At 64.2% G+C, this 110,359-nt stretch carries 109 protein-coding genes and 1 riboswitch (1 of these 110 cut by a window edge); of the genes, 40 read left to right on the top strand and 69 right to left on the bottom strand.

The window, feature by feature from the left end:
- Window positions 1-137: 137 nt before the first annotated feature.
- Window positions 138-860, bottom strand: a complete 723-nt coding sequence (locus tag HJ583_RS00005) for a hypothetical protein (RefSeq protein WP_170019402.1) — start codon at window positions 858-860, stop codon at window positions 138-140.
- Between the two features lie 521 nt (window positions 861-1,381).
- Here HJ583_RS00005 and HJ583_RS00010 point away from each other — a divergent pair.
- Window positions 1,382-2,152, top strand: a complete 771-nt coding sequence (locus HJ583_RS00010) for a pepsin/retropepsin-like aspartic protease family protein (protein ID WP_170019403.1) — start codon at window positions 1,382-1,384, stop codon at window positions 2,150-2,152.
- Between the two features lie 94 nt (window positions 2,153-2,246).
- On the opposite strand, the gene HJ583_RS00015 is transcribed toward HJ583_RS00010, so the two are convergent.
- The 9 genes from HJ583_RS00015 to HJ583_RS00055 all read right to left on the bottom strand — a co-directional run bounded on the left by HJ583_RS00015 (window position 2,247) and on the right by HJ583_RS00055 (window position 10,087).
- Window positions 2,247-2,615, bottom strand: a complete 369-nt coding sequence (locus tag HJ583_RS00015) for a YajD family HNH nuclease (protein ID WP_170019404.1) — start codon at window positions 2,613-2,615, stop codon at window positions 2,247-2,249.
- 33 nt (window positions 2,616-2,648) lie between these two features.
- Window positions 2,649-3,113, bottom strand: a complete 465-nt coding sequence (locus HJ583_RS00020) for a hypothetical protein (protein ID WP_170019405.1) — start codon at window positions 3,111-3,113, stop codon at window positions 2,649-2,651.
- Window positions 3,114-3,125: 12 nt separating this feature from the next.
- Complete coding sequence (locus HJ583_RS00025; RefSeq protein WP_170019406.1) at window positions 3,126-3,971, bottom strand: SPFH domain-containing protein; 846 nt, start codon at window positions 3,969-3,971, stop codon at window positions 3,126-3,128.
- Window positions 3,972-4,039: 68 nt separating this feature from the next.
- Entirely contained in the window at window positions 4,040-4,642 is a 603-nt protein-coding gene (locus tag HJ583_RS00030) for a DUF4125 family protein (protein ID WP_170019407.1), read from the bottom strand.
- Between the two features lie 117 nt (window positions 4,643-4,759).
- Complete coding sequence (locus HJ583_RS00035) at window positions 4,760-6,493, bottom strand: DUF4037 domain-containing protein (RefSeq protein WP_170019408.1); 1,734 nt, start codon at window positions 6,491-6,493, stop codon at window positions 4,760-4,762.
- 106 nt (window positions 6,494-6,599) lie between these two features.
- Complete coding sequence (locus HJ583_RS00040; protein WP_170019410.1) at window positions 6,600-8,099, bottom strand: AMP nucleosidase; 1,500 nt, start codon at window positions 8,097-8,099, stop codon at window positions 6,600-6,602.
- Window positions 8,100-8,160: 61 nt separating this feature from the next.
- A complete protein-coding gene (locus HJ583_RS00045) occupies window positions 8,161-8,520 on the bottom strand; it encodes a YbaN family protein (RefSeq protein WP_170019411.1) in 360 nt (119 codons plus the stop codon).
- Between the two features lie 8 nt (window positions 8,521-8,528).
- Window positions 8,529-9,875, bottom strand: coding sequence for a chromate efflux transporter (chrA, locus tag HJ583_RS00050; protein ID WP_170019412.1), 1,347 nt, complete (start codon window positions 9,873-9,875; stop codon window positions 8,529-8,531).
- Window positions 9,872-10,087 (bottom strand): VF530 family protein, encoded by a 216-nt coding sequence (locus tag HJ583_RS00055; protein WP_170019413.1) that lies wholly within the window; start codon window positions 10,085-10,087, stop codon window positions 9,872-9,874. Before HJ583_RS00055 ends, chrA begins: the two co-directional genes overlap by 4 nt.
- An 87-nt stretch (window positions 10,088-10,174) precedes the next feature.
- Here HJ583_RS00055 and HJ583_RS00060 point away from each other — a divergent pair, with 87 nt between their 5' ends.
- On the top strand, window positions 10,175-11,032 hold the full coding sequence (locus tag HJ583_RS00060) for a M48 family metallopeptidase (protein ID WP_170019414.1): 858 nt from the start codon (window positions 10,175-10,177) through the stop codon (window positions 11,030-11,032).
- Window positions 11,033-11,042: 10 nt separating this feature from the next.
- Here HJ583_RS00060 and HJ583_RS00065 read toward each other — a convergent pair whose 3' ends face one another.
- The 3 genes from HJ583_RS00065 to HJ583_RS00075 all read right to left on the bottom strand — a co-directional run bounded on the left by HJ583_RS00065 (window position 11,043) and on the right by HJ583_RS00075 (window position 13,096).
- Entirely contained in the window at window positions 11,043-12,089 is a 1,047-nt protein-coding gene (locus HJ583_RS00065) for a YbjQ family protein (protein ID WP_170019415.1), read from the bottom strand.
- A 9-nt stretch (window positions 12,090-12,098) separates the two neighbouring features.
- Entirely contained in the window at window positions 12,099-12,413 is a 315-nt protein-coding gene (locus HJ583_RS00070) for a YbjQ family protein (RefSeq protein ID WP_101942200.1), read from the bottom strand.
- A 65-nt stretch (window positions 12,414-12,478) separates the two neighbouring features.
- A complete protein-coding gene (locus HJ583_RS00075; protein ID WP_170019416.1) occupies window positions 12,479-13,096 on the bottom strand; it encodes a cation transporter in 618 nt (205 codons plus the stop codon).
- 100 nt (window positions 13,097-13,196) lie between these two features.
- Between HJ583_RS00075 and cadR the strand changes: the two genes are divergently transcribed.
- The gene (cadR, locus tag HJ583_RS00080; RefSeq protein ID WP_170019417.1) at window positions 13,197-13,667 is read left to right on the top strand and encodes a Cd(II)/Pb(II)-responsive transcriptional regulator; all 471 of its coding nucleotides are present in this window, start codon (window positions 13,197-13,199) and stop codon (window positions 13,665-13,667) included.
- On the opposite strand, the gene HJ583_RS00085 is transcribed toward cadR, so the two are convergent.
- Entirely contained in the window at window positions 13,652-14,155 is a 504-nt protein-coding gene (locus tag HJ583_RS00085; protein WP_170019418.1) for a DUF1993 domain-containing protein, read from the bottom strand. The two genes, cadR and HJ583_RS00085, sit on opposite strands and share 16 nt — an antisense overlap.
- A gap of 141 nt (window positions 14,156-14,296) precedes the next feature.
- Between HJ583_RS00085 and HJ583_RS00090 the strand changes: the two genes are divergently transcribed.
- Entirely contained in the window at window positions 14,297-15,883 is a 1,587-nt protein-coding gene (locus HJ583_RS00090) for a protein adenylyltransferase SelO (RefSeq protein ID WP_170019419.1), read from the top strand.
- Window positions 15,884-15,886: 3 nt separating this feature from the next.
- On the opposite strand, the gene HJ583_RS00095 is transcribed toward HJ583_RS00090, so the two are convergent.
- A complete protein-coding gene (locus tag HJ583_RS00095; protein ID WP_170019420.1) occupies window positions 15,887-16,777 on the bottom strand; it encodes a glycosyltransferase family 9 protein in 891 nt (296 codons plus the stop codon).
- A gap of 98 nt (window positions 16,778-16,875) precedes the next feature.
- On the bottom strand, window positions 16,876-18,480 hold the full coding sequence (locus tag HJ583_RS00100) for a methyl-accepting chemotaxis protein (protein WP_170019422.1): 1,605 nt from the start codon (window positions 18,478-18,480) through the stop codon (window positions 16,876-16,878).
- 200 nt (window positions 18,481-18,680) lie between these two features.
- Here HJ583_RS00100 and HJ583_RS00105 point away from each other — a divergent pair, with 200 nt between their 5' ends.
- Both HJ583_RS00105 and HJ583_RS00110 read left to right on the top strand, forming a co-directional pair.
- The gene (locus HJ583_RS00105) at window positions 18,681-20,159 is read left to right on the top strand and encodes a GGDEF domain-containing protein (protein ID WP_170019424.1); all 1,479 of its coding nucleotides are present in this window, start codon (window positions 18,681-18,683) and stop codon (window positions 20,157-20,159) included.
- Between the two features lie 174 nt (window positions 20,160-20,333).
- Complete coding sequence (locus HJ583_RS00110; protein ID WP_170019426.1) at window positions 20,334-20,576, top strand: YdcH family protein; 243 nt, start codon at window positions 20,334-20,336, stop codon at window positions 20,574-20,576.
- Window positions 20,577-20,601: 25 nt separating this feature from the next.
- Here HJ583_RS00110 and HJ583_RS00115 read toward each other — a convergent pair whose 3' ends face one another.
- The 3 genes from HJ583_RS00115 to yciA all read right to left on the bottom strand — a co-directional run bounded on the left by HJ583_RS00115 (window position 20,602) and on the right by yciA (window position 23,364).
- Window positions 20,602-21,837: a hypothetical protein gene (locus HJ583_RS00115; RefSeq protein ID WP_170019428.1), complete on the bottom strand. Its 1,236-nt coding sequence runs from the start codon at window positions 21,835-21,837 to the stop codon at window positions 20,602-20,604.
- Window positions 21,838-21,887: 50 nt separating this feature from the next.
- Window positions 21,888-22,796 carry a diguanylate cyclase domain-containing protein gene (locus tag HJ583_RS00120; RefSeq protein ID WP_170019437.1) on the bottom strand — a complete coding sequence of 303 codons (909 nt, stop codon included), beginning with the start codon at window positions 22,794-22,796 and terminating at the stop codon, window positions 21,888-21,890.
- Window positions 22,797-22,920: 124 nt separating this feature from the next.
- A complete protein-coding gene (gene yciA / locus HJ583_RS00125) occupies window positions 22,921-23,364 on the bottom strand; it encodes an acyl-CoA thioester hydrolase YciA (RefSeq protein WP_101942191.1) in 444 nt (147 codons plus the stop codon).
- A 139-nt stretch (window positions 23,365-23,503) separates the two neighbouring features.
- Between yciA and HJ583_RS00130 the strand changes: the two genes are divergently transcribed.
- Window positions 23,504-24,493: a M14 family metallopeptidase gene (locus HJ583_RS00130; protein WP_170019439.1), complete on the top strand. Its 990-nt coding sequence runs from the start codon at window positions 23,504-23,506 to the stop codon at window positions 24,491-24,493.
- Window positions 24,494-24,560: 67 nt separating this feature from the next.
- Here the strand turns inward: HJ583_RS00130 and HJ583_RS00135 are convergent, their stop codons facing one another.
- The 9 genes from HJ583_RS00135 to HJ583_RS00175 form a co-directional block, all read right to left on the bottom strand.
- The gene (locus HJ583_RS00135; RefSeq protein ID WP_170019441.1) at window positions 24,561-25,238 is read right to left on the bottom strand and encodes a NapC/NirT family cytochrome c; all 678 of its coding nucleotides are present in this window, start codon (window positions 25,236-25,238) and stop codon (window positions 24,561-24,563) included.
- A gap of 150 nt (window positions 25,239-25,388) precedes the next feature.
- Entirely contained in the window at window positions 25,389-25,850 is a 462-nt protein-coding gene (locus HJ583_RS00140) for a nitrate reductase cytochrome c-type subunit (protein WP_170019443.1), read from the bottom strand.
- Entirely contained in the window at window positions 25,847-26,707 is an 861-nt protein-coding gene (gene napH, locus HJ583_RS00145; protein ID WP_170019445.1) for a quinol dehydrogenase ferredoxin subunit NapH, read from the bottom strand. The genes HJ583_RS00140 and napH overlap by 4 nt, the downstream gene beginning before the upstream one ends.
- Window positions 26,704-27,501: a ferredoxin-type protein NapG gene (napG, locus tag HJ583_RS00150; RefSeq protein ID WP_170019447.1), complete on the bottom strand. Its 798-nt coding sequence runs from the start codon at window positions 27,499-27,501 to the stop codon at window positions 26,704-26,706. The genes napH and napG overlap by 4 nt, the downstream gene beginning before the upstream one ends.
- 55 nt (window positions 27,502-27,556) lie before the next feature.
- Complete coding sequence (gene napA, locus HJ583_RS00155) at window positions 27,557-30,097, bottom strand: nitrate reductase catalytic subunit NapA (protein ID WP_170019449.1); 2,541 nt, start codon at window positions 30,095-30,097, stop codon at window positions 27,557-27,559.
- Window positions 30,094-30,399 (bottom strand): chaperone NapD, encoded by a 306-nt coding sequence (locus HJ583_RS00160; RefSeq protein ID WP_170019451.1) that lies wholly within the window; start codon window positions 30,397-30,399, stop codon window positions 30,094-30,096. Before HJ583_RS00160 ends, napA begins: the two co-directional genes overlap by 4 nt.
- Window positions 30,400-30,590: 191 nt before the next feature.
- The gene (locus HJ583_RS00165) at window positions 30,591-31,886 is read right to left on the bottom strand and encodes a hypothetical protein (protein ID WP_170019453.1); all 1,296 of its coding nucleotides are present in this window, start codon (window positions 31,884-31,886) and stop codon (window positions 30,591-30,593) included.
- 126 nt (window positions 31,887-32,012) lie between these two features.
- The gene (locus tag HJ583_RS00170) at window positions 32,013-32,246 is read right to left on the bottom strand and encodes a DUF2249 domain-containing protein (RefSeq protein ID WP_170019455.1); all 234 of its coding nucleotides are present in this window, start codon (window positions 32,244-32,246) and stop codon (window positions 32,013-32,015) included.
- On the bottom strand, window positions 32,246-32,695 hold the full coding sequence (locus HJ583_RS00175) for a hemerythrin domain-containing protein (protein ID WP_170019457.1): 450 nt from the start codon (window positions 32,693-32,695) through the stop codon (window positions 32,246-32,248). The genes HJ583_RS00170 and HJ583_RS00175 overlap by 1 nt, the downstream gene beginning before the upstream one ends.
- Window positions 32,696-32,899: 204 nt before the next feature.
- Here HJ583_RS00175 and HJ583_RS00180 point away from each other — a divergent pair, with 204 nt between their 5' ends.
- The 16 genes from HJ583_RS00180 to HJ583_RS00255 all read left to right on the top strand — a co-directional run bounded on the left by HJ583_RS00180 (window position 32,900) and on the right by HJ583_RS00255 (window position 50,343).
- A complete protein-coding gene (locus tag HJ583_RS00180) occupies window positions 32,900-33,421 on the top strand; it encodes a sigma-70 family RNA polymerase sigma factor (RefSeq protein WP_328824783.1) in 522 nt (173 codons plus the stop codon).
- Window positions 33,422-33,526: 105 nt separating this feature from the next.
- On the top strand, window positions 33,527-34,681 hold the full coding sequence (locus HJ583_RS00185; RefSeq protein ID WP_170019460.1) for a FecR family protein: 1,155 nt from the start codon (window positions 33,527-33,529) through the stop codon (window positions 34,679-34,681).
- Window positions 34,682-34,813: 132 nt separating this feature from the next.
- Window positions 34,814-37,192, top strand: coding sequence for a TonB-dependent siderophore receptor (locus HJ583_RS00190; RefSeq protein WP_170019462.1), 2,379 nt, complete (start codon window positions 34,814-34,816; stop codon window positions 37,190-37,192).
- A 98-nt stretch (window positions 37,193-37,290) separates the two neighbouring features.
- A complete protein-coding gene (locus tag HJ583_RS00195) occupies window positions 37,291-37,599 on the top strand; it encodes an iron uptake protein (RefSeq protein ID WP_170019464.1) in 309 nt (102 codons plus the stop codon).
- 10 nt (window positions 37,600-37,609) lie between these two features.
- Complete coding sequence (locus tag HJ583_RS00200; RefSeq protein WP_170019466.1) at window positions 37,610-39,310, top strand: PepSY-associated TM helix domain-containing protein; 1,701 nt, start codon at window positions 37,610-37,612, stop codon at window positions 39,308-39,310.
- Window positions 39,303-39,620: a DUF3325 family protein gene (locus HJ583_RS00205; RefSeq protein ID WP_170019468.1), complete on the top strand. Its 318-nt coding sequence runs from the start codon at window positions 39,303-39,305 to the stop codon at window positions 39,618-39,620. Before HJ583_RS00200 ends, HJ583_RS00205 begins: the two co-directional genes overlap by 8 nt.
- A gap of 65 nt (window positions 39,621-39,685) precedes the next feature.
- Window positions 39,686-39,937 carry a YkgJ family cysteine cluster protein gene (locus HJ583_RS00210; protein ID WP_101942174.1) on the top strand — a complete coding sequence of 84 codons (252 nt, stop codon included), beginning with the start codon at window positions 39,686-39,688 and terminating at the stop codon, window positions 39,935-39,937.
- Window positions 39,938-40,118: 181 nt separating this feature from the next.
- Window positions 40,119-40,940, top strand: a complete 822-nt coding sequence (locus HJ583_RS00215) for an undecaprenyl-diphosphate phosphatase (RefSeq protein WP_170019470.1) — start codon at window positions 40,119-40,121, stop codon at window positions 40,938-40,940.
- Window positions 40,941-41,273: 333 nt separating this feature from the next.
- Complete coding sequence (locus HJ583_RS00220) at window positions 41,274-42,500, top strand: hypothetical protein (RefSeq protein WP_170019471.1); 1,227 nt, start codon at window positions 41,274-41,276, stop codon at window positions 42,498-42,500.
- Window positions 42,501-42,622: 122 nt separating this feature from the next.
- Window positions 42,623-43,195: a YqiA/YcfP family alpha/beta fold hydrolase gene (locus HJ583_RS00225; protein WP_101942249.1), complete on the top strand. Its 573-nt coding sequence runs from the start codon at window positions 42,623-42,625 to the stop codon at window positions 43,193-43,195.
- Window positions 43,192-44,076, top strand: a complete 885-nt coding sequence (gene rarD, locus HJ583_RS00230; protein ID WP_170019472.1) for an EamA family transporter RarD — start codon at window positions 43,192-43,194, stop codon at window positions 44,074-44,076. The genes HJ583_RS00225 and rarD overlap by 4 nt, the downstream gene beginning before the upstream one ends.
- A 60-nt stretch (window positions 44,077-44,136) precedes the next feature.
- Window positions 44,137-46,062, top strand: coding sequence for a ribonuclease catalytic domain-containing protein (locus tag HJ583_RS00235; protein WP_170019475.1), 1,926 nt, complete (start codon window positions 44,137-44,139; stop codon window positions 46,060-46,062).
- Window positions 46,063-46,073: 11 nt separating this feature from the next.
- On the top strand, window positions 46,074-47,078 hold the full coding sequence (locus HJ583_RS00240; RefSeq protein WP_170019477.1) for an energy transducer TonB family protein: 1,005 nt from the start codon (window positions 46,074-46,076) through the stop codon (window positions 47,076-47,078).
- A 20-nt stretch (window positions 47,079-47,098) separates the two neighbouring features.
- Window positions 47,099-47,542 carry an energy transducer TonB gene (locus tag HJ583_RS00245; RefSeq protein WP_170019479.1) on the top strand — a complete coding sequence of 148 codons (444 nt, stop codon included), beginning with the start codon at window positions 47,099-47,101 and terminating at the stop codon, window positions 47,540-47,542.
- Window positions 47,535-48,554 (top strand): acyltransferase, encoded by a 1,020-nt coding sequence (locus tag HJ583_RS00250; RefSeq protein ID WP_170019481.1) that lies wholly within the window; start codon window positions 47,535-47,537, stop codon window positions 48,552-48,554. Before HJ583_RS00245 ends, HJ583_RS00250 begins: the two co-directional genes overlap by 8 nt.
- 166 nt (window positions 48,555-48,720) lie before the next feature.
- Window positions 48,721-50,343 (top strand): methyl-accepting chemotaxis protein, encoded by a 1,623-nt coding sequence (locus HJ583_RS00255; protein ID WP_170019483.1) that lies wholly within the window; start codon window positions 48,721-48,723, stop codon window positions 50,341-50,343.
- A gap of 40 nt (window positions 50,344-50,383) precedes the next feature.
- On the opposite strand, the gene HJ583_RS00260 is transcribed toward HJ583_RS00255, so the two are convergent.
- The 5 genes from HJ583_RS00260 to HJ583_RS00280 form a co-directional block, all read right to left on the bottom strand.
- Window positions 50,384-51,082, bottom strand: a complete 699-nt coding sequence (locus HJ583_RS00260) for a helix-turn-helix transcriptional regulator (RefSeq protein WP_170019485.1) — start codon at window positions 51,080-51,082, stop codon at window positions 50,384-50,386.
- A gap of 50 nt (window positions 51,083-51,132) precedes the next feature.
- Entirely contained in the window at window positions 51,133-51,501 is a 369-nt protein-coding gene (locus HJ583_RS00265; RefSeq protein ID WP_101942161.1) for a VOC family protein, read from the bottom strand.
- 71 nt (window positions 51,502-51,572) lie between these two features.
- The gene (locus tag HJ583_RS00270) at window positions 51,573-53,897 is read right to left on the bottom strand and encodes a heparinase II/III domain-containing protein (RefSeq protein WP_170019487.1); all 2,325 of its coding nucleotides are present in this window, start codon (window positions 53,895-53,897) and stop codon (window positions 51,573-51,575) included.
- A gap of 102 nt (window positions 53,898-53,999) precedes the next feature.
- Window positions 54,000-54,758: an exodeoxyribonuclease III gene (gene xth / locus HJ583_RS00275; RefSeq protein WP_170019489.1), complete on the bottom strand. Its 759-nt coding sequence runs from the start codon at window positions 54,756-54,758 to the stop codon at window positions 54,000-54,002.
- Between the two features lie 47 nt (window positions 54,759-54,805).
- On the bottom strand, window positions 54,806-55,762 hold the full coding sequence (locus tag HJ583_RS00280) for a class I SAM-dependent methyltransferase (protein WP_170019491.1): 957 nt from the start codon (window positions 55,760-55,762) through the stop codon (window positions 54,806-54,808).
- Between the two features lie 112 nt (window positions 55,763-55,874).
- On the opposite strand from HJ583_RS00280, the gene HJ583_RS00285 reads away from it, so the two are divergent.
- Window positions 55,875-57,188, top strand: a complete 1,314-nt coding sequence (locus tag HJ583_RS00285) for a hemolysin family protein (protein ID WP_170019493.1) — start codon at window positions 55,875-55,877, stop codon at window positions 57,186-57,188.
- A gap of 15 nt (window positions 57,189-57,203) precedes the next feature.
- Here the strand turns inward: HJ583_RS00285 and HJ583_RS00290 are convergent, their stop codons facing one another.
- From HJ583_RS00290 to HJ583_RS00310, 5 genes are all read right to left on the bottom strand, one after another.
- Complete coding sequence (locus HJ583_RS00290; RefSeq protein ID WP_170019495.1) at window positions 57,204-58,193, bottom strand: GGDEF domain-containing protein; 990 nt, start codon at window positions 58,191-58,193, stop codon at window positions 57,204-57,206.
- Between the two features lie 27 nt (window positions 58,194-58,220).
- Entirely contained in the window at window positions 58,221-59,504 is a 1,284-nt protein-coding gene (locus HJ583_RS00295) for a S10 family serine carboxypeptidase-like protein (protein WP_170019497.1), read from the bottom strand.
- A gap of 2 nt (window positions 59,505-59,506) precedes the next feature.
- Window positions 59,507-60,349, bottom strand: coding sequence for a hypothetical protein (locus HJ583_RS00300; RefSeq protein ID WP_170019500.1), 843 nt, complete (start codon window positions 60,347-60,349; stop codon window positions 59,507-59,509).
- 285 nt (window positions 60,350-60,634) lie between these two features.
- On the bottom strand, window positions 60,635-61,096 hold the full coding sequence (locus HJ583_RS00305) for a glutaredoxin family protein (protein ID WP_170019502.1): 462 nt from the start codon (window positions 61,094-61,096) through the stop codon (window positions 60,635-60,637).
- Between the two features lie 19 nt (window positions 61,097-61,115).
- Complete coding sequence (locus tag HJ583_RS00310; protein ID WP_170019504.1) at window positions 61,116-63,173, bottom strand: M3 family metallopeptidase; 2,058 nt, start codon at window positions 63,171-63,173, stop codon at window positions 61,116-61,118.
- A 92-nt stretch (window positions 63,174-63,265) separates the two neighbouring features.
- Here HJ583_RS00310 and HJ583_RS00315 point away from each other — a divergent pair, with 92 nt between their 5' ends.
- Entirely contained in the window at window positions 63,266-64,123 is an 858-nt protein-coding gene (locus HJ583_RS00315) for an HDOD domain-containing protein (protein WP_158239195.1), read from the top strand.
- Between the two features lie 120 nt (window positions 64,124-64,243).
- Here the strand turns inward: HJ583_RS00315 and HJ583_RS00320 are convergent, their stop codons facing one another.
- The 6 genes from HJ583_RS00320 to HJ583_RS00345 all read right to left on the bottom strand — a co-directional run bounded on the left by HJ583_RS00320 (window position 64,244) and on the right by HJ583_RS00345 (window position 69,621).
- Window positions 64,244-65,230 carry an esterase/lipase family protein gene (locus HJ583_RS00320; protein WP_170019508.1) on the bottom strand — a complete coding sequence of 329 codons (987 nt, stop codon included), beginning with the start codon at window positions 65,228-65,230 and terminating at the stop codon, window positions 64,244-64,246.
- 63 nt (window positions 65,231-65,293) lie between these two features.
- The gene (locus tag HJ583_RS00325; protein ID WP_170019510.1) at window positions 65,294-65,764 is read right to left on the bottom strand and encodes a hypothetical protein; all 471 of its coding nucleotides are present in this window, start codon (window positions 65,762-65,764) and stop codon (window positions 65,294-65,296) included.
- Window positions 65,765-65,775: 11 nt separating this feature from the next.
- Window positions 65,776-66,141 carry a hypothetical protein gene (locus HJ583_RS00330; RefSeq protein WP_170019512.1) on the bottom strand — a complete coding sequence of 122 codons (366 nt, stop codon included), beginning with the start codon at window positions 66,139-66,141 and terminating at the stop codon, window positions 65,776-65,778.
- A gap of 138 nt (window positions 66,142-66,279) precedes the next feature.
- Window positions 66,280-67,176: a phosphoribosylaminoimidazolesuccinocarboxamide synthase gene (locus HJ583_RS00335; protein ID WP_170019514.1), complete on the bottom strand. Its 897-nt coding sequence runs from the start codon at window positions 67,174-67,176 to the stop codon at window positions 66,280-66,282.
- 90 nt (window positions 67,177-67,266) lie between these two features.
- The gene (locus HJ583_RS00340; protein ID WP_101942139.1) at window positions 67,267-67,539 is read right to left on the bottom strand and encodes an oxidative damage protection protein; all 273 of its coding nucleotides are present in this window, start codon (window positions 67,537-67,539) and stop codon (window positions 67,267-67,269) included.
- A 66-nt stretch (window positions 67,540-67,605) separates the two neighbouring features.
- Window positions 67,606-69,621: a helicase-related protein gene (locus tag HJ583_RS00345; protein ID WP_217423222.1), complete on the bottom strand. Its 2,016-nt coding sequence runs from the start codon at window positions 69,619-69,621 to the stop codon at window positions 67,606-67,608.
- A 133-nt stretch (window positions 69,622-69,754) separates the two neighbouring features.
- On the opposite strand from HJ583_RS00345, the gene HJ583_RS00350 reads away from it, so the two are divergent.
- Window positions 69,755-70,117 (top strand): hypothetical protein, encoded by a 363-nt coding sequence (locus HJ583_RS00350; RefSeq protein ID WP_170019516.1) that lies wholly within the window; start codon window positions 69,755-69,757, stop codon window positions 70,115-70,117.
- A 59-nt stretch (window positions 70,118-70,176) separates the two neighbouring features.
- On the opposite strand, the gene fba is transcribed toward HJ583_RS00350, so the two are convergent.
- The 7 genes from fba to HJ583_RS00385 form a co-directional block, all read right to left on the bottom strand.
- Window positions 70,177-71,241, bottom strand: coding sequence for a class II fructose-bisphosphate aldolase (fba, locus tag HJ583_RS00355; RefSeq protein WP_170019518.1), 1,065 nt, complete (start codon window positions 71,239-71,241; stop codon window positions 70,177-70,179).
- 201 nt (window positions 71,242-71,442) lie between these two features.
- Window positions 71,443-72,870, bottom strand: coding sequence for a pyruvate kinase (gene pyk, locus HJ583_RS00360; protein WP_101942135.1), 1,428 nt, complete (start codon window positions 72,868-72,870; stop codon window positions 71,443-71,445).
- Window positions 72,871-73,049: 179 nt separating this feature from the next.
- Window positions 73,050-74,231 carry a phosphoglycerate kinase gene (locus tag HJ583_RS00365; protein ID WP_170019520.1) on the bottom strand — a complete coding sequence of 394 codons (1,182 nt, stop codon included), beginning with the start codon at window positions 74,229-74,231 and terminating at the stop codon, window positions 73,050-73,052.
- Window positions 74,232-74,294: 63 nt separating this feature from the next.
- Entirely contained in the window at window positions 74,295-75,305 is a 1,011-nt protein-coding gene (gene gap, locus HJ583_RS00370) for a type I glyceraldehyde-3-phosphate dehydrogenase (protein ID WP_170019522.1), read from the bottom strand.
- A gap of 129 nt (window positions 75,306-75,434) precedes the next feature.
- Window positions 75,435-77,441: a transketolase gene (gene tkt / locus HJ583_RS00375; protein WP_170019524.1), complete on the bottom strand. Its 2,007-nt coding sequence runs from the start codon at window positions 77,439-77,441 to the stop codon at window positions 75,435-75,437.
- A gap of 163 nt (window positions 77,442-77,604) precedes the next feature.
- A complete protein-coding gene (locus HJ583_RS00380; RefSeq protein ID WP_170019526.1) occupies window positions 77,605-78,489 on the bottom strand; it encodes a phosphoribulokinase in 885 nt (294 codons plus the stop codon).
- Window positions 78,486-79,286: an inositol monophosphatase family protein gene (locus HJ583_RS00385; RefSeq protein ID WP_170019528.1), complete on the bottom strand. Its 801-nt coding sequence runs from the start codon at window positions 79,284-79,286 to the stop codon at window positions 78,486-78,488. Before HJ583_RS00385 ends, HJ583_RS00380 begins: the two co-directional genes overlap by 4 nt.
- 94 nt (window positions 79,287-79,380) lie before the next feature.
- On the opposite strand from HJ583_RS00385, the gene HJ583_RS00390 reads away from it, so the two are divergent.
- The 4 genes from HJ583_RS00390 (at window position 79,381) to HJ583_RS19010 (ending at window position 83,498) form a co-directional block, all read left to right on the top strand.
- Window positions 79,381-80,103, top strand: a complete 723-nt coding sequence (locus HJ583_RS00390; protein ID WP_170019530.1) for a 16S rRNA (uracil(1498)-N(3))-methyltransferase — start codon at window positions 79,381-79,383, stop codon at window positions 80,101-80,103.
- A 61-nt stretch (window positions 80,104-80,164) separates the two neighbouring features.
- Window positions 80,165-81,493, top strand: coding sequence for an amino-acid N-acetyltransferase (gene argA, locus HJ583_RS00395; protein WP_170021278.1), 1,329 nt, complete (start codon window positions 80,165-80,167; stop codon window positions 81,491-81,493).
- 11 nt (window positions 81,494-81,504) lie between these two features.
- Window positions 81,505-83,298, top strand: coding sequence for a sensor domain-containing diguanylate cyclase (locus HJ583_RS00400; protein WP_170019532.1), 1,794 nt, complete (start codon window positions 81,505-81,507; stop codon window positions 83,296-83,298).
- A complete protein-coding gene (locus tag HJ583_RS19010; RefSeq protein ID WP_170019534.1) occupies window positions 83,295-83,498 on the top strand; it encodes a DNA gyrase inhibitor YacG in 204 nt (67 codons plus the stop codon). Before HJ583_RS00400 ends, HJ583_RS19010 begins: the two co-directional genes overlap by 4 nt.
- Before the next feature lie 78 nt (window positions 83,499-83,576).
- Here HJ583_RS19010 and HJ583_RS00410 read toward each other — a convergent pair whose 3' ends face one another.
- From HJ583_RS00410 to HJ583_RS00420, 3 genes are read right to left on the bottom strand one after another with little or no spacing between them, the layout of a single operon-like run.
- A complete protein-coding gene (locus tag HJ583_RS00410; RefSeq protein ID WP_170019536.1) occupies window positions 83,577-84,512 on the bottom strand; it encodes a Nudix family hydrolase in 936 nt (311 codons plus the stop codon).
- Window positions 84,513-84,524: 12 nt separating this feature from the next.
- On the bottom strand, window positions 84,525-85,223 hold the full coding sequence (locus tag HJ583_RS00415) for a M15 family metallopeptidase (RefSeq protein WP_170019538.1): 699 nt from the start codon (window positions 85,221-85,223) through the stop codon (window positions 84,525-84,527).
- A 10-nt stretch (window positions 85,224-85,233) separates the two neighbouring features.
- On the bottom strand, window positions 85,234-86,100 hold the full coding sequence (locus HJ583_RS00420; RefSeq protein WP_170019540.1) for an ATP-binding protein: 867 nt from the start codon (window positions 86,098-86,100) through the stop codon (window positions 85,234-85,236).
- Between the two features lie 118 nt (window positions 86,101-86,218).
- On the opposite strand from HJ583_RS00420, the gene mltA reads away from it, so the two are divergent.
- Together mltA and HJ583_RS00430 are read left to right on the top strand one after the other, a co-directional pair.
- Window positions 86,219-87,442 (top strand): murein transglycosylase A, encoded by a 1,224-nt coding sequence (mltA, locus tag HJ583_RS00425; protein WP_170019542.1) that lies wholly within the window; start codon window positions 86,219-86,221, stop codon window positions 87,440-87,442.
- Between the two features lie 204 nt (window positions 87,443-87,646).
- Window positions 87,647-88,243 (top strand): cysteine hydrolase family protein, encoded by a 597-nt coding sequence (locus HJ583_RS00430; RefSeq protein WP_170019544.1) that lies wholly within the window; start codon window positions 87,647-87,649, stop codon window positions 88,241-88,243.
- Here the strand turns inward: HJ583_RS00430 and HJ583_RS00435 are convergent.
- The 5 genes from HJ583_RS00435 to HJ583_RS00455 form a co-directional block, all read right to left on the bottom strand.
- Window positions 88,225-88,950 (bottom strand): ABC transporter ATP-binding protein, encoded by a 726-nt coding sequence (locus HJ583_RS00435; protein WP_101942120.1) that lies wholly within the window; start codon window positions 88,948-88,950, stop codon window positions 88,225-88,227. The two genes, HJ583_RS00430 and HJ583_RS00435, sit on opposite strands and share 19 nt — an antisense overlap.
- Window positions 88,940-89,713 (bottom strand): ABC transporter ATP-binding protein, encoded by a 774-nt coding sequence (locus HJ583_RS00440; RefSeq protein ID WP_101942119.1) that lies wholly within the window; start codon window positions 89,711-89,713, stop codon window positions 88,940-88,942. Before HJ583_RS00440 ends, HJ583_RS00435 begins: the two co-directional genes overlap by 11 nt.
- A complete protein-coding gene (locus HJ583_RS00445) occupies window positions 89,710-90,810 on the bottom strand; it encodes an ABC transporter permease subunit (protein WP_101942118.1) in 1,101 nt (366 codons plus the stop codon). The genes HJ583_RS00440 and HJ583_RS00445 overlap by 4 nt, the downstream gene beginning before the upstream one ends.
- A 24-nt stretch (window positions 90,811-90,834) precedes the next feature.
- Window positions 90,835-91,836, bottom strand: coding sequence for a branched-chain amino acid ABC transporter permease (locus HJ583_RS00450; protein WP_170019546.1), 1,002 nt, complete (start codon window positions 91,834-91,836; stop codon window positions 90,835-90,837).
- 156 nt (window positions 91,837-91,992) lie between these two features.
- On the bottom strand, window positions 91,993-93,105 hold the full coding sequence (locus HJ583_RS00455) for a branched-chain amino acid ABC transporter substrate-binding protein (protein WP_101942246.1): 1,113 nt from the start codon (window positions 93,103-93,105) through the stop codon (window positions 91,993-91,995).
- A gap of 229 nt (window positions 93,106-93,334) precedes the next feature.
- On the opposite strand from HJ583_RS00455, the gene bamE reads away from it, so the two are divergent.
- Entirely contained in the window at window positions 93,335-93,847 is a 513-nt protein-coding gene (gene bamE, locus HJ583_RS00460; protein WP_170019548.1) for an outer membrane protein assembly factor BamE domain-containing protein, read from the top strand.
- A 7-nt stretch (window positions 93,848-93,854) separates the two neighbouring features.
- Window positions 93,855-93,959: riboswitch (S-adenosyl-L-homocysteine riboswitch) on the top strand.
- Window positions 93,960-94,050: 91 nt separating this feature from the next.
- The gene (gene metH / locus HJ583_RS00465) at window positions 94,051-97,752 is read left to right on the top strand and encodes a methionine synthase (protein ID WP_170019550.1); all 3,702 of its coding nucleotides are present in this window, start codon (window positions 94,051-94,053) and stop codon (window positions 97,750-97,752) included.
- A gap of 113 nt (window positions 97,753-97,865) precedes the next feature.
- On the opposite strand, the gene HJ583_RS00470 is transcribed toward metH, so the two are convergent.
- Window positions 97,866-99,014, bottom strand: a complete 1,149-nt coding sequence (locus tag HJ583_RS00470) for a hypothetical protein (RefSeq protein WP_170019552.1) — start codon at window positions 99,012-99,014, stop codon at window positions 97,866-97,868.
- A 713-nt stretch (window positions 99,015-99,727) separates the two neighbouring features.
- Between HJ583_RS00470 and ygiD the strand changes: the two genes are divergently transcribed.
- The 3 genes from ygiD (at window position 99,728) to HJ583_RS00485 (ending at window position 102,118) form a co-directional block, all read left to right on the top strand.
- Window positions 99,728-100,654: a 4,5-DOPA-extradiol-dioxygenase gene (gene ygiD / locus HJ583_RS00475; RefSeq protein ID WP_170019554.1), complete on the top strand. Its 927-nt coding sequence runs from the start codon at window positions 99,728-99,730 to the stop codon at window positions 100,652-100,654.
- A gap of 523 nt (window positions 100,655-101,177) precedes the next feature.
- Window positions 101,178-101,666, top strand: a complete 489-nt coding sequence (locus HJ583_RS00480) for a glutathione peroxidase (protein WP_170019556.1) — start codon at window positions 101,178-101,180, stop codon at window positions 101,664-101,666.
- Window positions 101,663-102,118: a MarR family winged helix-turn-helix transcriptional regulator gene (locus HJ583_RS00485; protein ID WP_170019558.1), complete on the top strand. Its 456-nt coding sequence runs from the start codon at window positions 101,663-101,665 to the stop codon at window positions 102,116-102,118. The genes HJ583_RS00480 and HJ583_RS00485 overlap by 4 nt, the downstream gene beginning before the upstream one ends.
- Window positions 102,119-102,121: 3 nt before the next feature.
- On the opposite strand, the gene HJ583_RS00490 is transcribed toward HJ583_RS00485, so the two are convergent.
- The 4 genes from HJ583_RS00490 to HJ583_RS00505 form a co-directional block, all read right to left on the bottom strand.
- On the bottom strand, window positions 102,122-102,595 hold the full coding sequence (locus HJ583_RS00490) for a nuclear transport factor 2 family protein (protein WP_170019560.1): 474 nt from the start codon (window positions 102,593-102,595) through the stop codon (window positions 102,122-102,124).
- Window positions 102,592-103,218, bottom strand: coding sequence for a pyridoxamine 5'-phosphate oxidase family protein (locus HJ583_RS00495; protein ID WP_170019562.1), 627 nt, complete (start codon window positions 103,216-103,218; stop codon window positions 102,592-102,594). The genes HJ583_RS00490 and HJ583_RS00495 overlap by 4 nt, the downstream gene beginning before the upstream one ends.
- A gap of 3 nt (window positions 103,219-103,221) precedes the next feature.
- The gene (gene grxC, locus HJ583_RS00500; protein WP_170019564.1) at window positions 103,222-103,455 is read right to left on the bottom strand and encodes a glutaredoxin 3; all 234 of its coding nucleotides are present in this window, start codon (window positions 103,453-103,455) and stop codon (window positions 103,222-103,224) included.
- A gap of 69 nt (window positions 103,456-103,524) precedes the next feature.
- A complete protein-coding gene (locus HJ583_RS00505; RefSeq protein ID WP_170019566.1) occupies window positions 103,525-104,064 on the bottom strand; it encodes a carboxymuconolactone decarboxylase family protein in 540 nt (179 codons plus the stop codon).
- 142 nt (window positions 104,065-104,206) lie between these two features.
- Between HJ583_RS00505 and HJ583_RS00510 the strand changes: the two genes are divergently transcribed.
- Window positions 104,207-105,112: a LysR family transcriptional regulator gene (locus tag HJ583_RS00510; protein ID WP_170019568.1), complete on the top strand. Its 906-nt coding sequence runs from the start codon at window positions 104,207-104,209 to the stop codon at window positions 105,110-105,112.
- Between the two features lie 62 nt (window positions 105,113-105,174).
- Here the strand turns inward: HJ583_RS00510 and HJ583_RS00515 are convergent, their stop codons facing one another.
- From HJ583_RS00515 to HJ583_RS19220, 4 genes are all read right to left on the bottom strand, one after another.
- Complete coding sequence (locus tag HJ583_RS00515; RefSeq protein ID WP_170019570.1) at window positions 105,175-105,939, bottom strand: hypothetical protein; 765 nt, start codon at window positions 105,937-105,939, stop codon at window positions 105,175-105,177.
- Window positions 105,936-106,829 (bottom strand): hypothetical protein, encoded by an 894-nt coding sequence (locus HJ583_RS00520; protein WP_170019572.1) that lies wholly within the window; start codon window positions 106,827-106,829, stop codon window positions 105,936-105,938. Before HJ583_RS00520 ends, HJ583_RS00515 begins: the two co-directional genes overlap by 4 nt.
- Window positions 106,816-107,412 carry a 5-fold beta-flower protein gene (locus tag HJ583_RS00525; protein WP_173863635.1) on the bottom strand — a complete coding sequence of 199 codons (597 nt, stop codon included), beginning with the start codon at window positions 107,410-107,412 and terminating at the stop codon, window positions 106,816-106,818. Before HJ583_RS00525 ends, HJ583_RS00520 begins: the two co-directional genes overlap by 14 nt.
- A 289-nt stretch (window positions 107,413-107,701) precedes the next feature.
- Window positions 107,702-107,833, bottom strand: a complete 132-nt coding sequence (locus HJ583_RS19220; RefSeq protein WP_268968123.1) for an SRPBCC family protein — start codon at window positions 107,831-107,833, stop codon at window positions 107,702-107,704.
- 4 nt (window positions 107,834-107,837) lie between these two features.
- Here HJ583_RS19220 and HJ583_RS00530 point away from each other — a divergent pair, with 4 nt between their 5' ends.
- Both HJ583_RS00530 and HJ583_RS00535 read left to right on the top strand, forming a co-directional pair.
- Window positions 107,838-108,128 carry a hypothetical protein gene (locus HJ583_RS00530; RefSeq protein ID WP_170019574.1) on the top strand — a complete coding sequence of 97 codons (291 nt, stop codon included), beginning with the start codon at window positions 107,838-107,840 and terminating at the stop codon, window positions 108,126-108,128.
- A gap of 184 nt (window positions 108,129-108,312) precedes the next feature.
- The gene (locus tag HJ583_RS00535; protein WP_170019576.1) at window positions 108,313-109,704 is read left to right on the top strand and encodes a Fic family protein; all 1,392 of its coding nucleotides are present in this window, start codon (window positions 108,313-108,315) and stop codon (window positions 109,702-109,704) included.
- On the opposite strand, the gene HJ583_RS00540 is transcribed toward HJ583_RS00535, so the two are convergent.
- Window positions 109,682-110,359 carry the 3' portion of a 2-hydroxyacid dehydrogenase gene (locus tag HJ583_RS00540; protein ID WP_170019578.1) on the bottom strand. It continues 321 nt past the right edge of the window, so the window shows 678 of its 999 coding nt (coding positions 322-999); the start codon falls outside the window, past its right edge; its stop codon occupies window positions 109,682-109,684. The two genes, HJ583_RS00535 and HJ583_RS00540, sit on opposite strands and share 23 nt — an antisense overlap.

Below are 110,359 nucleotides of genomic sequence, written 5' to 3' on the forward strand. Positions count from 1 at the left end.
GAGAGATGACAGTCTGGTCGCGGTCGTCAGCACGAAAGCAGCGGTTTGAAGCGTTCCGGAGAAACAAAAAGAAAACCGGCCTAGCGGCCGGCATTCACAAACCAGTTGACGGGAAGTCCCTTAGAGAGTGGTTAGCGCTATACATGGCCGAGTGCTTTTAAGTCTTCGATCCATTTAGTAAACAGGGCCTGCACTTGCCTCGTTTTTTCGTGCAGTTGCGTGCTCAATGTTCTGTATTCGGCCACTTTTTCTGCATCGTAGAAAACCAACTCCCTATCCATGTTTAAGTGGGGGGCTAGGCAGTATCTGTAATCTCCGTCGGCAGGACGGGTGTTTGGAAAAACAAAGAAGTTCGTACCGACGAACTCCTCGAGCCGCCCTGCGGCTAAAGAAAACTCACGATAGGCTGTGGCGGTAGAGTGGTGTTGAAATACAAACTCTGGCTTTAGAAATCGTGTCGAAACTTCATAAAACTCGGAATGGAGTTTTGAGGTATAGGAATGATCGTCAAGAAGATTTGAAAGGTAGGACCTAGCCCGTTCAATAGAGATGTTGGCTGCCCAAAAGGTTGATTTATCTGCTTGGATCTTTGCCTGCCGCGGATCGGCAATAAAGTGCTTGTACGCCAGTAGCCCTAAGCCGGGAATTATCTGCGCTGTTGCGAGCAGCCATTGATAACTCTCATTCACCACGACGCCTGCTTTCCCAAGAGCCGCAATGAGAATTCCCTGCCACCAAGGGCCGGTGAATGTAGCTAGACCACTGCCGACCAGAAGAAGCCCTAGCGCGACAAAAATGTGGCGCTTATACGAGAAGGACCAAGTTCCGGTTGATACGTTGTGTGATAGTTCGATGGACATCTCGTGCGCTAACGTGAAGTAGCCCTCAAAGTGAGGGCGTATTGGTTTATTTATCAAAACGACCCGGATTCTCAGACTTCTGTTTTATAAGAAATTTGAAGCCTTACTTGGCGTCAAAGTGATAAATAAAACAATGGCGCCGTTTTTTCCACAGGTTTTCTTCATGTTGTCTGATGAGGTGCGAAATGACTACAAGTGGAACAAGTGCTTCTGGGGGTGATGGGTGATCGTTCTGACCGGGTATCTGTTATGCATCGTAGGCCGGCCTCTCCGTTTGGTATTACAAGCTTGACTCAGCATGCTCGCCACATCTTCCTTAGCCTCTCCGCCAGCGTCAATTGGCTTCAGGCTGGAAGTGTGAGAAATATCAAACCGGGTTACATGTTTGTCATCGCCTCGGTGCGCTTAAGTGCTCTTGAGGTTCGTGGCCAAGAGAGCCTCCTTTGGGCGCGGACAGCGCGCGAGATAGATGGTGTGCGCAGGTATAGTGATGCGTAGGTCTGGCGAATGGAGATGAAGGGGTGAAAGCATACTTTTGGGGCTGGCTCGTGTTGATGTGTGTGGCCAAGGCGGATGCGCTGGAGCCGGAGCGAGTGCTGCACTTTGAATTGAGGCAACAACTGCCGATCCTTCAAGTGCAGGTAGATGGCCGGGAGGCGTCCCTGATTCTTGATCTTGGCGGGGCGGCAGCTTTGGCCTTGCGGCCGGACTGGCCGGAAGCCGGGGCGGCGGGCGAAGTCCGTGAGCATTCGCTGGCGCTTGCGCCGGGTGAGCTTGAGGTGGTGCCGGCTACGGTCTGGAGAAAAACGCGTATCCCGCCAGGTATCGATGGTTATCTCGGCTGGGCCTATCTTCAGCGTTACAACCTGGTGTTCGATTACGCGAAGCAGGCGGTGAGGCTCTACCCACGCGGGGCGGTGCATGCCGAATGTGCCGGCGTGCCGGTGCCCTTGCGCCGCCTGGGCTCGCTGCCCTATGTGCAGTTTGATCATGCGGGTCAGGCGCTTCTGTTGGGCCTGGATACCGGGGCGAATCAGAATCTCATCAAGCCTGATGTAGCCGGCGCGACCTTGCCGGACAAAATTCTTTCGATCGATGGTGCGACGCTGGCCGGGCAGGCACTCAAGCTCGGGCCCTTGCGGGTGCTTGAGCTGCCGATTCCGACGCTGCATGGCTTGCTCGGCTACGATTTTTTTGCCCGCTATCGCGTCTGCCTCGATCCTGCCGCCAATACCTTTGCACTCTCGGCCTTTGAACCGGAGCCGGGTGCTGCAGCCGACGGGGCGCGCTGAGTATTCAACTGCCCCACCGGGGTTGCGTGGACAAGCCTTTCATCTGGATTGGGGGCTGAACGCCCGGCCAGGCATTGCAAACCTGCGGCTGGCCTTACTTTTTGAGCAGATCCTTGAGTGCGGCAAAGGGATTATGCGTCGCACTGCTGTGGCCGTTCTCGCCGCCGCCTTGCCCCGAGTCCGCTTCGAGATAACGTGAGTGCTCGTTCTCGTGGCAGTAGATGCACAGCAGCTCCCAGTTGCTGCCGTCCGGGGGATTGTTGTCGTGGTTGTGGTCGCGGTGGTGCACGGTCAGCTCGCGCAGATTGTCGCGTGTGAAGCTGCGCGTGCAACGGCCGCAGACCCAGGGGTAGAGCTTCAGGGCCCGTTCGCGGTAGCCCTGCTCACGCTGCTCGGCACTCTTGCGGGCCTCGGCCACAAGGCGGTCAAGGCGGTTGGCATCGGGGGTTTTGGGCTGGGCCATGAGTATTGTTCCGGAGGATGAGGGCGTGGGGACTTAGTGCTGCCTGGCGCGCCGGGCGGGCGGAATGTTGAGCACCCCGGCGCCGTCGATGCGCAGTGCTTTGCCGAGCCGCACGGTTTTCACGGTGACGCTGAATTCCGGCCAGCCCCTGCCTTGCAGTTCGACATAGCCGGGCGCGGGGCAGCGCCGCAGCTCGAAGCCCTGCTCGGGATAATCCTGGGCATCAAGGAGCAGATCGAAACCCCAGCCGAGTTCTGGGTCTCGCTGTAGCCCCTCGGCCTGTTTGGCGCGGTAGGCCTTGCGCAAGCCCGGTGAGGCAAGCGGATTGGCATCGAGCCAGGCCTCGACGGGCTGGCTGCTGCTGCCCAGAAACACGGCATCGTTGTAGGCGAGATAGCCCTGCATGAAGCGCAGCGCAAGGGCCGCCTCTTCAGGGCAGGCCGCCTGCGCCGGCAGGAGGGCGAGGCTGCAGGCCAGGGCGGAGAGGAATCGCTGCATGCTGCAGGGCGCTTACTTTGGTGAAGGGATGTTGATCAGCGGCGTGCTGCTCATGTTGGCCGGGATCACCACGGTATGGGCCGAGCCTTTCTCAGCGAACTTGGCCAGGGCCTGATTCACTTCGTGCTGCAGGTATTCGCGGGTGAGCGAGCCGGAGATGATGGCCTGGGCCTTGGCGATGCCTTCGGCTTCGGTGATCTTGATCTGGGCTTCGCGCTTGGCGATTTCGGTCTGGATCGTCATGGCCTCGAGGCGCTTCTGGTTGGCCACGGCGGCGCGGATGGATTCTTCGATGGAAGGATCGGTCATGACCGAGCGGATCACCACGCGTGACACGGAGAACACCTTTGGGTCATTGGCTTCGAGCTGGGCCTGCACATTCTTGTGCATGGCCGCGGCGATTTCGTCGCGCTTGGTATGCAGGATCAGCGAATCGACCCTGGAGACTTCCTCATAGGCCGCGTTGCGCACCAGACGCGAGACCAGGCCGTGGGCCGGGAACCACACGCCGCTCTCTTCATCGCGGGCGGACTGGTTGGCGTACTTGGCCTGCAGCTCGGTGATGCCGCCAGGGGCGACGTGGTAGTAGATGGTGATGTCCATGTCGCGCAGGCTGAGGTTGTCTCGCGCCTTGGGCGTGAGGTCCTGCACGTCGATGGCGATTTCCTTGGCGGTGAATTCCTGCACCTTGGAGATGAAGGGCCACTTCATGTAGATGCCCGGCCCGATTTCGTCCGGCGAGATCACGCCGAGTGTGGTGCGGATGCCCACGTTTCCAGTGCCGATGGTGCCGAACACGCCGCTGAACGCGAAAAACAGGATCAGGATCAGAAAAAAGAAACTACCGAGTCTGGACAACCATTGCGCCTGCATCCTGCTCTCCCTGTTTAAGTGTCGTGTGATCCGCTCAGCATATCATCGGGGTGTTAAGCCAGCTTCTGCTCAGCTGCCGCGAGGCTGGCGTAGCCATAGAGTTTCGCGGTGTGCTCCATGGTCACGGTGGTGAGGTTGCGCCCCTCCTCCTGATATTCCTCCACCATGCGCAGGTAGGCGCGCAGGGTGTCTTCGGAATAGGTGCCAAGCTCGCCGCGCAGATAGGTTTCGAAGGAGGTGCCCTGCGGGCCGTCCTCCTCGGTGCGGATCAGGCGAGCCTGATCCGACATGCGCGGCCACTCGCGCGCGAAGGCTTCACGCCATTCCAGCTGAATTGCGATGACGCGCTCGATCGTGCGCCGCTGCCAGTCGCTCAGCGGCGGCAGCAGATGCGCGAAGCCGGCGTATTCGGCGGGTGCGGTGGAGGCCATCATGCGCGCGTATTTCTCCTGCACCAGATTGCGACCGAGCTGCGCGGCGCGCTTGAGGTCGGCGTGGTAGCTGGCGAGCGTGCCATTGTCCCAAGCCAGAAACTGGCTCTTGCGCATGATCTCGAAGGTCTCGAAGTTGTCCTGACAATTGGCGCGGCCGCCTTCGTTTTCAACCTTGTCGAAGGCCTGCCATTCGAGTTGCACGATGTCGTCGATGAGGCTCATGGGGTTTCCTGTGTGTGTGTTCCGTAGGTGCGGCTTCAGCCGCACGCATGGATGGCGAAGCTTGCGTAGGGCGGACTTCAGTCCGCCGCCACGCGTGGTGTGCGGCTAAAGCCGCACCTACGGGTTGGCGAGAATGCTGTCGACATGCGCTTCAAGATAGGACTCGCCCGGCTGACTGAAGCCCTGCGCGATGATTTCCCGCAGCACGGCGGCGCAGATTTCTTCGACCAGCGGCGTAGCCTCGGCCGCCAGGGTCTGCGCCAGTTGTGTGAGTTGGCCGTGCAGCGCGGCGAGCCTGGGCAGGCTGCCGACGCTGTGCACCAGCCACTTGTCGGCCGGGGTATAGCGCCGGTTCAGCACATGAATCGCCGCGCAGGCCTGGCGGATGAACTCGGCCTGCGCCATCAGCGCAGCGGCCGGCTCGCCGCGCGTCAGCGCGCGCGGCAGGTTGTACTGCCCGCTCTGCGCCATCTTCGCCACGGCCTGCGCAAGCTTGCGCCGTACGATGCCATCGGGATAGTAAGCGGCCAGCGCAGCACGGATACGGCTGAACTCGCCGGCCGGGTCGGAGAAGACTTCGCCATTGGTGACACAGGCCAGCAGTGGCTCCGGAATCTGCAGCCAGTCCGCTTCGGACTGCGGCAGCTCCGCCGCGCCGAGGAATTCGCGGTAGAAACCGGAGATACTGAACACGCCCACGCGCTGGCCGCTGCGGCGCCCGGGCCGGCGCGCCGGGAAGCCGGCGAACTCGGGCGGCAGGCGCTCGTAGTCGGCCTGCATCTGCTTGCCTAAGGCCGCGTAATCCTCATCCGTGAGCCAGATGCAGAAGCCGGGGCCGAAATCGTGATCGCGGGACTGCTCGTCATCGAAGCCGAAGCACTCCGAGCCGTGGCCCACCAGACCCACGGCGATGCGGTGTGCAATCGGCGCGTAGTCAGCCAGCAGGCTGCCGCGCATGGCTTCGTAGTACTGGCGCGCGAGGGCCAGGCCTTTGAGCTGCGGGCGCAGTGCGGCGGCCACCTGCTGCGCCTCGCGCTTGCAGGCTGCACTGCGAGTCGGGTCGGAGGCTTCAAGCACCAGCGCGAGGCTCTCCAGCATGTCGGCATAAGGCTGGTTCTTGCCGAAGCGCGCCTCGATCTCGCGCAGGGCACGTTCGTACAGCGCGGCGGCTTCGCTCGCGTTCCCCTCCTTGAAGCACACCTCGCCCAGCGCGGCGATAGCCGCAGCGTGATGGCCGCTCGGGCGCGGCAGTGCGGCGAACAGCCGGTCGGCCTCCTCCAGCGCAGCACGCGCTTCGGCGAGCTGGCCCAGGCGCACGCGCGACTGCGCGAGGTTGGTGAGGCTCACCGCCACATCGTGTTCCGCGCCCGGATTGCTGCGACTGATCGGCAGCGCGGCTTCGAGGAACTGGATCGCGCGGGCGTGATCGCCGGCTTCCTGCCAGGCCAGGGCGAGGTTGTTGTAGAGCGTGGCGACGAGGAAGGCATCCTGCACGCCCAGCGCGAGGAACATGCGTCCCACTTCTTCGAAGAGCTCGATGGCGCGCTGAAACTGGCCGTCCGCGCGCCAGGCCGTGGCGACGTTGAGCAGGGTGGTGGCGTAGTGCAGGCTGTTCTTGAGGCCCAGCTCTTCGAGCAGGCCCAACGCCTTGCTGGCCGCCGCCAGTGAGTCCTTGAAGCGGCTGGTGCTGCGGTAGTAGCCCATCAGCTCGTTGAGCAACGAGAGCACCGCGCCCTTGTCGCCCTCGGCTTCGCCACGGGCGATGTGGTCGAGCATGAAGGCTTCGACCTGATCGTAGGCGCCGCGCTGGAAAAGGCTGTCGAGCTGCTGCAGGACCTGCTGGATGTCCATCGGTGAATCCTCTCTGGAGTTTCCGACAGCCTAGCAAGGAGCGCGCGCGCGCAGCTGGTCTCAGATCAAGTCCGGCTGCGCAGCGCGATCCCGGCGCACGCTTGGCTTATTGAAATGCCACCTCGGCGAAGCTTCTGAGCTTGCGGCTGTGCAGCGCATCCGGCCCGCGCTCGCGCAGGATCTCCAGCGCCCGGATGCCGATACGCAGGTGTTGGTCGACCCGCTCGCGGTAGAAGTTGTTGGCCATCCCCGGCAGCTTGATCTCGCCATGCAATGGCTTGTCGCTCACACAGAGCAGGGTGCCGTAGGGCACGCGGAAGCGGAAGCCGTTGGCGGCGATCGTGGCGCTCTCCATGTCCAGCGCCACCGCGCGGCTTTGCGAGAAGCGGCGCTGCGGGGTGTTGTCCGGCAGCAGTTCCCAGTTGCGGTTGTCGGTGGTCGCTACCGTGCCGGTGCGCAGCAGCCCCTTCAGCGCTGCACCCGAGAGGCCGGTCACGTCGGCTACGGCGGTTTGCAGGGCGAGCTGGATTTCGGCCAGCGCCGGAATCGGCACCCACACCGGCAGGTCTTCGTCGAGCACATGGTCTTCGCGCACATAGGCGTGCGCCAGCACATAGTCGCCCAGCGCCTGGGTGGTGCGCAGTCCGGCGCAATGCCCCAGCATCAGCCAGGCATGCGGGCGCAGCACGGCGACGTGGTCGGTGATGGTCTTGGCGTTCGCCGGGCCGACGCCGATGTTGACCATGGTGATGCCGCTGCCATCGGCGCGCACCAGGTGGTAGGCCGGCATCTGCGGCAGGCGCGGCGGCTGTTTGCCGAGCGCATCCAGCTCGCCCGCCGGCTCGCCGACGCGGCGCGTGATGACGTTGCCGGGCTGGACGAAAGCGAGGTAGGGGCTGGCCGGGTCATTCATCGCCTCCAGCCCCATGCGCACGAATTCGTCGATGTAGAACTGGTAGTTGGTGAACAGCACGAAGTTCTGGAAATGCTCGGGCGAGGTGCCGGTGTAATGGCGCAGGCGCTGCAAGGAGTAATCCACGCGCGGGGCGGTAAACAAGGCGAGCGGATGGGCTTCACCGGGCGCGGTGGCATGGGTGCCGTTGGCGATGCCGTCGTCCATCACCGAGAGATCCGGCAGATCGAAGAGATCGCGCATCAACATGCGCCGCTCGGCACTCATGCTGCCTTCGATGTGGTCATAGTCGCCAAAGGAGAAATGCACCGGAATCGGCTGCGAGCTGATGCCCACTTCCAGCTCCACATCATGGTTTTGCAGCAGCAGACGGAACTGGTCGAGGAAATAGCCGGCGAAGAGGTCCGGTCGGGTCAGGGTGGTTTCGTAGTGGCCGGGGCCGGCGACGAAGCCGTATGACAGACGCTTGTCAGCGGTACGCGCCTTGGCAACGGTACTGGTGTGGATGCGCACGAAGGGATAGCAGGCGCGGGCGCGTTCCTCTTCGGCTTCCGGCACGGTTCCGGACACGTATTGCTGGAGGGCTTCGCGCAGGTGATTGATGCTGGCGTTGTAGATCAGCTGAACCTGGGCCAGAGCAGCTTCGGCATCGGTGAAGCGCAGCGGGGCAATGAAGGGCGGGCGATGGGGCATGGTGTTTTTCTCCGTGATATTCCAGTCTGGATCAAGCATACCGCATGCCGGGAGATCGTTTTCAGTGCTCTGGCCGCCGCCACAGCCAGATGGCCACCGTCAGCATCACCAGTGCTACGCCGAGGGTGATCAGGCGCGGGGCGCCGGAGAAATACATCAGCCCGGCGCTGGCCGTCATCATGATCGAGGCGGCCCATTTTGCGCGGCGAGACATTGCACCGTGTTCACGCCAGGCGCGGATACTGGCGCCCCAGCGTGGGTGATTCAGCAGCCAGGCTTCGAGCGCCGGCCAGCCGTGCCCGGCCGCCCAGGCCGCCAGCAGCAGGAAGGGCACGGTGGGCAGGCCCGGCACGAAGATGCCGATGAAACCCAGCAGCAGCGCGCTACCCGCGAGCAGGCGCCACAGGATCAGAGCCAGCATCCGGCGCATCAGAGGAGGCCTTTCACGAGCAGGCCGGCCAGGGCGCAAAGACCGATCACGCCCATGACATTCGCCTTGTAACGTAGCAAGGCCACCGCAGCTGCCAGCGCAATCAACGCAGCCGGCCACTCGAAGCCCACATCAAAGCCCTGCGGCCACAGCACGTGGTACGCGAAGAACAGCGCTAGATTCACGATGACCCCCACCACGGCTGCCGTGATCGCAGTGAGCGGAGCGGTGAAGTGCAGCGCATCGCGGGTTGATTCCACCAGCGGAGCGCCGGCGAAGATGAACAGGAAGGACGGCAGGAAGGTGAACCAGGTGGCCAGACAGGCGCCGACCAAGGCCGTGAACACGATGGCCGGGCCGGACAGGAAGGCGCCGGAGGCCATCTGCGTGCCCTCGTTCCAGCCGCCGACGAAGCCGACGAAGGCCACCACCATGATCAGCGGACCCGGTGTGGTCTCGCCGAGCGCCAGCCCGTCGATCATCTGGCTGGGGCTGAGCCAGCCGTAGTGCAACACCGCGCCCTGATACACATAGGGCAGCACCGCGTAGGCACCGCCGAAAGTCAGCAGCGCCGCCTTGGTGAAGAACCAGCCGGTCTGGCTGAAGAAGTGCGTCCAGCCAGCGAAAGCCACCAGCAAGCCCATCGGCAGCAGCCATAACACGGCGCCCAGGCCGCAGATCAGGATCAGGCGGAACCAGCGGAAACGCGCATGCTCCGGTGTGGGCGTGTCGTCGTCGATCAATGCTGGGCCGTAAGACTTTGCCGCGCCAGAATGACCGCCGCCGGTGCTGAAAGCCTCGGGCTGCAGGCGCCCGCCGAGCCAGCCCAGCGCTGCCGCGCCCGCCACGATGGCCGGAAACGGTACATGCAATGCAAATATCGCGATGAAAGCCAGCGCCGCAATGCCCCACAGCCAGCGGTTATGCAGGGTGCGCCCGCCGATGCGCCAGGCCGCCTGCAGCACGATGGCGCACACCGCCGGTTTGATCCCGTAAAACAGCCCTGCTACCAGCGGCTGCTGGCCGAAGGTCATGTACAGCCATGACAGCGCGATCAGGATCAGCAGTGAAGGCAGCACGAACAGCACCCCCGCCGCAATGCCCCCCCAGCTGCGGTGCATCAGCCAGCCAAGATAGGTGGCGAGCTGCTGGGCTTCCGGCCCCGGCAGCAGCATGCAGTAATTGAGCGCATGCAGGAAACGCTTCTCTGAGATCCAGCGCCGCTTCTCCACCAGTTCGCTGTGCATCAGCGCGATCTGGCCGGCAGGGCCACCGAAGCTGATGAAGCCCAGCCGGAGCCAGAAGCGCAGGGCGGTGAAGAAAGGGATGCTGGCGGGTAGATTCAAGCGAAAGTATCCAGGTACAGGTTTTCGACCTGACTGCGGGCCCAGGGGGTCTGGCGCAGGAATTTCAGGCTGGACTTGATGCTCGGATCGAGGATGAAGCAGCGCACTTCGATGCGTCGGCCGAGTTCTTCCCAACCGTAGTGCTCGACCAGGCGAGTCAGGATGAATTCGAGCGTGAGGCCGTGGAGCGGATTCTTGGGCTGCGGATGCATGAGGAGGGGACGGAGTGCTGGAGCCGGCTGCGGAATGCCCCGGCGTTCCGCGCTAGTATGCCAGCACCCTGTTTCGCTAGGACCACCATGCGCTATCGCAATGCCGCCACCCGCCGACCCGATCCTCAAGACGCCGCCCGTGGTGAGCACGGCGAGCTGCTGCGTCTGCTCCTGAGCGTGAGCCTGATCCTCTTGGCCTGCCTCTTCGCGGCGGATCGGCTGGCCGTGTGGCTGGCGCCGCACTTACCCTTTGCGGCCGAAGTGCAGCTCGCCGAGAGCCTCAAACTGGATCGCCTGGCGCCCACTCTGGGCGGCGGCCCGGGGCCACAGGATGCGGCGATCCAGCAGGCCCTGCAGCAACATGCCGGGCGAATAACAGCCAGCCTGCAGCTGCCGCCCCAGATGCCGATCCAGCTGCATTACGTGGCGGGGGATACGGTGAATGCCTTCGCCACCCTGGGCGGACATGTGTTCGTGTTTCGTGGCCTGCTCGAAAAGCTGCGCTACGAGGAGGAACTCGATGCCGTGTTGGCTCACGAAATCGGCCATGTGGCGCATCGGCACATGGTGCGCCAACTCAGTCGCGGGGTGATGACGGCCAGCGTACTGGGCCTGATCGGCGTGCGCAGCCCGGCGCTCAATCAGTGGCTGATCGGCGATGTGCAGCAACTGCAGATGCTGGCTTACAGCCGTGAGGCCGAGCGCGAGGCGGATGCCACGGCGCAGCTCGCCAGCCAGCGCTTGCACGGCGGCAATCAGGGCCTCGTGAAGCTCTTCGAAACCTTTACGGCCCTCCAGGCTGAGCGTGGCGTGCGCGCACCGGCTTGGCTGCAGAGCCACCCACTGCCGGCTGAGCGGGCAGAGCAAGCGCGAGTCGCCGGGCAGGATGCGGCACGACTCACGCCGCTGAGCGGAGCGCTGGCCCTGGGGCGAGCCGAACCGTGAGCCTGCTTTTTCAGTGCTGTGCCGAGTACCAGGCCTCGTACTGCGGCCCGAGCGGTCGCAGGTCGTACTGCAGCACGCCCAGTGCGCCGCGCAGCACGGTGAGGCGTATCGGGCTGCCTTCAGGCTGGGCTGCCCAGTAATCGGCGTAGTCGTAGAAATACAGCTCCGGCAGGCCTGCTGTCACCGGCTGCAGCAGGCCTTCGCTGGCGACCTTGTACGCCACCTGCTGGGGGCCGTGGCTGAGCAGGCTGTTGAGGCGCAGCACGCCGAAATAGAGCGTGGCCTGCAGGGCGGGAATTGTCAGCAAGGCCAGCACGATGGCGCTGGACCACGGCGTCTTCGCGCGCCGGGCCCACAGCAGCAGGGCGAAGCTGCCCGCGCAGGCCAGCATGAAGAACAGCGCCGTCGGCGCACCATGAGCATAGCGCCACTGATGCGTGAAGCGCGCGTCGCCGATGAGTTCGACAAAGGCATAGATCACCGCCGCTACCAGCGCGAGCAGCCAGGTACGCGTGAAGCGGTGTTTGAACAGGCTGAAGTTCTCCGGCGACGCCAGAGCCGGCCCTGGCCGATGGTGGGCGCGGCTCTCGGCGACCGAGCCCGTCGCGAGGACGAAGGCGGTACCGACCGCCAGCACTTCCACCTGGGTGGCTTCGCCGCCGCGGCTGTTGGAGATGCGGCTGGTGGTGATGCGCACGTTGAATACGTGCTTCGCTCCGCGTGCCTTGGCCGCCTGCTTCAGACGCACCATGGCCTGGCGGCGGCCGCGTTCCAGCAGCTGTTCGTAGGCGCGGTAGTTGCCGCCGACGATCTTGCGCAGACCGGCCACGAAGAAGCGGAAATAGTCCGACGCGATCACTGCACTGCCGGTGACCAGCAGCGGATCGAGCACCTGCGCGGAAGCGGGCGGATAGCGCGTGGCGAAGACCAGCACATCGGCCACCGCGTCTTCCTCGGCGGCGAGGCTGCGCAGATGGGCGCGCTCGTTGCGGCGGCCGCGCCAGTAGCCGATGGTCACCAGCACGAGGAAAACCCCGAGCTTGATCAGCAGTTCCATGACGTGGGCTTACTCGAGGATGACGGCGGTGCCGTAGGCCAGGATCTCGGCGGCGCCGGTGGTCACGGAGGTCGTGGTGTAACGGATGTTGAGCACCGCGTTGGCGCCCATTTCCTCGGCCTGTGCCACCATGCGGTCGGTGGCTTGCTGGCGCGCCTCGACCAGCAGGTCGGTATAGGCCTTGAGTTCGCCGCCAACGATGTTCTTGAGCCCAGCCATGATGTCGCGCCCGGCATGTTTGCTGCGCACCGTGCTGCCTTCGACGATGCCCAGATGTTCCTTGATGCGCCGGCCCGGCACGATTTCCAGATTGCTCAACAGCATGTCAGCTCCTGCATTCAGATGTGGGGCGCACCTTGCAGGAACATGCCGGGCGGGTCAAGTCGGGATCAGACGCTGGCCAGTTCCTGGCGTGCCTGGCGCAGCACCGAAAGCCCACCGGACAGCGCCAGCCCTGCCATCACCAGGGCCACGGCCAGATCCGGCCAGGCGCTGCCAGTGCCGAACACCCCGGCCGCTGCGAGCATCACGGCGATGTTGCCGATGGCATCGTTGCGGCTGCATAGCCACACCGAACGCATGTTGGCATCCCCTTCGCGGAAGGCGTAGAGCAGCAGGGCCACGCTTGCGTTGGCGGCCAGCGCGACGAGGCCGATCACGCCCATGGTCAGTGGCTCCGGCGGAATGCCTTGCCAGGCGGACCAACCCGCGCGGAGCAGCACGAAGACGCCGAAGGCGGCCATGGTCAGGCCTTTCAGCCAGGCCGCACGGGCGCGCCAGACGAGGCCCAGCGAGAGCACGGCGAGAGATAGGGCGTAGTTCGCCGCATCACCCGCGAAGTCGACCGCATCGGCCCACAGGGACACCGAGCCGGAGCTCAGACCGCCAATGATTTCGACGCCGAACATCAGCGCATTCACCCACAGCGCGATCCACAGCGCACGGCGAAAGCGTGGGCTCGGGGCGGTGCTGGTGGAGCAACTGGTTTCACAGGAACAGCAGGCCATGAGGATTTCCTTGCAGGGAGGTTGAGGGATGACTTGATTCAACACCCTGTAGTCACTTCAGGGTCAAGCGTTTAGTATCACAGCCTGCAAGGAGCGAAACATGGACACCATCTGGCGCATCGGCGAGCTGGCCCGGGCCACCGGGATCGAGGTCGAAACCATCCGTTACTACGAGAAGACCGGCCTGCTGCCGCCCCCGGCGCGCCAGGCCAATGGCTACCGGGCTTACGGGGCTGCGCATCTGGAGCAGCTGGCCTTCATCCGCCATTGCCGTGCGCTGGACATGAGCCTCGCGGATATCCGCCGCCTGCTCGACTTCCTGCAGCAGCCGCAGGCCGATTGCGACGATATCAACCTGCTGGTCGACGCCCAATTGTTGCGGGTGCGCGCCCGCCTGGCCAGCATGCAGGCGCTGGAGCGGCAATTGATTGAGTTGCGCGGGCGCTGCGCCCAGCCGCATCAGGTGGCAGACTGCGGCATCCTGCACGAACTGGTGGCCGCAGCGCATGGCGAGGCCTGTGCCTGCCATGCGCCCGGCACGGAGCCGCCGGTGGTTCAGGCGCCGAGGTAGTCGCGCTTGCCGATCTCCACGCCGTTGTGGCGCAGGATGTTGTAGGCCGTGGTGACGTGGAAGTAGAAGTTTGGCAGGGCATAGCCGATCAGATAGTCCAGGCCCTTGAACTGCAGCTCGCGCGGGCCGGCCTTCACGTTGATGTCACGCGTCTCCGAGCCATCGATCTGCACAGCCGGGATGGTTTCGATGAAGGCAATGGTCTTGGCGATGCGTGCCTGCAGTTCGGCAAGCGTCTGCTCGTTGTCCGCGTAGCTCGGCACTTCGACGCCGGCCAGGCGGGCAACTGTGCCCTTGGCGAAGTCGCAGGCGATCTGCACCTGGCGCGTGAAGGCGAACATGTCCGGGAACAGTCGACTGGCCAGCAGTACGGCCGGATCGATTTTCTTGGCTTCGGCATGGGCTGCGGCCTTGGCGAGGATGGCGTCGAGCGCCTTCAATTGGGCAATCAGGCGCGGGCTGCTGGCGACGTACATCGAAATGCTCATGGTTTTCTCTTTTGAAGTTCCCGGAGGGCGGACCTGAAGCTTAGCGCATCGCCGACAGGCATCTGACCTTACTCAGGATGTGGCTGAAATCTTGCTCTAAAACCGTAGACTGAAGACTGAGCCTCTCGCCGTAAGCCTCCCATGTCCCTACCTGCCGATCTTGCTGCCCTGACTTTCGATCACCGTTTCCTGGGCGCCCTGCCGGCCGATCCGCTGGATCTGGCACAGCCGCGCACGGTACAGGGAGCGATGTATTCCTTCTGTGTGCCAACCCCGGTGGCCGCCCCGCGCCTTCTGCACTGGTCGGCCGAGTGCGCGGCCCTGCTCGGGCTCGGTGCGCTGCCCGTCGATGCGCAGGCGGCGGCGGAAGTCTTCGCCGGCAATCGCCTGCTCACCGGCAGCCAGCCCTATGCCACCTGCTACGGTGGCCACCAGTTCGGCAACTGGGCCGGTCAGCTTGGTGACGGCCGCGCCACCCTGCTCGGCACGGTGATCGGTGCGGACGGGCTGCGCCTCGAAGTGCAGCTGAAAGGGGCGGGGCTGACGCCTTACTCGCGCCATGCCGATGGTCGGGCGGTGTTGCGCTCCTCGATCCGCGAATATCTGTGCAGCGAAGCCATGCACCATCTGGGCGTGCCGACCACCCGCGCGCTGTGCCTGGTCGGCACGGGGGAAGCGGTGCTGCGCGACATGTTCTACGACGGCCGGGCACGCGAGGAGCCGGGCGCCATCGTGACCCGCGTGGCGGAGAGCTTCCTGCGCTTTGGACACTATCAGCTGCCGGCCGCGCGCGAAGACCTCGGCCTGCTGCGCCAGCTGGTCGACTACACCATCACGACCCACTTTCCGCAGCTCGGAAGCCCCTCGCAGGAGGTCTATCTGGCCTGGTTCCGGGAGGTCTGCGAGCGTACCGCGCTGCTGATGGCGCACTGGCTGCGGGTGGGCTTCGTGCACGGCGTGATGAATACCGACAACCTCTCGGTGCTGGGCCTCACCATCGATTACGGCCCCTATGGCTGGCTGGACGCCTTCGAGCCCGGCTTCACGCCCAACACTACCGACCGTGGCGGGCGCTACGCCTATGCCGAGCAGGCCCGGGTGGCCGGCTGGAACCTGAGCTGCCTGGCCAATGCACTGCTGCCGCTGGTGGGCGACATCGGGGCGCTGGAGCGTTGCCTCGATGCCTATGGCGAGGCTTTCGAGCGCCACTATCTGGCGATGCTGCGCGACAAGCTGGGCCTGCCGCAGGAGGGGCCGGAGCAGCCGGACTTCGAGCTGGTCAGCGGGCTGTTCGCCTGCTTCGCGACAGTCGATACAGACATGACAATCTTCTACCGTGCGCTGGCCCGTATGAATGCGGATACGGAACGTGAAGCTGCGCTGCAGATTCTGGCCCCGGCCTTCTATGCCGAGCCTTCCACCCAGGCGCGCGAAGCCTTTGCGGACTGGCTTGGCGCCTGGCAGGCGCGGATTGCTACTGCGCCGGAAGTGGCCGCCGCGCGCGTGGCGCGCATGAATGCTGCCAACCCCTGGCTGATCCCGCGCAACTGGTTGGCCCAGAACGCCATCAAGGCTGCCGAAGCGGGGGACCTGAGCGTGCTGGAGCGGCTCATGACGGCGATTCGCCAGCCCTACACGGAGCAGCCCGAATTTGCCGATCTGGCCGACCGCCGGCCGGACTGGGCACGTAACGAGCCCGGCTGCTCGGCTTTGTCCTGCAGTTCCTGAGGGTCAGCTTCTAAGGGATTGCCAGGCAGAAAGCCGGGCCATGACCGCTTGTTCGACAGCGACATAGCCCGGTACGCAGTCGAACTGCTCCCGGCTGCCATTCTTCCGGCACTGCCCCGATGCCCCGCAATAGCTGTCGCAGTGACCTGTGGCATAGGTGATTCGGTGCATCGGGTTGCCCTGGCGGTAGATGGCTCGGTGGCTCCAGGCGATCGAGCTGCCCAGCACCACGATCTCGGCATCTGTCGCACCTGCGAGTACGGAGAGGCCGTTCTGGCCAGAAACGAACAGGCGGCAGCGATTGATGGTGTGGAATGCCTGATCGATGCTCTGGCGGTTGGTGAGATCCGTGCAGCCTGCCAGCGGGCGTGAGGTTTTCATTAGCCGGTCCGCCTGGCTGTAGCTGTCCTTGCCGATTACTGCCACCGAATGTCCTTGTTCGAGGATGCGGTCGGCCAGGCTTTGCCAGTATTCGTGTGGCCAGCTACGGGTGATCCAGGTTTGCGAGGTGTTCAGGACCACATCGAAGTTTTCGGCTTGGTCGGCTTCCAGGGGAAAATACTCCAGCTGTTTCTCGTCAAAATCTAGCGTACCGAGCCGCAGCGGGATACTCATGAAATCGAAGGTGTCGATTTTCTGGTGATGACACCACTCGGTGTCGAACATCTTGATGACCTTGCGGGAGGAGGCATACAGCTGCAGAGCCGTGCCGTCGCCGATGGGACTGGCCGTTTTCACATACGGACAGTTCCTGAACAGGTCAGGATGGTGAGTGAAAATGTCCAGCGTGATTGGCTCGCCCCAGTTCTTGAGCAGGCTTTTCAGGACCGGAATGGCAAACAGGCAATCTCCCAAGCCTTCGCAGGTCAGATATACCCCGATTCGTTCAGCCAAAATCATCTCCAGAGTTTGAATGCAGGTATTGGCCAAGCATGAGCCGCCGGAGATTTTAAAGGATGCGGCAGCGCCTACGGGGCGCCAAAAAAACAGGCTCAGAGCTTGTAAGCGGATACCACGCCCTGCATTTCCTGCGCGAACTGGTCCAGCTCATTAGCCAGGGAGGCGCTGCTGCGTGCTGCGGCGCTGCTCTCTTCAGCCATCTGGGCGATCTTTTCGACATGCACGGCGATGCTGTTGCTCGCTGCGCTCTGTTCGCGGATCGCGCTGGAGATTTCTTCCACCATGCTCTGCGAGTTGTTGCTGCCTTCGCTGATGCGGTGAATGGCCTGACTGGCAATGCCGGCGCGCTCCACGCCGGCTTCGACCATGCTGACAGCCTCTTCCATGCTGGTGGCCGCCTCCTGGGAGAGGCTGCGGATGGCGCTCACCATGCTGCTGATCTCGGTCGTTGAACTGGCGGTGCGCTCGGCGAGCTTGCGCACTTCGTCGGCCACCACCGCGAAACCACGGCCCTGTTCGCCGGCACGAGCGGCTTCGATGGCGGCATTCAGCGCCAGCAGATTGGTCTGGTCGGCCACTTCCTTGATGACCGAGACGATCGAGGAGATCTGGTCACCATGTGCTTCGAGCTCGCGGATACGCGAGGACACATGGCTCACCGAACGCGAAATGGCGTTGATGTCGCTGACGGTTTCGTCGATCACACGGATGCCGTCGTGGGCCAGTTTGCCGGATTCCTGGGCCAGATCACGTGCTTCGGTGGAGCGGTCGCTCACATGGTTGATGCTGACCGTCATCTCCTCGATGCCGGCGGCCATGCCGGAGGCTGAATCGCTCTGCAGGGCTGCGGCGTGTGCCACTTGCCCGGCGGTGTCGCTCATCTGGCTGGAGGAAGTGCTGATTTTGTCGGCATGACCGGCAATCGAAGAAAAGCTGGCATTGAGCTTGGTGAGCAGGCGATTGAGTGCATTCGATACGGTGGCGATCTCGTCCTGCCCATTCACTTGGGCGCGTACCGAAAGATCCAGATTCCCCTCGATTTTCTGCATCGCCTGCTGGATATCGTCGAGTGAGCGCTTGATGCTGCGAATCACCGAGAAGCTCAGGCCGCCAATTACGGCCAGGGCAACAAGAATGATGGCGAGGGAAATCTGCATGTCGCTGCTGGCCGCGGCTTCGGCGGCCTGTGCTTCGCGGCTGGCCGATTCGATGTTGAACTCGATGTGTTCATCGAGCAGCTTCGAGAACTGGGCGCGCTTGGCGCCCATCGGCCCGGACATCTCGGGTGCGCTGCCGCTGGCGCGGGCTTTGGTGATGAATTCGGCAAGTAGTCCCAGATATTCCTTGACCAGTCCGCTGGTCACCCGGAAGCGTTCCTTGCCTTCGGCAGTCTGAATCAGCGCTTCGTAGCCGGCCATGTCCTGCTTCACGCGCTCGGCTCGTTTTTCCATGTCTTGCTCGATCTGCGCCTTGACGGCAGGTTCCGTGCTGAGGGTGTGGCGGAACAGGCCTATGGCGATCTGCTGCTGCTCCGAGCGCACGTTGTGTAGCAGGTTCAGGCCCGGAATGGCGCGGTTGTTGATGTCTTCGAGCGTTGTGGAGCCCTCCCGGGCGGCGTACAGACCGGCAGCGCCCACCAGGATCAGGGCGGAGGCTGCACACAGGGCCAGGATGATCAGTTTGCGGGCGATGGACATGATTTCTCTCTGTGGGTGAGTTGGAGGGCACTCATTCAATGCTGTACGGCATCCAGAGGCGTCTTCTTGAACGGATGTTTGCCGCGATGGCCCGGCTCCCGGCCCGGCGCCACAGGAAAACCCGCACAGGCGGGTGCGCAAGATTTGCGTTGGCGTGACGTTAAGCGTGGGATACCACCCGATCCGGCCCTCAAGCGCCCATGTTTACCCCTGTCCAGATCCATCATTCCGCTCCTTCGATCCTGCGTCGCGGGCTGTGGCTGTCGATGTTTGCCCTGCTGGCGGTGATGTGGGGCCTGGTGCTGGTGTTTTCGGGGATGTATCGCGATCGTCTGCTGTCTGACGCGACGCGGGAGCTGGAGCAGCTCAACAGTGTGGTCACCCAGCACACCCTCGCTCTGTTGAAGAGTGTGGAAACCGATCTGCGGGTTGTGGACCTCTGGCTGCAGGCCCATGTGAACTCCGATCCGCTGACAGACCCGGCTTTCCTTGCGTTGCTTGAGGAGCTGCGGCGCCTCTCCGGTGATCTGATCGATCTGCGTCTGCTTAGCAGCGATGGCACGGTGCATCCTGGGGCTGACGCCGCAGGAAGCGGGCCGGTGAATGTTAGTGACCGTGATTACTTCAAGGCCCAGCTGGGGCATGGCGAGCGCCGCCTGTACATCGGCAGCCCGGTGGTGAGGCGCACGACGGGAACATGGGGCATCCCGATTTCCTGGCGCCTCGAAAACGAGCGTGCCGGGCTGAAGATGGTGGTTGCTGTGGTCGAGCTTGACCGGCTGATCAAACCGCATGAGCAATGGCGCCTCAAGGAATGGGGCGGCCTGCTGCTGGTGCGTGCGGATGGTCGTCTGCTGTCGCGCGCACCAATGGATCCGGCCATGCTTGGCAAGGATGTCAGCGGCTCGCCGAACTTTCCGCGTTTTCATACGGCGGAGCGGGGGCATTTCGAGTCCGATGGCCGCTTCAGCGATGGCGTGCGGCGCATCGTCAGCTTCGAGCACTTGCCGGACAAGTCGCTGTTTGTCGTGGCAACCCGTGGCTTCGATGAAGCGCTCGAGCCCTATTTCGCCACCCGCCGCCTGGTGTTTACGGTGGCCGGCGTCCTGAGCGTGCTGGCGCTGGCTTTTGCCGGATTCATGCACCGCATCCAGCGCTCTCTTTTCAAGGCCCAGCACCATATCCAGCGTCTGGCGATGGAGGATGAACTAACCGGGGTGATGAACCGGCGCGCCTTCTTCCTTCAGGCAGGACGGGAGTTCGCGCGGGTAAGCCGGGCAAAGGGCCGGCTCAGCCTGCTGATGATGGATATCGATCATTTCAAGCAGATCAACGATCGGCATGGTCATGCGGTGGGTGATGAGGTGCTGGCAGCGCTGCCCGCGCTGTGGGCGCAGGCCCTGCGGCGTGGCGATCTGCTCGGTCGCCTCGGGGGTGAGGAATTTGGTGTGCTGCTGCCGGATACCGGGCCGGAGGGGGCGGCCGAGATCGCCGAACGCCTGCGTGCCCTGAGCGCACGCTCGCGGCCGTCCAGCCGGGTGGCCGCTCTGGAGGTGACGATCAGCATTGGCGTGGCCAGCAGCACGCCCGCCGATGCCGACTGGCAGGCCATCCTGGCGCGTGCCGATGCGGCGCTCTACCGGGCCAAGGCGACAGGTCGCAATCGGGTCGAGGCTTGAGCTGAAGGGCTCGCTCAAAAGCGTCGGGCGAATGAGCACCTGCCCTGATGAGGCGGGCGGCCGCGCGGGGTACAGCTTGTCGCATGGCGATCGGCTTTCTACTCTTCAAGCGTGTCCTGGCACATGGGGCCTGCCAGCCCTTCTCCGCCCAGCATGACTCTGAGGAGTATTCCCATGCCGCATCTGCTTTCGCATGATTTTCACGTAGAGTTTCCTGATCTGGCCGAGCGTGTCGACCGGCTGCGCAGCAGCCAGCCGGTTTTTGCGCAGAAGTATGAACAGCACGTGGCTCTCGACAAGGACATCACGGATGCCCAGGACGGTCTCCGGGCGCTTGACGATTTCGCCCTGGAAGACTTGAAGAAGCAGCGCCTGCAGCTCAAGGAGGAGCTCTACCGGATGCTGCAGGCGGCCTGAGCCCTAAGCGCCGGGCGAGCAGCACCTAGAACAGGATCCCGAACAGGTTCTTCAGCAGCTCCTCCAGCGACATCATGGTCAGCAGTAGGGGAAGCAGCGGTGCCAGCGCAGCTGCGGCCAGGTGCAGGAGGGCATCACGGGTGATGGGGGCAGGGCGCATGCCGCGCACCACCTCGTAGCTGTTGCCCAGGTCGGCCAGTGACTGGATGTCACCACTGCCGACCAGCGGCTCATCCTCCGGCGCACCACCGCGCAGCCATTTGCGGTCGAATTCACGCACATAGCGTTCGGCCAGACCGCCGTATTCGCGCAGGCCCTGGCGCTTGGCTTGCAGCAGCTGAGGCGTGAACACCAGCAGGGGGCCGAATACCACGCACAGCAGGAAAGCCACGATCAGCCCGACTTCGGCCTTGTATTGCGGCAGGCTGGCGCCGGCGAAGAAGATGCGGCTGGCAATCTGCCCAGCCAGCAAGGTACCATGGGCCGCCACCAGAATGGCAAAGGCATACACCGTGTTGGCGAGAAAGCCAAGGCCACCGACGCGGTCCGGATGGGTGGGCAGTAACTGCAGCGGAATACGCGACACCTGCCACAGGAAGCGCGCCCAGATGAAGAGGCGGAAATACCAGCGGATCAGGATGAACTGGAAGATCGGCAAGCTCACATAGCCATACCAGATGCCGGCGAGGGACAGGTGTGAGCCCTCCGCAGCGGGCGTGATGTACCAGGAGGCAACATCGAGGGCGATGTACTGGCGCCAGATCACCAGAACCCCCAGGGCATACACCAGCACGATTAGCAGCAGCTCGGCTGACACCGAATTGCGCAGACGGAACGCGGCGCGCAGGGCTTCATCGAAGTGCTGACGGGCCTCACCGGGAATCAGATTGCGCGCCAGAAAGGCCTGCACGATGGGCCCCAGACGCTGATGTACCACCATCTCGGCGCCGATCAGCAGCGGCAGCGCCAGCAGGAAGCGCACATGCACCTCCACGTCGTGCAGGAAGGGGACGGTGCCGCCGGCCATCCGCCCTTCGAAGGCGGACAGCAGCAGCAGCGGCAGCCAGGCTAGCAGCGCGATGCTGATGACGCGCTGGCGCATCAGGTGCAGGCCGTCATCGGCCAGATGAGTGCGGCGCAGGAGCTGGAACAAGGGCCCGCCCAGGACCAGCGAAAATTCCTGCGCATCGCGGAAGCTGGCATCGTCTGGCAAGGTGCTGGCGGCTTGTTCCGGCGCTGCCCCAGGTTTGTTCAGATTCATCATGCTGCTCCGCCTTTCTTGCCGGCTGGCCCCGGCAAGCCTGAAACCGCTCAGCTCTTCAGCAGGGTGGTGAGGAGGTCCGGCTCGGTCTGGGCCCATACCACGCGATTCTGGCCGCGCCGGCGAGCCCGGTAGAGGGCGACTTCGGCCGCCTCGATGAGCATGGCCTCGCTGATGTGGCGTAGCCCTGGCGCCCCATCGGCCACGCCGATGCTGACGCTGAGTAAATGTTGCGGGCCGGCGGCAATGTGCAGGCCCTCAACTTCGGCGCGCATGGCCTCGGCGATCCGGCGCGCCTCGGTGCCGGGCGTATCGCCCAGTAGCACGACAAACTCGTCGCCGCCGTAGCGTGCCACCAGATCGGCGGGCCGGCGGGCGTGTTCGCGCAAGAGGGTGGCAATGGCGATCAGGCATTCATCGCCGATGCGTGTGCCGTGAAGTTCGTTGATTGTGCGCAGGTGATCGGTGTTCAGCATGAGCAGGCTCAGGGGCTGTTTCTGGCGTCGGGCGCGGCCCAGCTCAGCGCCGAGGCTGAGGGCGAAAAGCTGACGCGTGGCCAGGCCGGTGAGCGCGTCGTGCTGCAGTTGCGGGCTGTGGAGGACGGCCAGGACGACTTCCCCGGCGTACTCGATGCGCCAGGCCTTGAGGTGGTAGTAGTCGTGCGCTTCCGGGCCCTTGCTGAAGTAGTCCTGGCTGAAGCCTTCGCCACCTTCTTCCGCCAGCTGGCTCAAAGCCTCGGCGGCCGCGCCGGCGCTGCGGTCGCCACTGCCGGCGGCCGCATTCAGTAGTGTGAAGTAGTTCTGCCCCGGCCAGGGCTGACCCACTGCGCCGCTGACGCGTGGGCTGATCTGCCAGGCCGGGTTGGCGAAGAGGATCTCGCCGTCTGCGTCCAAGAGCAGCGCCGGGGCATCCAGGGCCTCCAGAAACAGGCGAAACAGCTGTGGATCAAGCGGAAGCATGGTGGGCTCGCGGAAGGCTGCGCATGCTGTGCTATAGCAGTCGCCCCCGATCGCCTCAAGGCGGACGGCCCGGAGGTTCGCGCATCTGGCGGGTGGGCGGCTTGCCGCCCATGTGCAACAGCCCTCAGGCGGCGGCTATGGCCGCGATGGCGGCTTCCAGCTCCGGGTTGTGTTCGCGCGGGATCACACGTGGGCGCTTGTCGGCGCCGATCGCGACGTAGCTGAAGGTGGCTTCGGTGACGCAGAAGCGCTCGCCGATCTGTTCGCCGGTCACTTTCTTGACCCATACCTCTACTTTCACCTTCAGCGAGGTACGGCCCACGTGTGCACATTCGCCATACACGCAGACCACATCGCCCACTGCGACCGGGCGGTGGAAGCTCATCGCATCGACGGCCACCGTGACGATCCGGCCGCGTGACAGCTCCTTGGCCAGGATGGCGCCACCCAAGTCCATCTGTGACATGAGCCAGCCGCCGAAGATGTCGCCGCTAGGGTTGGTGTCGGCCGGCATGGCCAGGGTGCGCAGTTGCAGGCTGCCGCGCGGGGTACGGGTCAGGTCGTTCATGGAAAGTGTTCCTGTGTGGGGGGCAGGGGCATTATGCCGCGAGCCCGATCTGGCCGGGGTGATGATGCTGATAGCCCGCTGCACATGGCTTCCTGCGACAATACGTGCCCGCTGAATCGATCTTCATCCGGAGTTCCCCATGAGTCACCCCGTCCACATCCAGCCTTCCACCACCGCCTTGCGCGTGCATAGCTTTGCCGGCCTTGAACCAGGCCCGAAGCTGCTGGTGCTGGGCGCCGTGCATGGCAACGAGGTGTGCGGCTCGCGTGCCATCGAGCGCCTGATTGCCGAGTTCGATTCCGGTGCGCTGAGCCTCAAGTGCGGCACCCTGACTTTTGTGCCGATCACCAATCCGCTGGCCTACCACCTCAAGCAGCGCATGGGTGACCGCAATCTCAACCGCAACCTGCGCCCCACCGCCGAGCCGGTCGACTTCGAGGATCGCATCGCCAATGCGCTGTGCCCCCTGCTCGAGGCGCATGACGCGTTGCTCGATCTGCATTCCTTCCACACCGGCGGTGAGCCCTTTGCCATGCTCGGCCCGCAGGATAATTCCGGCTCCCTGGAGCCATTCAGCCATGCTGCCCGGGAGCAGGCGCTGGCCGTGCGCCTGGGCGTACGCCGCATCGTCGAAGGCTGGCTGGACACTTATGCGCGTGGGGTGGCTCGCCGTCTCGCCTATCCGGACGCCAGCCTGCGCGCCCAGATGCTCAGCACGGATCCGAGCTATGGCGTGGGCACCACCGAATACATGCGCTCCAAGGGGGGCTACGCGATCACGCTGGAATGCGGTCAGCATGAAGATCCGGCAGCACCGGAAGTGGCCTATAAGGCGATCTGCAACACCTTGGCCTTGCTGGGTCTGATCGACGCGCCCGTTCCGGCGCCGCACCCGGCGCCGGAACTGCTGCGTCTGGTGGATGTGATCGACCGCATGCACCCGGACGACCGTTTCGTGAAGGAGTGGAAGAGCTTCGACCCGGTCGAGGCGGGCGAGGTGATCGGCATCCGCCACGATGGCACGGAGGTCCGTGCGCAGGGTACCGGCTTCATCGTCTTTCCGAATCCGAAGTCCCTGCCCGGCAACGAGTGGTTCTACTTTGCCCTGCCGAGCGATCGGCCGCTCTGAATCCTGCGCAGGCTTCCATGCACAAGGCCCCGGTTTACGGGGCCTTGTGCTTTCTGGCAGGGCGGTTTCAGTTCGCCGGAGAAGCGGCCGCCTCAGGTTTGGGCGCGACAGGCGGGTGCATCACTTCCGGCGACACGGCATCACGCTCGGCGCCGATGTGCTGTTCGATCGGCGGCAGGTTGTGGGCAATGCCCTTGTGGCAGTCGATGCAGGTCATGCCGTCGGCAAAACCCTTCTGGTGCATGGCCGCGCCGCGGCGGTTCTGCTCGGCGTAGTCCATCGAATCGTAGTTGTGGCAGTTGCGGCACTCCTGTGAGTTGTTGGCCTTCATGCGCCGCCATTCGTTCTGCGCCAGGCGCAGGCGCTCGGCCTGGAACTTCTCGGGGGTGCTGATGCTGCCGGTGAGCTTGCCCCACACTTCCTTCGAAGCCTGAATCTTGCGGATCACCTTGGGCACCCACTCCTTGGGCACATGGCAGTCCGGGCAGGTGGCGCGCACGCCGGTGCGGTTGGAGTGGTGGATGGTGTTGCGGTACTCCTGATAGACGTTTTCCTGCATCTCGTGACAGCCGATGCAGAACTGTTCGCGGTTGGTCAGCTCCATCGCAGTGTTGAAGCCGCCCCAGAAGATGATGCCGGCGGCGAAGGCCACGGTGAGGCCGCCGAGACCGATGAACCACTTCTTCTTCAAGAGCGCACACAGCCGCGCCTTGAGGCCGTTGCAGGTGGTGTTCTCGTTTGTCATTTTTTTGTCCTGTGAAGATCGAGTTCTGGGACTAAGCGGAGAAGCCGCCATAGCGAGCGCGTCAAGGTCGTGAGGAGAAGCGGAGTCGTACGAGTGGTACGGCGAGCATCGCAGTGACGAGATTGGCGTGCGTAGTAGGCGGATACCCGCTTAGCGCATGCCGGCGGCTGGCTGGAACTTGTTCGCCACCAGCGGTTTGGCATCGGTCTGCGGCACATGGCACTGGGTGCAGAAGTAGCGGCGGGGGGAAATGTTGGAGAGTTCGGTGCCTTCGCGGGTCTTGAAGTGAGTCACGCTGACCTTGGTGGCGCCGGTGTCCTTGGTGCGGTTCCAGGCGTGACAATCCATGCACTTGTTGAAGTTCTTGGTGATGTTGTAGCCCTTCACGGTGTGCGGGATCAGCGGCGGCTGCTGCACGAAGTCGCGTGGCAGCGGTGGCTGATCGCGCTCATTGCGGAAGTTGTCCGACGCGGCTTCCGGGCCGTCGATCGGTACGCCGCGCATGCCGAAAGCCTTCACGCCAGCAAGCGGATCAGGCACAGGTTCGGTTTTCTGGGCATAGGCCGGGGCCAGCATGAGGCAGGCAATCAGCGTCAGTATCAGTTTTTTCATTTTTTGCTCCTGTTGAATCGGCTGCCGAATCGGAAGACCTCTTGACTGCATACATCGATACAGCGACCGCAGTTCGTGCAGTCGCCATCCAGAATCAGGGGGGTGTCATTCGGGTCGCGCGGCTTGAGGGCCGGGCGGATCACCTGGGGTTCGGGGCACACGGCGAAGCAGTCCATGCAGTCGTTGCAGGCGCTGCGCTGGTGGGCGGCGACACGGATCAGGGCGCTCTTGCCGAACAGGCCGTAGAGCGCCCCCATCGGGCAGACGTGGCCACACCAGCCGCGTCCGGCCAGCAGCAGGTCGTAGAGAAACACGCCCAGCACGAAGACCCAGCCGGCGCCGAAGCCGAAGATCAGGCCGCGCTGCAGCATCGATACTGGATTGACCCATTCCCATACCAACGAGCCGCTGAGGGCGGCGGCGAGCAGTACGAAGCCGAGCAGCCACAAGCGGGTGGCCTCGTGCGGGCTGCGCCCGCTCTTGAGGCCCAGGCGGCGGCGCAGCCAGCCGGCGCTATCGGTCACCACATTCATCGGGCAGACCCAGGAGCAAAACACCCGGCCGCCCACCAACAGGTAGAAACCGAGCACGATGGCCACGCCGATGAGCGCGCTCATCTCAGGCCAGTGGCGGGTGGCCAGCATCTGCAGGAACAGGAAGGGATCGGTCAGCGGCAGCACATCCAGGGTCAGGCTGGAGGCGAGGTTGCCCTTCACGAGCCACCCGCCGAACCACGGTCCGGCGAGGAAGGCGGCGAGGATCAGTAACTGCGACGCGCGGCGCAGCAGCAGCCATTTGTGGGCGGCGAGCCAGCCCTTGTCGGCGATGGCTTCGAGGCCGGGGCGCTGCGCGCTCATGGCTGGCCTCCCGGCGCCGATTGCGCGTCGAAGCCGCGTACGGGCAGCTTCAGCTGCTCGCTGATCAGTGAGCCACCGGCCTTGTCCTTCTCTTCCCAGCCACGCCGGTAATGCTCGGCAGCCTTGCCTTGAGCCAGGCGGGCGGGCAGCACCTTGATGGCGGCTTCAGGAAGGATGCAGCTCTTCTCGCATTTGCCGCAGCCGGTGCAGGCGTCCGAGTGCACCGTGGGGATCAGCATCGCGTGGCGGGTGGCGGCCGGGCCTTCGCGCTCTTCACGCGGGTTGCGCCGCATTTCCAGGGTGATCGCTTTGTCGATGACTGGGCAGACGCGGTAGCACACGTCGCAGCGCAGGCCGAGGAAGTTGAGGCAGTTTTCCTGGTCGATCAGTACCGCAATGCCCATCTCGGCCTGGCGGATGTCGCTGAGCGCGTGATCGAGCGCGCCGCTGGGGCAGGCTTTCACGCAGGGAATGTCCTCGCACATTTCGCAGGGAATGTCGCGAGCCGTGAAATAGGGCGTGCCACTGACTACGCCATCGCCGGGCGTGGCGAGCTTGAGCGTGTCGTAGGGGCAATCGCGCACGCACAGGCCGCAGCGGATGCAGGCGCCGAGGAAGGCTTCCTCCAACAGTGCGCCGGGTGGGCGGATCGCTTGCGCGGGGCGTGCACCGGCCTGTTTCGAATAGAGTGTGACGCCCATGGCGAGCAGGCAGGCGCCCCCGGCCGCACCGGCCATTTCCTTGAGGAAACGGCGGCGCGGGCTGGCGTTGGCTGGCTTGGTGGGCTCGCTCATGAGGGGCGGAGTCAAGGTTCAGGCGTGATCCCGGACCCGGCCGGGATCAGCGCATTCAGGCGCGGGTCACTTTCACCGCGCACTTCTTGAAGTCCGTCTCTTTCGAGATCGGGCAGGTGGCATCCAGCGTGAGCTTGTTCACCAGCCGGCCTTCATCGAAGAAGGGGATGAAGATCAGGCCCACCGGCGGCTTGTTGCGACCGTGCGTTTCGATGCGTGCGGTGATCTCGCCACGCCGCGAGGCGACCTTGACCAGCATGCCGCGTTGCAGCTTGCGCTTCGTGGCGTCGTCCGGATGCATGAAAATCACCGCTTCCGGCACCGCCTTGTGCAGCTCGGGCACCCGGCGCGTCATCGAGCCGGTGTGCCAGTGCTCCAGCACGCGGCCGGTGCATAGCCACAGGTCGAAGTCCTTGTCCGGCATTTCCGGCGGATTCACATAGGGCAGCGCGAAGATGACGGCCTTGCCATCCTTGTGGCCGTAGAACTTCACACCTTCGCCCTTCTTCACATAGGGATCGAAGCCTTCGCGGAAGCGCCACAGGGTTTCCTTGCCATCCACCACCGGCCAGCGCAGGCCGCGCGCCTTGTGATACATGTCGAAATCGGCGAGATCATGACCATGGCCGCGGCCGAACTTCGCGTACTCCTCAAACAGGCCTTTCTGCAGATAGAAGCCGAAGATTTTCGACTCGTCGTTCATGTAGCCGGTAATGGCGTGGGCATTCACCTTCTCGACTTCGCTGAGCGGGAATTTGTTGACCACCTTGTTGGCGTAAAGCACGTCATACAGGGTCTTGCCCTTCAGTTCCGGCTTCTTGGCGATCAGCTCGGCCGGCCACACTTCCTCGACCTTGAAGCGCTTGGAAAACTCGATGTACTGCCACAGATCCGAGCGTGCATCGCCCGGCGCCTTGACCTGCTGGCGCCAGAACTGGGTGCGCCGCTCGGCGTTGCCGAACGCACCTTCCTTCTCGGTCCACATCGCGCTGGGCAGAATCAGGTCGGCGGCCAGTGCGGACACCGTGGGATACACATCCGAGACCACCACGAAGGCGGCCGGATTGCGCCAGCCCGGATAGACCTCGCCGTTGATATTCGGCCCGGCCTGCATGTTGTTGGTGGTGCTGGTCCAGTAGCACTTCACCTTGCCATCCTTCAGGGCCCGGCTCTGGGCCACGGCGTGCAGACCGACCTTGTCGGAAATGGTGCCGTCGGGCAGCTGCCAGATCTCTTCGGCGTGCTTGCGGTGCTCGGGGTTGGTGACCACCATGTCCGCCGGCAGGCGGTGTGCGAAGGTGCCGACTTCGCGTGCGGTGCCACAGGCACTGGGTTGGCCGGTGAGCGAGAAGGGGCTGTTGCCGGGCTCGCTGATCTTGCCCACCAGCAGGTGGACGTTGTAGATCATGTTGTTCACCCAGGTGCCGCGGGTGTGCTGGTTGAAACCCATGGTCCAGAAGGAGATCACCTTCTTCTTCGGGTCGGCATACAGCTCGGCCATCTTCTGCAGCTTGGCGGCCGGCACGCCGGAGAGTTTGCTGACCTTCTCCACGGTGTATTCAGAGACGAACTTGGCGAATTCTTCGAAGCTGATCGCTTCGGCTTTGCCCACGTCGCCCTTGGGTTTGCCGTCCGCCCCCGGGTAGCCGTTGTTGGTGGCGTTCTTTTCCAGATCGTGGCCGGGGCGCAGGCCGAAACCGATGTCGGTTTCGCCTTTCTTGAAATTCACATGCTTCTTCACGAAATCCAGATTCACCTTCTTGTTCTGGATGATGTAGTTGCAGATGTAGTTCAGGATCGCCAGATCGGTGTTGGGCACGAAGACCATGCCGTTGTCGGCCAGATCGAAGGAGCGATGCTCGAAGGTGGACAGCACGTGCACCTGGCATTGATCGTGGGATAGCCGGCGATCCGTGATGCGGCTCCACAGGATCGGGTGCATCTCGGCCATGTTGGAGCCCCACAGCACGAAGGCATCGGTCTGCTCGATATCGTCGTAGCAGCCCATTGGCTCATCAATGCCGAAGGTGCGCATGAAGCCTGTGACGGCGCTGGCCATACAGTGGCGCGCATTCGGGTCCAGGTTGTTGGTGCGGAAACCGGCCTTGTAGAGCTTGCTGGCGGCATAGCCTTCCCAGATCGTCCATTGGCCCGAGCCGAACATGGCGATGGAATTCGGACCGCTCTCCTTGATCGCAGCCTTCCACTTCTCGGCCATGATGTCGAAAGCCTTGTCCCAGCTGATCGGCGCGAATTCGCCGTCCTTGGCGTACTGGCCGTTCTTCATGCGCAGCAGCGGCTGGGTCAGGCGGTCGGCGCCATACATGATCTTGGACAGGAAGTAGCCCTTGATGCAGTTGAGCCCCCGGTTGACCGGTGCGTCCGGGTCGCCCTGGGTCGCTACGATCTTGCCGTTCTGCACGCCCACCAGCACCGAGCAGCCGGTACCGCAGAAGCGGCAGGCGGCCTTGTCCCAGCGCACTTCGCTGGGGGTGGCTGCAGCCGTGGCGGCATGCACCAGCGGGCTGCCCACGGCGGTTGCGGTGGCGGCGGCCAGCGCCTGGGTCTTGATGAAATCGCGGCGACTGAGGCTCATGCTTGCATCTCCTGTACGTGTCTTTTCTTGGAACTGGCCATGGCGGCGGCCAGTTCGTCCGGGGTGACTTCTTCGTCGGTGTATTCGTAGGCCAGCGTGGTGCCCAGCACGCCGCTGGCGACGGACACGGCGAGAATCGAATCGGTGACGGCATAGCCTTCGCCGTCTTCCAGCATCACCACCAGGCGGCCTCCATCCGGTGTCGTGCCATGCAGGCTCACGCCGGCAATGCCGACGAGGCGGGCGGCGACTTCGGCGGCCTGTTCCGGCCTGACCCTGACCAGCAGACTTACGATCTTCATGTGGTTCTCCAATCCCGGTGGGCTATCGAAGCAGTCTGGTAAAAATGCACTGCCGTGGTGCGCCATTCCGCCCAAAAGGGAAATGCCCCGCACTGGTGCTATCAGGGGGATTGGAGTCGCTTGGCCGGGGTAGCCTCCTTGATTCGTGTCAAGAATGGCCAGAGCCCTTGCCCGGCAAGGCTTTGCCGGGATCAGGGATTACCCGCGGCCGGGCGAACGCGAGGTGGCAGGGTGTGAAGCAGGGCGAGTCGCTGGCGGTAGGCGTGCATCGCGCGAGCCAGCAAGCTCAGCTGGACGAGCTTGCTGGCCGCGAGCAGGGCTGCACCGGGCAGGACCAGCACGGGAACGAAGGCGGCTGTCGTGAGCACCAGGCTGGCGCCGAAATCGGCCAGCAACTGCGCACGCTGGGCGCGCTCAGGCACGATCTGGTGCAGCAGGGGCAGACGCGCGCGGGCCTTGTTGGCGCGTTGCCAGTGCAGCCAGATCAGGAAGGGCACGATGCGGTAGAGCATCACGCTGATCGTGCCACCCCCCAGTCCGGTCAGTGCCAGCACGCCGAAGGCTAGGCCCCAGCGCGGGTCCGACGCCAGGCTGGCGAGCAGGCCCAGCAAGGCCAGCCCGCTGCTCAATGCAGCGACCGCCAGCCAGCCCCAGTGGAAGGCATCGCGCTCGCCGCGCCGCGCTTCCACCACGCGCAGCCCGGTGAGCAGGCCGAAAGCCAGGCACAGAAGGGCCAGCAAGGCCGTGCAGAGCTGTGCCAGCGTGCTCCAGCCGGCCAGGCTGGCGAGGCCTCCGGTGAGCAGCAGCAGTGGCAGGCTGCGCGTGGCCTGCTCCCAGTGCTTGGGGTAGTGCGCGCTGACATGGAACATCGGCACCACTACGCTGCTCACGCTGATGATCAGGCCGCCGATCCAGCCGATCAGCCCCCACTGCGCATGCCAGTCCACGAGCTGCAGGAAGGGCAGGGCCCAGCCGAAACGCATTACGCCGATCAGGCTGAGGCCCAGCAGCACGGTGGCGGCAAAAGCCAGGGCATTGCGCCGCAAGGCGGCGGGCAAGGCCGCCTGCAGGCGTTGTTGCCACAGCGCGCGGATAAGTTTGGTCAGGAAACTGAGCAGGCTGGCGGCCAGCAGCAGGCCGGCTGTGAGCAGCCAGGCCGGGTCGGCGAAGAGGAAGCCGCCGGCGAGCGCGTAGGCCCCCGCCAGCAGCGCGGACAGGATCAGCCAGTCCAGCCGTGGCCAGCGCGGCAGGGCCAGGCCGCAGGCCACCGGCACGAACTGCAGGAGCGCTCCCAGCATCACCGGCATCAGACCGGCCAGGGCGAACAGATGCACGGCGGCCAGCGCGGCCGGATGCCAGCGCGTGAGCAGCGCTTCAGGCTGCCAGGCCAGCAGGATTCCCGCCGCGCCCATGCCGGCCAGGCCGGCCAGAAAGTGGGCGAAGGAAAGATCAGGCGCAGGCGAGGCTTCGGTGGAGACGAGTTGCATGGGCGTGTACAAGCGGAACTGGCCGCGAAGGTTTCGGTCGGGGTGCTTGTGGCCGGGTCAGAGACTTGTTTTCGTAGGGCCGACTTCAGCCGGCCTGCCACGCGGCTTGTGCAACTGAAGTCGCTCCTACGAGGTTTTTCCCGCCGCCGCGATGTGCAGGCGGAACTGCTCGTAACCCGAAAAATCCTCGCGCTTGGCCGTCCATGCCCAGCCGCGTTCGCGCAGCCAGTCGTAAAGCGGGAAGGGCTCGCGGTGGATGAGCACTTCCAGCGCTTCGCCGGCCGGCAGCACATCCAGTGCGGCCATGATGCGTTCGAAGGGCTCGGGTGGCGGCAGGCCGCGCACATCCAGTGTTTCCATCAGGTCTCCCGGCGCAGCACGATCTGTGCGCTGAGCTCACCGACGCGCGGCCCAAGGCCTTGCTGCGCCATCGGGTAGAGGATGTTTTCCTCCTTCATGTTGTGTTGCTGCAGCAGGATCAGCAGGGCTTCGCCGTAGCCGCGTACGCCGTCCGTTTCCTGTGCGGCGATGGCTTCGGCCAGATCAAGCAGCAGTTCGCGCGCTTCCTCGTGCTCCATGCGCATTACGGCGGTGGGCCCGCATGTCATGCCGGAGCTGGCTTCGAAGGCCGGGAAGAGCACTTCCTCCTCGGCGGCGAAGTGAGCCAGGATGTCATGGCGCAGGGCTTCGAAGGCGGCGCTGGCGGCCTGCCAGTCGCCGCCGATGGCGCTGCGGCGCAGCGCGCCGAGCTGCTCGTCGCAATGGCGGTGATCGGTGGTGAGATAGGTCACGAAATCAGGGGAGCTCATTGTTTTATCCATTCTCTGAGTGTGGTCTGAGTATGGGAATTGCCGCCCCCGGCTGTAATTGACTCGTATCAAGCGCGTCAGCGCCGCAGGCGGCGGTGCGCGTCGCGTCGCGACGAGGCCGACACAAGTGTGCGACTCTGTGATTAAATGAGAATGGTTCTTGTTAAGAAATCATAAGCAGCTCCAAGCTGTTTCAACTCATTCGTGGATTCTGTCGTGCTGGAGCGTTATCACCGTGAGCTGCTGAATTTCCTGAATCGCCAGGTGAGCGATCGCGATACGGCGGCCGATCTTGCGCAGGAGAGTTTCCTGCGGGTGCTGTCGGTGCAGGGCAGCGGCCAGGCCATCCTGGACGTGCGGGCCCTGCTCTATCGCACGGCCCGCAATCTGATCGTCGACTTTCATCGGCGCGATGCGGTGCGCCGGCACGAGCCCCTCGATGCCTTGCCCGAAGAGTTTCATCCGCCAGCGCCACGCCATCTGCAACCCGAAGAGGTGCTGGCCTCGCAGCAGATCATCCGTGCCTATGTGGCCACCATCGAGGCGCTGCCGCCGCGTTGCCGTGAAGCCTTCGTGCTGTCCATTCTGGAAGGCCTCAGCCATGCGCAGATTGCACAGCACATGGGGGTTTCGGTCAGCATGGTGGAGAAGCATGTGGTGCGCGCAATGGTGGCCTGCAAGCTGTGTGAGCGGCAGCTGCGCGGGGCTGGCTCCGGCAGCGCCTGAGCTCGGCTATAGTCCGCCCAAAAGTACGCCCGTATGCCGCAGGGGTGAGGAAATGCCCGCCCTCATGCGTCTACTGCACAAGAACATGCCTTCCGCCCCCTGCCCATGAACTCGCGCTCACACGATCACGCCCCCGCCGCCGCCCCGGATCCCGCCGAGGATGCGCGCGACTTCGACGCCTTTGCCCAGGATCAGGATCCGCTCGACATTGAGGCGGCGACCTGGGCGCTGCGCCGGCGCAATGGTCTGGACGCAGCGGGCGAGGCTGAACTGGCGGACTGGCTGAAGGCGGATCCGCGCCATGGTGCGGCCCTTGAGGACATGGAGCACACATTCGATGAGCTGCGGCATTTGCCCGACGAGCATCTGGCATCCCTCAGGGCCGGCCTGGGCGAGCGGGCTGCAGGCGCTCCGCCGCAGGCTCCGGCCCCGGCCTGGCCGCCCGCGTTGCCGCGTCCGCCGGCCCGCAACGGCTGGAGGGCATGGCTGCAGGGCGGCTGGCTGCCGCAGGCCATGGCGGCGGCGCTGGCCTGTGTCGTGGTGGCAGGTGCCTGGCTGGGCTGGCAGCAGTGGCAGCTGCAACCGGGCTTCGTGCAGGCCTATGCCACCGAGCGCGGGCAGCAGCTCAGCGTGAGCCTGCCGGATGCGGCAAGCCAGGGCAGCACGCTGCAGCTTGATACGGCCAGCCGGGCCGAGGTGCGCTTGTTCCGCGACCGTCGCGAAGTGCACTTGCAGGAAGGTCAGGTCATGTTTGTCGTGCATCCGGACGCGCAACGTCCATTCCATGTGTGGGCCGGAGGGGTGCGCGTCACCGTGGTGGGCACCCGTTTTTCGGTGCGCCACAGCCAGAGTGGCCGTGATGCCGGCCAGACGGTGGTGGAAGTAGAGGAGGGACGGGTGCGGGTGGCGCCCGCCAGCGCCGATGCCCGCCTGGCGAGCGTGGAGTTGCATGCCGGCCAGCGTGTGGTGGCGGATGGCCGCGGCCAGCTCAGCGCGCCCGCCGCGCTGCCGCCCACCGCCGTGGCCCCCTGGCGTGAGGGGCGGGTGAGTTTTGACCAGACGCCGCTGGCCGACGCCATCGCTGAGTTCGAGCGCTATGGCCATACCGGCCTGGTGGTGCGTGATCCGGCCGTGGCGGCGCTGCCAGTGGGCGGCAGCTACACCTTGCGCCAGTTCCAGCAGTTCGCCCGGGCCTTGCCGCAGCTTCTGCCCGTGCGGCTGGAGTCGCACGGCGCGCTCACGGAGGTGGTGGCAAGGTAGCGGCAAAAAAACTTTGAAGAATTCTCATTTGCAACATGAGGATTCGCTGGGGGTGGTGCGTCTTCATCGGCAGGAGGATCCGCAGCGGCGAGCTGCGGTCCGGCAATCAACGACCGATTCAGGAGTTCCCCCATGCGCGCAGCGCTGCACCACAAGAACCGCTTCACCCCGGCACCCCTGGCTCTGGCTGTCGCCCTCAGCCTGACCCTGGCGGCCACTGCACCGACCCATGCCCAGACTGGCACCCCGGCGGCTGCCGCGCTGAGCATCAACATCCCGGCCCAGCCGCTGGGCCATGCGCTAAACGAGCTGGCGCGGCAGGCCAACCTGCAGCTGAGCTTCCCGGCCGAACTGGTGGCCGGCAAGACGGCACCGGCCGTGTCCGGCCAGCTCACACCGCGTCAGGCGCTCGATCGCCTGCTTGCCGGCAGTGATCTCGAAGCCAGCGTGGACGGCAGCGCGGTACTGGTGAAGAAGGCCCCGCCGCGCACGGCCGGCACTGACAAGGAGCTGGCAGCGGTCGTGGTGAGCAGCCTGCGCGCCAATCGCGTCTCCAAGGGCGCGACCGGTCTGCCGATGGAGGTCAAGGAAACGCCGCAGAGCATCAGCACCTTTGACTCAGTCGACATGCAGAACTATGGCGTGACAGGCAGCAACCAGGCGCTGCAGATGGTCACCGGCATCAATGTGGAGCAGTACGAGACCAACCGGGCGACCTTTGAATCGCGCGGCTTCGAGATCCAGCTCACCCAGATGGATGGTCTGGGCATGACCAACAGCTGGGGCACGGTCGTGGGCCAGCAAGACACCTTCCTGTTCGACAAGATTGAGGTCATCCGCGGCGCCAATGGCCTGCTGACCGGGGTGGGCAACGCCTCCGGCACGGTCAACTACGTGCGCAAGCGCCCCACCAACAAGGACGAGGGTCAGGTGGTGCTGGAAGGTGGCTCCTACGACAAGAAGCGCGTTGCGCTCGATTACAACAAGGTGCTGACTGAAGACGGCACGGTGGCCGGCCGTGTCGTGCTGATCCATCAGGACAAGGACTCCTGGATCCGCAGCCTGAACGATCGCGACACCACGCTGTACGGCGTGATCGACAGCCAGATTGGCAGCAACGGTGTGCTGACGGTGGGCGTGACGGACCAGGATCATCGCCAGAAGTCACCGATGTGGGGCTCGCTGACGCTCAACTACGCGGACGGCAGCCAGGCCAGCTTCGATACCAGCGCGTCCACCTCGCAGGACTGGACCTACTGGAACACCAAATCGACAACCGCCTTCGCTGAATACACCCACTATCTGAGCGACAACTGGGAAGGCAAGTTCACCTACAACAAGCGCCACGCCGAGGAAGAAACGCGCCTGCTCTACGCCTACTCGCTTTCGGGGGCGCTCAACAATGACAACACCGGCCTGGTCGGCTGGCCCTATGGCAGCTACACGACGACTGACAGCGATCTCTTCGACCTCAACCTGAGCGGCAACTTCAACCTGTTCGGCCGCAAGCACGAGCTGATCACCGGCCTGAGTCACTCCATCGAGGAAACTGACACCGATACCTACAGTTTTGATTCCAGTTACATGCTGCAGGCCTTGCCGGCCTTCCCCTACGGCGGCAACGTCTATCCGGAACCGAACTGGGGCGCACGCACACCGGCCTCCGGGGGCAAGCAGACCCTGACCCGTCTCTATGGCGCGACCCGTCTGGCGCTGACTGATGAGCTGCGTGCGATCGTGGGTCTGAACTCCGTGAAGCTCGAGCGTGAAGGCAGCTCGCGCTACGGCTCGGTCACCACCACCACCGAATATCCCGACACCCGCAAGTCCAGCCCCTATTACGGCCTGACCTACGACATCACGGGCAACCTGCTGGGTTACCTCTCCTATTCCGAGATCTTCCAGAATCAGGACCAGACCGACTACAGCGGGGCCTATCTGGATCCGATGAAGGGCGTCAACCGCGAAGCCGGCCTGAAGGCCGACTGGCTCGACAAGCGCCTGCTGACCACCTTCGCCGTGTTCAGCGCCAAGCAGGAAGGCCTGGCCACCTATGACGGTATGACCAGCGCGGGTCAGTACGCCTACGTGCCCAAGGATGTGAAATCTACCGGCTTTGAGCTCGAGGCCACCGGCAAGATCGGTCGCGATGCGAACCTGGCCCTGGGTTTTACCCGCATCAAGCTGACCGGGCCGGATGGCAATGACATCTATGAATGGGTGCCACGCACGCAGGTGAAGGCGCGCTTCGACAGCGCCATCCCTGGCTTGCCCGCGTTGCGTCTGGGCCTCTCCACACGCTGGAACTCCGACGTGAGGAAGAACGGCGGCGCCCGCCAGGACGCCTATTCCGTGTCCGATGCCTTCGCCCGCTATCAGATCACCCCGGAGATGTCGGCCCGCCTCAACGTCAACAACCTGTTCAACCAGAAGTACGTCACCGGGATTGCCTATGGCGCGGTCTATGGCGAGCCACGCAGTGCTTACCTCACGCTTGATTACAAGCTTTGAGCTTTGAGCCCGGACCGGCAGTTTGATGCCGGTCCGGCGTACGCCATCCAGACCGAACCCGCCGGACCTGCTTCACCCAACAGGCTTAGCCCACAGACATGACACGCACGCATTCGCGACCCCTGCAGCAACTTGGCATTGCCCTGCGAATCCTCGCCGCCATTCCCGGCGGCTGGGCCTTTTCCTGGGGCTTCGTGGCCTGCGGCACGGCGGCCCTGGTGGCCCTCGGCGCGCCCTTTCATGATGCCGAGACGGCCTTGCTGATGCTGGGCCTGCTGGTTTTTGCCGGCGTCTTCCTGTGGTCCTTCGCCGCGCGCAGCGTGCTGCGGGTGTGTGCGGTGCTGGTCGGCGGTGCCCTGCTCTTCAACGCCGCAGCCCTGCTGCTGCAGCGTGCGATCCTGTCCTGAGGGCGCCGCCATGTTCACGAGTTTTCGCCAATCCATGGCCTGGCTGCATACCTGGTTCGGCCTCGCGCTGGGCTATGTGCTGATGGCCTGCTTCTTCTTTGGTGCGCTGTCGGTGTTCGATCGCGAGATCGATCGCTGGGCGCTGCCCGAAACGCGTTTCGCGCCGCAGCCCATGCCCTCCTTCGACAAGGTCTTGTTGCCGGCCTTCGCGCGACTCGAAGCGGACCCTGCCGACTATGCCCTCAACATGCCGGCGCTGCACGATGCGGCCAAAGGCCCGCAAACCCCGCGCCAGGAACTGCCGCCCGACGAGTACTGGGCCTACACCACCCACCGCGATCCGGTGCTGGCCATTGGCGCCGGCTTCCGCGTGCCGCAGCCGAAAGATCCGGGCCTGGAAAACCATATCCACGCCAATGCCACGATCGATCCGCGCAGCGGCGCGGCCGTGCCTTCGGACCAGCTCAAGATCGGCAGCCAGTGGTTCTACCCGATGCACTACAGCCTGAACTGGCAGTGGCAGAACATGGGCATCTTCACCGTGGGCCTCGCCGGTCTGGTGATGCTCGTCGCCCTGGTGAGCGGCGTGATCATGCACCGCAAGTTCTTCCGCGAGTTCTTCACCTTCCGCCCGCAGAAACAGACCCAGCGCAGCCTGCTCGATCTGCACAACCTCACCGGCGTGGTGGCGCTGCCCTTCCACTTCTTCTTTGCCTTCACCGGCCTGCTGATCTTTGCTGGCTTCTACTACTTTCCGGTGTCGCAGTTCCAGCTCAAGCCCCTGCACGATCAGCACGAGATCATCGAGGCGCGCGAAACAGGTCTGCCGCATCAGCGTGCCGGCATCCCGGCGCCGCTGGCTTCGGTCGACGCCATGATGGCGGAGGCCAAGCGTCGTTGGGCCGCGCGTGACATGGCTGGTGAGGTTGGCTTCCTGCAACTGCATCACCTGGGTGACGCCAACGGCTATGTGAGCATCTACCGCGCGGGGAGTGATCGCGTGGCGCTGGTCGGCGAAGCGATCCACTTCAAGGCCAGCAGCGGCGAAGTGCTGCGCGAGGAGCCGCCGCGCGCGGCCGTGCCGGCGCTCAACGAATTCCTCACCGGCCTGCACCTGCAGCATTTCGAGCACTGGCTGTTGCGCTGGCTTTACGTGCTGGGCGGCCTGCTTGGTTGTGCCTGCATCGCCACCGGCTTCATCTTCTTCGTCGAAAAGCGCAAGCGGCAACACGCCGCAGCCGGCAGCCCCGGCGCCCGCGTAGTGGATGCCCTGGCCGTAGGCTGCGTCACCGGCATGGTGATCGCGGCGGTCGGCATGCTGGTGGTCAATCGCCTGCTGCCCGCCGGGCTCAGCGGCAAGGGGGAGTGGGAGCAGCAGATTTTCTGGGGCCTGTGGTTGCTGGCCTTCGTGCATGCCGCCCTGCGCGGCGCTCCCGTGGCGCAGGCGCGCATCAATCCGGCCTGGCGCGAGCAGTGCTGGGCCATCGCCGCGCTGGCGCTGGCGGCGGTGCTGCTGAACTGGCTGAGCACCGGCGACCACCTGCTGCAGACGATCATCCTCGAACCGTACTGGGCCGTGGCCGGCGTGGATCTGAGCCTGCTGGCAGCCGCCGGCCTCGCCGCCCTGGCGGCGCGCCGGCTGGCGCGGCGTGAGCAGCGCGCGCTGCTCAGCCCGAGTGCAGCGCCGGAGACGGAGGTGGTTCATGCCTGAAGCTTTTTGGCTCTTGCTTGCCTGTCTGCTGAGTCTGGCCGGCATGGCCTGGCTGGCCCTGGCGATGGCCGTGCATTGGGAGCAGGTCATGCTGCAGCCAGCGGCCCGGGCGGCTGGCGTACGCCTTCTGCTGCGTGGCGCGGGCGCCTGTGCCCTGGCCCTCGCGGCCGCAGCCTGCCTGCTGGCTGATCGGCCTTCGATGGCCCTGCTGGTGTGGCTGATGTTGCTTGCTGCCAGTGCCCTGACGGTGGCCCTGACGCTCGCCTGGCGACCGGCCCTGTTGCGCGGGCTGTGCGCCCTGCGAGGCTGAGAAGCCCTCGACGGCGCGGCCCATCGCTGCGATGCTCGGGGCTTCGTCTCCAACCTCCCGTCCGTATGAACTGTCGCTCTGGTTGCGCCGCCTGCTGCATCGCGCCCTCGATCTCCAGCCCCATCCCCGGCATGCCGCAAGGCAAGCCGGCCGGGGTGCCCTGCATCCAGCTCGATGCAGCCTTGCGCTGCAAGATCTTCGGCATGCCCGGTCGCCCGGCCGTGTGTGGCGGGCTGCAGCCTTCGGCGGAAATGTGTGGCGATTCGCGCGAGCAGGCGATGCACTGGATCGGCGCGCTGGAGCAGGCCACGCGCTGATCGCGTCGTGCATCGCCGCTGCTCTGGTCGGTAGCTATCGCATCCTGCAGGCGCACGCCACGCGCGGGCGGTAGCCCTGATGTGCCCCGAGGCCAAGTTCATCACGCCGGCATGCATCGTGGCGCGGTCTCGCCGCAGTGCGCCCGTATAATCCGGGTTTCCCCCAGCCCGGCGCATTTTCATGGACCTCATCCTGCTGCTCAAGGCCGCCATTCTCGGCATCGTCGAAGGCCTCACCGAATTTCTGCCGATCTCCTCCACCGGCCACCTGATCCTGGTCGGCACCCTGCTGGATTTTCACGATGAGCGCGGCAAGCTGTTCGAGATCGTGATCCAGTCCGCCGCGATCCTGGCTGTGGTGTGGGAATACCGGGCCCGCCTGGGCCATGCCCTGATCAGCGCCACCCGCGAGGAAGCTTCGCGCCGTCTGCTGGTGAACGTGGCCATCGCCTTCCTGCCGCTGGCCGTGCTGGGGCTGGTATTCGGCAAGTGGCTCAAGCTGCATCTGTTCAACGCGCCGGTGGTGGCCGCTACCTTCATATTCGGCGGCCTGATCATCCTGTGGGCTGAGCGCAAGAGTCATCACGAGCGTGTTGCAACGGTGGAAGACATGAACTGGCTGGATGCGCTGAAGGTCGGCGTCGCCCAGGCCTTCGCCCTGATTCCCGGCACTTCGCGCAGCGGCGCGACGATCATCGGCGGCATGCTCTTCGGTCTCTCGCGCAAGGCGGCCACCGAATTCACCTTCTTCCTCGCCATCCCGACCCTCGGCGTGGCCGGCCTCTACTCGCTCTACAAGGAGCGTGCGCTGCTCTCGGTGGACGATCTGGGGATGTGGGCGGTGGGCATGCTGTTCTCCTTCATCTCGGCTTTTGTCTGTGTGCGCTGGCTGATCCGTTTCGTGTCCACCCACAGTTTCAAGGTCTTCGCCTGGTACCGCATCGTGTTTGGCCTGATCGTGCTGCTCACCTGGCAGATGGGCTGGGTGCACTGGGCGGACTGAGTTTGGCGCCTGAGTTCTGTTTTTCAGAAGCCCGGCCGCGCCCGGGCTTTTTCTTGTCCTGATCGGCGCCGCTCCTGGCGTTTAGCGGCCGATGTTGCCTAGATACGACGCCTGTGTCGCATGCCGTGAAAGGCGGGCCAGAAAGTGATCGCCGCGCGCCTTGTCTCCTTGTTAGCCTTTCCCGCCTTTAAATTTTTTAACAAGTTGTACGGGGGAATGATGTTCAAGTATGGAGCGGGGTGTGCGGCGCTGCTGACGGCGCTAGTGTTGGTTGCGTGTGGCGGCGGCGGCGGCGGTGGGGGTGGTGGAGCGAGCGCGCCAGCAACAGCTGCCGTGGCTGCTGGCAGCTCATCTGCAGCGGCCTGCGCCGGCAGCGCCAGTGCGGCTACGGGCGATTTCAGTTTGTCCACGACGTCGGTGAGCCTCACTGGCACGGCGGGCTCGCCTCTGGCTTCCTCGCAGACTGTCACGATGACGGTGAGCAATCCGGCGGCGACCACCGTGTTCATCACCCAGACCGATGCCTGGCTGACGATCACCCCCAATCTGGCCGGCGGCTATGCCACGGTGACGGCCAATGCCTCCACGCTGGCGGCGGGTTTTTACTGCAGCATCGTGAACGTCGCCCTGCGTAACGCAGCCGGGGCCACCCTGTCGTCGCGGGATGTGGCGGTGAGCTTCAGTGTTGCGAGCGGGGCAACTGCGGCTTCGAGCTCCTCGCGTGCTTCGAGCGCCTCCAGCTCTTCGCTGAGCGTGCCGGCATCGGTGAGTTGGAACAGCTACAACGGAACGCTGCATCCGACTGCGGACGGCGCGCTTGTTCTCGGGAGTGGGAGTGGCAGCAAGTTCGTGCTGGTCGGTGGATCGATCTCCGATTCATTGCCGGCCTCCAGTTCGAGCTCAAGCGCGAGTTCGACGAGCAGCTCTGCGGCCAGCTCAAGCAGTGGCACCGCATATTTCATGGATTACATGAGCGCCAGTGGTGGCACGCTGAGCCTAGATTCGTCAGCCGTGCCGCTGAACCGCAGCCTGGTCCGCAGCAGCAGTGCGCTCAACACCAGCCCCAGCTATCCGCGTTACATGACTTTCCTGACCCGCGTGATGCCGGTGAGCGGTGTGAGCTATGACGTCAATACTCGCCTGGCTGAGTTCGAACTGGCCTTTGCCGACAGCCGTGTGGTGCTGGTGCTGCGCGGAGACGCCAGCAGCAGCAATGTGCGTCTGCAGACTGTCGAACAGGGCGGGAGTGATGTGGTCGCACAGATCGACATGACCCAGCCGCATATCTTCCAGATCGCGGTGACTCTGACCAGCGCCTACGCCGGTACCGTGACGGTGTATGTGGATGGCAACTCCACGCCCTTGCTGGGCCCGCTGAGTACCACCAACATGCAGCGTACCTACGCGGTGGGGCAGGACTATGTGCAGTTCGGTGACAACCGCAATGTGGCCTTCCGCAGCAATCTGGACTGGATGGCCTGGACGACCCAGGGTGCTTACAGTCCGGCGCAGCTGGCCGGCAAGCTGCCCAGCGGCCTCGGGGTGACCACCGGTTACTGATCCGCTATTGCCGCAGTTGCGAGGGCGCAGCTTTGGCTGCGCCCTTTTTCTTTGTTGCAACGCATCACGCTGAGCGGCGCAGGCTGGCAGAATCCGGTTTTGCCGATTTCTGGCCGCTTGCCATGATCCTCTACCTCCACGGTTTCCGTTCCGGCCCCCAATCCCAGAAGGTGCAGGCACTGGCCCTGCGCATGGCGCAGCGCGGTCTGGGTGATTACCTGTGGTGCGAACAGCTGTCGCCGGTGCCTTGCGAGGCGATTGCCCAGGCCGAGGCGCAGCTTGCGCGCTGCACTACGCCGCCGCTGCTGGCGGGCAGTTCGCTGGGCGGCTTCTACGCAACCCATCTGGCCGAGAAGCATGCGCTGCAGGCTGTGGTGATCAATCCCTTCGTTCCCCATGCTGGCTTTGACCAGAGTCTGTTCATCGGAGAGCACCAGATGATCTACAGCGGTGAGCGCTTCAGCTTCACGGCAGAACACGCCGCGCAGATCGCCGCGCTGGATGTGGCGCGGATCAGTCGGCCGGAGAATTTCTGGCTGCTGGCAGAGGAGGGCGACGAGGTGCTGGACTACCGCCATGCGCTCAAGCGTTACGCCGGCTGCCACCAGAGCGTGCTGCCCGGCGGCGACCACAGCTTCACGCGCTGGGATGATTACCTCGATGCAGTGATCGAGCGCGCCGGGCTGGCCGCATGAACGCAGCACAACAAGGTACGCGCGCCGGTTTCCTGGCGGCGCTGACGGCGTTTTCGATCTGGGGCGTGGCCCCGCTGTACTGGAAGCTGCTCACCGGCGTGCCAGCACTTGAAACGGTGGCCCACCGCGTCGTCTGGTCGCTGCTGATGCTGACTGGCGTGATGGCCTGGCGGGGGGGCTTCACGGTGTTGCGTCGGCTGGCGGGCGAGCCGCGCCTGATCGGTCTGCTGGCGCTGACCACGACCCTCACGGCGGTGAACTGGCTGCTCTTCGTGTGGGCCATCGTCAACAACCATGTGCTGGAAGCCAGCCTCGGCTACTTCATCGCGCCGCTGATTAATGTGCTGCTGGCCGCGATCTTCCTGCGCGAGCGTCTGCATACCTGGCAGAAACTGGCGGTGGCCCTGGCCTGTGCCGGCGTGCTGTGGCGGGTGTGGCATCTGGGTACGCTGCCTTGGGTGTCGCTGAGCCTGGCCGTGACCTTCTCGCTCTACGGCCTGCTGCGCAAGCGCGCGCCGATCGGAGCGCTGGACGGGCTTTTCGTCGAAACCCTGCTGGCTGCGCCGGTGGCGCTGGGCTGGCTGCTGTGGCTGCAGGCCGGCGGCGAGGGCCACTTCAGCGGTGCGGGCACGATTGCGGCACTGATCGGCACCGGCCTGATCACCGCTGTGCCGCTGTTTCTCTACACCGTGGGCGCGCGCCGCTTGCGTTACACCACCCTGGGCTTCATCCAGTATGTGGGCCCGAGCCTGCAATTCGCCCAGGCGGTGTTCCTGTTCCATGAGCCCTTCAGCCATGTTGCGCTGATCAGTTTCATGTTCATCTGGGCCGGGCTGGCGGTGTTTTCACTGGACGCCTTGCGCCGCGCCCGTGCGGCTTGAGCAGCTTCCGGGGCGGCGCCCGCTATAATCGCCGGTCGCAACCCCCGCAGGCTGAATTTGATGAATGTGCTGTTTGAAGAGGACGGGTCTTTCAAGACCGCCACCATCCTCACCGATAACGATTCCTCCCTGCAGGTGGAAACCGCCACGGGCAAGCGTGTGAAGCTCAAGGCGGCGAATGTGCTGCTGCGTTTTGCCAGCCCCTCTGCGGCTGATTTGCTGGCCCAGGCCGATGTACTCACGGCCGACATGGATACCGAATTCCTGTGGGAAATGTGCGGCGACGACGAGTTCGCCTTTGCTGAATTCGCGGCCGATTATTTCGGCCACACGCCCTCGGCGGTCGAGTCGAGCGCCGTGCTGGTGAAGCTCTTCGCTTCGCCGATCCACTTCCACCGCAAGGGCAAGGGCCGCTTCCGCAAGGCTCCGCCCGAAATCCTCGCGGCCGCCCTGGCCGGCGCCGAGAAAAAGCGCCTGCAACAGGAACAGGTCGAGCGCATGAAGACCGAACTCATGGCCGGCACGCTGCCCGCCGAGTTCCCGGCCATGCTGCAGGCCTTGCTCTACAAGCCGGACCGTAACCGCCTCGAAACCAAGGCGCTCGAAGCGGCGGTGGATGAGAGCGGTCAGTCTGCCCCGCGCCTGCTGCTCAAGGCCGGTGCCTTGAAGAGCAGCCACGAGCTGCATCTGGGCCGCTTCTTGTTCGAGTATTTCCCGGAAGGCACGGCCTTCCCGGCGCTGGCCGCCCCGCCCCTGCCGGAGGATCTGCCGCTGGCACCGGCCTCCGCCTTCTCGATCGATGACGCCACCACCACCGAGATCGACGACGCCTTCTCGCTGGTGCCGCGTGCTGAAGGTGGCTGGACAGTCGGCATCCACATTGCCGCGCCGGGCCTGGGCATCCGCCCCGGCTGCCCGATCGACGCGGTGGCCCGCAAGCGTTTGTCCACCGTCTACATGCCCGGCAACAAGATCACCATGCTGCCGGATGACGTGGTTAGTGCCTACACCCTCGGCGAAGGCCAGGCCCGCCCGGCGCTGTCGCTCTACGTCGAAGTGAATCGCGACTTCAGCATCGCCGGCATGGCGAGCCGCATCGAGCGCGTGCATGTGTCGTCCAACCTGCGCCATCACGACATCGAGCCGGTGTTCAACGAAAACAGCCTGCAGGCCGAGGCCTTGCCGGATGCGCCTTACATGGCCGAGCTGAAGACCCTGTGGGAGTTCGCTACGGTGCTGGAGGCCGGGCGCGGCAAGCCCTCGGCCAACCAGAACCAGATGGATTTCAACTACTACGTCGACTGGTCGCAGGACACGCCGGATGGCCCCGGCCACATCACGATCGAGCAGAGGAAGCGCGGCTCGCCGCTGGACAAGCTGGTCGCCGAGCTGATGATCCTGGCCAACTCCAGCTGGGGCAAGCTGCTGCATGAAGCCGGCCTGCCGGCGATCTACCGCATCCAGGCGGGCGGCCGGGTGCGCATGAGCACCGCGGCCGGTCCGCACGAGGGGCTGGGCGTCGACAACTACGCCTGGTCTTCCAGCCCGCTGCGCCGCTATGTCGACCTGTGCAACCAGTGGCAGCTGATCGCCCACCTGCGTGGCGAAGCGGCCCCGTTCGCACCGGGCTCGGCCGAGCTGGCGCACGCGATGAGCGATTTCGACGCCACCTACAGCGCCTACAACGAATTCCAGCGTGGCATGGAGCGCTACTGGTGCCTGCGCTGGCTGCGTCAGGCTGGGGTGAAGGAAACTCCGGCCAAGGTGCTGCGCGAAAACATCCTGCGCCTGGAAGAAGTGCCGCTGGTGTTCAAGCTGCACTCCCTGCCGGCAGGTGTGAATGCGCATGAACGCGTGCAGGTGGGCGTCGACAAGGTGGATCTGATCGACGTCGAGCTGCGCGGCAAGTACCTCGCCACCCTGGCGCCGCTGACCACCGCGGAAGACGGGACCGACGGCGAAGAAGAAGAAACGCCGCTCGCGTAGAATTCCCGCGCATGTCTGCCGCTACTCCCCGCCCCTCCACCCCCAAAGCAGCCAAGGCTGAAAAGCCCGCTGCGGTGGTGAAACCCGCTGCCTCGGGCAAGTCGTCTTCTTCCGGCAAGCCGGCGCGCAAACGGGTGCGGGGCCGCTCCCTGTCCTGGCTGGGCGGCCATGCCCTGGGCTTGGGGGTTGCGCTGTCGGTGCTGCTGCACGGCGTGTTCGGCGCGATGAATTTCGTGGCGCCCCCGGGCGGCCTCAAGAAGCTGGAGGAAAAGGGCCTCCAGGTGGTGCTGGTGAATTCCCGCCACAAGAAGCCCCCGCGCGATGCGCAGGCCTTGGCTCAGGCCAACCTCGATGGGGGGGGCGAGCAGGCTGACCAGAAACACATGCCGACTTCGCCGCTGCCGCCGCAGGATTCGGTGCGTGATGGCGAGGCCGTGGCCGAGGCGCAGCAGCGTGTGCGCCAGATGGAGGCGCGCCAGCGTGAATTGCTGGCCCTGGCGCAGGGCAGCAAGAAGCAGGTGGCGCCCGAGCGGGCTAAGCAGAGCGAAGAAACCCCCAGCGAAACCAAGCCTACCGAGCGTGGCCTCGATCTGAATTCGGCTCAGGCCATCGCGCGCCAGGAGGCGGTGGTGGATAAGCTCGTCAAGGATTACGCCTCGCGGCCGCGCAAGGGCTTCATCTCGCCGCGCACCAAGGAACACAAGCTGGCCATGTACGGCGAAGCTTTCCGCCTCAAGCTGGAGCGTATCGGCGAGGTGAATTTTCCGCGCAGCGCGCGCGGCTCCATGTACGGCAGCGTGATGGTGGTGGTCGAGATCCGTCCGGACGGTTCGCTCGAATCTGCCGAGATTGCCCGCCCGAACGCCAATCCCAAGCTCAATGAAGCCGCACTGCGCATCGTGCGGCTGGCTGCGCCCTATGCGCGCATTCCGGATGAGCTGCGCAAGGATTACGACATTCTGGTGCTGGCGCGCACCATGAACTTCACGCGCGACGAGATCAGCGTCGAGCAGTGAGCGCTGACCGGGATACACACATGTCCAGACTGATTGCTGCCAGCCTGCTGCTGCTCGCCCTGCTGCCGGCCGCCCGGGCTGACGAGGCGCCGCTGGCGGCGGCCAGCCAGCCGGTTGAAGCCGCCGCGCCGCGCACCATCGTTGTGGCCCTGCGCAGCCGCGAAGCGCGCCTGGCCTTCTATCGCGAGGCCTGTCTGCAACAGATCCTGGCCGAATTGCGCGAGCGGGTGCCGCGCGATGCGGCAGGCAAGGTCGCCCATGGCAAGAGCCTGCTGTCGCTGGAAGTGGCTGCCGATGGCAGGCTGGTGGCGAGCGAGCTGATCCAGCCGGATACCAGTGCGGCCCTGAATGCAGCGCTCTTGCAGAGCGTGCAGGCGGCCGCGCCCTATCCCGCTTTTTCACCGGCGTTGAGCAAGGATTACGATCACATGGTCCTGATCCTGCCCTTCAATTTTGGTGACTGAGAGGCGCCTCACGCACGCTTCCAGCGGGCCAGAGGCGGCCCTCGAAAGTTTGCGCGTGCTGGCCGCCGCGGCCGTGGTCTGCGTGCATGTGGCGGCGACCGCCCTGATCGCTGCGCCCGATGCCGTGAGCTGGTGGAGCGCGAATCTGTGGGACAGCTTTGCGCACTGGTGCGTGCCGGTCTTCGTGATGCTTAGCGGCGCCTTGCTGCTTGGCCGCCGCGAGCCGGCCCCTCATTTCTGGCGCAAGCGCGCGGCGCGCCTGGTGTGGCCGCTGGTTGGCTGGAGCCTGATCTATCTCGGGCTGCAGGCCTGGCAGGCTGCGCACTGGTCGCTGCCGGGCCTGCTGGCTTTGCTCGTGCGCGGCACGCCTTATTACCACCTCTGGTACCTGTGGATGCTGCCGGGCCTGTATCTGGCCACGCCGGCGCTACGCCTCGGTGTGGCGAGCTGCTCGCGGCGCCAGTTGTGGTGGCTGTGTGCAGGGCTCAGCGTGCTGGCGGCACTTGAGGTGCCGCTGGGCTGGAGCAAGCAGTTCTTCCTGAGCAGCAGTCTGGCTTATCTCGGCTGCTATCTGCTGGGCTGGCTGTTGTTCACCCAGCAAACCCAGCCGCCTGTGCGCTGGCTGTGGGCCGGTTTTTTGCTGGGCGGCGCCGGGGTGGCGGTGGGCGCCGGGCTGTTGCGGCCCCTGCTGGGAGCACGGGCCATCGAGTGGATGTACGCCTATCCGAACCCGCTGGTGCTGGGCATGGGCGCCTGTGCCTTCATGCTGGGCCTGCGCCTGTTGCCGGGGAAGGCCTGGGCCGGGTGGCTCGCACAGTTCGCGCCGCTTTCCTTCGGCATCTACCTGGTTCATCCGCTGTGCTTGCTGGGCCTGTCGAAAGCCGGCTTCACGGCCCTGCACTGGCACCCGGCACTGGGCATTCCGCTGCTCAGCGGACTGGTGCTGCTGCTCTCAGCCGTCGGTGTGGTCTTGCTGGCGCGGCTGCCGGGGATGTGGCGCCTGGTTCGCTGAGCGAAGGTTTCCATACGCCAGCGTTTTGAGGTGGGTCAAGTAAGGATCGGGAGGCTTCAAGCTTGGCGGCTGGCGGCCGTTAGGCCCTGATGACCCATGCCTTTGTCTCCCTGGGAGTGACGCAGGCATGGGCAGCCCCTTTGACTCCTGTGCATATCTCACTGCCATGAACCTCAGCGTATCCAGCCGCCTGCTCGTGATGAGCGGCGCATCCATCCTGTCCCTGTTCCTGGTTTCACTGGCAGGTTTCTTTGCCGCCAGGGCCCCGCAGCAAAGCCTCGAGCAGTTCCAGCAGAACCTGCTGCCGAGCATGGAGCTGGTGGCCGATATCGAGCGCGATTTCCTGGCCGTGCGGCGCCTGATCACGGTGCACGTCACCGAGCTGTATGACACCAAGAAGAAGGAAGATCGCGCTGCGATCATGGCCGCGCGCGAGCGCATGGATGCTGCCTTCGAGCGTTACAGCCGGGAGATGGTGGTCGATGAGGAGGACCGCAGCCTGCTCGAAGCGGTGCGCAAGGAAGTGGCCACTTACGATCGCGTGCGCGACGAGGTGCTGGCCAAGTCCGATGATTTTGATGTGGATGGCGCCCGCGATGCCCTCACCGGCATCGGCGTGGCACAGGGCAACAAGGTTTCGGAGGCGATCAAGGCCCATCGCGAGTACAACCATCGGCAGGCGGACCGGATGGTGCAGGCGGCCTCCAGTCAGGCCTCTTCACTGCTGACGGTCTCCTGGATCGTGGCCTTGCTGGCGACCCTCATCAGTGGTGGCCTGGCTTTCATGCTGATCCGCAGCGTGCGCGTGTCACTGCATGCGGTGCAGGATACGGTCGAGCATATTGAGCGCCGGCTGGATTTCACGCGGCGCATCCCGGTACTGCAGCGCGACGAGCTGGGGGCCATCGCAGGGGCGATCAATCGCCTGATTGATCGCATGCAGGGCAATCTGCAGACCATTGCCGGCAATGCCCAGTCCCTCGCCGCCGCCGCCAGCCAGACGGCCGGATCCTCCGAACAGGTCGCGCGCGCTTCGCTGCAGCAGAGCGAGGCTGCTTCCGACATGGCGGCGACCGTCGAAGAGATGACAGTGAGCGTCAACCATGTGGCCGAACGCGCTCAGGAGGCGAACCAGCTCTCCAATGCGTCGGCACAACTGGCGGCCAACGGCGAACTGGTGATCGGCCAGACCGTGCGTGACATCAATGACATCGCCGCGGTCGTCGCGGATTCCTCAGCCCGCATCCACGAGCTGGAGGCACATGGCGAACGCATTTCCAGCGTGGTGGCAGTGATCAAGGAAGTAGCGGATCAGACCAATCTGCTGGCCCTCAACGCGGCCATTGAGGCCGCCCGGGCCGGTGAGCAGGGGCGCGGCTTTGCCGTGGTGGCCGATGAGGTGCGCAAGCTCGCCGAGCGCACCCGCAGCTCCACCCAGGAGATCGGCTCCACCATCGAGGCCATGCGCGGCAGCGCCTCCGCGGCGGTGGCCTGCATGCAGGAAGCCGTGCAGCGGGTCGGCACCGGCGTCTCTGGCGCGGAAGAAACCAACCAGGCGATTCAGGTGATCCGCAGCGGTAGCCGCGACGCGGTGCAACGCGTGGAAGAAATCGCTACTTCGATCCGTGAGCAGGGCGCCGCCACCAACTCGATCGCGATCCAGGTCGAGAAGATCGCCCAGATGTCCGAAGAAAGCAGCGCCGCCGCAGGCGAGAGTGCCGACGCAGCACGCGCACTGGATCAGCTGGCCCGCCAGATGCACGAAATCGTCGCGGCCTATCGGCTGTAAGCGGGGCAGTAAAGTTGGCGTGGTCTCCGCAGTCGCGGCTTCAGTCACGCGCGATGCTGACGCCATGACTGGCTTCAAGTTCGTCGAAGAAATCATCGAGGCGCCGGCCCGGCAGATCCGGGAAGCGGGCGGGCAGGGTGTCGAGATGCTGGATGCGGTCGACACGGAAATGGCGGAAGCCCTCGCGCAGTTCGCACCAGGCAATCAGGGTCCAGGCGCGTCCCCAGAAGAACAGGCCCAGCGGCCACAGGCGGCGTTGTGAGGGGGTCTGGTCTTCGCGCACATAGGCGATGTCCACGATCTTGTGCCCGCGCACTGCGAGGCGCAGCGGCTGCAGCCAGGGGAGCTGATCTGCGCCGATCGGTGGCACGAACAGGCGGGCGAGCTGGGCTTCGCGTTTGAGCGCTTCCGGCAGCACGTTGTGAATTTTGGCCAGCGCTGCGCCGGCCGAACGCGCCAGCTCCGCATCGCCCCAGGCCTGCACCATGCGCGAGCCGACCAGCAGGGCTTCGAGTTCTTCCGGGCTAAACAGCAGTGGTGGCACATCCAGCCGGTAGCGCAGGCGGTAGCCGACTCCGGCCTCACCCTCGATCGGCACGCCGGAGAGGGTGAGGTCGTGGATATCGCGGTACAGGGTGCGCAAGGACACCTGCAGCTGCTCGGCGAGCCACTGGCCGGTGGCATGGCGCCGGGCACGCAGCAGTTCAACGAGGCGGAAGAGGCGGTCGGCGCGGCGCATCAGGCAGAGTGGAGCGGATAGCTGAAGAATCGCACCTTACACTAGGCCGCTCAGTGCATTGAATGCAGGCCGATGACATTGCCCTCGGTATCGAAGAACAGGGCGAAGTAACCGATCTCGGGGCGGATCAGGGTCTTGGGCGTCACGATCATGCCGCCGGCTGCTTCGACGCGCGCCAGTACCTGGCCCAGGTCGTCGCCACCGTTCAGATAGATACGTACCCCGTCCTTGTGCGGGCGGGCCTGGGCCATCTCGATCAGGCAGCCGCTCACCGCTTCGCCTGCGTGCGGCCAGATCGCCATGCGGCTGTCCGGCCCGCAGGCTTCCGGCTTGAGTTCGATGGCGAAGATGGTTTCGTAGAAACGGCGGGCGCGCTCGAAATCGGCGACGGGGATTTCAAACCAGTGAATGGCATGCATGACAGACTCCTTGTTGCGGTTGAGGAGCCGTCATGTTGCGCGGGGCCTGCTGACAGCGTGGTGTCAGCAGGCTAGCGCTGCAGACTCAGTTGCAGCGGCCCTGCAGCGAGTTGCAGCAGCACGCTGCCGTCCGCCTGCTGCTGCCAGCTTTGCGCGCCACTGAGGGTTTTCACGCCAAAGCCAGGGCGCAGCCGCAAGCTCAGTGGCTCGCGCAGCGTGGCGGAGAGACTCAGCCCGTGGGGAGTGCGGATGCCTTCCAGACTGAGCGCTGCGCTGGCGGAGAGCTCCAGCGGGCCCGCCAGGCCGCGGGCTTCGATCAGGCTGAAGCGCAGCGTATCGCCCTCACTGCTGAAGCTGGCGGCCATCCCGGCAAGCTGCCAGCCCGCCGCGTCGACCTGCTTCTCGGCCGCGCGCGCGATCAGGACGATGTCATTGCCGATGCTGGCGGCGAAGCCCTTGCCGGCGGGCAGAGTCTGCACATTGGGCAGACCCGCTTCGTTAGCCCGCCAGGGATAGAGCAGGGTGAGGAAATCCTGTTGCTTGGCGGGCGACCTTGTTTCGGTCGTGACATGCCATTCGTTCGGCATTTTCGCTTGGTAGCTGGCGCCCACCGGCGGCTCGAAGGCGTCGCTCTGGCGCATCGTCAGGGCAGTCGCTGCCGGGCTGAGGAAGCGCACTGTGAGGCGCGCGTCCTTCTGCTGCTGGGTGATCTCGCCACGCTCCGGCGCAAGGCTCATTTCGCTGCGGGCATGGAGTTGCCACTGGAACTTCACCGCCTCCGCTGCGCTGGCTTCATCGAGCATCACGAAGTAGCGCCGGTTGACGAAGAACACGTGGCGCAGGGCGCGCTCGGCATGCGGGGCATAGGCGCGGCTGGCATCGCCCGTAGCGAAGCTGAAGCTGGCGCCATCGGCAAAGCGCGTGATCGTGCCGCTGGCCGAGGCATCCTTGATGCGCTGGCCCTCGCCGCCGAAGAGCAGGGCGTTCTTGGATTTCGTCTGGCGGCTCCAGCCATCGTGATGCGGGCTGCCGTAGTACTCGCGGTAGCCGGAGCTGATCGCCAGTGGCTGGCCGTAGGCGTTGAGCACGAAGCTGTTCTGGTCCGAAAAGCCGTGGCTGGCCGAGCCCTGCGGGCTGGAGCGGAAGCCGAGCATGATGTCGTCGGCAGCGCCGAGTGCCGAGTGCATGCTGACGACGCCAATGTCATCGAAGTAGAGGCTCTGCGGCAGGTCTGCCAGACGGACTTCAGGCAGGGCCGCCTGACCGGTGCGGAAGCGCTGCAGGAAGGCGTCGATGCCATCGTAGGTGTAGTAGCCGAAGCTGGTCGGGGGCTTCTGGCGCAGCAGGCGCGCATAGGCCAGCGGGTAGGGATCGCGGTTGAGGATGGCGGCCTTTTCAAGAATCAGGGCGATGCTGCCGGAAGGGTTGGCGATGTTGTTCAGGTCACCGAAGAAGGAGCCGCCGTAGGGCATCTGGTTGTACACGCCGAAGTAGGCGGTGTTGCGCCAGAAGGGGCGGGCCAGCGGTTCGCTGAAGCCGAGGATGGCCATGCCTTCCAGAAAACGCTGGTGCTGGGTGATGCCGGTGCTCCAGTAGTTGAGCCCTTCGGCCCAGCCGCCGGCCGGCCCGCCCCACACCGGGAACTGGCGCAGGTAATACTCGTAGCTCCAGGCCAGCCAGCCGGGGGCCGCCTTGGTGTCATGCAGCAATACAAGGCCGCCCTGCCCCAGCGTGGAGATGAAGCGCATCGGGTGGCTCAGCGAGTTGTCCGGCGTGGTCGGGCGGGTGAGGCTGAACTTGGGCTGAACCTGACTCGCCAGCACTTCCATGCGTGCGATCAGCGCACGGCTCACGGTCTTGCGCTCGTCTTCGCTGAGCGCGCCGTACGCCCAGTCGTACGCAAACAGCATCGGGCGCAGGGACTGGATGAACAGCTCGTCGTTGCTGCGATAGGTGTCGCGGTCGATCGACCAGCTGGCCAGATGCAGCAGCCAGCGCGCCGCTTCACGGCCGTAAGCGGGGTCTTCGGTGAGCAGCCAGCCGAGCGCGTAGCGTTGCGCCCAGGCGGCGGTGTCGTTGGCGGCCTTGTAGCCGGCCTGCCAGAGCTTGGTGCCCTCGCTCGTGCCGTTCTTCACGGCGCGGGGTTCGGGGATCAGTGGCTTGTTGTCCAGCGCGGGCAGGGCCAGCTTCGCGAGTGCGGCGCTATCTGGCTGGGCCGGCAGTTCCTTGAAGAAGGCGCGCAGGGTGGGCAGGTCGGCCGGGCGGATCAGCAGGCGCGGATGCTCGTTGGCGATCTTCTGGCTGAACTCGGCACTGCGCGTGGCGACCAGCTCGGCATCGGTCTGCGCCAGCGCCGGCAGGCTGAAGAGGGCGATGAGGCAGAGCAGGCGGCGCATGGGAGTTCTCACAAAAACGCTTTGAAACGTAGGTGCGACTTCAGTCGCACTCAACGCGTGGCTGGCCGACTGAAGTCGGCCCTACGAAAACCTGCCCCGCTTCTACAGGAGTTCGACCAGCACCGGTGCGTGATCAGAAGGCCGCTCCAGCTTGCGCGGAGCCTTGTCCACCCAGCAGCGCGTGGCCTGCGGCACCAAGGCCTGCGAGAGCAGCAGGTGGTCGATGCGCATGCCGAAATTACGGCGGAAAGCCATCATCCTGTAGTCCCACCAGGAATAGATTTTCTCGGGTTGCTCGAAGAGGCGGAAGGCGTCCGCGAGGCCCAGATCGAGCAGGCGGCGGAAGGCTTCGCGCTCGGGTACCGAGACGTGGATTTCGTCCTTCCAGTCCGGGTGCGCGTCGCGGTCTTCCGGGGCGATGTTGTAGTCGCCCGCCAGCACCAGCTTCGGGTGGCGCGTGAGTTCATCCTTGATCCAGGCGGTGAGCGCGGCGAGCCAGTCCATCTTGTAGGCGAACTTCTCGGAGCCGACGGCCTGACCATTCACCACATAGGCGCTGATGATGCGCACGTCACTGATCGTGGCGGCGATGATGCGTTTCTGTTCGTCGGCAAAGCCGGGGATGTCGCGCTGCACATCCTGCGCCGGCAGCTTTGAGAGGATCGCCACGCCGTTGTAGGTCTTCTGCCCGTTGAACACTGCGTGATAGCCGGCGGCCTCGATCTCGGCGAGCGGGAAGGCCTTGTCTTCGCACTTGAGCTCCTGCAGGCAGACCGCGTCGGGCGATTCGCTGGCGAGCCAGTCGATGAGATGCGGCAGGCGAACCTTGAGGCTGTTGACGTTCCAGGTGGCAATTTTCATGGCGTGTCGGGAGTGAGTGCCTGCTTCGATGCGAGCGGGTCGGTGGCTTATTGTGCCAGTGCCAGGGCGGCCTCGGGCGGCGGCGCCAGCGGCTTGCGGTAGAGCAGTACTTTCAGTGCGCGCGCTTCCGACTGGTCAGCAAAGACATCCGGGTTGGCCAGGCGGCGCACGAACTCGAGCTCCGCTGCGGTTTCCTGCATGCGGGTGGTGAGGAAGGCCGTGTCGAGCTTGGGCGTGTTCAGGCACACCAGGGCGTAGCCGCCCGGCGCGAGCAGGCCGGGCAGGCGACGCAGCAGGCGGGTGTAGTCCTTCTCGGCCACAAAGCTGCCTTTCTGGTAGCTGGGCGGATCGACGATCACGATTTCATACGGCCCTTCCCGCCCGAGCCGGCCCCAGGACGTGAAGATGTCGTGCGGCAGGAAGCTGGCGCCGCGCTCCAGGCCGTTGAGCTGGTGATTGCGTTTGCCGATGGCCAGCGCGCCCGGGCTCATGTCCACATTCACCACGCGTGCCGCGCCGGCCTGCAGGGCGGCTACCGAGAAGGAGCAGGTGTAGGCGAAGAGGTTCAGCACGCGCCCGCCGCTGTGGCCCGCGAGATGCGTGCGCAGCCAGCGCCGGGCTTCCCGCATGTCCGGAAAGAAGCCGTGGTTGAGGCCGCGCAGCAGATGCACGCCGTAGCGTGCGCCGTCTTCGCTGACGATATGCGGCTCTGGCACACTGCCGGCCATCAGACGGGTTTCGGCGCGGGCATCCTGGCGGAACTGGTAGATCCAGTTGAGTGCCTGGCCCGGTGCGAGGCTGGCCAGGCGGGTGGCCAGTGCGTCGTGCACGACGCCGAGCTGCGCCTCTTCGAGCGGCTGAAAACTGGTGAGCAGCCAGACCGGCGGGTAGAAGTCGAGCGAGAGGTGCTCGCAGCCCGGGTGCAGGCCACCCCGGCCGTGAAAGATGCGACCGGCATCGGTGGGCAGATCGGTGTGGGCAATGGCGTCCAGCAAGGCTTGCATGGGGGAGCTAGGGTGGGGATCGGGGCGGCCATTCTGCCAGCGTCTTGGGCGGGTGGCGCTTTCGCCTGCGGCTGCGGGCTAGAATGCAGCACTCCCACGAAGACGCTTTCCGATGACAGCCCTCTGGATTCTGGTATTGCTGATTGCGGTGTCCGGCCTGTTTTCACTGGCCGAGATGGCTTTTGCCTCGGCGCGGCGCGCGCGCCTGATGCAGATGGCGGAAGACGGCGATGAAGGCGCGGTGGCTGCGCTGGCGATCAAGGAGCAGTCGAGCCGCCTGCTTGCCGCCACGCAGACCGGCATCACCGCCGCTGCGCTGCTGATGGGCGTGTATGGCGAATCGGCGCTGACCAGCGAGCTGGTTCGCTGGCTTGACCTGCACGCCCCGGCGCTGATGGACTGGAACGGCATGATTGCCTTCAGCTGCATGATCGTGGTGGTGACGGCGACTTCGATCGTGTTTGGCGAGATCGTGCCCAAGCGCATTGCGCTGGCCTATCCGGAGCGCCTGGCCGCCTCGCTGGCGCCGATGATGACGCTCTTCATCCGCACCCTGTCGCCCGCCATCTACCTGCTCTCCTTCCTGGCCGACCGCGTGATTGCGCTGCTGCCGGTGCAGGCCGCGCCGGCTGTGACCAGCATGGAAGACATCCTCGCTTTCGTGACCGAGGGCGAGCGCACCGGCTCGATCCAGCGTGAAGAAAGCCATCTGCTGGGCAATGTGGTGCGCCTGGAGGATTGGCGCATGGCGACCATCATGACGCCGGTGAGCGACGTGGTGTACATCGATCTGCTCGACTCGCAGGAGAACAATCTCAAGCGCATGGTCGAGTCGCCGCATTCGCAGTTGCCGGTATGCAAGGGGGATGTGCAGCAAGTAATTGGCATCGTGCAGAGCCATGACATTCTCAAGGCTTCGCTCGAAGGCCGGATCGATTTCGGCTCGCTGCCGCTGGAGCCGCCCTTGTTCGTGCCTTCCAGCCTGACCCTTGGCGATCTGCTGCGTACCTTCCGCCAGCGCCGGGCGGACTTCGCCTTTGTCGTCAGCGAGTTCGGCCTCACCGAAGGCATCGTGACACTCGGGGATCTGATGACCTCGCTGGTGGGCGACATGATGCCCTTCTCGGATGATCCGGACGAAGCACTGGCGGTGGAGCGCCCGGATGGCTCCTGGCTGCTCGATGGCCTGCTGCCGATCGATGAGATGCGCGACAAGCTGGGCCTGCGCGAGCTGCCGATCGACTCGATGGGCACCTATCACACCGTTGGGGGCTTCGTGCTCGCCACGCTGGGGCACATCCCGCGCAAGGCCGAACGCCTCGTGTGGGAAGACTGGGAGTTCGAAGTGGTCGACATCGACCGCAACCGGGTGGATCAGGTGCTGGCGAGCCGACTTTCGGGCCCTGTTACGGCTGCGCCGGGCTGAAGCGCCGCTGGCGCGTCAGTGCCCGGCAGGGCCCGTCGGGCAAGCTGCGGCACATACACAATTGCGCCCCGAATCCTTGGCCTGATAGAGCAGCTTGTCCGCATGCTCGAGGAGTGCCTCGGGAGCCATCTCGGCCGTTGGCACCAGGGTGCTGACGCCCAGACTGATGGTGACCGAGGGCGCGCAGACTGAGCCGCGGTGCGGGATCCCCAGCTCAAGAATGGCCTGACGGCACCTTTCCGCGATCAGTGCAGCGGCTTCATTGGGCGTGTCGGGCAGCAGCATCACGAACTCCTCGCCGCCGTAACGGGCAAAGAGATCCGTCGAGCGGACCGGGATTCCGGTGATCGCGCGGGTCAGGCGCTGCAGGCACTCGTCGCCCTGTAAATGACCGTAGCTGTCGTTGTACTGCTTGAAGAAATCAATATCGAAGAGGATCAGGGACAGCGGCGACTGGCTGCGCTGCGCACGCGCCCATTCGCTCTTCAGGTGCTGATCGAACAGGAAGCGGTTGCCGATGCCGGTCAGCCCGTCGCGCCGAGAGATCTCCTGCAGTTTCTCGTTGAGGGAGAGCAGCTCTTCTTCCATCCGCTTGCGCTCGGAGATGTCGAACATGAAGCCGACCAGATCCGTCGTCTTGCCCTCGGTGTTGCGGATCACATGCACCACATCGCGGATCCACACGAAACTTCCGTCCGCCTTCAGCGCACGATAGTCCGCCTCATGGTCGATGCCTTCTTCCGACTGGCGGATGCAGAAGGCCGCGATTGCCGCACGCTCTTCCTCATGGATGCGGTTGATCCAGTCCATGGCGCCCAGCCAGCTCTCCTGCGGCCAGCCCAGCAAGGCTTCGATCTGCGGACCGATGTAGTCGAACTGCTTGGTCTCCCAGTTGAGTTTCCAGGGGATCGCATTGGTCGATTCCAGCAGCGTCTTGTAGATCCCCCAGTCGTCATCCCTAGGTTCGATCTTTTTGGCAGGCTTGAAGTTGTCGATGTAGTCCATGGCCGGGGTTTCTGCGAAGTGGTGGGGTCAGTCGGGCTGGCCGGTTTCGGGGTTCTTTGCATGCAAGGACCATGCTCGGCTCAGCTTGTGCAAGACGCCAATCAGGCGGGGCTGATCGTGGGCGGCGAGATGGCCTGCGTTCAGCACCTTGATCCAGCTGAGGCTGTCGCCATCCTGGATGAAGCCCAGCACTGGCCCCTGGGGATCATCTTTCCATTGCTGCGTGGGGGCGCGCTGGAAGGCCGCGGCGCTGTCGCCCTGCAGGCGGCGCAGCCACGCGCCGGTGCCGAGGAAGTTGCAGTCCTTTGCATCATTCAGGCCGGACACGATGATGAACTGCAGGCCACCGTCCAGCAGCTTCTGTACCGTACCGAGATACGAGTCATTCACGCCAAACGCATACAGATTGCCGATTGCGGCGGACCACGATTCAGTGACGACGGGCTCCGCGGGCGCATGGATCGCTGCGCGGACGTCCGCCCGGTTGATGTAGTCCAGCACCGGCTGAAAAGGCGGATCCTCGGTTTGCGCCGTATTCGCCATGTAGAGGCCGCAGAGCTGCTGGATGGCCTGATTGATCTGCGGGTAATTGTGCGCATAGTCCGCATCGAGCGCCTGCTTCTGCTCCGGCGTGATCAGGCCGTGGTTCAGGGCGTAGCTGGTGTCGGTAGCCATCTGGGTCATCGGATCGACCCAGGCATCGGCGAGTACCACGGTCTGCAGATCCAGCACCGGATTGCCCGGCACCTGATTGCCGGCGAGGATGGCTTCGGCCAGCAGGGGCAGATAGGTGCCGGCGTAGGATTCGCCCGCCAAGATCAGCGGATTGGCCGCGATTTCCGGATGCAGGCGGATGAAGTTGAGCAGCGCTTGGTAGAGCTGATCGATGCCTTGCTTCACGTTCTGCGGCAGATGTTTCTCGTCCTTCGCGAAGGACAGCGTGACGCCGAGCGGATGCTCGAACACCAGATAGTTCGCGACCTGGTTCCAGCCGTCCGGATTGTTGGCAATCCTGAAACTGCCGCCCTTGTCTTCATTGAACACAAAGGGGCCGTTTTCGATGAACAGGCCCCAGAAGCTGCTGGAACCCGGGCCGCCGTTGGACCACAGGATGGTCGGGCTGTTCTTGTAGTCAGCCGTGCCGGCGAACCAGTAGAACAAGGCCTCATCATCCGGCCCACCGGGCTGGGCGCGAATCGAGGCGTAGCCGGCGAACTGCGTCTGCGCAGGCACGCCTAGGTCCGGCAGTGTCGTGATCTGGTCAGCTGGCTGGGCGGGGGGCGGGGCGGGAGGGTGGCGAGGATCAGGCATGCTCATCGCCCTGGCCGCCAGTCCGGCACCACATTGCGTGCCATCTCGAGGCTGTCCTTGTCATACACCAACACCGTGTTGGCACTGGCCAGCGCAGAGTCCGCCACGGTCAGTGCATACACGCCGACCAGCGTGCCATCGCCGTGGATTGTGCCGCTCGGAGTGTAGAGCGCATAGCCATACGGGATCTGGAAGGCCGTGAAGTGAAAGACTTCCTCTGCAATCTGCTTGCCGATCACGATGTAGCCCCCGCACGCTTCCGAAGTCGGGATATGGATGTGCGGGAAGTCGTGCGTTTCGACGAAGATGCCACCACCACCGTGGACCTTCATCAGAAAGTCTTTCTTGTAGTCCTTGGTGTAGTCGTACTCCATCAGGGCGATTTCGTACTTGGGCGACGAGAGCACGAAATCGCTGCCGGCTTCGATCAGTTGCAGGCCGTAGTAGCCGACGTTGTCCGGCGTGGCGATGACGGTCGGGATGCTGAAGTCTTCCGGCACCAGCAGGCAGCCCATCGCGCCGAACACGTTGGCGCTGCCGCCGCTCACTACCTTGATGCCGGTTTCGAGCGCTTCCTGAGTTGAGAACCAGCGTGCCTCCACCTTTACCATCGGCGGCCGTTCAGCCACCGGACGGATCGCATGCGGGTCCGATAGCTCGAAACGCCAGCTGGAGACGCCTTTGTCGACAAAGGCGAGGTTCTTCCCGGTAGTCATCACCGGTTTGTTCGGGTCCGGTTTGCCCTTGCGAACGGCATAGCGGGTCAGTTCCACGCTCTTGACGATGGTCTCGCGCAGAAGCCCGGGATGAAGCTTGCCCTTCTTGTGGCCGCTCTTCTTGTTCATCGTTGTTGTTCCCTGTTGGTTTGAGCGGACTCTCGGGAGTCCTGGAGTTATTTGCGACTAATACCAAAGTATAAAATCGATATTAGTGTCAAATATGCTAAATCCAGCCATTGAACAACGCAAAGGATTACAAATATTCGGTTTGAGTGATGATGGGGGGCCGGCGCTCTACCTGCGGACGCGCGAAAGCCCCCCGCCTGCGGCGGGGCGCCGATGCCAGGAGGTGGGGGGCGGGCCGGATGACCCGGAGCGGGGGATGAAGCTGAGAAAGCGCTGGCGGGGGGCTTACTTCGGATAGCCGGCCAGATTCAGTTCGTTGCCCCAGGCGCCCGGCTCGAAACCGTCGAGTACCCGGCTGCCGACCAGCAGGGTCGGCACACTGAGCTCTGCCTTGCCGAGCTGGCGCTTGTAGGCGTCGATCTCTTCCTGGGTCTTGAGCAACTTCTCGCTGAAGGGCGCCTTGCGTTTGCCGAGGTAGTCGCGCGCCAGCTTGCAGGGCTCACCACAGGCTTCGCCGGTGAGCAGGACCAGCGGGAAGCGGCTGGCAGCCCGGCGTGTTTCATAGGGCAGCTTCTCCTGCTCGATGCTGCTGTCGTAGAGGCGGCGGGTCTGGGCCTCGGTCTCCGTGGGCGGGGTGTCTGAGTAATGTACCTTGCCGCTCTTGTCCGTCCAGCGATAGACCTCGGCACCTGCCGTGCCGGCGAGGCACAGCAGGGCGATGACCAACAGAATCTTTGAATGCTTCATGCTGCCTCCTTGCAGGATCTCAGGCGGCGATCATGCCGCTGTGGCGCAACAGGGCGTCGACTTCCGGATCACGGCCGCGGAAGGCGCGGAAGGATTCCAGCGCCGGCCGCGAGCCGCCCACCGAGAGGATCTCGGTGAGGAAGCGTTCGCCCACCTGACTGTCGAACACGCTGCCGCCGGCCGGGCGGGCTTCTTCGAAGGCCGCGAAGGCGTCCGCCGACAGCACCTCTGCCCACTTGTAACTGTAGTAACCGGCCGCGTAGCCGCCGGCGAAAATGTGCGAGAAGCTGTTGGCGAAGCGGTTCCAGGCCGGCGGGAAATTCACCGCCACTTCACGCCGCACTTCGTCGAGCAGCGGTTGCACGCCGGCTGCGGGATCAAAAGCCCAGTCATGGTGCAGGCGCAGGTCGAAAAGCGAAAACTCGAGCTGCCGGACGGTCTGCATCCCGCTCTGGAAGTTCTTGGCTGCCAGCATCTTGTCGAATAGCGCGCGCGGCAGCGGCTCGCCGCTTTCCACATGGGCGCTCATGCCGCAGATCACATCCCATTCCCAGCAGAAGTTCTCCATGAACTGGCTCGGCAGCTCGACCGCATCCCATTCCACGCCGGAAATGCCGGATACCCACAGATCCTCGATCCGGGTCATCAGGTGGTGGAGGCCGTGGCCGGCCTCGTGGAACAGGGTCTGCACATCGTCGTGGCTGAAAGTGGCCGGTTTGCCATCTACCGGGCCGGGGAAATTGCAGACCAGATAGGCGATCGGGGTCTGCACGCCGCTGGCCAGGCGGCGGCGCGACAGGGCGCTGTCCATCCAGGCGCCGCCGCGCTTGGTGGCACGGGCGTGGAGGTCCAGATAGAACTGGCCGACGAGCTGGCCGGCACGTTCGATGCGGTAGAACTGCACATCCGGATCCCACACCGGCGCCTGATCGGCCCGGATCTGCACGCCGTACAGGCGCTCGACCACCCCGAACAAGCCAGCCAGCACCTTGGGTTCCTGGAAGTACTGTTTCACTTCCTGATCGGAATAGCTGTAGCGCGCCTGGCGCAGTTTTTCAGAGGCGAAACCCACATCCCAGGGCTCCAGCGTGCTGAGGCCCAGCTCGCTGGCGGCGAAGGCGCGCAATTCCATCATGTCACGCTCTGCGAAAGGCTTGGCCTTGGTGCCCAGATCGCGCAGGAAGGCCAGAACCTGTTCCGGTGACTCGGCCATCTTGGGTACCAGCGAGACTTCGGCATAGCTCTGGTAGCCGAGCATGCCGGCCGCTTCGCGCCGCAGGGCGACGATGCGGGCGATGTTCGGCGCATTGTCCCATTCCGGATGGCCCAGTTCGGCCGAGAACTCCGAGGCGCGGGTGGCCGAGGCGCGGTACATGGCTTCGCGCAGGCTGCGGTCTTCGGCGTACTGCATCACCGGCAGATAGGAAGGCATGCGCAGCGTGAACAGCCAGCCCGGCTTGGCTGCAGCTTCGGCCTCGTTGCGCGCTGCGGCGATCACGTCGGCCGGCAGGCCGGCCAGGCGGCTTTCGTCGGTGACATGCTCGGTGTAGGCATTGGTGGCATCCAGCACGTTCTCGGAGAACTTCGCGGCCAGCGCGGCGAGCTCTTCCTGGATCGCCTGGAAGCGCGGCTTCTGGTCTTCGGGCAGCTCGGCACCGGAGAGGCGGAAATCACGAATCTCATTCTCGATGATGCGTTGGCGCACGCTGCTCAGGCGGGCGAACTCTGACGAAGCGCGCAGGGCCTTGTACTTGGCGAAGAGGGCGAGGTTCTGCCCGAGCTCGGAGTAGTAGCGCGTTACTTCCGGCAGCAGGGCGTTGTAGGCATCGCGCCAGGGCGGCACGTCGAGCACGCTGTGGAGATGGCCAACGATGCCCCAGGCGCGCGACAGGCGCTCGCCGGCATCCACCATCGGGGCTACGAAGGCATCCCAGGTGGCCGGCACTTCAGGCGCGGTCTGGCGCGCGATGAGTGCGCGGCCTGCTTCCAGCAGCTCACGGATGGCCGGGCCGACCTCTTCCGGGGTGACGGCATCGAAACGGGGCAGGGAGGAGAAATCGAGCAGGGGCGAGGTCATTTTTCGAGTCCTGGAGGCAAATACTGAAGTTCAGGTGCCATTCTGCCGTCAATAAGGCAGAGCGGCAAAAATCGGCGCGAGAGGGCTGGACTATGGCGGAAACAGGCGATCGGCGGGCGGCTTTCAGTGCCGCCATCGAAAAGGAATTGAAGAGCGGTGAACTGGTCTTCCCGACCAGCATGCAAGCCACGATGAAGATCCGGCGCGCGCTGGATGATCAGAATTCGAGCCTCACGTCGGTGTCCCGGGTGATCAGCCTGGAGCCGCTGCTCTCGGTGAAGCTGCTGCGCATGGCCAACTCGGCCTTCTTCAACCCGGCCGGGGTGGAGGTGACGGATGTGCAGCGCGCGCTGATGCGGGTGGGGGTGAATAATGCCCGTACCCTGGCACTGGCCGTGATCGGCGATCAGCTGGCCACGGCTCAGGAGTTTGCGCCGGTGTGGCGCCTGGCTGACCAGTTGTGGCGGCATTCGCTGGACGTGGCCTCGCTGTCCTATGCGATTGCCATCCAGCTCGACAGCACGGTGCCGGATACCGCGCTGCTGGCAGGCATGGTGCATGACATCGGCCAGTTCTACCTGCTGGCGCGGGCTCATGAATTCCCCGAGCTGCTCGAAGAGCAGAGCGAGCTGGCCGAGTTCATCCTGTACTGGGATCGGCGCGTGAGCCAGGCCGTGCTGCAGTCGCTCGGTACGCCGGAAACCATCACCGACGCGCTTGACGCGCAGGAGGAGTGCAGTGGCAGCTGGCCGCCGCGCAAGCTTTCGGACATCCTGTTTCTCGCCAACTCGGCCGCTGGTACGCCGAATCCTTTCTCCACCGTGTCGCTCGAAGAGCAGATCGCCCGTCGCCAGGCAGCTTTCGCCGGTGCCGATCACGAACTGGTGAACCGCCTGCTTGATGAAGCGCGCATCCGGCGCGCTGCCGCCATGGCGATGCTGACGGCCTGACGAGCTCCGGCCCGCAAGCGAAGCGATACTTTGTCAACTTCGCCTTGCCGTGCTTCAGCACTGTCTGCGGCTCGTTTTCGCGTCTCGCTTCGCTTGCAATCCGGAGCGTGTAGTGGGGTTTCAGGGGCGGGCGGACACCAGGCGTGCATCGCCATAGACCCGCGCCAGCAGTTGCTGGAAAGCCGGGCGCTGTGCCGCCGGAGTCGGGTGGATCACGCCTTCGGCCTGCAGGGCGGTGATCAGCTTGAGTGGAGCCACCTCGCGGTCGCCGATGATTTCGACGTGACCGGCCTGCAACTCCACGCGCTTGACGCGCGGATCCTGCTCTACCGCCACCTGGCGTTGTTCGGCCAGCTCGAAAATCTCGTCACTCTCCACGCAGCGGCTACCTTCAAAGCGTCGGCAGGTATTGCGCTCGTCGGTGTCGATCTTCAGATGGCGGCTTACCTGCGGAGCCAGTCCGCCGGGCTCGCGGATGAAACGCGAGGAATAGGTAATGTCGGCCCACTTGGCGCCGGTGACCATGTGACACGACACGGGCATGAAGCCGAGCGTCGCCACGCGCAGCCAGCCGATACCGCAGGGCGCTGCGGCTTTGATGCCGGCAAAGGGCCCGGATACGGTGACCAGTTCCTTCGGTACACCAACTGGCAGGGTTTCCTTGAGCGGCAGATCGCTGAGCGCCCGGCGCGTGATCAGTGCGCCCTGGCTGTGGCCGATCACCGTGATCCGGGGCGTCTTTCCCTGTTCATCGAGCTGACGCAGGGCACGCCGCAGGGCGCTGGCGCTGTCGTTCAGAGCGGCACGATCGTCGTAGGTGAAGCAGGCACTTTGCTGGCCGTGGAAGGCCAGCACCTGGGCCAGCGAGCGGAATTCCCCGCTGGAGCCGAAGCAGCCGTGCACCATGATGTTCAAGGGCTCACCGCTGCGCAGGTGCAGGCTGCGTTCCGGGTTGTCGGTGCAGGGGCCGAGGCCGGGGATGTCCAGCGCCAGATCTGCTGTCGGCAGACGGCCCGGCTCGATGCTGAGTGCAGGCCTGGGAGGCGTGGGGGCTGCACAGCCGGCAAGTACAAGCAGCAGGGTCAGTAGGGCAGCAGGGCAGCGCATGGGCAGGGGCTCCGGCAGCAGCGGGCGGGAGCAAGTATTCTGCCCGATTTGTGCCTGCCGGAATCAGGGAGTGGCCGCTTGGCCGCTCTGAGCTGCTGGCGTTTGTTTCTTTGGACTACGGGTGCTGCGTGATGCTGGCTTGTCCATGTCGACGCTGGCCGCTGTTGCTGCAATCGGCTCACCCACCTGAACGCAGGCCTCCTCGATGTCCCAGCCCTTGCTCTTGCCGATCCGGCTGAGGGTTTCGCTGCAGGCCGTGAGTGTGCGCCCGGTGACCGGGATCGAGAGCTTCCAGAAATCGTTGCGGACCTTGCCGGCAAATGGCAGCTTGATGGACTCCGCCGTGCAGCGCACGGGTTGGTTGCCGAAAATGCCGATCAGATATTCGCAATGTTCCTTGTCCGGCAGGGTCAGTTCATTCAGTGGCGCATCGGTCGGTCCGACCTGCAGGTACGGGCCGTCGGCACGCAGGATCTTGGCGCCACAGGCGGCGAGCGTGAGGCATAGCAGCGCGAGTGAAAGATAGTGGCGCATTGGGTGTCCGATCAGAGTTTGTGGCATTCAGACAAGACCTTGCCGTTGCCCTTGGCTTCGGACTTCAAGCTACCCGCGTGCGCTTTTTCGCATGCCTCCATGGTGCGTGCGGAAATGACCAGTGGCTCGAACAGCGGCGGCTTGCTGTCAAACCCGTAAGCCAGATTTGCACTGCTGGCTGCGCAGCGGCTGATCTTGCGTTGGCGGTAAGGCATCTCTTTCAAGACCATCTCGCAGGTGCCACGGGTTTCGAACGGGATTTCTGAAAATGCGGCGTCCGCTGGCCCGATCTGCAGGAAGCGCCCTTCAACGATCAGTGGTGTGGAGGCGCAGGCCGCCAATATCAGGCAAACCGTTGCCAGTGCGATGTGTTTCATGGATATCCCCGGAGTGTTTTTGTGCGAACGATTGTAGCAAGGCCGCTGGGGGTGTCCATGCGTGGCCGTATGCTCAGGCGCCGTAGACGTGACAAGGGCCGCACAGGGCGGCCCTCGGGGGATGAGCCAGTCGCAGGCTCAGTCGGCGAGTTGCTTGCCGGTGAGGCGCTCGTAGGCTTCCACGTACTTGGCGCTGGTCTTCTCGATCACGTCAGCCGGCAGGCGCGGGCCCGGGGCGGTCTTGTTCCAGTCCAGCGTCTCGAGATAGTCGCGCACATACTGCTTGTCATAGGACGGCGGTGAGATGCCTTCCGCGTAGCTGTCGGCGGGCCAGAAGCGCGAGGAGTCCGGCGTCAGGGCCTCATCGATCAGGTGCAGGGTGCCAGCAGCATCCACGCCGAACTCGAACTTGGTGTCCGCAATGATGATGCCGCGGCTGGCTGCGTAATCACGTGCTTCCGAATAAAGCTGGATCGCTGCATCGCGGGCGCGTGCGGACAGGTCTTCACCCATCAGTTCGACGCATTTGGCGAAATCGATGTTCTCGTCGTGCGTGCCCATCTCGGCCTTGGTCGAGGGCGTGAACAGCGGCTGTGCCAGCTTGGCAGCTTGTTTGAGGCCGACCGGCAGGGTGTGACCACAGACCTGGCCGGTGGCGAGGTAATCCTTCCAGCCACCGCCGATGATGTAGCCGCGCACCACGGCTTCGATCGGCAGGGGCTTCAGGCGCTTCACGACCAGCGCGCGGCCGCGCACCTGATCGCGTTCGCTGGCGGCCACTACGTCTTCCGGAGCGATGCCGGTGAGCTGGCCGGGCAGGATGTGGGCCAGCTTGTCGAACCAGAACAGGGCCGTCTGGGTGAGCACCTGGCCCTTGCGCGGAATCGGATCCGGCAGGATCACGTCGAAGGCCGACAGGCGATCCGAGGTGACGATCAGCAGCTTGTCCTCATCGACGGCGTAGATGTCGCGCACCTTACCGCGGGCGAGCAGCGGCAGGCTGTTGATCGAGGATTCGTAGAGGGGCTGGCTCATGGCGGGAAACCGTGGAAAGAAATGAAGGGAAGCGGAAACGGGCGGCGGGCACCGGAAGCTGTCCGGTGCCTTGCGCGGGGCTTTGGCCGCTTACTGGGCGGGCGGAACGAAGCCGGTGGCGGCATCCGCGCCACCGCCGAAGAAATGGCGATCCATCTGTTCGGCGAGATATTTGCGGGCCTTCGGGTCCATCAGGTTGAGGCGGTTTTCGTTGATCAGCATGGTTTGATGCTTGATCCACTGCTGCCAGGCCTCTTTCGAGACGTTTTCCCAGATTTTCTTGCCCAGTTCGCCGGGAACGGGCGGGAAGTCGAGGCCTTCGGCCTCGGTGCCGAGCTTGATGCACTTGACCATGCGTGCCATGACGGGATTCCTGTGTTGCGTTGGGGGAGGCGCAATTGTAGTGGAAAGCTGCGGCAAGGCGAATCTTCAGCGCCCCCGGCGCAGATGCCCGCCGCGCGATGGCCCGCTGCTGCGCCGCGGGCCCGGCTTTGAGCCAAAGCGATCATCCCGCGCCGCGGCCCGCTGATGGCTCTGGTGCTGGGTGGCAAGCATGCGGTCGACGCGCTCCGAAGTCTCGCGGGCAATTTCGACGGCTGCTTCGGCATCCGGAAAGTAATCCGGCAGGCGATAGCCCAGCCAGGCATAGGCTGAATATTTCTTGCAGGCGTCTTCGGCGGCCTGCAGCGGGAAGCGCGCGCGTTCGAAGGCTTCGAGGTCTTCGCTCAGGTAGTTGGGGCGCTGCCGGGCGACATTGCGCGCCCAGTTCTGCCAGGCGTCGTTGAGCATGGGCACGCGGCTGGAGATCGGCACCAGCGAGAAAGTAAAGCGCTGTGCCAGTGGCAGGCGCAGCTGATCCAGCCACAATGCGCGGTTGATCTGTTCCTCCAGATTGCCGGGCAGGAAGAAGTCGTCCGAGAGGTCGATGTTGCGCGAGAACAGTTCGAGCAGTTTGGCCAGTGACTTTTCGCCGGTGGCGCGGGTGATGGCTTCGAGCTGCTGCAGCGAAGGCGTGACGTAGAAACCCCGCCGCGGCAGGGCGCTGGCGTGGGTCTTCATCAGGCGTGCGATCAGGCGGTGGGTGTGATCGTCGAAGCCGGCAATATGGCCTGCTTCGTGAATGCCGTAGCGCCCGGCGCGGCCGGCGATCTGGTGGGTGAGCCAGGCCGGCAGGAGATCTTCGGAAATGCCGTCGTACTTCTTGGCGGTGCTGAACACCACGCGCCGGATCGGCAGATTCAGGCCCATGCCGATGGCGTCAGTGGCCACCACCACATCGGCCTCGCCATCTCGGAAGCGCTGTGCCTGGGCGCGGCGCACTTCAGGCGAGAGATTGCCGTAGATCGTGGCGACCTTGAGCCCGGCTTTTGTGATGCTGGCTGCCCACTCCAGCACCTCGCGGCGCGAGAAGGCGATCAGCGCGTCGCCGCGCTGCAGTTTGCCGACGCTGCCGACACACTGGGCTTCCATCTCCAGTGGCGACTTGCGCTGCAGGGTGATGACTTCCAGCGGGCAGGCGAGGCGCTGAGCGAGCGCTTCGATGGCCGGGCGCGCGGCGAGCGAGCCGAGCAGGTACACGGTTTTCGCCGGCACGCCGCAGACCGCAGCGGTCCACGCCGAGCCGCGCTCCAGATCTTCGAGCATCTGGATTTCGTCAATGATGGCGATCTCCACCGCGCGCGTGGCGTCCATCATTTCGATGGTGCTGGCGACATGGGTAGCGCCTTCGGTGAGGCGGCGCTCTTCACCGGTGACGAGGCTCACCGCCACATCCCGGTCCACCAGACGTTCGTAGTTCTCGAGCGCCAACAGGCGCAGCGGCGCGAGGTAGACGCCGCTTGCGGCAGCCGCCAGCGCTTCCATGGCCTGGTGTGTTTTGCCCGAGTTGGTCGGGCCAAGAATGGCGATGAAGCGGCGGCGCATGCCGGCGGCCAGCTCGAAGGACTCCGGGTAGCGGGCGAGGCGTACCGAGTGCAGCGCAGCTTCGGCCTGGCTGTGTTCCTGCTGCTGATAGAGTGCTTCGGCGAGGCGGTCTTCCACCACCTGAAAGCGCCGGCTGGCCAGCTCGCGGCCGGTCTGCAGGGCGCCCAGAAAAGGGGCCGCATCCAGCCCGGCCTGGCGTGCGCGACGCTCGATGCCGGCCACGAAGCGCTCGATCTCGACCTGCAACTCGGCCAGGGTGTCGGCATTCAGGCGCTCCTGTACAAGGGCCAGACGCTGCACCGCGTGCAGCTTGCGCCACTTCATCACCCGCGCCAGTGAGCCGCGATCCGGCACCAGGCGGAAGGGCACGCCGGCCGCTTCGCCCGTCACCTCGATGGCGATGGCGTCATTGCCGTGAATCAGGCGGGCATTGAATCGGGCGAGGTAGGCCTCGATGGCGTCGTCAGAGGCGGCGAGTTCGAGCTCTTCGGCAGCGTCGGGAAGGGGAGCGGTATGTGGCAAGGTGATGATCTGTAGGGACGAGGCTTGAGGCCGATCTTAGCTGGACCTTGGTGCAGGTGAGGGCTTATTGCGCGAGACGGCTGCGGCCTGATGGCACAATGCGGCTGCCAAGCACGTGTTGTCGGGAGATCGCATGTATAGAATTCTTCGCTCCGCTCTTCTTGCGGCACTGACCACCAGCGTGCTGGCGGCTTGTGTTTATTACGAATCGCCCCCTGGCCCTGGCCAGCTTTCGGCTTCGCCAAGCAACTTCGAGCGGGCCTGGTACGGTGCGCTGGCTGCGGCTCAGGATGCCGGCATCACCCTGAGCAGTCAGGATCAGGCCAGCGGCGTGATCCGCGGCACGCGCGAGGGGATTGCGGTGACGATACAGGTGTGGCGCCAGGCCGACGGCAGTGTGCGCGTGCAGTTCGACGCCAAGGGGCCGGTGGAACGCGATCCGGATCTGAGTCAGCGCTTCTCGCAGGCATACGACCGGCGTACCGGGCGCTACTGAGTCCTTGAAAAGAACAAGGCCTCCGCGCGGGAGGCCTTGTCAGTGCGGCAAGTACTTGCTTACTTGACCTGCTGGGCCAGTGCGCCGCTCTTGTAGGCCGCGGCGATCTTGTCCAGCGCGATCGGGCGGATCTTGCTGGCCTGACCGGCGCAACCGAAAGCTTCCATGCGTGCCTTGACGATGGCCTGGGCGGCGGCACGGGCCGGCTTGAGGTAGTCGCGCGGGTCGAACTTGGAGGGGTTCTCGAACAGGTACTTGCGGACGGCGGCAGTCATGGCCAGGCGGATGTCGGTGTCGATGTTCACCTTGCGCACGCCGTACTTGATGCCCTGCACGATTTCCTCGACCGGCACGCCGTAGGTTTCGCCGATGTCACCGCCGAACTGGCGGATGATGGCCAACAACTCTTGCGGCACCGAGGAAGAACCGTGCATCACCAGGTGGGTGTTGGGCAGGCGCTCGTGGATCTTCTTGATCAGGTCGATGGCAAGGATGTCGCCAGTGGGCTTGCGGGTGAACTTGTAGGCGCCGTGGCTGGTGCCGATGGCAATCGCCAGCGCGTCACACTGGGTGCGCTTGACGAAGTCGACGGCCTGATCCGGATCGGTCAGCATGGCGCTGTGATCCAGCTTGCCTTCGGCGCCGATGCCGTCTTCTTCACCGGCCATGCCGGTTTCCAGCGAGCCGAGGCAGCCCAGTTCAGCCTCCACCGAAACGCCGATGGCGTGCGAGAACTTCACCACTTCGCGGCTGACTTCGACGTTGTATTCATAGGAGGACGGGGTCTTGCCGTCTTCCAGCAGGGAGCCGTCCATCATCACCGAGGAAAAGCCACTCTTGATCGCGGCCATACACACGGCCGGGCTCTGGCCGTGATCCTGGTGCATGACGACCGGGATGTGCGGATAGGCTTCGACGGCGGCGTCGATCAGGTGGCGCAGGAAAGCTTCACCGGCGTATTTGCGGGCGCCGGCCGAGGCCTGCATGATCACCGGGCTGTCTAGCTCATTGGCGGCTTCCATGATGGCGGTGACCTGTTCAAGGTTATTTACGTTGAACGCGGGCAGGCCGTAGCTGAATTCGGCTGCGTGGTCGAGCAGCTGGCGCATGGAAACGAGAGCCATGATGGGAGTCCTCTGGGATTGTCGAAGTGTTCGTGATGACTGCTGGCAGCCACCCTGCAGGACGCGATTCTACCGTGCTGAACTTGTTATCGCATGTGCACAATTCCCGCCTCATGAAAAAACGGCCCCCCTTTTGCAAGGAGAGCCGTTTTTGGCCTTCAGGCGGACTGCTGCATAAACCCGCATAGCGCGGGCTTAGGCTCAGCCGCCGATCTTGACGATCTTCAGGCTGTTGGTACCGCCGGACTGGCCCAGCGGTTCGCCCACGGTCACGACCACGATGTCACCCGGCTGCACCAGTTTGTGCTTGATCAGGGTGAGTTCGGCTTCGTGCAGCAGGTGTTCGCTGCTGTCGGTGATGCGCGGCATGGCGATCGGGAACACGCCACGGTACAGCGCGGTCTTGCCGACGGTGTCTTGCTGCGAGGTCAGGGCGTAGATCGGGGTGCCCGAGTGCATACGGCTCATCCACAGCGCAGTGGAGCCCGATTCGGTGAGGGCAACGATGGCCTTGGCGCCGAGGTGGTGGGCCGAGAACAGGGCGGCCATGGCGATCGACTGGTCGATGCGGGTGAAGTTGCGGTTCAGGAAGTCCTGGTCCAGGGTGTTCGGGTAGGACTTCTCGGCTTCTTCACAGACGCGGGCCATGGTTTCGACCACTTCAACCGGATACTTGCCGGCAGCGGTTTCGGCCGACAGCATCACGGCATCGGTGCCATCCAGCACGGCGTTGGCCACGTCGGACACTTCGGCGCGGGTCGGCACCGGGCTGGAGATCATCGACTCCATCATCTGGGTCGCGGTGATGGCCAGCTTGTTCATCTCGCGCGCCAGCTTGATCATCTTCTTCTGCAGGGCCGGCACGGCGGCTTCGCCGACTTCCACAGCCAGGTCACCACGGGCGACCATCAGGCCGTCAGAGGCTTCGAGGATTTCGCGCAGGGTCTGCGGTTCAACCGCTTCGGTACGCTCGATCTTGGCGATGGTCAGGGCATTGGAACCAGCAGCGCGCAGCAGGGTGCGGGCCATGTACATGTCAGCCGCGTTCTTCGGGAAGGACACGGCCACGTACTCGATGCCGATGGCGGCAGCGGTCTTGAGGTCTTCCATGTCCTTGGCGGTCAGCGCCGGAGCGGTCAGGCCGCCACCCTTCTGGTTGATGCCCTTGTTGTTGGACAGCTCGCCGCCATGACGCACGCGGGTGTGGATCTCGGCACCGATGACCTTTTCCACGTCCAGCACGATGGCGCCGTCGTTCAGCAGCAGGATGGTGCCCGGCTTCACGTCGTTGGGCAGTTCCTTGTAGTCGAGGCCGACGCGCTCGTCGTTGCCCAGTTCGCATTCAGCGTCGAGGATGAAGCTCTGACCCTTCTCGAGGAAGGTCTTGCCGTTGGCGAACTTGCCGACGCGAATCTTCGGGCCTTGCAGGTCGGCGAGGATCGCCACCGGCTTGCCGACGCGCTTGGCGGCTTCGCGCACCACGTTGGCGCGGTTCATGTGATCTTCGGCCTTGCCGTGCGAGAAGTTCAGGCGCACGACGTCGACACCGGCGCGGATCATGCGCTCGAGGGTTTCGGCATCATTGGAGGACGGGCCGAGGGTGGCGACGATCTTGGTGTGACGTTGCATGGAGACTCCTTCGTTGGAAGTGTTTTGGAGAGAGGGGGATTGAGTGGCGGACTTTGCCTGGGCAGCCTTGGGCGCAGCTTTACGCGGCGCGGCGGGTTTCTTTGCAGGCTTGGCAGCCGGAGTATCTTGTTTGCTCATCGGGAGGCGGAGTTTAGCGGTAGTAGTGAATTCCGGGCGGTTCAGTGTGCGCGTTGCTGCAGGGCTTCAATGGCTGGCAGGGTCTTGCCTTCGAGAAACTCGAGGAAAGCACTGCCGGCGGTCGAGATGTAACCGATCTGTTCTGCGATGCCGAATTTGGCGATGGCGGCGATGGTGTCGCCACCACCTGCCAGACTCATGGCCGAGGATTCTGAAATCGCCTTGCCCAGCATGCGGGTGCCTTCGGCGAAGGCGTCGAATTCGAAGACGCCGAGCGGTCCGTTCCACACGATGCTACGGGCAGTCTGCAATTGTGCCGTGAGTTTTCCAGCGGTTTCCGGACCAATATCAAGAATCATGTCTTCATCGCCTACTTCGGCGACGCTTTTGATCGAAATTTCGGCGTGCGGCGAGAATTCCCGCGCCACCACCACGTCCACCGGCAGGGGCACTGCTGCGCCACGTGCGACCATCTTGTCGAGAATGCGCCGGGCGTCAGGCACCAGATCGGTCTCCACCAGCGAGCGGCCGATCGGGTAACCGGCCGCCAGCAGGAAGGTATTGGCGATCCCGCCGCCAAGGATCAGCTGATCGGCCTTGTCGGCCAAGCTATCAAGGATGGCGAGCTTGGTGGATACCTTGGAGCCACCGACAATCGCCAGCAAGGGGCGTTCGGGCGTTTCCAGGGCTCTGCTCAGAGCTTCCAGCTCGGCGGCCAGCAATGGCCCGGCACAGGCGATCGGCGCAGCCAGCGGCAGGGCGTGGGTGGTGCATTCGGCGCGGTGGGCGGTGGCGAAAGAATCGTTGACGTAAATGTCGCAGAGCTTCGCGAGGCGGGCGGCGAGTTCGGGGCTGTCCTTCTTTTCGCCTTTGTTGAGGCGGCAGTTTTCGAGTAGCACGATCTGGCCGGGTTCGAGTTCAAAATCTCCGCCGATCCAGTTCGGAACCAGCGGTACAGGGCGGCCCAGCAAGCGGCTCAGTTGCGTAGCGATTGGCGCCAGTGAGTCTTGAGGATTCGGCTCGCCTTCGGTGGGGCGGCCCAGGTGCGAGGTGACCATCACCGCTGCGCCCTGAGCGAGGGCTATCTGAAGCGCCGGTAGTGCGCTGTGGATGCGTGTGTCGTCACCGATGTTGCCGCTGTCGTCGAGCGGCACATTGAGGTCGGCACGGATGAACACGCGCTTGCCGGCGAGATCGAGATCGCTGAGTTTCCGGAATTGCATGGCCAACCTCCCGGCGGGAGCCGAAAAAAACGAGCCGCTGGTTCTCAGCGGCTCGTTCGGGTCTTACTTGCTGGCTGCGACGCGGACCATCTCCAGCACCTTGTTGGAGTAGCCCCACTCGTTGTCATACCAGGACACGATCTTGACGAAGGTCGAGTCCAGGGCGATGCCGGCGTCGGCATCGAACACCGAGGTGCAGGACTCGCCACGGAAGTCGGTCGACACGACCTTCTCGGTGGTGTAGCCCAGCACGCCCTTCATAGCGCCTTCAGAGGCAGCCTTCATGGCGGCGCAGATGGCTTCGTAGCTGGCTTCCTTGTTCAGTTCCACGGTCAGGTCGACCACCGAAACATCGGAAGTCGGCACGCGGAAGGACATGCCGGTCAGCTTCTTGTTCAGCTCGGGGATCACCTTGCCCACGGCCTTGGCAGCACCGGTCGAGGACGGGATGATGTTCTCGAGGATGCCGCGACCACCGCGCCAGTCCTTGTTGGACGGGCCGTCAACGGTCTTCTGGGTGGCGGTGGCAGCGTGCACCGTGGTCATCAGGCCGCGCTTGATGCCGAAGGTGTCGTTCAGCACCTTGGCGACCGGAGCCAGACAGTTGGTGGTGCAGGAAGCGTTGGAGATGATGGCCTCACCGGCGTAGCTGGCGTGGTTCACGCCGTACACGAACATCGGGGTGTCGTCCTTAGACGGAGCGGACATCACGACCTTCTTGGCGCCGGCGGCGAGGTGCTTGTCAGCACCCCATTGACCGCTCTTCTCGAGGAACAGGCCGGTGGACTCGACGACGACATCGGCGCCGACTTCGTTCCACTTCAGGTTGGCCGGATCGCGCTCGGCGGTCAGGCGGATACGCTGACCGTTCACGATCAGGGTGTTGCCTTCAACGGAGACTTCACCCTTGAACTTGCCGTGCACGGAGTCGTGCTTGAGCATGTAAGCAAGGTAATCAGGCTCGAGCAGGTCGTTGATACCAACGATCTCGATGTCCTTGAAGTTCTGCACGGCGGCGCGGAACACCATGCGGCCGATACGACCGAAACCATTGATGCCGACTTTGATTGCCATCTTGTCTTACTCCTGAGAACAAAAATAATTGTTGAACAATCCACCACCATCGCGTGCTGCGCCGGACTGTTGAATCCTGCCGGCTTCACCGGAGCGGGGGAGCACCCTGGTGCGCGAAAAACAAACAGTCTAAACCAGACTCTTGATGGCTTCGACCACCTTCTCGGGCGTGAAGCCGAAGTGCTTGAACAGCGTACCGCCAGGGCCGGATTCACCGAAACGGTCCATGCCGATGACAACGCCTTCCAGCCCGACATATTTGTACCAGCCATCCGACACACCGGCTTCGATCGCCACGCGTGGCAAACCCTTGCCGAGCACGGCTGCCTTGTAGGCGGCGTCCTGTTGATCGAACAACCGATTGCAAGGCATCGACACCACGCGCACCGGCACACCGGCTTCCGCCAGCTGCTTCTGCGCGGCCAGCGCCACGCCCACTTCGGAGCCGGTGGCGATGATCACGGCCTTGGCGTCGGCGGCATCAACCAGCACGTAGCCACCCTTGCGGATATCGGCCAGTTGCTGGGCGCTGCGGGCGCTGAAAGGCAGGTTCTGACGCGTCAGGGCCAGCACGGTCGGGCCATCGGCGCGCTCGATGCCGTGAATCCAGGCCACCGAGGCTTCAGTGGTGTCGGCTGGGCGCCAGACATTCAGGTTCGGGATCAGGCGCAGCGAAGCTGTGTGCTCCACCGGCTGGTGGGTCGGGCCGTCTTCGCCCACGCCGATCGAGTCGTGCGTGAACACCATGACCTGGCGGATGTGCATCAGCGCGGCCATGCGGATCGCGCTGCGGCAGTAGTCCGAGAACACCAGGAAGGTGGCGGTGTAGGGGATGAAGCCGCCATGCAGCGCAATGCCGTTGGCAATCGCCACTTCGGCGAACTCGCGCACGCCGTAGTTGATGTAGTTGGCGTCATTCACGCCCGGCAGGAAATCCTTGGTGCCAGACCAGTGCGTGAGGTTCGAGCCAGCCAGATCGGCCGAGCCGCCGAGCAGCTCGGGCAGACTCGGTGCCAGCGCTTCGATGGCGTTCTGCGAAGCCTTGCGGGTGGCGATGGTTTCGGCCTTGGCCTGAACCTTTTCGATCAGTGCGTCAGCGGCAGTCTTGAAGCCGGCCGGCAGTTCACCAGCAACGCGGCGCTTGAGTTCAGCGGCCAGTTCCGGATGTGCAGCGGCGTAGGCGGCGAATAGAGCATTCCACTCACCTTCAGCCTTGGCGCCAGCGGCCTTGGCATCCCACTGGGCGTAGATGTCAGCCGGCACTTCGAAGGCCGGATGCGGCCAGTTGATGGCCTTGCGCACGCCTTCAATTTCAGCTGCGCCGAGCGGGGCGCCGTGTGCGTCGCAAGTGCCGGCCTTGGTCGGGGCGCCGGCGCCGATGGTGGTGCGGCAGATGATCAGGGCCGGGCGTTCGCTGTCGGCCTTGGCCTCTTCGGTCGCGGCCTGCAGGGCGGCAGCGTCATGGCCGTTGATCGGGCCGATCACTTGCCAGCCATAGGCTTCAAAGCGCTTCTTGGTGTCGTCGGCAAACCAGCCGCCGACTTCGCCGTCAATGGAGATGTTGTTGTCGTCGTAATAAGCGGTGAGCTTGCCGAGCTTCCACAGGCCGGCGAGCGAGGCGACTTCGTGGCTGATGCCTTCCATCAGGCAGCCATCGCCGAGGAAGGTCCAGGTGCGGTGGTCGACGACGTCAAAGCCCGGGCGGTTGAAGCTGGCGGCGAGCATCTTCTCGGCCAGCGCGAAACCGACGGCATTGGCGATGCCCTGACCGAGCGGGCCGGTGGTGGTCTCGACGCCCGGGGTGTAATGCACTTCAGGATGGCCAGGCGTCTTGGAACCGAGCTGGCGGAATTTTTTCAGCTCATCGAGCGGCAGGTCGTAGCCCGTGAGATGCAGCAGCGCATACAGCAGCATCGAGCCGTGGCCGTTGGAGAGCACGAAACGATCGCGGTTGCTCCAGCCCGGGTTGGCCGGGTTGTGGCGCAGATGGCGGCGCCACACCACTTCGGCGATCTCGGCCATGCCCATGGGCGCGCCGGGGTGGCCTGAATTGGCTTGCTGGACGGCATCCATGGCCAGCGCACGGATGGCGCCGGTAAGGGGAGTGAATTCGATGCTGGGGGTGCGGGTGCTCATGTTGGATCTCGGCGGTGCGCCATCAGGGGTCGGGAACCTTGCATTATCTGACAAGCCCCGCTGCTTCGCCACCGGCGATTGATAGCCTTGAATTACGAATTTTCGTAGAAACGATAGCTGAGCCGGGGTGGGCTGGAATTGATGGAACTCAATCCGTTCGGGTTTACCCGGAATGTTGCGCTGCAGCGCGTTTCTCCAGCAAAGCCTTGATTCGCGGTAGCAAAATCACCTGTAGGCCCAGCTCCAGCATTGGGCCTGGCATGACCAGGGTGTTTGGGCGGGTCATCCAGCTGCCATGCAGTAGGGTGAGCAGTTCCGGGAAGTTGACGCCGGCCGGGTTGCGGAAACTCACCACCACCAGGGTTTCGTTGGGCAGTGGCACATCCTTGGCGGCGAAAGGGTTGGATGTATCGACGATCGGCACGCGCTGGAAGTTGATATGGGTGCGCGAGAATTGCGGCACGATGGTGTGCACGTAATCGTCCATGCGGCGCAGGATGGTGTCCTGCACGGCCGGCAGGCTGTGGCCACGCTCCTGCATGTCGCGCATCAGCTTCTGGATCCATTCCAGGTTGATGGTGGGTACCACGCCGATCAGGAGATCCACATGCCGCGCCACATCTACCTTGTCGGTCACCACGCCGCCGTGCAAGCCTTCGTAGAAGAGTAGCTCGCTATCCTCGGGCAAGGCTTCCCAGGGGGTGAAGCTGCCCGGTGGCAGGCCGCGGTGCAGGGCTTCTTCGGTGTCATGCAGATAGCGCCGGTTGAGGCCCTGGCCGGTTTCGGCATAACCGGCAAAGAGGGCTTCGAGCTCGTCGAAGAGATTGGCGGCGATTCCGAAATGACTCGGGCCGCGCTCGCCACGTAGCTCGGCAGCGAGGATCTTTTCCTGCATTTCGCTGCGTGAGTAGCGGTGAAAGGCATCGCCTTCCACGCAGGCGGCGCGGATGCCCTCGCGGCGGAAAATGTGGCCGAAGGTGCGCGAGATGGTGCTGGTGCCGGCACCGGAGGAGCCGGTTACGGCAATGATCGGATGACGAGCGCTCATTGACGATGAACCTGCAGCCAGGCCAACCATTCGCCGTAGAGGCCGGGGTCCGCCGCCAGCACCACTGCGCGCTTGGGCAGCGGGGCCGCTTCCAGTGGGCCGCCATCCAGCACGCCATACACGCCACCGGCTTCTTCAAGGATCAGGCGCCCGGCAGCGTAATCCCACAGGGCCTGGCCGCCGTGCAGGTAAACGTCCAGCCGGCCGGCTGCGACAAAGCACCACTCCAGCGCCGAGGAGCCGAAGTTGCGTTGCGAGTAATACGGTGGCGTCATGACCAGATTGGCCGCCAGCTTGTTCGGAATGCGTTTGAAGTCGATGCCGGCCACCGAAAAGGCCAGGCGTTTGGCAGGGGCGCGCAGCGGCAGGCGTTTGCCGTTGAGCCAGGCGCCGGCGCCCTTGGCGGCGTAGAAGGATTCGTCGGTGGTGGGGTTGTAGACCACTCCGAACTGGGTTTCGCCGCCCACCAGATAGGCAACGGAGACGGCGAAGAGCGGTACGCCGTTGGCAAAATTGGTGGTGCCGTCGATCGGATCGATGCACCACACGCCTTCCTGGCCGGCCTGCCAGCACTCGAGCTGCTGCTCGGGCGTCATCTCTTCGCCGATCACCGGGGCATCGAGCACTTCCGGCAGGCGTTCAAGCAAGGCCTGCTGCGAGGCCAGATCGGCGGCGGTGACCGAGCTGCCGTCGTCCTTGAACTCACGGGCGGCACGCAGGAAGTGCGGCATGATGGCCTCGCGGGCCACATCGCGGACGACGGATTCCAGCGCACGGGCACGGGCAAGCAGAGGCATGGCGGACTCTCGGGTGGATTCGGCGAGGCAGCCGGGGATGCCCGGCCATATAATGTTCGATGCTCGCGCGTGCGAGCTGAACGATCATAGCACCATGCCCCCACGCTTCCATTGCCCCCTGCCACTTGCTGCCGACCAGAGTCTGCGCCTGCCTGCCGAAGTGGCGCACCATGCTCTGCGCGTGCTGCGCCTGACTTATGGCGAGTCCATCGTGGTGTTCGATGGTGCGGGCACGGAGTATCTTGGCGAGCTGATCAAACTTGATGGTGAGGCGGCGGTGCGCCTCGACAGAAAGCTGGATGTGCAGCGTGAGGCGCCATTGGCGGTAACGCTGGTACAGGCGCTGGCGGTAGCCGACAAGATGGACTGGATCGTACAGAAAGCGGTCGAGCTCGGTGCGGTGGGCGTTCAGCCGGTGGATGCCGAGCGCTGTGTGCTGAAGCTTGCTGGCGATCGCGCTGGCAAGCGCATCGAGCATTGGCGGCAGGTGGCGGTTTCCGCCGCTGAGCAATGTGGGCGCAGTCATCTATGTGCGGTGGGTGAGCTGCAGAAACTTCCGGTTTGGCTGGCACAGCCGATGGCCGGTGAGCGCTGGATTCTGGCGCCGGAGGGCGGTACTAAGCTGTCGGCCATGCCGCGCCCGACGGAGCCTGTGAGCCTTCTGATCGGCCCGGAAGGGGGCTGGAGTGACAAGGAGCTGGCGGCTGCGCAGGCCGCCGGTTGCACGCCCGTAAGTCTCGGACCGCGCGTGCTGCGTACCGAGACGGCGGGTCTGGCGGCGCTGGCCGCGATGATGGCCCTGTGGGGCGACTATTGAGATGGACAGAATGAATCAGGAAAACCGGGTACTCAGCGCCAACCTCTCCGCCGCGGTGCGCATGGGCGATGACGAAGCCATTCGTTTCGTCGACTGGGTGCGCGGCGCCGCGCCTTACTTCCATGCCTTCCGTGGCAAGACCTTCGTGCTCGCCTTTGGCGGTGAAGTGGCGCAGGGCGAGCTGATGGAAGACTTGTGTCACGACTGCAATCTGCTGGCCGCGCTGGGCGTGCGTCTGGTGCTGGTGCATGGCGCGCGGCCGCAGATCGAGGCCGAACTGGCCCGGCGCGGGCAGGAGTCGCGTTATCACAAGGGCTTGCGCATCACCGACGAAGCCGGGCTGGAGTGCGTCAAGGCGGCGGTCGGCGTCACTCGCATCAATATCGAGGCGGCCTTGTCGCAAGGCTTGCCGAATACGCCCATGGCCGGCGCCTACATGCGCGTGACTGGCGGCAACTTCATTACCGCGCGGCCGATTGGTGTCGTTGACGGAGTCGACTATCAATATACCGGCACCGTGCGGCGCGTGATTGCCGAGGAAATCAAGGCCGATCTGGATCAGCAGAACGTGGTGCTGATTTCCAACCTCGGCGTGTCACCCTCCGGCGAAATCTTCAACCTCGTGATGGAAGAAGTAGCCGAAGCGGTGGCGATTGCCCTGCAGGCCGAAAAGCTGATCTACCTGTGCGATGCGCCGGGCTTGCTGGATGAAGAAGGTCGCCTGATCGAGGCCATCACCGCCGAAGAGGCCGAGCGCAAGCTCAATGCTGGCGTCGGTCTCACCGAGGACCTGCACCTCTTCCTGCCGCGCGCCATCAAGGCTGTGCGGCGCGGCGTGGCACGTGCCCACCTGATCGATCGCGACAAGGACGGCGGGCTGCTGCTGGAGTTCTTCACCCGTCAGGGTGTGGGCACCATGGTCAGCCGTGAGCCCTTGCATCGCCTGCGCGACGCGACCATCGACGATGTGGCCACCCTGCTGCAGTTGCTCGGCCCGCTCGAAGCCGATGGCACCCTGGTACGGCGCGGCCGCGAGCTGATCGAGATGGAGATCGATCGTTTCGTGCTCGCCGAGCACGATGGTGTGGTGGTCGGTTGCGCTGCGTTGTATCCCTTCCCTGAAGATGGCATGGCCGAAATGGCCTGCCTCGCAGTGACCAGCGAATTCCGTCGCGCCGGTCTCGGTGAGCGCCTGATGCAGCACATCACCGAGCGCGCGCGTAGTGCTGGCTACAGGGAGCTCTTCGTGCTCACTACACGCACCCAGCACTGGTTCCGCGAGCGGGGCTTCCGAGAGGCCGGGCCGGAGGAGCTGCCCGAGCGCAAGCGCGATCTGTACAACTTCCAGCGGCGCTCCAAGATTTTCATCAAGTCCCTGCTGCCGGGCTGAGGATCAGACGCGTGCTGCACGACCTGCGCAAGCGCCTCTTTCCGGAAGACCTTCACTATCGCCGCTGGTTGCGCATGCTGCGCATCTATGCGCTGAGTGCAGGCCTTGTCGCTGGCTCGGTGGACCTCGTGGTGGATAGCGTGGCCAATGGGGGCGTCGAAGCGACCACGCTGCTGGCGGCGAGCATCACGGCCTTGGTTACGATCCTGCTGGTGACTGGCGCTTTTCTCGCTTCGCGCGAGATCGCCCAGAACAATGCCCGCCGCATGATCCGGCGCCTGGAAGACTCGGTCATTGACGGTAGCCTGCCGCACATGCCGAGTCTTGGCTGGGAACTCTTTGATCGGGGCCGCGAGGCCACGCTGCGCTTGCTGGAAGATCGTGACGAGAAGATCGCCGGTCTGCAGCGCGAGTTGGAGTTCTACCGCCCCTTGGCTGAGGACATGCCCGGCCTCGAGTTGCTCTTCGATCTGGATGGGCGCCTGGTGTGGGCCAATCCGGCGGTCCACACGCTGACCGGCTACAGCGCGGCTGAATGCCTTCAGGCCGCTGACCCGGCCTGTCTGTGGGTGTATGCCAAGGATCACGGCAGCCTGCGGGCCATGCTGACGGTTGCGCTGCAGGGCGAGCCGCGAGAGGGCCAGGAATTGCGTGTGCAGCATCGCGACGGCACGCTGCGCTGGTATGCCTGCCGCTGGTATTCACTGCGTGACGCGCAGGGCGGCATCTGCGGCATCCGCATGTCCGCTCAGGATGTGCAGGCGCGCAAGGATGCCGAGCTCAAACTGCTCGAAAACGTGGCTGCCTTGCGTCGTGCCCAGGCGCTCAAGGAACACTACCTCAAACGCAGCAATGACGAACGCATGCGTCTGGCGGCGTTGCTGGAAATGCTCAGCGTGGGCATCCTGTTCGTCGATCACGACCACCGCGTGGTGTATGCCAATCAGCGCTGTGCGACGATGTGGGGGCTGGGCGACCGCAACGATATGGTGGGCGTGCGCGACGAGATCGTTCTGGCCAAGACCGGGGCGCAGCGCGTCGACAACCAGGCCTACCTGCAGCACGTTGAAGAGGTCGTCAGCCAGCAGCAGGAGAACACCGTCTACGACATCTACTGCAGCGATGGTCGGGTGATCCGCGAGCGCTCGTCAGGCGTGCCCTCCGCTGAAGGCGACATGCTGATCGGACGGGTATGGATCTTCGAGGACATCACGGAAACCCTGCAGACCCAGGCGCGCCTCACCGAACTGGCCGAGCGCGATCCGCTCACCGGTCTCTACAACCGGCGCCGCTTTCATGAAGACCTGGGGCGCATGCTCGCCGAGAGCAACCGGCGCAAGGAGGCGCTGGGTTTGCTGATTTTTGACGTGGACAACTTCAAGGACATCAACGAGGCCCATGGCCATCAGAGCGGTGACGAGATGCTCTGTGCGCTGGCTACCGAGCTGCGTCAGGTGATCCGCCGCAACGAGTTGCTGTTCCGCCTCGGTGGTGACGAGTTCGCCATTCTGGTGGCCCAGCCGACCCTCGAGAGCGTCGCCTATATCGCGCGGCGAGTGGCCCAGCGGGCCGAACAACTCCGCCTCGAATTCAACGACGAAACCTGCCAGCTCAGCATCAGTATCGGTGTCGCGCTGGCCCCATTGCACGCGCATGATGTCGACAGCCTGGTGCAGGCTGCAGATCGTGCGCTGTATCAGGCCAAGGCCGATGGCCGCAACTGCTGGCGCATGGCTTTCCGCTGGAATGGCGAAGAGCCGCATGTCGCCAGTTTCATTTCCAACGCTCCCGAGACCTTGCAGTGAGTCAGCCTTCCAGCCCCGCCAAGCCCCGTACTGTTACCTGCCCGCAATGCGGCAAACCCGCGCTGTTTGCGCCCGAGAACAAGTATCGCCCCTTCTGCACCGAGCGCTGCAAGCTCATCGACATCGGCGCCTGGGCGTCGGGTGCCTATGTGGTGCCGGGGCAGGAAGAGCCGCTGTCGGACGAAGAGGGAAAGCTGTAGGGCGCCAATCGCCCGCAGGGCATTGCGCCGGCTGGGCGAATCACGCCGCGGCGCAATGCGCTTCGCTTCGATTGCGCCCTACGCCCACGCCCCGCGAATCATCGCCATGCCGTGCGCACCATGCGCGCGGGCGTGAGCCATGTCCGTCGGCGTAAGGCCACCAATGGCCAGCACCGGAAGAGGCAGTCCGGCACACAGTTCGACAAAGCGCACCCAACCCAGATCCGGCTGACCGGCGTGGCTGGGCGTTTGCTGCACATGGCCCAGCAGCGCGTAGTCCAGCCCCAGTTCGGCAGCCTTCTCCAGCTCGGCGCGGGTGTGACAGGAGGCGCCGACCCATTCAGATTCCGGTCGCGCGGTGAGCTGCATGAGCAGGCGGGCAGGCAGGTGCAGGTTGGCGCCGGGGTGAGCTGAGGCTTCGATCTCGGCCGCGTTCAGGCTGCACAGGGCGCCAGCCTTGGCGCAGCGAGCCTCGACTTCAGCGATGAAGGCGGCGCGTTCGACGGGTGGCATGTCCGGCTCGCGCACCTGTACCCATTTGAGGCCATTGGCCAGCGCCCGATCCAGCGCGGCGAGCTGGGTTTTCACGCCGACCTGCGCAGCCTGCGTCACGCCCATCACGCGAGGCAGGCGCAGGGCTTTCAGGATCGGGCCGTTGGCCGGCAGCATCGGGCCTACCTCAAGTGCATCGGCCTGCTGCCAGGCCAGTGCGCTGTGCACCTTGGCATGCGCTTCGCCCCGCCACTGTGTGACTTCGAAGAAGTGCAGATGCACATGGGCGTGCTCATACACATGCTCGCGGGTCAGCCAGGGGTTGGCCACTTCGACCTCGATGGCGAGCTCTTCGGCGAGCTCGCGCACCAGCGCCTCACGCGGCGTTTCGCCGGCTTCCACCTTGCCGCCGGGGAATTCCCAGTAGCCAGGGTAGAACGTGTCAGGCGCGCGCTGACCGAGGAGGAATGAGCCGTCCGGGCGGGTGATGACGGCGGCGGCGACGTGGGTGATTTTTTTCATGATTGGGAGGCGTCAGGCCAGAGCATTGGCATTGGATACGAGACAGACCTGGCTGGCATGAATGGCGGCCAGACGATTCAGGACGATGGATTTACCCGGGAGTTCCGCCGGGAGGATGGCTTCTTCGAGCAGGCTGAGACTCAGTGAGGCGAGTGCGGATTGCGAGACGGGTGCGTAGGACAGATGCCAGGGCTCTGGATGCAGGCCACCACGCTCGGCATCATACGGCCGGAAAAAACCGAAGCGCGCCATGTTCTGGTCCAGCCACTGACTCAGATAGGCAAAGATGCCTTCGGCGGCATATTCCTCGGGCAGCAGTTGCAGGCGGTAGCCGTTTGGCAGTGCTGCCTGATCGAAGACATCGAAGTCGCTGCCCCAGTGGTGGCGGCTGGCGCCGGGGAGGGCCGACCATTCGAGGATCGCGCTGACGCGTCCGGCGTCGTCCAGGGTGCTGTCGTCAATCTGCCTGCCCGTGGCGTCGTATAAAGGCAGTTCGCCGCGCCACTTGCGTTGCCAGATGCCGAGCTGTGCATCGAAGCTGCGGAAGGCACTGGCCGGGCGCAGATCGATGCGTTCGGCAGCGGCGGCCTCGCGCATGCGCAGAAACGCGAAGGCCGCTTCGGAGTGGGCGCGAAACGTCGTGCCATCGGCGAACTGGAATTCGCGGATGTGGCTGTCGCTGCGACCGGTGAGCTGAAGCGGGTCAAGCATGGGGGTGTCGTCAGGCGTCGGTGCGTCCCGCAAAATCCCGCGCAAACTGCCAGGCCACCCGGCCGGTGCGCGAGGCGCGCATCTGCGACCACAGCAGGGCCTCGGCGCGGATGCTTTCCTCCCATGCGGCGAGGCTGACGCCAAAGACCGTGAGCCAGTGGCGCACGATGTCAAGATATTCATCCTGGGTAAAGCTGTAGAAGCTCACCCACAGACCGAAGCGGTCTGACAGCGAGATCTTTTCCTCGACGGCTTCGCCCGGATGGATCTCGGCGTCGCCATGGCGGGCCTGCAGGTTGTCGCTCATGTATTCCGGCATCAGGTGGCGGCGATTGCTGGTGGCATAGATCAGCACGTTGTCCGGCACCGCCGCGAAGCTGCCATCGAGTACGCTTTTCAAGGCCTTGTAGGCCGGCTCACCATCCTCGAAGGAGAGATCGTCGCAGAACAGGATGAAGCGCTCCGGGCGAGCTGCGACGAGCTCGACGATGTGCGGCAGGTCGGTGAGATCGGTCTTGTCGACTTCGATCACGCGCAGGCCCTGGTCGGCGTATTCCGTGAGTACGGCCCGCACCAGCGAGCTCTTGCCGGTGCCACGGGCGCCGGTGAGCAGCACATTGTTGGCACGGCGCCCGAGTACGAACTGGCGCGTGTTGGTGGCGACGCGTTCTTTCTGCTCATCGATGTCGCACAGGTCAGCGAGGCGGATTCTGTGCAGGTTGTGCAGTGGCTCCAGCCAGCCCCGGCCCTGACGGGTGCGCCAGCGATGCGCCAGCGCGCTCCAGTCCGGCGCAGGTGGGGCAGGGGGGAGCAGGGCTTCGAAGTGCGCCAGCACGTGTTCGGCGCGGAGCAGCAGGCGTTCAAGTTCGGGGCTCATGCGATTTTCCTGTTGGAGCGGCCATCAGCCGCGAACCCTGCGCGGCCGATGGCCGCTCCCACACATTGGCGTGGGCCGCCCAGTATACTTCCCGGCTTCACCAACGAGGGCGGCAAGCATGAAGCACGCGTGGATTCTGGCAGGGCTGTTGATTGCAGGTTGTGCTTCGCAAAGCGTGCCGCTTGAGCCGGCGAGTGGCGAGAGCTGTCCGGTGTGCCCGGTGTGCCCCGAGCCGGAGAAGAAGCCCGAGCCACCGGTGAGCCAGTCGGCTCCCGCCGCGCCGGCCTTCCGAGAAGCGGCCTGGAGCGAGCTGCCGGACTGGTCGCGCGATAAGCTCGACGAAGCCTGGCCGGGCCTGCTGGCCTCGTGCCGGGCGATCCGCCAGGCTGAGGTGAAGGCCGCCTGGGCGGCCACCTGCGAGGCCGCAAAGACGCTGGGCGACAAGCCCGCCAGCGCGCAGGTGCGTGCCTTTCTGGAGGAGCGCCTGCAGCCGCTGCAGATCCAGAACGCGGATGGTTCGCAGGAAGGCCTGATCACCGGCTACTACGAGCCGCTGATTCAGGGCAGCCGCTGGAAGAGCGCGAAGAATCCGGTGCCGGTACACGCGCTGCCGGACGATCTGCTGCAACTCGATCTGGGCGAGGTCTATCCGGAAACGAAGTCCCTCCGCCTGCGCGGGCGCATCGAGGGGCGCAAGGTCGTGCCCTACTGGTCGCGGGCGCAGATTGAAGCGGCCGGCGAGGCTTTCCCGGCCAAGGTGTTGCTGTGGGCGCACGACCCAGTGGAGTTTTTCTTCCTGCAGGTGCAGGGGTCGGGACAGGTGCAACTCGCCGATGGCAGCCGCGTGCGCATCGCCTATGCCGACCAGAACGGCCACCCCTACAAGTCCATCGGCCGTTGGCTGATTGACCGTGGCGAGCTGACCCTGGCGCAGGCCAGCGCGCAGGGCATCCAGAAGTGGGCGCGCGAGAATCCGCAGCGCCTCTCCGAGCTGCTGAATGCCAATCCGAGTTATGTGTTCTTCCGCGAAGAGGCGGCTAATGGTGAAGGCCCCAAGGGTTCGCTGGGTGTGCCGCTCACGGGCGGACGCGCGATCGCGGTGGATACCCGCACGGTGCCGCTGGGCGCGCCGGTGTTCCTGAGCTTTGCGATGCCCGATGGCAAGCCGGTGCGCCGCCTGATGCTGGCGCAGGATACCGGCGGCGCGATCCGTGGCCGGGTGCGGGCGGATTTCTTCTGGGGCTTCGGGGCGGAAGCCGGCGCGCAGGCCGGCAAGATGCGCCAGCAGGGCAAAATGTGGCTGCTGTGGCCCAAGGGCGCCGCCTTGCCGATGGCGCAATGAAGCGCAGGTCGGACCAAACCTGACACGGTGCGGCTGGCGCGACCGGCAGGAAACATCGCTTTCGGCTTAAACCCGTCGGGGCAGGGGGCGCCGGGGTATCCGTGAAGAGGCGCTTGAGCGCTGGCTTTGCACGCTGTGCCTGCCTTGCAGGTGGCACTGCCCGTCCGAGGCAGATCATGGCGCCGGGGGCAAAGCGCGGCTTGAATGGCAGCAGGAAGCTCCTTGCTGATCATCATGATCGAACTGCTGCCCCGGATCCTGACTGTGAGTTTGTTGTGCCTGGCCCTGTGGTTGGGCTGGCGGGCGTATTGCCAGTCGCCGCTGCGCCTGCGCCAGATCCGGCCCTATCGTCAGTCACGCGGCGCGCTGGTGGTGCTGACGGCGCGCGAGGGCCATCTGGCGCAGAGCATCGCGCAGGTCGAGGCGCATATCGAGGCGGCGATGGCGCTGGGTTTGCCGGTGATTACCGTACAGCAGACCGAGAGCCTGATCATGAGCGTGGTGAGTAGCCTGCTCGGCCGGCATCCGCACGGTGAGGCCAACGCCGAGGGGCATCTGCTGATGTTCACGGTGAGCAGTGAAGATGCTTTCGACAATGCGGCTTTCGAAGCCCTGCTGGTCGCCTTGCAGGTTTCCGAGCTCTACATCCTCAGTGCCAATCCGGCTTTCCCGCCCGAACCTACGGTGTGCAGCGCCCGGGCACGTGGCTATGAGACGCGTACCTTGCGCCCGGCCGCTGCGTCGCAGCCCGCGCGCGCCGAGGCACGCGGGCTGGGTGGCTATCAGGCTTCGCCGAGGTAGGCGCTGCGCACGGCCGGGTCGTTCAGCAGCTCGCTGCCCGAGCCGGCCAGGGTGATGCGGCCGCCATCCATCACATAGCCGCGGCTGGCAAATTCCAGCGCGAGGTTGGCGTTCTGCTCCACCAGCAGGATGCTCATGCCTTCCTTCACCACGGTCTGGATCACTTCGAAGATCTTTTCGACCACCAGCGGGGCGAGGCCCATCGAAGGCTCATCCAGCAGCAGCAGCTTGGGGCGCGAAAGCAGCGCGCGGCCGATCGCCACCATCTGTTGTTCGCCACCGGAGAGGGTGCCGGCAACCTGGGCCAGACGTTCCTTCACGCGCGGCAGCATGCTGTAGACGCGCTCGAGATCCTGCTCGATGGCTTCCTTGTCGTCGCGTGTGTAGGCACCCATGCGCAGGTTTTCTTCCACCGTAAGGCGGGTGAAGATACCGCGGCCTTCCGGCACCAGGGCGAGGCCCTGGCGCAGGCGCAGGTGGGCCGGCAGCTTGCTGATGTCCTGCCCGGCGAAGCGGATCTCGCCACTCTTGATCGGCAGGGTGCCGGAGATGGCATTCAGGGTGGTGGTCTTGCCGGCGCCGTTGGCACCGATCAGGCACACCAGCTCGCCGGTGCTGACGTGAAAGTCGATGCCCTTCACGGCCTGGATCTGGCCGTAGGCGATCTGCACGTCCTTGAGTTCGAGGATGGTGTTGTCAGTGGGCATGGCTGCTTCCCAGATAGGCTTCGATCACTTCCGGATTCTTCTGCACTTCGGCCGGTACGTCTTCGGCGATCTTCTTGCCGAAGTTCAGCACCGCGACGCGATCGCACAGGCCCATCACCAGCTTCACATCGTGTTCGATCAGCAGCACGGTGACGCCGTCCTGGCGGATCGTGGAGATGAGGTCGCGGAGTTGCGAGGTTTCGGTGGCGTTCATGCCGGCGGCCGGTTCGTCCAGCGCCAGCAATTGCGGTTCGGTGGCGAGTGCGCGGGCGATCTCCAGACGACGTTGATCGCCGTAGGAGAGGTTGCGCGAGAGCGTGGTGGCGTGGCGCTCGATGCCCACGTAACGCAGCATCTCGAAGGCACGCTCGGTGATCAGGCGCTCTTCTTCGCGCATGTGACGGTTCTGGGTGAGGATGCCCCACAGGCTCGAATCCGAGCGCAGGTGGTGGCCGGCCATCACGTTTTCCAGGGCGGTCATTTCGCGGAACAGACGGATGTTCTGGAAGGTGCGTGCGATGCCGCGCGCTACCACTTCATGCGGCTTGCCGGTGGGCAGCTCGCTGCCGGCGAAGATGAACTCGCCGCCATTAGGCGTGTAAGCACCGGTCAGTACGTTGAAGAAGGTGGTCTTGCCGGCGCCATTGGGGCCGATCAGGCCGTACACCTCACCCTTGCGGATGGTCAGCGAGACGTCCGACAGCGCGGTGAGGCCACCGAAACGCTTGCCGATGTTCTGGGCTTCAAGAAGGGTGATGCTCATTCAGTGATCCTCCCGGCGCCGGCGAGTTCTGGTCGTGAGTAGCGGGCATGGGCAGGCAGCAGGCCGGCCGGGCGCAGCAACATCATGAAAATCATGGCCAGCGAGAGCAGCAGCATGCGCAGCACTTCCGGATCCAGGATCACATGGCCGAACAGGGCTTGCTGCACCGGCAGGGCCACGCTGCGCAGCAGTTCGGGCAGCAGCGAGAGGGCGATGGCGCCGAGGATCACGCCGCCGAGGTTGCCCATGCCGCCGAAGACCACCATGGTCAGGATGGCGATGGATTCCATCAGCGAGAAGGATTCCGGTGACACGAAGCCCTGGAAGCTGCCGAACAGGCCGCCGGCCACGCCGCCGAAGGTGGCGCCCATCGAGAAGGCCAGCAGCTTCATGTTGCGGACATTGATGCCGATGGCCTTGGCAGCCAGCTCGTCGTCACGAATCGCAGCCCAGGCACGGCCCACGCGCGACAGTTGCAGGCGCCGGATCACGATCACTGAGCCCACCACGCAGAGCAGGAACACGTAATAGAACAGCACCAGCGAGTTGATCTTGAAGTCATCCGTGATCTGGATGTGGCGCGAGATGTCCCAGCCGAACAGGCTCAGGGAATCGAGCATGTTCACGCCCTGTGGCCCGTTGGTGATGTTGATCGGGTGGTTCAGGTTGTTCATGAAGATGCGCACGATTTCGCCGAAGCCCAGCGTGACGATGGCGAGATAGTCGCCCCGTAGCCGCAGCACCGGTGCACCGAGGATCAGGCCAGCGAGGGCCGCGAAGCCGGCACCGGCCGGCAGCACGATCCAGAACGGCAGGTGCAGGCCAAAGTGCGGCGAGGCCAAGAAGGCCCAGGTGTAGGCGCCCACGGCGTAGAAGGCGATGTAGCCCAGATCGAGCAGACCGGCAAAGCCCACCACCAGGTTCAGGCCCAGCGCAAGCATCACGTAGAGCAGGGCGAAGTCGAGGATGCGCACCCAGGTATTGCCCGCCGACAAGGCGATCATGGGGGCAATCAGCATCAGCGCCAGCACCACGCCGCGTGCAGCACGCGGGTTGCGGCTGCCGAGCCAGGGAACTGCTTCAGCAAGTTCGTACATAAGAAGGTTCCGTAAAGAATGGGGTCAGGCGCGATCGGATACGCGCTCACCGAGCAGGCCGGTGGGGCGGAAGATCAGCACGATGCCGAGAATCACGAAGGCGAAGATGTCCTGATAGTTCGAGGACAGCAGCTCGAAGCTGCCACCGTTGGCGCAGGTCTCGATCAGCGAGGCGCTTTGCGCCCAGCTTGGCAAGTGGCACAGATCGGTAGCCGAGCCGAGGTAGCCGGCACCGATGGATTCCACCAGGCCCAGCACCACTCCACCGACCATCGCGCCACCAAGGTTGCCGATGCCACCCAGTACCGCTGCGGTGAAGGCCTTCAGACCTGGCGTGAAGCCCATCGCGTAATGCGCCACACCGTAGTTGGACGAGAACATCACGCCAGCTACGGCGGCCAGGGCTGAACCGATGATGAAGGTGGTGGCGATGATCTTGTTGGTATCCACGCCCATCAGGCTGGCTACGCGGTGATTCTCTGCGGTGGCACGCATGGCGCGGCCGAGCCGGGTCTTGTTCACCAGCAGGATCAGGCCGGTCATCAGCAGGGCAGAGCTGACCAGGATGATGATCTGCACGGGCGTAATGAACACGCCTTCCACCGGCTGCAGCGGAGTGGTCGTGATCAGCTGCGGGAAGCTGTGGTAATTGCGCCCCCAGATGATCATGGCCAGCGTCTGCAGCAGGAAGGACACGCCGATCGCGGTGATCAGCGGCGCCAGGCGCGGTGCGTTGCGCAGACGCCGGTAGGCGGTGCGTTCGATGATGTAGCCGAGTGCCATGCACACCGCCATCGCCACCGTGAGGGCGATCAGCAGGGTGGGAACAGCCCCGAGCAGGGGAAAGGCTTTTTGCAGGAAGAGTACAACCTGCAGGGCAACCAGGGCACCGACCATGAGCACGTCACCGTGCGCGAAATTGATCAGGCCGAGGATGCCGTAGACCATGGTGTAGCCGAGGGCGACGAGCGCATACACGCTGCCTACCACGAGGCCATTGACGATTTGCTGGAGCAGGGTTTCCATGATCCGGGCGTAAGTCGAAAGTTATAGACAAGGCATGGGATTTGCCGTACGGCTGCGCATTGTCCGGAGTTCGAACAATGTGTCAATGCGCTGCGACAAGAGTTTGCGCCTAAGAAAACGGGGCGCCGGCGGCGCCCCGTTCGTGTGTGGTCGGGCTTACTTCAGCGCGACCCAGTTGCCAGCCTTGTACTGGTACATGGTGATGGCGCCGAACTTGGTGTCACCCTTCTCATCGAAGGCCACTTCGCCGGTCACACCCTTGAACTGCACCTTCTTGAGGGCAGCCAGGTACTTGGAAGGCTCGGCCGAGTTGGCGGCCTTCATGCCTTCGATGAGTGCAGCGGCAGCATCGTAGGAATACGGCGCGTAGATCTGCACGTCGGCACCGAAGCGCTTCTTGAAGCGATCCTTGAAGGTCTTGTCGGCGATCTGATCCAGCGGCAGGCCGGCCTGGGTGCAGAAGGCTGCTTCAGACATGGCGTCACCCGCCAGCTTGATGAACTCGGGCGTGCAGCCGCCGTCGCCGGTCACGAACTTGGCCGGGATGCCCAGTGCCTTGACTTGCTTGAGCATCGGGCCGCCCTGGGCATCCATGCCGGTGTAGACGATCACGTCCGGCTTCTGAGCCTTGATCTTGGTGAGAATGGCCATGAAATCGGTGGCCTGGTTGTTGGTGAATTCACGCGAAGTGACTTTGCCACCTGCCGCTTTCACACCCTTTTCCACTTCGTCGGCGAGGCCCTGGCCGTAGGCGGTGCGGTCGTCGATGATGGCCACGGTCTTGCCGAGCTTGCTGGCCGCGTACTTGCCGATCACGCTGCCTTGTTGAGCATCGTTGGCCATGGTGCGGAAGATGTTCGCGAAGCCCTGCTGGGTCAGCGTCACATTGGTCGCCGAGGGCGAAATCATCGGGATTCCGGACTGGTTGTAAATGCGCGAAGCGGGAATCGTGGTGCCCGAATTCAGGTGGCCGACCACACCCTTAACGCCAGCATCCACCAGGCGTTGAGCCACGATGTTGCCGGTCTTCGGGTCGGCGGCGTCATCTTCACCGACCAACTCGAACTTCACCTTCTTGCCGCCGATCGTGATGCCCTTGGTGTTGTACTCCTCGACCGCGAGGCGGGCGCCATTTTCGTTGTCCTTGCCAAGGTGGGCGATGTTGCCGGTGAGCGGACCGACGTGGCCGATCTTCACGACGACTTCCTGAGCCTGTGCAAGGCCACTGGTGGTGCCAAGTACTGCAAGTGCAATCAAGGTCTTCTTCATTTCGAACATTCTCCAGAGTGGATGATGAGTTCCGGGGCCGCTGGCTTGTCTCCGACCGGGGCGGTATGTCCCGGAGGCATGTTACACAAATAAGCGAGCGGGCAAGCCCACACGGGGCCAGACTGCTCCGTATGCAAGAAGCGCACCCACGCCGCAGGGGAATACGAGAATTGGCGCTGACTGGCGTGCCAACTAGGCTGCTTGGGTAGCCCTGCGGGATAAGCCGTCGATGTTCAAATCCACCCTTCTGCTGTTGCTTGCCAGCCTGCTGGCTGCCTGTATTGGCAGCTCCAGTGTGGAACCGGGCAAGACGACCTTGCCGCAACTGCTTGAGCAGCTCGGACAGCCCAGCATGGTGTGGTCTGAGCGGGATGGCAGCCTGCAGATGGAGTTCGCCCGGGTGACGCAGGGCGGGGGCAATTTCATGGCCCGTTTGGCTCCCAGCGGGGTGCTCCTGAGCCTGCAGCAGGTGCTGACCGAGGCCAGTGTGGATGCCCTGCGACAGGGCATGAGCCGCGACGAGGTGCGACGCCAGATGGGGCGGCCGGCGCGCACCGAACATATTGCTGGAGGGGAGGTCTGGCACTGGCCGCTGGATGTGCGGCGCCCCGCAAACTGGCAGATCGATGCCCACTTTGGTGCAGAGGGTATTCTTCAGGAGGTGCGGCGCAGCCGGATCCGCCTCGAGCGGCCTGCTTCCGAAGCCCGGCTGGCTGGTCAGCCCGAGCGTTCGCCCTTATAATTCAGTCCCTTCCGAGGAGCGCTGCGAGACTGCCGGGTTTTTCCCGCAATCCCAGGCTCGGAACCTGCCGCCTCTCTTTGGCGCAGGCCAGATTCAACGGCGCTCACCGCTTCGTGCAGAACTCGTGCGGATTGCCGGTGAGCCAGAACTCCCCCGTCCATCCCCGGCTTGCCCGAAGCGTTGAACGCTTTGGAGAGTGACTCATGCAAGCCGACCGCAGCCAAGAACTCAACGCCCTGCTCCGTGAACGCATCCTGATTCTGGATGGCGGCATGGGCACCGAGATCCAGCAATACAAGCTCTCCGAAGCCGATTACCGGGGAAGCCGCTTTGCTGCGCACAACAAGGATCTGAAGGGCAATAACGATCTGCTGGTGCTCACCCGTCCGGACGTGGTTGGCGCGATCCACCGCGAGTATCTGGAAGCGGGTGCGGACATCATCGAAACCTGCACCTTCAACGGCACGCGCGTGTCGCAAGCCGAATATGGCCTGCAGGACTTCGCGTATGAGATCAACGTGGCTGGCGCGCGTCTGGTGCGTGAGCTGTGCGACGAATTCACCGCAAAGACACCTAACAAGCCGCGCTACTGCGCCGGCGTGATCGGCCCGACCTCGCGCACCCTCTCGATCTCGCCGGATGTGAACGACCCCGGCTACCGTAACGTCAGCTTCGACGAGCTGGTCGATGACTATTACGACTCGGCCAAGGCTCTGATGGAAGGCGGCGCCGATCTGCTGCTGATCGAAACGGTGTTCGACACCGCCAATGCCAAGGCCGCGATCTTCGCCGTGCTCAAGCTCTTCGATGATCTGGGCCGCAAGTTGCCGGTGATGATCTCCGGCACCATCACCGATGCCTCGGGCCGCACGCTCTCGGGTCAGACTGCCACCGCCTTCTGGAACTCGCTCAAGCATGTGAAGCCGATCAGCTTCGGCCTCAACTGCGCGCTCGGCGCCAAGGAGTTGCGTCAGTACGTGGCCGAGCTTTCCGGCGTCTGCGATACCTTTGTGTCGGCCCACCCGAATGCCGGCCTGCCGAACCCGCTGGCGCCTACCGGTTACGACGAAACGCCCGAGCAACTGGCGGCAGACATCAAGGACTGGGCCGAGTCTGGCTTCCTCAATATTGTAGGCGGTTGCTGCGGCACCCGGCCTTCACATATCAAGGCCGTGAGTGAGGCGGTGGCGCAGATCCGCCCGCGCGCCATTCCCGAGCTCGAAGTGAGGCAGGCCCTGTCGGGTCTGGAGCCTTTCTTCATCGGCAAGGACAGCCTGTTCGTGAACGTCGGCGAGCGCAACAACGTCACCGGCTCGCGCGCTTTTGCCAAGATGATCATCGAAGGGCGCTTCGACGACGCGCTGGCCGTGGCCCGCCAGCAGGTGGAGAACGGCGCCCAGGTCATCGACATCAACATGGACGAAGCCATGCTGGACTCGAAGGCCGCGATGGAGCGCTTCCTCAAGCTCATCGCCTCCGAGCCGGACATCTCGCGCGTGCCGATCATGATCGACTCCTCCAAGTGGGAGATCATCGAAGCTGGCCTCAAGTGCATCCAGGGCAAGGGCATCGTCAACTCGATTTCCATGAAGGAGGGCGAGCAAGCCTTCCTGCATCACGCCCGCCTGTGCATGAAATACGGTGCGGCCGCCGTGGTGATGGCCTTTGACGAGCAGGGCCAGGCCGACACCTATGCGCGCAAGACCGAGATCTGCAAGCGTGCCTACGATCTCTTGATGACCATCGGCTTCCCGCCTGAAGACATCATCTTCGACGCCAACATCTTCGCCATTGCCACCGGCATCGAAGAGCACAACAACTACGCGGTCGACTTCATCGAAGCCGTGCGCTGGATTCACACCCATCTGCCGCACGCCAAGACCAGCGGCGGCGTTTCCAATGTGAGCTTCAGCTTCCGTGGCAACGACCCGGTGCGCGAAGCGATCCACACCGTGTTCCTCTACCACGCCATCAAGGCGGGACTCACCATGGGCATCGTCAATGCCGGCCAGTTGGGCGTGTATGACGATCTCGCCCCCGAGCTGCGCGATAAGGTGGAGGACGTGGTGCTCAACCGCCATCCGGAAGCCGGTGAGCGCCTGGTTGAATTCGCGCAGACCGTGAAGGGCCAGGCCAAGGAAAACGTGCAGGATCTCGCCTGGCGCGAATGGCCGGTCGAAGAGCGCCTGTCGCATGCGCTGGTGAAGGGCATCACCCAGTTCGTGGTGGAAGACACCGAGGAAGTCCGCGCCAAGCTGTTTGCCGAGGGCAAGCCGCCGCTGGCGGTGATCGAAGGCCCGCTGATGGCCGGCATGTCGGTGGTGGGCGATCTCTTCGGCGCGGGCAAGATGTTCCTGCCGCAGGTGGTCAAATCCGCCCGTGTGATGAAGTCCGCCGTCGCGCATCTGATTCCCTATATCGAGGAAGAAAAGAAGCGCACCGGCGCGGCCGCCAAGGGCAAGATCATCATGGCTACCGTGAAGGGCGATGTGCATGACATCGGCAAGAACATCGTCGGCGTGGTGCTCTCCTGCAACGGCTACGAAGTCGTGGATCTGGGCGTGATGGTGCCCTGCGACAAGATTCTCGCCGCGGCGAAAGAGCATGGCGCGCAGGCCATTGGCCTCTCCGGCCTGATCACGCCTTCGCTTGAAGAAATGGCCCATGTCGCCAGCGAGATGAAGCGCCTCGGTTTTGGTGGTGAAAACGCGGTGCCGCTGCTGATCGGTGGCGCCACCACTTCGCGCGCCCATACCGCGATCAAGATCGCGCCGCACTACGACGGCCCGGTGGTCTACACGCCGGACGCTTCGCGCGCGGTGGGCGTGGTCACCAGCCTGCTCTCCATCGATCAGCGCGAAAGCTATGTCGCCGAAATCGCGGCGGACTATGAAAAGCTGCGCGTTCAGCATGCCGCCAAGAGCGGCGTGAAGCTGGTCTCGCTCGAAGCCGCACGCGCCAACCGCTACAAGTGGAACAGCGACGCCAGCTATGTGCCGGCCAAGCCCTCACGCCCCGGCATCCAGCGCCTGCGCAACATCGATCTCGCCACGCTCGAGCAGTACATCGACTGGGGCCCCTTCTTCCAGACCTGGGATCTGGCCGGCGCCTACCCGGCGATTCTGGATGACGAGATCGTGGGCGAAACCGCACGCAACGTCTTCCGTGATGCCAAGGCCATGCTCAAGAGCGCCATCGAGCAGCGCTGGATCGAAGTGCACGCCGTTTTCGGTCTCTTTCCCGCCGCTGCGCATCAGGATGACGTGCTGGTTTATGGCGACGAATCACGTGGCGAAGTGATCGCCAAGTGGCACGGATTGCGCCAGCAGCACGAACGACCTGCCGGCAAGCCCAACTACTGCCTGAGCGACTTCATTGCGGATCGTGATTCTGGTGTGGCGGACTGGGTCGGCATGTTCGCCGTGAGCGCCGGGCGTGGTCTGGAGCCGCGCATCGCCGCCTATGAAGCCGAGCACGACGACTATCACGCCATCATGCTCAAGGCCATTGCTGACCGCTTTGCGGAAGCCGCAGCCGAATGGCTGCACCAGCGCGTGCGCAAGGAATACTGGGCTTATGCCCCTGCCGAGACGCTCGACGGAGCCGCCCTGATCGCCGAGCAATACAGCGGCATTCGTCCCGCTCCCGGCTATCCGGCCTGCCCGGATCACACCGCCAAAGGCGAGATCTTCCGGGTGCTGAACCCGCAGGAAGCCATCGGCCTGGAGATCACCGAAACCTTCGCCATGTACCCGGCGGCGGCCGTGTCAGGCTTCTATCTGGCGCATCCGGAAGCGCACTACTTTGCGGTGAGCAAGATCGGGGAAGATCAGATGAAGGATTGGGCACAGCGGGCGGGCTTCAGTGAAGGCGAGGCGAAGCGGTGGCTGGCGCCGATTCTTTGATTCGTGCTGATTTATGAAATGACAAAGGGGCCGTGAGGTCCCTTTGCTTTATCTGTAGGGTGGGCGCGGTGTGCCCACGTATTTCGCGGATGTGCGCTCAACACCGCGTGGGCTCAGTTTCGCGAATATGTCAGCGCGGCAGCGTCGGTTCTGAGGTTGTAATGCCAGATGTTTCTCACCCCGCCATCGACGATGTAGACCAGCGCAATGTCATCCCCGGTTGCTGCGATTTGCAGCCTGGGCGGTCGACCATTGCCGCGGTCATAGACACGACCGAAACCTTCTAGGCGCGATATAACCGGCTTGGCAAACAACGCATCGCCCGTGCCGGAGATGAATAGCAGGCTGCCTTGGTCCGTCCAGGCTACATAGCGATCCGCCTTCGCGTCATAGCTCAACGAGAAAATATCGACGTTATTGACGGACCGATAGTCGAGCCATTCTCGATTGCGTGCATCGAAGCGGTAAAGAAAGCCTTCGCCACCGAGCGTGACAATCGAAACGACATTCCGCTTGCTGTCGTAGGCGAGGTCCATCGCCCACGAAAACCGTGGAAAGTCGGGTGGCAGGGCGATGCTGGTGGCTTGCCCTGTCGGGATATCCACCGACTCAAGTTGATCCCCTCTCAATCTGAAAGCACGATCTCCTGATTCCGAGACGGCAATTTTCCCCTCACTCACGTAGGTATCCTTGCCGCCATTTAGTGGGCCCGATACTGTCCAGTGCGTCCTGCCGTAGTCCCGCGTCAGAAGCCCAAACGTGAATTTCGACTTGGAAACCTTGGGCTGCGGTCCTTGCATGGTCAGCTCGGCACGCGGGGCATCAGGAGCCGCCAAGTTGATAACGGCTGGCAGCGTGTAGCTGCCCCGGAAGGCACTCAGTTGCTCGATGCCGAACAGCTGGTTCAAGCGTACAAGCAGCTCTCTGAATTTCACGTTTTCGGTTTCGTAGGCATACGGAAGTTTCACCATATAGCCTTGCGTCTGCAGCGTTGTCGAAACGGTAGATGGGTGATATCCACCAACAAGAATCGCCACGATTGAGGTCTTGGGCGAAGCAGTTACCCGCCAATTGATTTGTTCGTAGCTTGTCATGACCAGCAAGACCTTCGCGCCAGGCCGGTCGATATTGACATGCACTGCTCCCTTTGGCGGCTCGTAGCCGGACACCAGAATGACTTCAGCGCCCTGTGCTAGTTCCCGCGCTGGCGGCTCTGGCGACAAGACCAGCAAGTTGTCCTGCTGCTGTACTCTGGCTTTCACCGGCGCACCAAAGCGAAGCACTTCATCAGCCCGAACTACACTTACCAAGACAGGGGCAAGTCCTATCAAACAATGCGCGACCAGTCGTACGGCTCTCAAAATGCCTCCGATGCATAGAGTGGATTCAAGACATGCTGCCTGTTATGCGTTCAGCGTACCAAAACGAACTGTTCTTGGCCTCGCTGCTCTTTGTACGATGGCGTCGAGAATGCATGTTCAAGCTCGGTAGGGGCTTTGCGCATGGATGTCACATGACCGCGTACGGCGCAGTCGTAGGGTGGAGTGAAACTCCACCGCATGCGTTGATCGAGGTGGCGGAGTTGGCACTCCGCCCTACGCCTGAACGCCCGTTTTCAATTCTCCGACCGTCCGCATCGGGTCGAAAGCGCCTGTTCGCAGCTCCAGTGGCATGCTCAAGTCACGCCAGCGTAGTGATCATGCGTTCCAGACTTCGCAAGAAGTCCTGAGATGTTCCTGCGGCCGGCGACGCTCCGCGACTCACCGCGTACGTCGGAGTGTAGGGTGCGGTGCAAACCGCACCGGATGTTTTCCCCTGTATGACGGAGTGCGTTGATCAGGCTGGCGGAGTTTGCACTCCGCCCTACGCCGGGCACTCGGATTGTTGCGGAAGCCGGGAGGGGCTTTTGCGGGGCGCGGCTGGAACCTCTGGGCTGGGGCGGGTATCAATGGGGTTTTGAATCTGCAGGATCAGCATGAGCCATTCCCGCCACCCCGATTCCCAACGTCGCCGCTTCCTGATTCAGGGCTCGGCGCTCGGCACGCTCACCGCTCTCCACAGCCTGGGCGCCTGGGCGGCCACGCAAGGCAAGCCCTCGGGCAAGGGCGAAAAGTTCAAGCCTGCGCCGGTGCTTTTCATCGGCCACGGCAGCCCGATGAATGCGATCCACGCAAATGCCTTTACCCGCAGCCTCAACGCGCTGGGCCAGAAGCTGCCGGCGCCGAAGGCGATGCTGGTGGTGTCTGCGCACTGGCTCTCGCCCGGCGTGACAGCGGTGAACGTGGCCGAACGCCCGCCGACGATTCACGACTTCGGTGGCTTCCCGGCCGAACTCCACGCCATGGAATACCCGGCACCGGGCTCGCCCCGGCTTGCACGCGAAGCGATCCGCGCGGTGAAGGGCGTGAAGGTGGTGGCGACCGAGGAGTGGGGGCTGGATCATGGCACTTGGACCGTGCTGCACCACCTGTATCCGGAAGCGAAGATTCCGGTCTTCCAGCTGTCCATCGATTACGCCAGGGGGCCGGAATTCCACTACCAGCTCGGTCGCGAGCTGGCCGCCCTGCGCCAGCAGGGGGTGATGATCATCGGCAGCGGCAACATCGTGCACAACCTGCGCGCCACCCAGCGCAACCAGCCTGAGGCGATGCGCGCCTCGCAGGACTGGGCCCAACGCTTCGATGAGGCCTATGCTGCTGCGCTCGCTCAGCGGGAAGACAAACGCATTCTCGACTACACCCGGCTGGACGCCAGCGTGAGCATGGCCGTGCCCACGCCTGACCATTACTTTCCGATGCTCTACGCGCTGGGCGCGGCCGGTCGCGATGAAGCGGCAGAGACGCTCTTCACCGGCTTTCACAGCGGCACCCTGAGCATGCGCTGCTTCGGTTTCGGGGTGTAAGCGGCGAACCGGGCAGGAAATGAAACGCCGTGTGCGGCCCAGCCTTGGGGGCGGGCACTCCAAACCACCGCGTACGGCGCAGTCTTAGGGTGAAGTGAAACTCCACCGCATGCGTTGATCAAAGCGGCGGAGTTTGCACTCCGCCCTACGCCGGGCTGGATGTCATGTAACCCAGGCGGGGGTGGGGCCGAAGTCGCTTTCGGTAATGGTCGTTGAATCAAGTGTCGCACCACCTTGGAACGCCATGATCGCAAGAAGAATCCTGCCGCTTCCGGCATGCCATGCGCCTAAATGAGCGGTATTAGCCTCGCGGCCCCTTTTTGTCGTTCTTGCAGGTCGAGAGATCAGGCGGCTCTGCGCGTTGGCGCAGTCCCGTCAAAGCGGGGCTCGCGCCAGAAACGTGATCCGCCCGCTTGATCTGCTGGCGGCGATTGACAGAGCGGGTCGGAAAGCGCGAATATAAGTCGCACACGATTTAATCGTAAAAGATTTAAGTTCCCCCCAGATCACTCCGGAGTCCAGCATGAGCAGCTTTCATCAATTCAGTGCCCGCAGCCTGCGTGGCGAGCCCGTCGATTTCAGCCGCTACGCCGGCAAGGTGGTGCTGGTGGTGAATACCGCCAGCCAGTGTGGTCTCACGCCGCAATACACCGGGCTGGAGGCGCTGTACCAGAAGTACCGCGAGCATGGGCTGGAGATTCTCGGCTTTTCCTGCAACCAGTTTGGCCAGCAGGAGCCGGGCGGGGTGAAGGACATTGAGCAGACTTGCCTGATCAACTATGGGGTGAGCTTTCCGATCTTCGAGAAGGTGGATGTGAATGGTGGGCAGAGCCATCCGCTGTTTGCCTGGCTGCGCAGCGCGTTGCCGGGGATCTTCGGGCAGAAGATCCGCTGGAATTTCACCAAGTTCCTGATCGGTCGCGATGGCCGGCCGATCAAGCGTTTTGCGCCGATCACCAAGCCGGCGGCGCTTGAAGCACAAGTGCGTCGCGCCCTGGGGCTGGCGGCATGAGCGAGACCCTGCCGGGCGATCCGCTGCGCCTGGAGCAGCAGCTGTGCTTTCCGCTCTACGCCGCTTCGCGCCTGGTGACGCGCCTGTATCAGCCGTTGCTGGAGCCGCTGGGCCTGACTTACCCGCAGTACATCGTGCTGATGATCCTGTGGGAGGAGTCGCCCTGCTCGGTGTCGCGTATCGGCGAGCGCGCGCTGCTGGCCTCGAACACGCTCACGCCGCTGCTCAAGCGCCTGGAGCAGCAGGGCCTGGTGCAGCGCAGCCGCGCGGCGCATGACGAGCGCGTGGTCACCATCGCCCTCACCGAAGCCGGGCAGGCGCTGCGGCGGGACTGTGCCTGTGTGCCGGCGAAGCTCTACCAGCAGGTGGGCTATCCGCTCGATGAGGCGCGCCAGCTCAAGGCGCAGCTGGACACCTTGCTGGCGCGGCTGGCGAGCCTGCCGCCGGGGTGAGGCTCAGAGCCCCAGCTCGCTCAGGCCGGGGTGATCGTCCGGCCGGCGACCTTGTGGCCAGTGGAACTTGCGTTCGGCTGCGCTGATCGGCAGATCGTTGATGCTGGCGTAGCGCTTGGCCATGAGCCCGTGTTCATCGAATTCCCAGTTTTCGTTGCCGTAGGAGCGGAACCAGTTGCCGCCCTCGTCGTGCCATTCATAGGCGAAGCGCACGGCGATGCGATTGGCTGTGAAGGCCCAGAGTTCCTTGATGAGGCGGTACTCATGTTCGCGCGCCCACTTGCGCACCAGAAAGGCTTCGATCTCGGCGCGGCCGCGCGGGAATTCGCTGCGGTTGCGCCACTGGCTGTCCGGTGTGTAGGCCAGTGCCACGCGTTCGGGATCACGGCCGTTCCAGGCGTCTTCGGCGAGGCGCACTTTCTGGCGCGCGCTGTCTTCGGTGAAGGGGGGCAGGGGCGGGCGGTCGACGGTGTTCATGGTTTCGATTCCTGTGAGGCTTGAAGGCTGGCGACTTGCGCGCGCAGTTGCTGCAGTTCGTCGAGCAAGGGCGCCAGCATGGGTTTGAGTTCGGCTTCGGTAAAACGCGGGGTGATGTGCTGCGGGCAGTTCCACTCGATGGCTTCGATGTGGATCAGCACACCGCGCTCGACTGCTGCAGGGTAGTTGGGCAGGGCGAGCTGCGCCATGACTTCGGGCGCGTCCTCGGCATGCACGATGCGGGCCAGTCCCCACAGCTTGAGGCGGCGCTGGCCTGCGTAATCCATGAGGATCAGTGAGACGCGCTCGTCGGCGTTCAGGTTGCCCACGCTGAGGTACTGCGCATTGCCCCGGAAGTCGGCATAGCCAATCGTGCGTGCGTCGAGCACGCGCAGAAAGCCGGCCGGCCCGCCGCGATGCTGGACGTAGGGCCAGCCGTTTTCGCTGACTGTGGCCTGATAGAAGCTGTCGCGCGTGCTGATGAAGGCGATGTCGGCTTCGCGCAGGGTGTTGCGCGGGTCGGAGGCACGCTCGAAGCCTGCCATGTGCGCGCGGCTGCCATAGCGCGTCTGCGCGGCGCGCACGCTGTCGGTGAAGCTGATGTCGGCGAATGCGCGTGGCATAGCTCAGCCCTGCCTTGCAAACCAGGCTTGCAGATCGTCGAAGCCGCCGATGTGCTGCTCGCCCGCGAAGATCTGCGGCACGGTGCGGCGCTGGCTGCGGGCTTGCGCTTCGGCGCGTGCGGCGTCGTTGGTGCTGACGTCGATCTCGGTGAAGTTGAGGCCGCGCTGCGTGAGCAATGCCTTTGCCGCATGGCAGTAGGGACAGCTAACCGAGGTGTAGAGGGTGATGTCAGTCATGTTGAATCCTTTCTTCGGGAAAGCGCCCCGGCCTGCGCCGGGGCGGCAATCAAACAGCCTTGTGCGAAATCACTTGTGTGACACAAGCGGGAAATCGACATCGGTCTGCGCGACGTTGTTGATGTAGTTGGTGAGCACGTTGAGCGCGACGTTGAGCACGATCTCGACGACTTCTGCTTCAACAAAGCCGGCGGCGCGCAGGCTGGCGAGATCACCATCGCTGACGCGACCGCGCTCGGCCGCAACGCGATGTGCGAACTTCAGCGCAGCGGCGGTGTTGGCGTCGCTGGAGTGCGCGTCACGTGCGGCGTCGATTTCTGCCGCGCTGACCTTGGCGAGATTGGCAGCGAGGTAGCTGTGGGCCGAGAGGCAGTAATCGCAGCCGTTGTATTCGGCGATGGCCAGCGCAATGCGCTCGCGCAGCGGGGCGGACAGTGCGCCCTTGGCGAGTGCGCCGTTGAGCGAGAGGTAGCCTTCGAGCGCGGCCGGGCTGTGGCCGACGAGCTTCATCAGGTTGGGCACGACGCCCAGTTGCTTGTGGACAGCGTCCAGCAGGGGGCGGGAAGCGGCTTGGGATTGTTCGAAGGAGGGGATGCTGATGCGTGACATGGTGGTTCTCCTTGGGTTGGCATGCTTGCCGTTGCACACCGTGTGCAGCGGATGGAGTGCATTCTTCCAAGTTCCACCAGATTGAAGAATATCCATGTTTTGCAATTTATAATTCTACTTATTGGAATACAGAGAGCGCGGCATGGACCGACTGTTGAGCATGGGTGTCTTCGTGGCGGTGGCTGAGGAAGAGAGCTTCGCGCGGGCAGCGCGGCGGCTGGCGATGTCGCCCCCTGCGGTGACGCGCACGATTGCCGCGCTGGAGGGGCATCTGGGCGTGAAGCTCCTCAACCGCACGACACGCTACGTGCGCGTGACCGAAGCCGGGCAGCGCTATCTGGACGATGCGCGGCGCGTGATCGCGGCGGCGGATGAAGCGGACGAAGCCGCCGCCGGCGTGAATGCTGCGCCGCGTGGCCATGTGACGATCACGGCACCCGTTTCATTCGGCCGCCTGCATGTGATGCCCTGCGTGGTGGAGTACCTCGCGCGCTATCCGGAAACCGAGGTAAACGCGCTGCTGCTGGACCGCGTGGTGAACCTGGTGGAAGAAGGCGTGGATGTTGGCGTACGCATCGGCAATCTGCCGGATGCGAGCTTCAAGGCGCTGCGCGTGGGGCAGATCCGGCGCGTGCTGTGTGCCGCGCCGGACTATCTCGCACAACACGACGAACCCACCGAGCCGCAACAGCTCGCGGCGCATCAGATCATCGCGGCAACGAGCGTGAGCCCCATGGTGGAATGGCGCTTCGGGCTGGAAGGCGCGGAACAAGCAGTGCGCATCCGCCCTCGCCTCACCGTGACGAACAATGACGCTGCCATCGCAGCCGCGGTGCGTGGTGCTGGCATCGCGCGCCTGCTCTCCTACCAGGTCGCCAGCGCAGTGGCGGAAGGCACGCTGCGGATCGTGATGGCCGCGCACGAGCCGCCGCCGATGCCGATCCACGTGATCCACCGCGAGGGGCGGCAAGCCTCAGCGAAGGTGCGCGCGCTGGTGGATCTGCTGGTCGAACACTTGCGCGCAGAACGCAGCCTGCAGCCGGGTTGAGAGGGTGCGGGCCGCGATGGCGCGCAGCCAGGCCCGCGCGTTTGCCTGGTGTGGCAAACGGCTCAGCCGCCGTGCCGCCGCTCGATGACCTCGCCGTTCTTTCTACGCCAGTCGTAAATCTGCCAGCGCAGTGGCTCCGTTGTGAGCGGCACTTCGGCTTTCTCCAGCACCTGCCCGTTGATGATCACGGTGATCCAGCTCTTCTGTGGCGGGGTGTCGACGCGGCTGGGCAGGAGGCTCATCTCCTGGGACTGCTTGGCGCGCGTGATGCCGTCGTAGGTGATGCTGCGCGAGCCGTCCCACGGCGACTTCATGTGCGAGCCATCGCGTTTGCTGACGATGAACAGCGGCAGCATGACTTTCTTGCCATCGCGCTGGCCCTTGAGGCCGGGGATCGGGGCTTTCTCGAACTCCCATTCCACCCAGGCCATGAGGTCGTCCTGATCCTTGGTGCCAAGGAAAGAGGGCGGCAGGGCGAGTTGCAGCTCGAAGAGGCAGGTCTGCCCGCGTGAGGCTTCGCCCACAATCAGCGCCTTGCCGGGCAGGAAGAGCCCGCGCCGGTCGGGGCGGTCATCGGGGGTGACGCGCTCGGGGAACACCGGCGGCCAGTCGCAACGGAAGTTGAAGCCGTAGTAGCGCGGCGGAGCGTCGAGGCTGGCGCAGTAGTTGGGGTCGCGCCCGAAGCACAGGATGCGCTGCATCTTCTGTGAGCGCGGGCTGTTGGTGTCGAAGACGCGGCCGCTATCGTATTCCTCTTCCGGCACCAGGGTGAGTGCGTGGCTGTGGCTGGCGAGCAGCAAGAGGGCCGCAAGCAGGGCGCGGATCATGGTTTCACCTCGAATCGGGTGCGGCTGAGGAGTTTGCCGGCGTACCACCATTCGAAGGTGTAGAAGCCGGGTGGATCCTTGGGGCCGATGCGCCAGCTCTGGCTGAGAGTGCGGTAGTACTCGCCGACGTTGAAATTGACGCTGTGGCGGAAGATGTAGGAGGTCACCTCGCGCTGGCTGCGCTGCCCCCAGAGCTTGACCACGTAGCGTGCGCCGCAGTCGCCGCCGCCCTTGTAGTGATGGCTGTTGGGAATCTTGCCGGTGGTGTGCGCCGGCACCAGCGCTGCGGTTTCGCCCATGCACTGGCGCCATTCGACGCCGCGCATGCTCGGGCGCGGGCGGTAGATCACGGTGTCGGACGGCACCACCACGCGCTGTTGCAGGTTGAGGAAACCACCGCCGCGCTGGCGGGCAATGGCCAGCGTGCTGTTGTACTGCTCGCCAGCCTTCAGCACCGGGATGCTGTCGAGCGGCTGCACGCGGTATTCGGTTTCGCCGCGCGCGTTGTCGCTCACCAATGCATGGCTGGCGCCGAGCAGGAAGAAGTTGGGCTGGGTGAGATCGTCGTTCGAATCGCCGCGCCGATTGGCGAGACGCTCGGCGGCGAGCGTTTCCGGCCGCGAGGGGTCGAAGAAGCGCAGGGCGACGGGGAAGTGCGTGAAGGGCTGGTCGTAGTCCAGCGGCAACTGTGTGCACAGCTTGCTCATGCTGCTGAGCGGCGGGTCGCACAGGCGTTCATTGAAAATTACGCCGGGCGCTTCAAAGGCTTCGAGGTACTGGACCTCCTTTTCGCTCAGCTCACGATGCGGCAGGGTTTGCGCCAGGGCCGCGGGCGATGCGGCCACCGCGATGCAGCAGGCCAGCAGGCGAGCGGCATCAGGGGCGCGCACAGTCGGCGTCTCCGTAAGTGCAAAAGGTCGAGGGGCTGAGTTGCCGGCTCTGCTCGACTTGGGTGGCACGCGTGCGGGCGGCGTTGCTGTCGCCAGGCGCTGGCGGGTTGGGCGAGGGCGCAGCGGGGGAGTCGGACGTGAGGCGGCCGGTGTAGCGCCCCTGCGCGTCGTATTGCCGGCCATCGGCATCGACGCGGCCCTGATAGACGCCTTGTGCGCTGTAGATGCGTCCGCTGGCATCGATGCGGCCGGTGTGCACGCCCTGTGCGTCGTAGAAGCGGCCGGCAGCATCGGTCTTGCCTATGTAGCGGCCCTGGCTGTCGTACATGCGACCACTCTGGAGATCAGTGCGCCCCTGATAGCGCCCTTGGCTGTCGTAACGGCGGCCGTCGGCATCGATGCGGCCGGTATGGCGCCCTTGGCTGTCGTACTGCCGGGCGGGGGCGGGGCGGGCCTGTGCGCTGCCCGCGCGCGTGCCCTTGGCGACGGCGGGCACGGCATGCAGCGCCAGTAGCGGGCAAAGCAGGGCAAGCAGGACAGCAAGGCAGCGTGACGCAGTCGATCGGATGGCGGGCGGATTCATGCAGGCAGCGTTCCTCACAGGCGGTTGGAGACCCCTCCGCACTGCTGGAAACTACGACCGCTGAAGGCGTACGCTTGATGGCATGGGTGTAAAAAAAGGATGCAGCGTGCGCCCGACGACAAGCCCGTTTTTTCTGAGAAGCTGTTCCCGATCTTACTGCGAGGCCGTGATCAGGGCTCATGCGCAGCTCGGAATCCTCATTGATCAACATAAACTCCGGTTCCTGTGCAGCTCTTCCCTTGCTGAACGGCCTCTCGCTACAGATCGTGATCAGCTTCTGAGGGCCGACTCAGACGAGATTGCAGGCGTAGTCTTCGAGCTGCTGGAAGCAGATTCCCCAGCCTTCGTGAAAGCCCATCTCTTCGCGCTGGCGCTTCGCTTCCGGCGTGCCGTGCATCAGGTGAGCGGTGCAGCCGGCCATGGGCGTGCAGCTCGATTCCACGGCCCATATCGGTATCGAGCCGATCAGCGCGCTGAGCGCCGAGGGTGTGCAGCATCCGCACGGCTATATCGGTGCGCTGATGGCGGCGTCCGAAATGGCTTGGGCCGGTATGGCGTGGGGGACGCTGAGTCGGGGCTCACATAGGCGTGCTGCCATCCTTGCCGACGGTGAGGCGTTCGCTCGTCAGTTTGCCGTTGGCGTCGCGGCTGACGCTGAGCACGACATGCGCGCCGCTTACGAGTTGGCTGCGTTCGCCCATTTCCGTCTGGATTGAACGCACGAAACACCCACGGGACAAGGCTTTCCGCCTCTTGTTTTCGACTTTAATTGTCTGGAACAACTCCAAATCAGGGGGCACCGTGCGCAGAGGTCAATTCATACTAATTTAATTAATGATTAGTAGACATTGCCGGAGTGAGTTGCTACTTTCTACTAAATTAAATTTGAATTAGTAGAAAATGCGCATCCCTCGCACGCCTCCCGCACTCAAGGATGTATTTGCTTCGCTGGCCCGGCCTGAGGATCTGGCGCTGATTGCTCAGCACGCCAATCCGCTGCCAGCAGGGCGCTATCTGCATCGGGAGGATCTGCGCTATCGCAGGCCGCCTGAGGGCCTGAATCATGAGCAGTGGTGGGCGGCGACCTGTCTTGGGCGGGCTCCCCTGCTGTATGAACTGCCCTTGCTGGATGTGCAGGGACAGCCGTTCCGGTTTGCGACCCCCCAGCCTGTCCTGATCGATCTGCATCATATTGACCGGGATGCGGCCGGCCAGATCCGGGCGCCGGAGGGGGCGCCGATCCATGAGAACCGGCAGCCTTATCTGCTTGCTTCACTGATCGAGGAGGCCATTACTTCCAGTCAGCTGGAAGGTGCGGCTACCACCCGCAAGGTGGCCGCAGACATGCTGCGCGAAGGGCGTCAGCCGCGGGACCATGGCGAGCAGATGATTTTCAACAATTACCGGGCGATGGAATACCTGCGGGAGCTGCGCGATGAGCCGATCACGCCACAGCGCATCCTGGACCTGCACCGCCTGCTGACGGTTGATACCCTGGAGAGCCCGGAGGATGCCGGGCGTTTGCGCAGTGGCAATGATGTGCAGGTCATCGATCAGCGCGATGGCAGCACGCTCCACACCCCGCCGGATTTCAGCGAGCTGCCCGGCCGGCTGGAGGCGCTGTGCGCGTTTGCCAATGCTGACGAGAACAGCCAGCCCTTCGTGCATCCGGTTCTGCGCGCAATCCTGCTGCACTTCATGCTGGGCTATGACCATCCCTTTGTGGATGGCAACGGGCGCACGGCGCGCGCCTTGTTCTACTGGGCGATGGCGCGCAGCGGCTACTGGCTGATGGAGTTCGTGTCGATCTCGCACATCATCAAGCAGGCGCCCGCCCGGTATGTGCGAGCCTATCTGCATACCGAAACGGATCATGGCGACACCAGCTACTTCCTGATTCATCAGCTGGGCACCATCCGCCGGGCGATCACGGCCCTGCACGCCTACATTGCGCGCAAGACCCGCGAGCAGCAGGATACCGAGCAGTTGCTGACGGACAAGTCTCCGTTTCTGCGCTTCCGCCTGAACCACCGGCAGATTTCCTTGCTGCGCAGCGCCCTGAAACACCCGTCTACGCCGCTGCGCATCGATGCGCACCAGAACACGCACGGCGTGGTCTATCAGACGGCACGTGCCGACTTGCTGGACCTGGAGTCTCTCGGGCTGTTCATCAAGGGCAAGCGCGGCAATGCCTACGAGTTCTACCCCCAGCCTGAGTTGCTGACGCGGATCCAGAGCCTGGCTGACACCGGGCCGGCGGCAAAGACCTCTAACCCAGTCGCACCCGGTTGATCACTTCTGCGCCGCGCTCGAAGGCGCTGGCGCTGGCGAGCGTGGTCTGGGCGATGGCGTTGAGGGCCTCACGCGTGAGGAAGCCCTGGTGAGAGGTGATCAGCACGTTGGGGAAGGTCATCAGGCGGGCCAGTTGGTCATCCTGCAGTGGGCGATCGGAGAGGTCGTGGAAGAACACGCCTTCCTCCATTTCATACACATCCAGCCCCACGCCGCCGACCTGGCCGCTCTTGAGCGCTTCGATCAGCGCTGGCGTGTCGATCAGGCCACCGCGTGAGGTGTTGATGAGAATCACGCCGCGCCGGGTCTGCGCCAGTGCGGCGGCATTGATGATGTGGTGGCTCTGTTCGGTGAGCGGCAGGTGCAGCGAGATCACGTCGGCCTCGGCCAGCACGCGTTCCAGGCTCGCATATTCGAAGCCGATCTCGGCCGCGATGGCAGGATTTTCGTAGGGGTCGTAGGCGATCAGCTTGCAGCCGAAACCCCTGGCGATGCGCATCGCGCACTGGCCGATGCGACCGGCGCCGAGCGAGCCGTAGGTCTTGCCATGCAGGGTGAAGCCTTCGAGATTGTCGAGCGAGAAATTCTGCTCGCGCACGCGGTTGTAGGCGCGGTGGGTCTTGCGTACCAGGGTCAGGAGGAGCGCGAAGGCGTG

The sequence above is a fragment of the Uliginosibacterium aquaticum genome (assembly GCF_012972705.2).
Classification (GTDB): domain Bacteria; phylum Pseudomonadota; class Gammaproteobacteria; order Burkholderiales; family Rhodocyclaceae; genus Uliginosibacterium; species Uliginosibacterium aquaticum.

Coding starts and splice junctions, on each gene's coding strand:
- HJ583_RS00385 (WP_170019528.1), bottom strand. CDS start 79,286: ATGCCTCTGCTTGCCCGTGCCCGTGCGCTGGAATCCGTCGTCCGCGAT.
- HJ583_RS00235 (WP_170019475.1), top strand. CDS start 44,137: ATGAATGTGCTGTTTGAAGAGGACGGGTCTTTCAAGACCGCCACCATC.
- HJ583_RS00365 (WP_170019520.1), bottom strand. CDS start 74,231: ATGCAATTCCGGAAACTCAGCGATCTCGATCTCGCCGGCAAGCGCGTG.
- HJ583_RS00295 (WP_170019497.1), bottom strand. CDS start 59,504: ATGCCTGATCCTCGCCACCCTCCCGCCCCGCCCCCCGCCCAGCCAGCT.
- HJ583_RS00135 (WP_170019441.1), bottom strand. CDS start 25,238: ATGACAAACGAGAACACCACCTGCAACGGCCTCAAGGCGCGGCTGTGT.
- HJ583_RS00140 (WP_170019443.1), bottom strand. CDS start 25,850: ATGAAAAAACTGATACTGACGCTGATTGCCTGCCTCATGCTGGCCCCG.
- HJ583_RS00035 (WP_170019408.1), bottom strand. CDS start 6,493: ATGGACATCCAGCAGGTCCTGCAGCAGCTCGACAGCCTTTTCCAGCGC.
- HJ583_RS00350 (WP_170019516.1), top strand. CDS start 69,755: ATGTATAGAATTCTTCGCTCCGCTCTTCTTGCGGCACTGACCACCAGC.
- HJ583_RS00310 (WP_170019504.1), bottom strand. CDS start 63,173: ATGACCTCGCCCCTGCTCGATTTCTCCTCCCTGCCCCGTTTCGATGCC.
- HJ583_RS00285 (WP_170019493.1), top strand. CDS start 55,875: ATGACAGCCCTCTGGATTCTGGTATTGCTGATTGCGGTGTCCGGCCTG.
- HJ583_RS00535 (WP_170019576.1), top strand. CDS start 108,313: ATGCGCATCCCTCGCACGCCTCCCGCACTCAAGGATGTATTTGCTTCG.
- HJ583_RS00065 (WP_170019415.1), bottom strand. CDS start 12,089: ATGGAACTGCTGATCAAGCTCGGGGTTTTCCTCGTGCTGGTGACCATC.
- HJ583_RS00045 (WP_170019411.1), bottom strand. CDS start 8,520: ATGCTGGCTCTGATCCTGTGGCGCCTGCTCGCGGGTAGCGCGCTGCTG.
- HJ583_RS00190 (WP_170019462.1), top strand. CDS start 34,814: ATGCGCGCAGCGCTGCACCACAAGAACCGCTTCACCCCGGCACCCCTG.
- cadR (WP_170019417.1), top strand. CDS start 13,197: ATGGACACCATCTGGCGCATCGGCGAGCTGGCCCGGGCCACCGGGATC.
- HJ583_RS00510 (WP_170019568.1), top strand. CDS start 104,207: ATGGACCGACTGTTGAGCATGGGTGTCTTCGTGGCGGTGGCTGAGGAA.
- HJ583_RS00225 (WP_101942249.1), top strand. CDS start 42,623: ATGATCCTCTACCTCCACGGTTTCCGTTCCGGCCCCCAATCCCAGAAG.
- HJ583_RS00005 (WP_170019402.1), bottom strand. CDS start 860: ATGTCCATCGAACTATCACACAACGTATCAACCGGAACTTGGTCCTTC.
- HJ583_RS00415 (WP_170019538.1), bottom strand. CDS start 85,223: ATGCTTGACCCGCTTCAGCTCACCGGTCGCAGCGACAGCCACATCCGC.
- HJ583_RS00030 (WP_170019407.1), bottom strand. CDS start 4,642: ATGAGCCTCATCGACGACATCGTGCAACTCGAATGGCAGGCCTTCGAC.
- HJ583_RS00110 (WP_170019426.1), top strand. CDS start 20,334: ATGCCGCATCTGCTTTCGCATGATTTTCACGTAGAGTTTCCTGATCTG.
- HJ583_RS00290 (WP_170019495.1), bottom strand. CDS start 58,193: ATGGACTACATCGACAACTTCAAGCCTGCCAAAAAGATCGAACCTAGG.
- HJ583_RS00105 (WP_170019424.1), top strand. CDS start 18,681: ATGTTTACCCCTGTCCAGATCCATCATTCCGCTCCTTCGATCCTGCGT.
- HJ583_RS00480 (WP_170019556.1), top strand. CDS start 101,178: ATGAGCAGCTTTCATCAATTCAGTGCCCGCAGCCTGCGTGGCGAGCCC.
- bamE (WP_170019548.1), top strand. CDS start 93,335: ATGTTCAAATCCACCCTTCTGCTGTTGCTTGCCAGCCTGCTGGCTGCC.
- HJ583_RS00090 (WP_170019419.1), top strand. CDS start 14,297: ATGTCCCTACCTGCCGATCTTGCTGCCCTGACTTTCGATCACCGTTTC.
- HJ583_RS00340 (WP_101942139.1), bottom strand. CDS start 67,539: ATGGCACGCATGGTCAAGTGCATCAAGCTCGGCACCGAGGCCGAAGGC.
- HJ583_RS00075 (WP_170019416.1), bottom strand. CDS start 13,096: ATGGCCTGCTGTTCCTGTGAAACCAGTTGCTCCACCAGCACCGCCCCG.
- HJ583_RS00280 (WP_170019491.1), bottom strand. CDS start 55,762: ATGCAAGCCTTGCTGGACGCCATTGCCCACACCGATCTGCCCACCGAT.
- rarD (WP_170019472.1), top strand. CDS start 43,192: ATGAACGCAGCACAACAAGGTACGCGCGCCGGTTTCCTGGCGGCGCTG.
- HJ583_RS00245 (WP_170019479.1), top strand. CDS start 47,099: ATGTCCAGACTGATTGCTGCCAGCCTGCTGCTGCTCGCCCTGCTGCCG.
- HJ583_RS00085 (WP_170019418.1), bottom strand. CDS start 14,155: ATGAGCATTTCGATGTACGTCGCCAGCAGCCCGCGCCTGATTGCCCAA.
- HJ583_RS00195 (WP_170019464.1), top strand. CDS start 37,291: ATGACACGCACGCATTCGCGACCCCTGCAGCAACTTGGCATTGCCCTG.
- HJ583_RS00430 (WP_170019544.1), top strand. CDS start 87,647: ATGGCAGCAGGAAGCTCCTTGCTGATCATCATGATCGAACTGCTGCCC.
- HJ583_RS00040 (WP_170019410.1), bottom strand. CDS start 8,099: ATGCCCCATCGCCCGCCCTTCATTGCCCCGCTGCGCTTCACCGATGCC.
- HJ583_RS00070 (WP_101942200.1), bottom strand. CDS start 12,413: ATGCTGTTGAGCAATCTGGAAATCGTGCCGGGCCGGCGCATCAAGGAA.
- HJ583_RS00210 (WP_101942174.1), top strand. CDS start 39,686: ATGAACTGTCGCTCTGGTTGCGCCGCCTGCTGCATCGCGCCCTCGATC.
- metH (WP_170019550.1), top strand. CDS start 94,051: ATGCAAGCCGACCGCAGCCAAGAACTCAACGCCCTGCTCCGTGAACGC.
- HJ583_RS00170 (WP_170019455.1), bottom strand. CDS start 32,246: ATGGAAACACTGGATGTGCGCGGCCTGCCGCCACCCGAGCCCTTCGAA.
- HJ583_RS00440 (WP_101942119.1), bottom strand. CDS start 89,713: ATGAGCATCACCCTTCTTGAAGCCCAGAACATCGGCAAGCGTTTCGGT.
- HJ583_RS00420 (WP_170019540.1), bottom strand. CDS start 86,100: ATGAGCCCCGAACTTGAACGCCTGCTGCTCCGCGCCGAACACGTGCTG.
- HJ583_RS00205 (WP_170019468.1), top strand. CDS start 39,303: ATGCCTGAAGCTTTTTGGCTCTTGCTTGCCTGTCTGCTGAGTCTGGCC.
- HJ583_RS00200 (WP_170019466.1), top strand. CDS start 37,610: ATGTTCACGAGTTTTCGCCAATCCATGGCCTGGCTGCATACCTGGTTC.
- HJ583_RS00450 (WP_170019546.1), bottom strand. CDS start 91,836: ATGGAAACCCTGCTCCAGCAAATCGTCAATGGCCTCGTGGTAGGCAGC.
- napA (WP_170019449.1), bottom strand. CDS start 30,097: ATGAGCCTCAGTCGCCGCGATTTCATCAAGACCCAGGCGCTGGCCGCC.
- HJ583_RS00270 (WP_170019487.1), bottom strand. CDS start 53,897: ATGCGCCGCCTGCTCTGCCTCATCGCCCTCTTCAGCCTGCCGGCGCTG.
- HJ583_RS00060 (WP_170019414.1), top strand. CDS start 10,175: ATGCGCTATCGCAATGCCGCCACCCGCCGACCCGATCCTCAAGACGCC.
- HJ583_RS00325 (WP_170019510.1), bottom strand. CDS start 65,764: ATGCGCCACTATCTTTCACTCGCGCTGCTATGCCTCACGCTCGCCGCC.
- HJ583_RS00490 (WP_170019560.1), bottom strand. CDS start 102,595: ATGAACACCGTCGACCGCCCGCCCCTGCCCCCCTTCACCGAAGACAGC.
- HJ583_RS00055 (WP_170019413.1), bottom strand. CDS start 10,087: ATGCATCCGCAGCCCAAGAATCCGCTCCACGGCCTCACGCTCGAATTC.
- HJ583_RS00215 (WP_170019470.1), top strand. CDS start 40,119: ATGGACCTCATCCTGCTGCTCAAGGCCGCCATTCTCGGCATCGTCGAA.
- HJ583_RS00175 (WP_170019457.1), bottom strand. CDS start 32,695: ATGAGCTCCCCTGATTTCGTGACCTATCTCACCACCGATCACCGCCAT.
- HJ583_RS19220 (WP_268968123.1), bottom strand. CDS start 107,833: ATGGCCGGCTGCACCGCTCACCTGATGCACGGCACGCCGGAAGCGAAG.
- HJ583_RS00165 (WP_170019453.1), bottom strand. CDS start 31,886: ATGCAACTCGTCTCCACCGAAGCCTCGCCTGCGCCTGATCTTTCCTTC.
- HJ583_RS00240 (WP_170019477.1), top strand. CDS start 46,074: ATGTCTGCCGCTACTCCCCGCCCCTCCACCCCCAAAGCAGCCAAGGCT.
- HJ583_RS00015 (WP_170019404.1), bottom strand. CDS start 2,615: ATGGCCCAGCCCAAAACCCCCGATGCCAACCGCCTTGACCGCCTTGTG.
- HJ583_RS00435 (WP_101942120.1), bottom strand. CDS start 88,950: ATGCCCACTGACAACACCATCCTCGAACTCAAGGACGTGCAGATCGCC.
- HJ583_RS00455 (WP_101942246.1), bottom strand. CDS start 93,105: ATGAAGAAGACCTTGATTGCACTTGCAGTACTTGGCACCACCAGTGGC.
- grxC (WP_170019564.1), bottom strand. CDS start 103,455: ATGACTGACATCACCCTCTACACCTCGGTTAGCTGTCCCTACTGCCAT.
- HJ583_RS00300 (WP_170019500.1), bottom strand. CDS start 60,349: ATGAACAAGAAGAGCGGCCACAAGAAGGGCAAGCTTCATCCCGGGCTT.
- gap (WP_170019522.1), bottom strand. CDS start 75,305: ATGGCAATCAAAGTCGGCATCAATGGTTTCGGTCGTATCGGCCGCATG.
- HJ583_RS00335 (WP_170019514.1), bottom strand. CDS start 67,176: ATGAGCCAGCCCCTCTACGAATCCTCGATCAACAGCCTGCCGCTGCTC.
- HJ583_RS00330 (WP_170019512.1), bottom strand. CDS start 66,141: ATGAAACACATCGCACTGGCAACGGTTTGCCTGATATTGGCGGCCTGC.
- yciA (WP_101942191.1), bottom strand. CDS start 23,364: ATGAACGACCTGACCCGTACCCCGCGCGGCAGCCTGCAACTGCGCACC.
- HJ583_RS00495 (WP_170019562.1), bottom strand. CDS start 103,218: ATGCCACGCGCATTCGCCGACATCAGCTTCACCGACAGCGTGCGCGCC.
- HJ583_RS00260 (WP_170019485.1), bottom strand. CDS start 51,082: ATGCGCCGCGCCGACCGCCTCTTCCGCCTCGTTGAACTGCTGCGTGCC.
- HJ583_RS00100 (WP_170019422.1), bottom strand. CDS start 18,480: ATGTCCATCGCCCGCAAACTGATCATCCTGGCCCTGTGTGCAGCCTCC.
- tkt (WP_170019524.1), bottom strand. CDS start 77,441: ATGAGCACCCGCACCCCCAGCATCGAATTCACTCCCCTTACCGGCGCC.
- HJ583_RS00130 (WP_170019439.1), top strand. CDS start 23,504: ATGAGTCACCCCGTCCACATCCAGCCTTCCACCACCGCCTTGCGCGTG.
- HJ583_RS00120 (WP_170019437.1), bottom strand. CDS start 22,796: ATGCTTCCGCTTGATCCACAGCTGTTTCGCCTGTTTCTGGAGGCCCTG.
- HJ583_RS00410 (WP_170019536.1), bottom strand. CDS start 84,512: ATGAAAAAAATCACCCACGTCGCCGCCGCCGTCATCACCCGCCCGGAC.
- HJ583_RS00160 (WP_170019451.1), bottom strand. CDS start 30,399: ATGAAGATCGTAAGTCTGCTGGTCAGGGTCAGGCCGGAACAGGCCGCC.
- HJ583_RS00020 (WP_170019405.1), bottom strand. CDS start 3,113: ATGCAGCGATTCCTCTCCGCCCTGGCCTGCAGCCTCGCCCTCCTGCCG.
- HJ583_RS00320 (WP_170019508.1), bottom strand. CDS start 65,230: ATGCGCTGCCCTGCTGCCCTACTGACCCTGCTGCTTGTACTTGCCGGC.
- argA (WP_170021278.1), top strand. CDS start 80,165: ATGGGCGATGACGAAGCCATTCGTTTCGTCGACTGGGTGCGCGGCGCC.
- HJ583_RS00115 (WP_170019428.1), bottom strand. CDS start 21,837: ATGAATCTGAACAAACCTGGGGCAGCGCCGGAACAAGCCGCCAGCACC.
- mltA (WP_170019542.1), top strand. CDS start 86,219: ATGAAGCACGCGTGGATTCTGGCAGGGCTGTTGATTGCAGGTTGTGCT.
- napG (WP_170019447.1), bottom strand. CDS start 27,501: ATGAGCGAGCCCACCAAGCCAGCCAACGCCAGCCCGCGCCGCCGTTTC.
- HJ583_RS00485 (WP_170019558.1), top strand. CDS start 101,663: ATGAGCGAGACCCTGCCGGGCGATCCGCTGCGCCTGGAGCAGCAGCTG.
- HJ583_RS00525 (WP_173863635.1), bottom strand. CDS start 107,412: ATGAATCCGCCCGCCATCCGATCGACTGCGTCACGCTGCCTTGCTGTC.
- HJ583_RS00515 (WP_170019570.1), bottom strand. CDS start 105,939: ATGATCCGCGCCCTGCTTGCGGCCCTCTTGCTGCTCGCCAGCCACAGC.
- HJ583_RS00445 (WP_101942118.1), bottom strand. CDS start 90,810: ATGTACGAACTTGCTGAAGCAGTTCCCTGGCTCGGCAGCCGCAACCCG.
- ygiD (WP_170019554.1), top strand. CDS start 99,728: ATGAGCCATTCCCGCCACCCCGATTCCCAACGTCGCCGCTTCCTGATT.
- xth (WP_170019489.1), bottom strand. CDS start 54,758: ATGAAAATTGCCACCTGGAACGTCAACAGCCTCAAGGTTCGCCTGCCG.
- napH (WP_170019445.1), bottom strand. CDS start 26,707: ATGAGCGCGCAGCGCCCCGGCCTCGAAGCCATCGCCGACAAGGGCTGG.
- HJ583_RS00185 (WP_170019460.1), top strand. CDS start 33,527: ATGAACTCGCGCTCACACGATCACGCCCCCGCCGCCGCCCCGGATCCC.
- HJ583_RS00305 (WP_170019502.1), bottom strand. CDS start 61,096: ATGAAGCATTCAAAGATTCTGTTGGTCATCGCCCTGCTGTGCCTCGCC.
- HJ583_RS00390 (WP_170019530.1), top strand. CDS start 79,381: ATGCCCCCACGCTTCCATTGCCCCCTGCCACTTGCTGCCGACCAGAGT.
- HJ583_RS00315 (WP_158239195.1), top strand. CDS start 63,266: ATGGCGGAAACAGGCGATCGGCGGGCGGCTTTCAGTGCCGCCATCGAA.
- HJ583_RS00380 (WP_170019526.1), bottom strand. CDS start 78,489: ATGAGCGCTCGTCATCCGATCATTGCCGTAACCGGCTCCTCCGGTGCC.
- fba (WP_170019518.1), bottom strand. CDS start 71,241: ATGGCTCTCGTTTCCATGCGCCAGCTGCTCGACCACGCAGCCGAATTC.
- HJ583_RS00255 (WP_170019483.1), top strand. CDS start 48,721: ATGAACCTCAGCGTATCCAGCCGCCTGCTCGTGATGAGCGGCGCATCC.
- HJ583_RS00265 (WP_101942161.1), bottom strand. CDS start 51,501: ATGCATGCCATTCACTGGTTTGAAATCCCCGTCGCCGATTTCGAGCGC.
- HJ583_RS00505 (WP_170019566.1), bottom strand. CDS start 104,064: ATGTCACGCATCAGCATCCCCTCCTTCGAACAATCCCAAGCCGCTTCC.
- pyk (WP_101942135.1), bottom strand. CDS start 72,870: ATGCAACGTCACACCAAGATCGTCGCCACCCTCGGCCCGTCCTCCAAT.